Origin of the sequence: Streptomyces adustus, assembly GCF_009377175.1 — a bacterium.
In the GTDB taxonomy this organism is placed as follows: domain Bacteria; phylum Actinomycetota; class Actinomycetes; order Streptomycetales; family Streptomycetaceae; genus Streptomyces; species Streptomyces adustus.
Window position 1 is genome coordinate 1 of the sequence record NZ_VJZD01000007.1, and the last position, 93,785, is coordinate 93,785.

Annotated in this window: 76 protein-coding genes and 2 pseudogenes; 45 read left to right on the plus strand and 33 right to left on the minus strand. The window is 70.4% G+C overall.

What is annotated here, in order from left to right:
* Positions 1-135 precede the first annotated feature (135 nt).
* The 4 genes from FNH09_RS03110 to FNH09_RS03125 all read left to right on the plus strand — a co-directional run bounded on the left by FNH09_RS03110 (position 136) and on the right by FNH09_RS03125 (position 3,780).
* Complete coding sequence (locus FNH09_RS03110) at positions 136-651, plus strand: YceI family protein (RefSeq protein ID WP_152884878.1); 516 nt, start codon at positions 136-138, stop codon at positions 649-651.
* A 36-nt stretch (positions 652-687) separates the two neighbouring features.
* Positions 688-1,629, plus strand: coding sequence for an ABC transporter ATP-binding protein (locus FNH09_RS03115; protein WP_152885018.1), 942 nt, complete (start codon positions 688-690; stop codon positions 1,627-1,629).
* Positions 1,626-2,432, plus strand: coding sequence for an ABC transporter permease (locus tag FNH09_RS03120; protein WP_162468044.1), 807 nt, complete (start codon positions 1,626-1,628; stop codon positions 2,430-2,432). Before FNH09_RS03115 ends, FNH09_RS03120 begins: the two co-directional genes overlap by 4 nt.
* A gap of 958 nt (positions 2,433-3,390) precedes the next feature.
* Complete coding sequence (locus FNH09_RS03125) at positions 3,391-3,780, plus strand: hypothetical protein (protein WP_238426429.1); 390 nt, start codon at positions 3,391-3,393, stop codon at positions 3,778-3,780.
* Positions 3,781-4,014: 234 nt separating this feature from the next.
* On the opposite strand, the gene FNH09_RS03130 is transcribed toward FNH09_RS03125, so the two are convergent.
* From FNH09_RS03130 to FNH09_RS03140, 4 genes and pseudogenes are all read right to left on the minus strand, one after another.
* The gene (locus tag FNH09_RS03130) at positions 4,015-4,851 is read right to left on the minus strand and encodes a hypothetical protein (protein ID WP_152884880.1); all 837 of its coding nucleotides are present in this window, start codon (positions 4,849-4,851) and stop codon (positions 4,015-4,017) included.
* Between the two features lie 261 nt (positions 4,852-5,112).
* Positions 5,113-5,262: pseudogene (locus FNH09_RS48160) on the minus strand (IS5/IS1182 family transposase); the annotation flags it as partial.
* Complete coding sequence (locus FNH09_RS03135) at positions 5,259-5,789, minus strand: DUF6584 family protein (RefSeq protein WP_152884882.1); 531 nt, start codon at positions 5,787-5,789, stop codon at positions 5,259-5,261. The gene FNH09_RS03135 and the pseudogene FNH09_RS48160, both read right to left, overlap by 4 nt.
* A 122-nt stretch (positions 5,790-5,911) precedes the next feature.
* Positions 5,912-6,673, minus strand: a complete 762-nt coding sequence (locus FNH09_RS03140; protein ID WP_162468045.1) for a maleylpyruvate isomerase family mycothiol-dependent enzyme — start codon at positions 6,671-6,673, stop codon at positions 5,912-5,914.
* A gap of 315 nt (positions 6,674-6,988) precedes the next feature.
* On the opposite strand from FNH09_RS03140, the gene FNH09_RS03145 reads away from it, so the two are divergent.
* Positions 6,989-7,774, plus strand: coding sequence for a hypothetical protein (locus FNH09_RS03145; protein ID WP_338017450.1), 786 nt, complete (start codon positions 6,989-6,991; stop codon positions 7,772-7,774).
* Between the two features lie 19 nt (positions 7,775-7,793).
* Here the strand turns inward: FNH09_RS03145 and FNH09_RS03150 are convergent, their stop codons facing one another.
* The gene (locus FNH09_RS03150; RefSeq protein WP_152884886.1) at positions 7,794-9,965 is read right to left on the minus strand and encodes a WD40 repeat domain-containing protein; all 2,172 of its coding nucleotides are present in this window, start codon (positions 9,963-9,965) and stop codon (positions 7,794-7,796) included.
* Positions 9,966-10,188: 223 nt separating this feature from the next.
* On the opposite strand from FNH09_RS03150, the gene FNH09_RS03155 reads away from it, so the two are divergent.
* The gene (locus FNH09_RS03155) at positions 10,189-12,171 is read left to right on the plus strand and encodes a WD40 repeat domain-containing protein (protein WP_162468046.1); all 1,983 of its coding nucleotides are present in this window, start codon (positions 10,189-10,191) and stop codon (positions 12,169-12,171) included.
* Between the two features lie 144 nt (positions 12,172-12,315).
* Positions 12,316-13,413: an outer membrane protein assembly factor BamB family protein gene (locus tag FNH09_RS03160; protein ID WP_162468047.1), complete on the plus strand. Its 1,098-nt coding sequence runs from the start codon at positions 12,316-12,318 to the stop codon at positions 13,411-13,413.
* A gap of 21 nt (positions 13,414-13,434) precedes the next feature.
* Here the strand turns inward: FNH09_RS03160 and FNH09_RS03165 are convergent, their stop codons facing one another.
* Complete coding sequence (locus FNH09_RS03165; RefSeq protein ID WP_152884890.1) at positions 13,435-13,953, minus strand: helix-turn-helix domain-containing protein; 519 nt, start codon at positions 13,951-13,953, stop codon at positions 13,435-13,437.
* A 97-nt stretch (positions 13,954-14,050) separates the two neighbouring features.
* Here FNH09_RS03165 and FNH09_RS03170 point away from each other — a divergent pair, with 97 nt between their 5' ends.
* Positions 14,051-15,211 carry a pyridoxal phosphate-dependent aminotransferase gene (locus FNH09_RS03170; protein ID WP_152884892.1) on the plus strand — a complete coding sequence of 387 codons (1,161 nt, stop codon included), beginning with the start codon at positions 14,051-14,053 and terminating at the stop codon, positions 15,209-15,211.
* Between the two features lie 23 nt (positions 15,212-15,234).
* On the opposite strand, the gene FNH09_RS03175 is transcribed toward FNH09_RS03170, so the two are convergent.
* Together FNH09_RS03175 and FNH09_RS03180 are read right to left on the minus strand one after the other, a co-directional pair.
* Positions 15,235-15,771 carry a hypothetical protein gene (locus tag FNH09_RS03175; RefSeq protein WP_338017451.1) on the minus strand — a complete coding sequence of 179 codons (537 nt, stop codon included), beginning with the start codon at positions 15,769-15,771 and terminating at the stop codon, positions 15,235-15,237.
* 306 nt (positions 15,772-16,077) lie between these two features.
* Positions 16,078-16,536 carry a MarR family winged helix-turn-helix transcriptional regulator gene (locus FNH09_RS03180; protein ID WP_152884896.1) on the minus strand — a complete coding sequence of 153 codons (459 nt, stop codon included), beginning with the start codon at positions 16,534-16,536 and terminating at the stop codon, positions 16,078-16,080.
* Between the two features lie 397 nt (positions 16,537-16,933).
* Here FNH09_RS03180 and urtA point away from each other — a divergent pair, with 397 nt between their 5' ends.
* The 8 genes from urtA (at position 16,934) to FNH09_RS03225 (ending at position 25,467) form a co-directional block, all read left to right on the plus strand.
* Positions 16,934-18,187 (plus strand): urea ABC transporter substrate-binding protein, encoded by a 1,254-nt coding sequence (urtA, locus tag FNH09_RS03185; protein ID WP_152884898.1) that lies wholly within the window; start codon positions 16,934-16,936, stop codon positions 18,185-18,187.
* Between the two features lie 105 nt (positions 18,188-18,292).
* On the plus strand, positions 18,293-19,180 hold the full coding sequence (gene urtB / locus FNH09_RS03190) for an urea ABC transporter permease subunit UrtB (RefSeq protein WP_152884901.1): 888 nt from the start codon (positions 18,293-18,295) through the stop codon (positions 19,178-19,180).
* Entirely contained in the window at positions 19,177-20,301 is a 1,125-nt protein-coding gene (urtC, locus tag FNH09_RS03195) for an urea ABC transporter permease subunit UrtC (RefSeq protein ID WP_152884903.1), read from the plus strand. Before urtB ends, urtC begins: the two co-directional genes overlap by 4 nt.
* Positions 20,298-21,080, plus strand: a complete 783-nt coding sequence (gene urtD / locus FNH09_RS03200; RefSeq protein WP_152884905.1) for an urea ABC transporter ATP-binding protein UrtD — start codon at positions 20,298-20,300, stop codon at positions 21,078-21,080. The genes urtC and urtD overlap by 4 nt, the downstream gene beginning before the upstream one ends.
* A 5-nt stretch (positions 21,081-21,085) precedes the next feature.
* On the plus strand, positions 21,086-21,778 hold the full coding sequence (urtE, locus tag FNH09_RS03205) for an urea ABC transporter ATP-binding subunit UrtE (RefSeq protein ID WP_152885030.1): 693 nt from the start codon (positions 21,086-21,088) through the stop codon (positions 21,776-21,778).
* Between the two features lie 382 nt (positions 21,779-22,160).
* Positions 22,161-22,649 (plus strand): MarR family transcriptional regulator, encoded by a 489-nt coding sequence (locus FNH09_RS03210; RefSeq protein WP_162468048.1) that lies wholly within the window; start codon positions 22,161-22,163, stop codon positions 22,647-22,649.
* Entirely contained in the window at positions 22,646-23,935 is a 1,290-nt protein-coding gene (locus FNH09_RS03215; protein ID WP_152884909.1) for an MFS transporter, read from the plus strand. The genes FNH09_RS03210 and FNH09_RS03215 overlap by 4 nt, the downstream gene beginning before the upstream one ends.
* A gap of 431 nt (positions 23,936-24,366) precedes the next feature.
* Positions 24,367-25,467, plus strand: a complete 1,101-nt coding sequence (locus FNH09_RS03225; protein ID WP_162468049.1) for an oxidoreductase — start codon at positions 24,367-24,369, stop codon at positions 25,465-25,467.
* A 402-nt stretch (positions 25,468-25,869) separates the two neighbouring features.
* Here the strand turns inward: FNH09_RS03225 and FNH09_RS03230 are convergent, their stop codons facing one another.
* On the minus strand, positions 25,870-26,397 hold the full coding sequence (locus FNH09_RS03230; protein WP_152884911.1) for a YbhB/YbcL family Raf kinase inhibitor-like protein: 528 nt from the start codon (positions 26,395-26,397) through the stop codon (positions 25,870-25,872).
* A 384-nt stretch (positions 26,398-26,781) separates the two neighbouring features.
* On the opposite strand from FNH09_RS03230, the gene FNH09_RS03235 reads away from it, so the two are divergent.
* Both FNH09_RS03235 and FNH09_RS03240 read left to right on the plus strand, forming a co-directional pair.
* Entirely contained in the window at positions 26,782-27,834 is a 1,053-nt protein-coding gene (locus tag FNH09_RS03235) for an NAD(P)-dependent alcohol dehydrogenase (RefSeq protein ID WP_152885034.1), read from the plus strand.
* 168 nt (positions 27,835-28,002) lie between these two features.
* Positions 28,003-29,775 carry an MOSC and FAD-binding oxidoreductase domain-containing protein gene (locus FNH09_RS03240; protein WP_152884913.1) on the plus strand — a complete coding sequence of 591 codons (1,773 nt, stop codon included), beginning with the start codon at positions 28,003-28,005 and terminating at the stop codon, positions 29,773-29,775.
* A gap of 68 nt (positions 29,776-29,843) precedes the next feature.
* Here FNH09_RS03240 and FNH09_RS03245 read toward each other — a convergent pair whose 3' ends face one another.
* The gene (locus tag FNH09_RS03245) at positions 29,844-30,866 is read right to left on the minus strand and encodes a GlxA family transcriptional regulator (protein ID WP_152884916.1); all 1,023 of its coding nucleotides are present in this window, start codon (positions 30,864-30,866) and stop codon (positions 29,844-29,846) included.
* Positions 30,867-31,299: 433 nt separating this feature from the next.
* Between FNH09_RS03245 and FNH09_RS03250 the strand changes: the two genes are divergently transcribed.
* Entirely contained in the window at positions 31,300-32,448 is a 1,149-nt protein-coding gene (locus FNH09_RS03250) for a TDT family transporter (protein ID WP_420802733.1), read from the plus strand.
* Positions 32,449-32,603: 155 nt separating this feature from the next.
* On the opposite strand, the gene FNH09_RS49435 is transcribed toward FNH09_RS03250, so the two are convergent.
* Together FNH09_RS49435 and FNH09_RS03260 are read right to left on the minus strand one after the other, a co-directional pair.
* Positions 32,604-32,945 carry an SLAC1 family transporter gene (locus FNH09_RS49435; protein WP_338017455.1) on the minus strand — a complete coding sequence of 114 codons (342 nt, stop codon included), beginning with the start codon at positions 32,943-32,945 and terminating at the stop codon, positions 32,604-32,606.
* A complete protein-coding gene (locus tag FNH09_RS03260) occupies positions 32,836-33,588 on the minus strand; it encodes an SLAC1 family transporter (protein WP_152884921.1) in 753 nt (250 codons plus the stop codon). Before FNH09_RS03260 ends, FNH09_RS49435 begins: the two co-directional genes overlap by 110 nt.
* Before the next feature lie 92 nt (positions 33,589-33,680).
* On the opposite strand from FNH09_RS03260, the gene FNH09_RS03265 reads away from it, so the two are divergent.
* On the plus strand, positions 33,681-34,904 hold the full coding sequence (locus tag FNH09_RS03265) for an RNA-guided endonuclease InsQ/TnpB family protein (protein ID WP_152884923.1): 1,224 nt from the start codon (positions 33,681-33,683) through the stop codon (positions 34,902-34,904).
* A 144-nt stretch (positions 34,905-35,048) separates the two neighbouring features.
* On the plus strand, positions 35,049-35,417 hold the full coding sequence (locus FNH09_RS03270) for a MarR family winged helix-turn-helix transcriptional regulator (protein WP_162468051.1): 369 nt from the start codon (positions 35,049-35,051) through the stop codon (positions 35,415-35,417).
* Here the strand turns inward: FNH09_RS03270 and FNH09_RS46585 are convergent.
* Together FNH09_RS46585 and FNH09_RS03275 are read right to left on the minus strand one after the other, a co-directional pair.
* Positions 35,407-35,544, minus strand: coding sequence for a hypothetical protein (locus FNH09_RS46585; RefSeq protein ID WP_156110796.1), 138 nt, complete (start codon positions 35,542-35,544; stop codon positions 35,407-35,409). The two genes, FNH09_RS03270 and FNH09_RS46585, sit on opposite strands and share 11 nt — an antisense overlap.
* A gap of 214 nt (positions 35,545-35,758) precedes the next feature.
* Entirely contained in the window at positions 35,759-36,487 is a 729-nt protein-coding gene (locus tag FNH09_RS03275) for a TetR/AcrR family transcriptional regulator (protein ID WP_152884928.1), read from the minus strand.
* An 88-nt stretch (positions 36,488-36,575) separates the two neighbouring features.
* Here FNH09_RS03275 and FNH09_RS03280 point away from each other — a divergent pair, with 88 nt between their 5' ends.
* Positions 36,576-37,436 (plus strand): SDR family oxidoreductase, encoded by an 861-nt coding sequence (locus FNH09_RS03280; RefSeq protein WP_152884930.1) that lies wholly within the window; start codon positions 36,576-36,578, stop codon positions 37,434-37,436.
* 228 nt (positions 37,437-37,664) lie between these two features.
* Here the strand turns inward: FNH09_RS03280 and FNH09_RS03285 are convergent, their stop codons facing one another.
* Positions 37,665-41,378, minus strand: coding sequence for a S8 family serine peptidase (locus FNH09_RS03285; protein WP_152884932.1), 3,714 nt, complete (start codon positions 41,376-41,378; stop codon positions 37,665-37,667).
* 659 nt (positions 41,379-42,037) lie between these two features.
* Between FNH09_RS03285 and FNH09_RS03290 the strand changes: the two genes are divergently transcribed.
* On the plus strand, positions 42,038-45,415 hold the full coding sequence (locus FNH09_RS03290) for a S8 family peptidase (RefSeq protein ID WP_162468052.1): 3,378 nt from the start codon (positions 42,038-42,040) through the stop codon (positions 45,413-45,415).
* A 143-nt stretch (positions 45,416-45,558) separates the two neighbouring features.
* On the opposite strand, the gene FNH09_RS03295 is transcribed toward FNH09_RS03290, so the two are convergent.
* Positions 45,559-46,557 (minus strand): helix-turn-helix domain-containing protein, encoded by a 999-nt coding sequence (locus FNH09_RS03295; protein WP_152884936.1) that lies wholly within the window; start codon positions 46,555-46,557, stop codon positions 45,559-45,561.
* A gap of 803 nt (positions 46,558-47,360) precedes the next feature.
* Between FNH09_RS03295 and FNH09_RS03300 the strand changes: the two genes are divergently transcribed.
* Positions 47,361-48,398, plus strand: coding sequence for an isopenicillin N synthase family dioxygenase (locus tag FNH09_RS03300; RefSeq protein WP_152884938.1), 1,038 nt, complete (start codon positions 47,361-47,363; stop codon positions 48,396-48,398).
* A 173-nt stretch (positions 48,399-48,571) separates the two neighbouring features.
* Here FNH09_RS03300 and FNH09_RS03305 read toward each other — a convergent pair whose 3' ends face one another.
* The 4 genes from FNH09_RS03305 to thpR all read right to left on the minus strand — a co-directional run bounded on the left by FNH09_RS03305 (position 48,572) and on the right by thpR (position 52,434).
* Positions 48,572-49,000 carry a thioredoxin family protein gene (locus FNH09_RS03305; RefSeq protein WP_338017452.1) on the minus strand — a complete coding sequence of 143 codons (429 nt, stop codon included), beginning with the start codon at positions 48,998-49,000 and terminating at the stop codon, positions 48,572-48,574.
* A gap of 7 nt (positions 49,001-49,007) precedes the next feature.
* Positions 49,008-49,457 carry a DUF4395 domain-containing protein gene (locus FNH09_RS03310; protein WP_152884942.1) on the minus strand — a complete coding sequence of 150 codons (450 nt, stop codon included), beginning with the start codon at positions 49,455-49,457 and terminating at the stop codon, positions 49,008-49,010.
* A 392-nt stretch (positions 49,458-49,849) separates the two neighbouring features.
* On the minus strand, positions 49,850-51,649 hold the full coding sequence (locus FNH09_RS03315; RefSeq protein WP_162468053.1) for a carbohydrate binding domain-containing protein: 1,800 nt from the start codon (positions 51,647-51,649) through the stop codon (positions 49,850-49,852).
* A gap of 164 nt (positions 51,650-51,813) precedes the next feature.
* The gene (gene thpR / locus FNH09_RS03320; protein ID WP_162468054.1) at positions 51,814-52,434 is read right to left on the minus strand and encodes an RNA 2',3'-cyclic phosphodiesterase; all 621 of its coding nucleotides are present in this window, start codon (positions 52,432-52,434) and stop codon (positions 51,814-51,816) included.
* Between the two features lie 338 nt (positions 52,435-52,772).
* Here thpR and FNH09_RS03325 point away from each other — a divergent pair, with 338 nt between their 5' ends.
* Positions 52,773-54,824 (plus strand): HelD family protein, encoded by a 2,052-nt coding sequence (locus FNH09_RS03325; RefSeq protein ID WP_202919583.1) that lies wholly within the window; start codon positions 52,773-52,775, stop codon positions 54,822-54,824.
* Between the two features lie 39 nt (positions 54,825-54,863).
* Here FNH09_RS03325 and FNH09_RS03330 read toward each other — a convergent pair whose 3' ends face one another.
* Positions 54,864-55,277, minus strand: a complete 414-nt coding sequence (locus tag FNH09_RS03330; protein ID WP_162468055.1) for an aggregation-promoting factor C-terminal-like domain-containing protein — start codon at positions 55,275-55,277, stop codon at positions 54,864-54,866.
* Positions 55,278-55,772: 495 nt separating this feature from the next.
* Entirely contained in the window at positions 55,773-56,483 is a 711-nt protein-coding gene (locus tag FNH09_RS03335) for a TetR/AcrR family transcriptional regulator (RefSeq protein WP_152884951.1), read from the minus strand.
* Between the two features lie 92 nt (positions 56,484-56,575).
* Here FNH09_RS03335 and FNH09_RS03340 point away from each other — a divergent pair, with 92 nt between their 5' ends.
* Entirely contained in the window at positions 56,576-57,571 is a 996-nt protein-coding gene (locus FNH09_RS03340; RefSeq protein ID WP_162468056.1) for an aldo/keto reductase, read from the plus strand.
* Positions 57,572-57,814: 243 nt separating this feature from the next.
* Here FNH09_RS03340 and FNH09_RS03345 read toward each other — a convergent pair whose 3' ends face one another.
* The 6 genes from FNH09_RS03345 to FNH09_RS03370 all read right to left on the minus strand — a co-directional run bounded on the left by FNH09_RS03345 (position 57,815) and on the right by FNH09_RS03370 (position 63,720).
* Complete coding sequence (locus FNH09_RS03345; protein ID WP_152884953.1) at positions 57,815-58,753, minus strand: sigma-70 family RNA polymerase sigma factor; 939 nt, start codon at positions 58,751-58,753, stop codon at positions 57,815-57,817.
* Positions 58,754-58,763: 10 nt separating this feature from the next.
* Positions 58,764-59,954, minus strand: a complete 1,191-nt coding sequence (locus FNH09_RS03350; protein ID WP_152884955.1) for an NAD(P)/FAD-dependent oxidoreductase — start codon at positions 59,952-59,954, stop codon at positions 58,764-58,766.
* Between the two features lie 143 nt (positions 59,955-60,097).
* A complete protein-coding gene (locus tag FNH09_RS03355) occupies positions 60,098-60,931 on the minus strand; it encodes a PIG-L family deacetylase (RefSeq protein ID WP_238426431.1) in 834 nt (277 codons plus the stop codon).
* A 459-nt stretch (positions 60,932-61,390) separates the two neighbouring features.
* Positions 61,391-62,257, minus strand: a complete 867-nt coding sequence (locus FNH09_RS03360) for a fumarylacetoacetate hydrolase family protein (protein WP_152884960.1) — start codon at positions 62,255-62,257, stop codon at positions 61,391-61,393.
* 9 nt (positions 62,258-62,266) lie between these two features.
* Positions 62,267-63,148: a fumarylacetoacetate hydrolase family protein gene (locus tag FNH09_RS03365; RefSeq protein ID WP_152884962.1), complete on the minus strand. Its 882-nt coding sequence runs from the start codon at positions 63,146-63,148 to the stop codon at positions 62,267-62,269.
* Complete coding sequence (locus FNH09_RS03370) at positions 63,145-63,720, minus strand: carboxymuconolactone decarboxylase family protein (RefSeq protein ID WP_152884964.1); 576 nt, start codon at positions 63,718-63,720, stop codon at positions 63,145-63,147. Before FNH09_RS03370 ends, FNH09_RS03365 begins: the two co-directional genes overlap by 4 nt.
* A 129-nt stretch (positions 63,721-63,849) precedes the next feature.
* On the opposite strand from FNH09_RS03370, the gene FNH09_RS03375 reads away from it, so the two are divergent.
* The 7 genes from FNH09_RS03375 to FNH09_RS03405 are packed head-to-tail and all read left to right on the plus strand — an operon-like array spanning position 63,850 to position 72,562.
* A complete protein-coding gene (locus tag FNH09_RS03375) occupies positions 63,850-64,608 on the plus strand; it encodes an SDR family NAD(P)-dependent oxidoreductase (protein WP_152884966.1) in 759 nt (252 codons plus the stop codon).
* Positions 64,609-64,623: 15 nt separating this feature from the next.
* Positions 64,624-65,403, plus strand: coding sequence for an SDR family NAD(P)-dependent oxidoreductase (locus FNH09_RS03380; protein WP_152884969.1), 780 nt, complete (start codon positions 64,624-64,626; stop codon positions 65,401-65,403).
* 1 nt (position 65,404) lies between these two features.
* Positions 65,405-66,688: an amidohydrolase family protein gene (locus FNH09_RS03385; protein ID WP_152884971.1), complete on the plus strand. Its 1,284-nt coding sequence runs from the start codon at positions 65,405-65,407 to the stop codon at positions 66,686-66,688.
* Positions 66,685-67,461, plus strand: coding sequence for an alpha/beta hydrolase fold domain-containing protein (locus tag FNH09_RS03390; RefSeq protein WP_152884973.1), 777 nt, complete (start codon positions 66,685-66,687; stop codon positions 67,459-67,461). Before FNH09_RS03385 ends, FNH09_RS03390 begins: the two co-directional genes overlap by 4 nt.
* Complete coding sequence (locus FNH09_RS03395; RefSeq protein WP_152884976.1) at positions 67,458-68,927, plus strand: glycoside hydrolase family 43 protein; 1,470 nt, start codon at positions 67,458-67,460, stop codon at positions 68,925-68,927. The genes FNH09_RS03390 and FNH09_RS03395 overlap by 4 nt, the downstream gene beginning before the upstream one ends.
* A 60-nt stretch (positions 68,928-68,987) precedes the next feature.
* Entirely contained in the window at positions 68,988-69,950 is a 963-nt protein-coding gene (locus tag FNH09_RS03400; protein ID WP_152884978.1) for an alpha/beta hydrolase, read from the plus strand.
* Entirely contained in the window at positions 69,947-72,562 is a 2,616-nt protein-coding gene (locus tag FNH09_RS03405) for a family 78 glycoside hydrolase catalytic domain (RefSeq protein ID WP_152884981.1), read from the plus strand. The genes FNH09_RS03400 and FNH09_RS03405 overlap by 4 nt, the downstream gene beginning before the upstream one ends.
* Before the next feature lie 9 nt (positions 72,563-72,571).
* On the opposite strand, the gene FNH09_RS03410 is transcribed toward FNH09_RS03405, so the two are convergent.
* Positions 72,572-73,372, minus strand: a complete 801-nt coding sequence (locus FNH09_RS03410; protein WP_338017453.1) for an IclR family transcriptional regulator — start codon at positions 73,370-73,372, stop codon at positions 72,572-72,574.
* 122 nt (positions 73,373-73,494) lie between these two features.
* On the opposite strand from FNH09_RS03410, the gene FNH09_RS03415 reads away from it, so the two are divergent.
* The 8 genes from FNH09_RS03415 to FNH09_RS03450 all read left to right on the plus strand — a co-directional run bounded on the left by FNH09_RS03415 (position 73,495) and on the right by FNH09_RS03450 (position 83,611).
* Complete coding sequence (locus FNH09_RS03415) at positions 73,495-75,036, plus strand: ABC transporter substrate-binding protein (protein WP_152884985.1); 1,542 nt, start codon at positions 73,495-73,497, stop codon at positions 75,034-75,036.
* A gap of 101 nt (positions 75,037-75,137) precedes the next feature.
* Positions 75,138-76,079 carry an ABC transporter permease gene (locus FNH09_RS03420; protein ID WP_152884987.1) on the plus strand — a complete coding sequence of 314 codons (942 nt, stop codon included), beginning with the start codon at positions 75,138-75,140 and terminating at the stop codon, positions 76,077-76,079.
* The gene (locus FNH09_RS03425; RefSeq protein WP_152884989.1) at positions 76,076-78,025 is read left to right on the plus strand and encodes a dipeptide/oligopeptide/nickel ABC transporter permease/ATP-binding protein; all 1,950 of its coding nucleotides are present in this window, start codon (positions 76,076-76,078) and stop codon (positions 78,023-78,025) included. The genes FNH09_RS03420 and FNH09_RS03425 overlap by 4 nt, the downstream gene beginning before the upstream one ends.
* Complete coding sequence (locus tag FNH09_RS03430; RefSeq protein ID WP_152884991.1) at positions 78,022-79,005, plus strand: oligopeptide/dipeptide ABC transporter ATP-binding protein; 984 nt, start codon at positions 78,022-78,024, stop codon at positions 79,003-79,005. The genes FNH09_RS03425 and FNH09_RS03430 overlap by 4 nt, the downstream gene beginning before the upstream one ends.
* Positions 79,006-79,041: 36 nt before the next feature.
* Entirely contained in the window at positions 79,042-80,277 is a 1,236-nt protein-coding gene (locus tag FNH09_RS03435; RefSeq protein WP_152884993.1) for a family 1 glycosylhydrolase, read from the plus strand.
* Positions 80,270-82,831: a glycoside hydrolase family 78 protein gene (locus FNH09_RS03440; RefSeq protein ID WP_152884995.1), complete on the plus strand. Its 2,562-nt coding sequence runs from the start codon at positions 80,270-80,272 to the stop codon at positions 82,829-82,831. The genes FNH09_RS03435 and FNH09_RS03440 overlap by 8 nt, the downstream gene beginning before the upstream one ends.
* Positions 82,832-82,934: 103 nt before the next feature.
* Positions 82,935-83,228 carry a metalloregulator ArsR/SmtB family transcription factor gene (locus tag FNH09_RS03445; RefSeq protein WP_162468057.1) on the plus strand — a complete coding sequence of 98 codons (294 nt, stop codon included), beginning with the start codon at positions 82,935-82,937 and terminating at the stop codon, positions 83,226-83,228.
* A complete protein-coding gene (locus FNH09_RS03450; RefSeq protein ID WP_152885002.1) occupies positions 83,225-83,611 on the plus strand; it encodes a VOC family protein in 387 nt (128 codons plus the stop codon). The genes FNH09_RS03445 and FNH09_RS03450 overlap by 4 nt, the downstream gene beginning before the upstream one ends.
* Positions 83,612-84,556: 945 nt before the next feature.
* Here FNH09_RS03450 and FNH09_RS03455 read toward each other — a convergent pair.
* A complete protein-coding gene (locus FNH09_RS03455; protein WP_152885004.1) occupies positions 84,557-85,777 on the minus strand; it encodes an acyl-CoA dehydrogenase family protein in 1,221 nt (406 codons plus the stop codon).
* A gap of 90 nt (positions 85,778-85,867) precedes the next feature.
* On the opposite strand from FNH09_RS03455, the gene FNH09_RS03460 reads away from it, so the two are divergent.
* Together FNH09_RS03460 and FNH09_RS03465 are read left to right on the plus strand one after the other, a co-directional pair.
* The gene (locus tag FNH09_RS03460; protein WP_152885006.1) at positions 85,868-87,061 is read left to right on the plus strand and encodes a CaiB/BaiF CoA transferase family protein; all 1,194 of its coding nucleotides are present in this window, start codon (positions 85,868-85,870) and stop codon (positions 87,059-87,061) included.
* Positions 87,062-87,189: 128 nt separating this feature from the next.
* A complete protein-coding gene (locus FNH09_RS03465; RefSeq protein ID WP_152885008.1) occupies positions 87,190-87,855 on the plus strand; it encodes a GntR family transcriptional regulator in 666 nt (221 codons plus the stop codon).
* 110 nt (positions 87,856-87,965) lie between these two features.
* Here FNH09_RS03465 and FNH09_RS03470 read toward each other — a convergent pair whose 3' ends face one another.
* Positions 87,966-89,459: a PucR family transcriptional regulator gene (locus tag FNH09_RS03470; protein WP_162468058.1), complete on the minus strand. Its 1,494-nt coding sequence runs from the start codon at positions 89,457-89,459 to the stop codon at positions 87,966-87,968.
* A 184-nt stretch (positions 89,460-89,643) separates the two neighbouring features.
* Between FNH09_RS03470 and FNH09_RS03475 the strand changes: the two genes are divergently transcribed.
* Positions 89,644-91,134 (plus strand): APC family permease, encoded by a 1,491-nt coding sequence (locus FNH09_RS03475; RefSeq protein ID WP_152885012.1) that lies wholly within the window; start codon positions 89,644-89,646, stop codon positions 91,132-91,134.
* 282 nt (positions 91,135-91,416) lie between these two features.
* On the opposite strand, the gene FNH09_RS03480 is transcribed toward FNH09_RS03475, so the two are convergent.
* Positions 91,417-92,286: an LLM class F420-dependent oxidoreductase gene (locus FNH09_RS03480; RefSeq protein WP_152885014.1), complete on the minus strand. Its 870-nt coding sequence runs from the start codon at positions 92,284-92,286 to the stop codon at positions 91,417-91,419.
* 332 nt (positions 92,287-92,618) lie between these two features.
* On the opposite strand from FNH09_RS03480, the gene FNH09_RS03485 reads away from it, so the two are divergent.
* The gene (locus FNH09_RS03485; RefSeq protein WP_152885016.1) at positions 92,619-93,320 is read left to right on the plus strand and encodes a hypothetical protein; all 702 of its coding nucleotides are present in this window, start codon (positions 92,619-92,621) and stop codon (positions 93,318-93,320) included.
* Between the two features lie 177 nt (positions 93,321-93,497).
* Here FNH09_RS03485 and FNH09_RS48165 read toward each other — a convergent pair.
* Positions 93,498-93,785, minus strand: a pseudogene (locus FNH09_RS48165) (hypothetical protein); the annotation flags it as partial.

A 93,785-nucleotide genomic window follows, 5' to 3' on the forward strand; every position in this document is an offset into this window, starting at 1 on the left:
GGAGCCACCCCGTACCTCCGCCTCGGGGGAACCCTACGAAAGTCGCATGTCACCGCCGACGACGAGCCGTTCGTCGCTCGTGGAAGCGACCGCTCGCCCTGCCGTGAGAAGGTCCCGTCGCTGTGAAATGGGGGCATGGATGCGACAGGCAACCCCACCACGGCGACTCCGCGGCTCGGTCGCTACGCGATCGACACGGACAGCTCGTCCATCACGTTCAGGAGCAGACACTTCTTCGGTCTGGCGCCCGTGCGCGGCACGTTCGCGATCCGGGGCGGCACGGTCGACGTGGCCGAGCCGCTGTCGCAGTCGCGGCTGTGCGTGGAGATCGACGCGGCGAGCTTCAGCACAGGCAACGACCAACGTGACGGCCACGTACGGTCGGTGAAGTTGCTGGACACAGAGGTACACCCGCTGATTACCTTTGTCTCCGAGCGGGTGGACGCATCGTCCGTCTCCGGCACGCTCACCGTGTGCGCAGTCGCCCGGCCTGTGAGTCTGGCGATCGTGCGCTCGCAGATCCACGCCGACTCGTTCACCGTCCGCGCCACCACCCGGGTCGACCGCACGGAGTTCGGTGTGACCGCGGCCCGCCTGATGGCCGGGCGTCATCTCGAACTGACGCTGGAGGTCACATGCGTTCTGGTCTGACGTCGTCGCCCGCGCAGGGGACGGCGGGTGACCGCCATGTCTAGCGCGGTCGTGGTCGAGGACCTGCGCAAGACCTACGGCACGGTGCGGGCCGTGGGCGGAGTGAGCTTCACCGTCGAGCACGGGGAGATCTTCGCGTTGCTGGGCCCCAACGGTGCCGGCAAGACCACCACCATGGAGATCCTTGAAGGGTTCCGCACCCGCGACGGCGGGCACGTCGACGTCCTCGGCCTCGACCCGGGCGACCGGTCCACGGCGCGCATCCTGCGCGAGCGGATCGGGCTGGTGCTTCAGGACATCGCGGTCGAGCCCTACCTCACCGTCCGCGAGACCATCGCCCGCAACGCGGGCTACTATCCGGCGCCGCGCGACGTCGATGAAGTGATCGGCCTGGTCGACCTCGCCGGGCAGGAGAAGAAGAAGGTCCGCACGCTCTCCGGCGGCCAGAAGCGGCGCCTGGACCTGGCGCTCGGGATGATCGGGAATCCGAGTCTGCTCTTCCTCGACGAGCCGACGACCGGATTCGATCCGAACGCGCGGCGCGGCGCCTGGCAGCTCGTGCGCAACCTGCGGGACGCGGGCACGACCATCCTGCTCACCACGCACTACATGGAGGAGGCGCAGGAGCTGGCCGACCGGGTGGCCGTGATCTCCGACGGGCAGATCGTCGCCGAGGGCACCCCCACGACCCTCGGGGGGCGCGACACCGCGCGGGCCCGGATCCGTTTCGCGCTGCCGCCCGGCAGTACGGTCGCCGACCTGCCGGTGGTCGCCGAGCAAGACGAGGACGGCCTGGTCACCGTGGACTCCGTGGAGCCGACCGGCACCCTGCACCAGCTCACCGACTGGGCATTGCGGCACGGCACCGTGCTCGCGGGGCTGACGGTCGACCGCCCGAGCCTGGAGGACGTCTACCTGACGCTGACCGCGCAGAACCGAAGCGCGCCCGAACGCACGCAGGAGAGGAGCGCACTGTGAGCAACGCCGTTCTCCGCGCCGAGGGTCGGCCGACCCGACTTCGCGGCCCCGCCCTGCTGTGGCATCAGATCCGCTACGAACAGCTGACGTTCTGGCGCAATCCGCAGAGCGCGTTCTTCACCTTCGTCTTCCCGGTCGTCGTCATCGCCGTCTTCGGCGGACTGTTCGGCGGCATCGGCGAGAGCGAGTTCTACTACGGTCGCTCCGCCCTCCAGTACTACGTGTCGACGATCGCCGCGGTGTCCGTCCTGGGCTCCTGCTACAGCCAGTTGGCGATCGTGCTCGCGGCACGGCGCCAGAACGGGATGCTGAAGCGGGTGCGGGCGACACCGCTGCCCGCGTCCGCGTACTTCGTGGGACTCCTGGCGCACTGCGTCGTCGTGAGCGTCGTCGACGTCCTGCTGATCACCATCGTCGGCCGGCTCTACGGCGTCTCGCTGCCCGCCGCCTCGCAGCTGCCCACGCTGGCCATCACGCTGGTGCTCGGCGCCGCCGCCTTCTGCGCCCTCGGGGTCGCGGTGGCGTCGCTGATCCGCAACGCGGAGGCCGCGCCGTCGGTCGTGCAGTTCGTCCTGTTCCCGCTGGTGTTCATCTCGGGCACCTACATGCCGATCCACTCAGGTCTGCTGAACGGCATCGCCGACGCGCTGCCGGTGAAACCGTTCAACGACGCCCTGCTCCGCGCGTTCACCACCGACCACACCGGCCTTCCCTGGCGGGACCTCGGGGTCCTGCTGCTGTGGGGAGCGGCCGGTGCGGTGGTGGCGGTGCGGCGGTTCCGCTGGGACCCGCGCGCGGAGTGACCGGTCTCCTTCGAGACACCCGCCGGTAGCTCCGGCCTCAGGACCAGCCGTCCCCTCCCGCAGAGCGCGGCGTTGCGCTTCCTCGCGGGCGACCTGCTGGGCGAGGACGTTGCGGTCGATGTGTGATGTGGCCGAGACGGCGTCCGGAGTCGAGGCGACGGGAACGGTGCACAGAGGGCGGCGCGAAAGCAGGCCATCGACGGCTAGCCCAGTCTCCAGCCGCCAGGGCCGGGTGTTGGCGTCAGACGCCACAAAGAGGCTGGCGCCCAGTCCGTGCGAGCGGGTGGCAAGGGGAGCGGCCGCCAGAACCCCCAAAAAAAGGGAGATCCATCCTCACGCTACGGCCTCTCCGCCCATGCCTCCGCCTATCCGAAGCCACGTCATGTCACCACCCGCCCGCAGAAGGGCCGTCAGCGCCGTCTTGGGCGTCCCCAAGGGCCCTCGCAGGGCTTCACGGGCCATGGCACAGCGAGGCCCTACAGGCGCAGCAGAGCGCGACGCGGCTTCCCTCTGTCGGGGTGGGCGCGGATGGGCGCGGCACCGGCCGCCGCACTCCGGGGCTCCGGCCTGGGGGAGACCGCCACTCCGTGGTCGGTCTCAGCCTCCGCGCTCCACAGTGTGTGGGGCGACGGCGGACGGGACGGGAGCTGGGTGAGTGGTGGGTCCTGTGGACACGACTGCGCCAGGCCGACGTCGAAAGCTGTGCCATATGTCCGACGCGCGCATCGAGAGCCCGGTGAGGCCCCGTTGGCGACAGTTGCCGGAACGTAGCAGAGTTCAGCTGACTTTTTTGCCGGAAGTTGCTACTCCCGGCAGGTGACCAAGTGCGCATATTGTTCAGGCGGTCTTCGCCGGGTGAATTTGATCCCGCCGATCGTGATCACGGTCCAGGACCACAGGACCGTGATGCCCGGCCGTAAAAATGACGCCATGTTTCGCTTTAGGGGGATCCTCCGCAATGCCTTCCCACCTGACCACAGACGACTGGGGGCTCATCGCGGCCGGTGTCACGGTCGTCTACATGGCCGCGATGTACCGGTGCATGCCGACGCAAAAGGCGAAGTGGCGCATGGTCATCGCCCCGCTGGCCGGTTGGGTCTTTCTGTTGCCCAACGCCGCGATAAAAGGCTATTCCGTCTCACATACCCTGTACGTCTACAGTGGCGTCCTAATGATGTTCGTCATCATGTTCGTACCGGTCGCGAAAAGGGTCGCATCCGATATCGGGGAACAGGAAGAGAAGCCCTGGAGCAAGGTCCCTGTCAACACTTTTGCCCTGTACTGGATGATTGGGGCGGCTACGGTTTGCATCGGGGGAGGGGCCTACCTCTGGCCGTTCGTTGCGTAGACGGGAACGTCTGACACCAGCGGCTGGCACAACAGCGACGAACCGCGTACTCAACGGGGACTTCATGGGGCTGGTGGATGCTGTGCACGCATGCGCCGACGCAGCCGTGGTGACCATCGTGTCGCGGGCCGGTGCGGGCAAGGACCTTGCCCCGGGGCTCAGTGCGGCCGCTGCGGGAAAACTGCGCCGGGACAGCAGCCTCTGCCGCTCGCCGCCGTCCGGGCCCTGGCGGTCTTACCTGGTCAGCGGTGAGGGCGGAGCGGTCGTCGAGGTGGACTGGACGGCGTAGCCGTCGACGAGGGAGAGGGCGGCCACGTAGCGGTGCGCGGTGTAGGCGGAGCGGCTCACCGTGTCGGTCGACAGGGGGTGCCAGGTGAGGTAGACGGTTCCCTCGACCGGGGATTTCTCCGGTCTGCCGTCTGTCTGGAGGTCGCCGGTCTCCGCACTGGGCGTGCACGGAAGCTCCGCCACCGCCACTTGCAGCCGGAGGCCGAGCCCTCCGTGCGGAACGGCGCGCTTCTGCGTGGCCGGGCCGTACGTCGTGGACAAGCAGATCGGCCGCGAACCCGGGGGTTCCGTGCTTCCCTGCTGCGACGCGGCCGGGGACGGGTCACCGCCGGCCTGGCTCAGCCAGGTCGCCATCCCAGTCAGCGTGTTCAGGGACGAACCCGAACCCACCCACTCCTGCTCGGCCAGCACCGCGTCGAGTTGGCGGAGGTGCGTGCGAATGTCCCCGTCGAACGCGAGGTAGAAGACGGTGCTGCGAACGCAGTTGATCGGTGCCCAGCTCGCCGGCCCGAGGAACGGGTTCCGGTCCTCCGTCCGACAGGAGTCCGCCACCGACGTGCCGAGCGGAACGGCCCAGGGCAGCGCCGACGTCAGATTCGTCATACGTGCGGAACTCGTCCGTGCCGCGGCCGCGCCGGCGGTCCGGGTGGCGGCGGAGTGCGCGAAGGCGCCGACATCGGGCGGCGTGCGGTCCAAGGCGCGGTGAAACCGCCACAGCAGGCAGACCACCAGCGCACACCCCACGCCGCCCGCGACCAGCACCGCGAGCAGCACCGTGGCCATGCATCCGCGTGCCGGTGCCCCCGCCCGACCGCGTCCCCCCGTCGGATAATCCATGTCTGCATGGTCGCGGGTCGACACCGGGTTCGGGACAACGGACCGGTCTCCTTACGGTCTCGCCAACCGGAACGGCCCGTACCTCCCGCCGAAGGCATCCAATGACGTGGCGGACCGACGGGTCCTCGTGAACGCAGGCCCGCGTTTGTCAGAGGCAGTCGGACTGAGGCAGTCGGACTGAGGCGGTCTGACTGTCCTCTCCCTGACGACCCGCAGCCTCCCATCCTCAAGTGACCGGCTCCACGGCCGACCTCTGCGGACCGAGTCGGCTCCCCCGTGCCGCAACTGCGCCACCACTGTGCCGAAATGGCGGGGGTTCAGCACAGTGAACGGGGCCGTCCACGAGACCTGGGTCAGTCGAAGAGGGCAACGACTCCATTCACCCAGATCGCGAGGAACGCAAGGGCCCCCACCAGGCAGCCCGCGCCCGCCAGCACACCGCTGACCGTCCACGGTCCGGGGGACGCCTCCTCGTACTTCTCCTCCAGGCCATCCCGGTAGGAGGCGGGGTCGTCCCAGTCGACGGGGTGCCCCAGCTCCTCGGCGCAGGCGGTCCGCACAGCGACCAGCTGCTTCTCCGCGAAGGAGGTGGCAGCCATCGCCTCGGTGCCGCGCCAGGCAAGGGCCTTCATCCGCCACCCGGCAGACTCGTACCGCGCCTCGAAGGCGGCGGCCTCGTCGGCGTTGCGGTCCTCCTCGAGGTACATCCAGCGTCCGGCCTCGGCGGCATCGCCGTAGAGCCGGTACACCTCGGCCAGACGCCGACGGAGCGTCAGGTCGTTCGGGAAGGATGAGACGAGACCGCGCAAACGCTGGCGCGCGACGGGGACCCGGCCGGCGGCCAGGTCTGCATCGACTCGGGCGAGCGTCTCTCTCAGGGGCATGAACACATGATCGGGTACCGCGTTGATCCATGTCGACTCGGTTTGTTGCCCAGCACTTCCCGCTGCAACGACATCGACCGAACCCCACTCCGAGACTGGGCACCCTCACCTGCGTGGACTGGCTACTCCTCGGGCTCCCAGGCGATCAGCTGCTCGAACACCTGCTGGTCGCCATCGGTCTTCAGGTCGCTCAGCGTGAGGCGGCCCCAGACGAAGAGGAGCAGTTGCTCGGCCGTGCCCGTGGCCGAAGCGGAGGCGGGCGCGGCGTCGTCCGTGAGGGGTGCGGGCCAGGCGCCGGTGCCGTCCAGCGTGAGGAGCCAGGAGCGGCCCTCGGTGGCGTGGTAGTGGATGGTGGCGGCTTCGTGCGGCCAGGGGACCGGGGTGGAGTTGCAGGTGTCGAGAAACTCGGCCACGCCGTCGATCGCGACGTCCGCCGGCATCGGCTGCACGGCGCCTGCGGCGAGCTGGGCGTCGTAGGTGTGCACCAGCACCTCGTGCACCCGGCGCCGGGCAACGCCCCAGGTATTCGCCGGCGACACGCCGGCGCTCCACCACGTCCAGCACTCGCGCTCCGGGCCGGCCTCGCGCAGTGCGCTCAGCAGCAGCTCGTTCGACTCGGCGTACCAGGCCAGCAGCGCCTCGAGCTCGCGCGGCACCTCCGCGGCATTTTTGGCCGGCGGAGCCTCGGCCGGGCCCGCGGCGACGATCGCGGCCCACCAGCGCTGGCCCGTACCCAGGTGCTGTACCAGATCGAACAACGTCCACTCGGGGCAGGACGGCACCGGCGCGTCAAGGCTGGGCGCGGCGGCAACCGCACTCCGGAACGCGGCCGACCGCTCGTCGATCAGTTGCAGCAGGGCGGAATACTCAAGACTCTCTGTCACACCGCTTCCTATCACCCCAGATCAGCCGACCGCACCCTGTTTTCCAGGCCGTCAGTTGCGGGACTGGCACGGGGCTGGGGTGTGGGACCGGCTGCACCAGATGCTGCTGACCGAGCTGCACCGTGCCGGGAAGCTGGACCGGTCCCGGGCGGTGATCGACGGCTCCCACCAGCAGGCCCGTCGGGGCGGCCAAAACAGGGTTCGGCGCACGGTCTCGGAGTAATGCCTTGCCGGGGAGGGGTCCGTCGTGCTGACACTGGTCCCATGGCCAGGGCTGTGAGGGAACCTCTACCGGGAGGCGGTGTCGTCCTGGCTGTGCCGGATGAGCTGTCGGGGCCGCCGCTGCTGCGCTTCGAGCGGGTCACGGACCGCGAGTGGATCCTGCGGCAGGGCGAACGGCCGCTGATCCAGGCCCGGTCGGAGGGCGACGGCTGCTGCCGCGACCTTCACCTGCGCCGCCTTCCCGGCCACCGCTCACCGCTGCCGCCTGTGACCGCCGCGGCGATGCGGACCGGGGCCGACTGGCCGCACAGATACGCGCTGTGGCTGGAGGAGACGGGGCTCGGCCCGCTGCACCTCGGGCGCTGGCTGCTGGCTCCGCGCTCCACGTTCGCTCCGGGTATCTGGGAATGCGACCTCGTCCAGGACTGGCCGGACGCAACCCTCGAACTGCTCTGCGGGGGCGGCTGGCACGGTGTCCTGCCGCTGCGTCCGCTGCCTGCACCGGACGCCTCGCGCGTGAAGGCGTACCGCAAGCACGCCCGGGAGGGCACCCTCGCCCCGGTCCTGCTGTGGTGGGTGTCCTTTCTGGACGGCTGGCTGCTCCTCGACGGTCATGACCGGGCTGCTGCCGCTCTGGCCGAGGGCATGCAACCGGCCTGCGTGGAGCTGGTCCGCGTACCGGACGACACCGACTGGCGGGCGACCGCCGAGACGATCACCGAGGCACACGAGGAACGAGTGGCGCGATTGGCCGAGCGCCCCACGAACCCACACACCGCACGTGAACGGCAGACGCTCGACCGGGGCTACGCCGACGTGATTTCCAACCTGGCGTACGACGCGAAAGCCACTCCCGTGTTCGAACGCCCCCGCGACTGACCACCTCGTGCCGTGCCTCTCAGCGGCGATGGGCCAGGACCGCTATGTCCGCGCCGAAACCGACCACCAGCCGCCCGTCGGGCGCCATCGTCAGTCCCCTGATACGGGAAGGAAAGGCGTACACACCGATTCGCTGACCTGTGCTTGCGTCCCACATCCATACGGTTCGGTCGCCGCCGGCGACGACGACAGGGCGACCGTCCAGCGTGCCGGTCGCCCCCGCACGCACTTCACTGGTGTGTCCCGTCAGCGGCGGTGCCAGCAGTTCGCCCGTGGCCAGGTCCCAAAGATGGACTCCTTCTGCTTTGAGGCTGGTGAGAATGACGCTGCGGCCTTCGAGTGTCTCCAGGGCGAGGGCGCCTCGTTGCCGCGGCTGCACTCCGATCCATCGGCTCGCGGTCAGGTCCCAGACGCGGCCTTCCCCGGTCACACCGACGAAGCGGCCGTCGACCGCCGCGAAGAACTCGATGGAGGGACTGGTGTACTCGCTGGTCGACCGTCCGTGCAGCTCTTCCCGGGTGGTCAGGTCCCATATCCGCACTGTCTTGTGCCAGTCGCCGCGGGTCAGGAGGGTGGGTCGTCCGTCCACCGTCCCCGCTGTCAGCAGGTCCACGGAATTGGTGTGGCCGGGCAGGGGCTCACCGCGCTGTCCCCTGCCGTCGAGGTCCCATATCCGTATTCTCGAGTCCGAGCCGCCGGTGACGACGACGCAACTGCCGTCCACGACGGCCGTGGTGACCCCTGTCACGTAGTCGGCATGACCGGTCAGCCGGCTGCTCGTCTCCCTTTCACCGTCGAGGTCCCAGACCCGGACTGATCTGTCGTCCCCACCGGTGACCGCGAGGTGACGCCCGTTCACCACTGCCATCGCGACTCCCCGCACAGCCGCCTCGTGGCCCGTCAGCGACGGCCGCAGCTGCCTGAGGGTGGGCAGCTCCCACACCTCGACCGGCCCGTGGGCGGATGCGGCGAGGACGGCGGGGCGGTCGTGGAGCACCGTCACGGCTGCCGTTTCCACGGACATGGCCGCAGCGGGCCGACCGACCTGCTCGCGCGTGGCCAGGTTCCAGACGTGCACCTCGTAGGCGTTGGCGCTGACGGCCATCGGGCACTCGGACGCCGGATCCGTCGCCAGAAAGTGTGCCGTGGCGTTGAGGTCCGGAGTGACGCAGTGCCGTGCGTCGCCGTCGCCGTCGCCGTCGCCTTCCAGCGTCCGGTCGTACGCCGGGTCCGCGAATACGGGGGGCTCGTCGGGACGGTCGTCCAGGGCGCCGAGCTCCCGTCCCGTGATCAGGTCCCACACTCGGAGGGTTTCCTCCCCCGTGATCAGGTCCGTCGCCGCAAGTTCTCTGGAGTGGCTGGTGACAGCGACGGGACGGCCGTCCAGCACCGTCGTCGCCAGAGTGGACGCAAAGCCGGTGTGCAGGGTCAACGGCTCACTGTGCTGGGAGAGGGTGGCCAGATCCCACACTCTCACCACGTCGTCGACGCAGGCGCCGACCACCACCGGCCGCCCCTCGACCACTCCCGCGGCCAGCAGTTTCACCCAGGAGTCATCGTCGGCGGAACACGTACCGAGCAGTTCTCCCCGCGCCAGGTCCCATACCCGAACGGTTTGGTCGGAGCCGCCGGTGACAGCGACGGGACGGCCGTCCAGCACGGCCGTCGCCAGCGTGCTTACGGCGCCGGTGCGAGCGGACACGGACTTGCCGTATCGGCTGCCCGTGGCCAGATCCCACGCGTGCAGCGTGCCGTCCTCGCAACCGGCGACAGCGAGTCCGCGGTCCTCCACGATCATGGTGGCCAACGCGCTCACCTTGGCCGGGACGGGCAGTGCGTACCGCAGCCGGGAGTCCAGGTCGCTGCCTGTCGCCCACTGCACGACCCAGGGGTCATCCATCTCCTGGCGCACCGCGACCCGGGCGATGTTTGTCGCCAGTTTCCGGTTCCCGTGCCGGGCGGCGTCCAGCGCCAGTACCTGCCGCCGCGTCCCCGCACCGGCGTCACGGTGCACATGCCCGGACGTCCGGTACACAGCGGCCGCCAGCATCTCCTCCTGCCCGCTGGCGCCGTCCAGGCCCGCGAGGATCAGCTCCGGGTCGCCGTGCACCAGCCATCCAGGATCGGTCAACCGGCCATCTGTCGCCGTAACTTCACGGTTCGGGCCGCTGCTCGGGAGTTCGCCGGACATGACCGGCATGGTAACCACGCCACCCTCGCCGACCGTCCGGGCACACACGCCGAAGGAATGTCCCGCAGCAACGTACGCACTTCCACTCGTCGATCGGATGACGAACCGAGGGAAGGCGTGCCGGACACCAAGCCGCCTGCTGATTGTCAGTGCCGCCTGCGAGACTCGTTCCATGATTGCGAAGCTGCCCTTGGACAGCCCTCGTTGGCGTGATTTTCGCGGCGTGAAGGTCGAGGAGATGCAGGTGCTCCTGGAGCAGCTGGCCTCCGCGGCTGCTACCGGGGGCGGCGAGGCGTGGCGGCGGACCTGGACGGACCTGTCCGGCCGGCTGATGGATGACGGAGTCGTCGCCGACGGGGCGTATGCGGCCCTGCCGTATCTCGTCGAGGCGGCAGCGGTCCTGCCTCCGGGACAGACCGTTGGCTTCTGGGTGGATCTCGGATTCATGGTGACCGCCGATTACCGGCCCTCCGTCCCGGCCGATCTCGAGGCGGGCTTCGGCGCCGCACTGCGGCTGGCCGAACGGGCGTGCGTCCGCAGCCTCCTCGCCGCGCCTGCTCCGGGGCCGGTCTGTGCCCAACTCGCGCTTTCCGGGCTGGCCTTGGCACGTCACCCCCTGGGCGAGGTGCTGTCGCAGTTCCCGGAACATCAGGAAGGCGGGCTGCTGTTGTCGTGCCCCGCATGCGAAAGCGACACCGAGTTCCCCGACTTCTTCGCGGACCCGATACGACCACCTCTCGATGCTCCTCTGCTGCCTGCTCCCTCCCCTGCGCGAGAGGAAGGACATCCCTGGGGCGAGGCCGCGGCGGTATTGCGGGAGGATGCGCTGGGGGACGGGCCGGAGCCCTACCTACGGGTGGCGCGCGATGTCGCGGTGAAGGGGGTGTCCCCCGAGACACCAGGTCAGGCCGTCCTGTGTCTGGTCGCCGGGTTGGTCGCGGTCAGGGGCACCCCGCAACGGGCCGCGGGGGAGCTGGCACGTCGGCTGATGTCGCTCACCGGGCACTTCCGCTGCTGGGACTGCGAGCGGACGTGGACGATCGCGGACGGCCTGGCGGAGAACCCGGACGGTGCGCTCTCTCCACCCACTCCGACTCGGGCGTGGACGGAATCCGACGCGTCGACCGCGGCAGCGGAATGCGCGGCGGGCGGAGGAACCAGCCGCACGGCGGTCCGGTTCCGGCAGGAGCAGAACGTGGTGGTCGCGGCCGACGGCACACCCTGGGGCCGTATAACGGCGTTCTCCGATTCCGTACCCGGTGCGGCCGGGGGCGTCGACGCTCTGGCGGTCGTGTTCCGCCCCGGTCGGCCGACCCTTGTGGCCGGCGCCGGGGACAAGGGCGTGGTGTGCGTGTGGGACGTGACCGACGGCCGACTCGTCCACGATCCGCTGCCAGGGCATCCGGACGCCGTACGCTCGATGACCACCCTGCTCCTGCCCGACGGCCGCGCCCTCGTGGCGAGCGGAGGCGACAGCGGCACGATCGCCGTGTGGAACCCCCTCACGGGCCGGCCGGTTCGTGAACCTGCCGGTGACTGGCCCGGTGGGGTGACCGCCATGTGCGCCGCTGTCGTCCCCGACGGCCGCACCCTGCTCGTCACCGCCACTCCCCGAGGATCCGTCCGGGTGTGGGAACCGGGAAGCGGTGAGTGCGTCGGCCACCTCAACCCCTACGGCAGTCCGATCCGGTCGCTCACCGCCGTCCCGATCTCCGCCGACCACACGCTGATCGTCGCCGCGGACACCGCGGGTCGCGTGCACGTGTGGGATTCAGCCGTCGACGACCCCTGGGACCGCGGCGCGGCCGTGCCGCTGAACGTACGTGCGCTCGCCGATGCCGACCACCGGGTGGCGGCCGTGGAGGCTGTCCCGACACCCGACCGAACGCTCCTGGCAACGGCGGACGGCCTCGGCGCGGTCATGCTGTGGGATCCGGCCACGGGTGCCCCGGTCGGCGATGGTCTGCCCAGTTCCACCGGCACCGTCGGCCCGCCGCTCCTCGCCGCGGCCACGGCACACGGCGGCCGCACCGTCCTGGTCACCGGCACCCGTCACGATCACCGGCTGCGGGTGTGGGAACCGCAGGCGGGCGACGTACGGCACATCATCTTGGACGTGTCGCTCACCTGTCTGGCCACGGCGGGTACGGAGCTGATCGTCGGACATGACCGCGGAGTCCTCCGCCTTCCGCTCATGAGGCAGTGAACGTGTTCGGCCGCGGCCGCGGCCTCGTGCGAGCCCGGTGCCATGGTCGGCTGCCGCGCCTGGTCGCTGGGCACGGCGTCAGCGAACGCCGCCGGAGGGCGCAAGGGTCCTCGGAACAGACGGTCCCGACAGGGAGGGGAATCGATGACTGATGCCGAGGTGACCGACAGAACGCTGTGGTGCGTGCCGGGCGGGGGCGTGCTCTACCGCACGCCCGCGATGGCCGACGGCGCCGTCCACGTCCTCGACGGGTTCTTCGATCTGGCGGCAATCGACGCGGACACCGGACAGCGGCGCTGGACGCTGCGCGCCGACGCCGGGATCGGGACATCGCCGGTGGCCGTCGACGGCGGCGTCTACTTCGCCGACACCGTCGGCTGTCTGACGGCGGTGGACGCCGCGACCGGCGAGGTGCGGTGGAAGTGGAGAGCGCGCCGGTCGAAGATGTCGAAACCGACGGTGGCCGACCACATCGTCTACTCCCTCGCGCACGACGGCAGCATGTGGGCGGTGGACGGACTCACCGGCCAACCGGTGTGGAACGTCAGGGTGGCGGACCATCCGACATCCAACGATCCATCGCCGGCCGTGTCCCAGGGGTCGCTGTACGCGGCCGTGGGAGGGCGCCTGCTGGCTCTGGACACCACCACCGGAAGCAGGCGTTGGGACGTACGCCCCTTCGGCGGCGTTCGGCAGACGCCGACGGTGGCCCGCGGCGTGGTGTACGTGGGCGGCGACGAAGGCCTGGTCGCGATGGACGCGGCGACGGGCCAGGAACGCTGGCGGCTGTCCCCGGGAGGGGCGGTGTGGGCGAGCCCCGCGGTGGACGAGGGCATCGCAGTCTTCGGTGTCGAGGGCTGGTGTCTGACCGCGGTGGACACGGGGACCGGCCAGGAGAGGTGGCGGGTGAAGACCCGCGGTGAGATCCACTCGTCACCGGTGGTCGTCGACGCCACCCTGTACATCCGCAACGGGAAGCATCTGTGGGCCGTGGACGCGGTCACCGGGGAGGAACGCTGGAAGCAGGAGACCGGAGCCGCTCAGGAGTCGTCGGCGGCGGTCGCGGACGGGACCGTGTACATCGGCAGCGAGGACGAGTCGCTCTGGGCGGTGGACGCGGTCACCGGTGAGGAACGCTGGCGCCTGCATACCGGCGGGGAGGTGCGTGCGACGCCCGTGGTGGCGGACGGAACCGTGTATGTCGGCAGCGAGGACGATTTCCTGTACGCGATTCACACCTGACGCCCCGCGTCCACGCCTGCCTCAGGCCGGGTAGCGCACGGTGAGGATCGCTTCGACGTCACCGGACACGGCGGCGTACACGTGCGGGATGTCGGCGGGCCAGTGAGCGTGTTCGCCCGGGCCTGCCTCGACGGGGGCCGAGGCCGCGCCGACGCGGGCCGTGCCGGACAGGACGATGAGGTGCTCCTGGGTGCCCGGGGGATGGGCATCGGATTCTTGGACGGCGCCGGTGCGGATGCGGATGCGGTAGATCTCGGTGACGGCGGCTGGGTCCTCGTACCGTTCGACGAGAACCGCGTCCACGGCGCGGCCTGACAGCGTTGCTCGCGCCGGGTCGGGCCCGAGTACGGCGGTGAGGGGGCTGTCCAACGCGGTCGTGAGCGCGTAGAGGGTCTCCAGTGTGGCGTTGCGGCGCCCGGCTTCCAGTTCGGAGAGTGTGCCCTTGCCGACACCGGACAGGCGCGCCAGCGCGGACAGCGAGAGGTTGCGTTCCAGTCGTAGTTCACGCAGCCGACTGCCCACCTGCTGTGCCAGCTCCATATCTCCCGCTCTCCACGAAGCCATTGACCGTCCCGGGCCGCATGCCTAGTGTTCCATAAACAGAACGTTCTGTTTACGGAACGAAATGGGAGGCCTCATGACCGTGTCGCGTCTGCAGCACATCCCGGGAATCGGAGTCGACATCGTGGGCGATGCCGCCGATGCAGCCCACGACCCCGACATGCTGCGGCTCGAGAATCTCGACACCGACCTGCGGCCGCCTCTCATCGCCCTCGACGTGACGCGGCGGGCGATCGATGACGACGCCGCGAACAGCTATCTCCCCTTCCACGGCCGACGCGGTCTGCGTGAGGCTGCCACTGCCCATGTCGGCCGGATCGCCGGCCGCGACTACGACCCGGCGGCAGGCTGCGCGATCGTCGCCGGGGGCCTCAACGGCGTCCTCAACGCACTGCTGGCCACCGTCGAGCCGGGGCAGGAGGTGGTGATCGGCGACCCGGTCTATGCCGGGCTCGTCAACAGAATCCGCCTCGCCGGCGGCGTCCCGAGACACGTGCCGTGCCGCCCGACGCCCACCGGCTGGCGCACCGACCCGGCCGAACTGGCCGCCGCGGTAGGGCCGAAGACGGCGGCAGTGCTGGTGATGTCCCCCGCGATGCCCACCGGCGATCTGCTCGGACACGCACACTGGGACGCCTTGGCCCCGGCGGTGGCCGAGCGCGACTGCTGGGTGATCTACGACGCGGCCATGGAGCGCATCCGGTTCGACGGACAGGCCCCGGAGCACCCCGCTGCCCATCCCCAACTGGCCGAGCACACCATCACGGTGGGCTCCGCGTCCAAGGAGCTGCGGCTCATCGGCTGGCGGGTCGGCTGGGTCGTCGGTCCGCCGCGCATCATGGCCGACGTCGCCCTGGTCGGCATGGCCAACGTGGTGACTCCCGTCGGCATCGCCCAGCAGGCGGTGGCTGCTGCCCTCGACGCTCCGGATGCGGACGCCGACGTGGCCGCGGCCACCGGCATCTGGCGGCAACGCTGCGACCTGATCCTGTCGGAACTGGCCGACTATCCGTGCGTACGGCCGCACGGCGGCTGGTCGCTACTCATCGACACCACCGCGCTGGGCCTGACTCCGGCGGAGGCGTCCGAACGGCTCTTCCGGCACGGGAAGGTGGCGGCGACCCCCATGGCCGGCTGGGGTCCACACGGCGACCACCACCTGCGGCTGGTCTTCGCCAACGAACCCGTCGAACGCCTCGACGGGCTACGGGACCGCTTCGTAGCCGCCTTCGGCTAGAAGGTCTTCGAAGGGCAGGGCGTCTACAGATGGTCGTACATCCTGAACGTGTAGGTCGCGTCGTAGGTCATCAGATTTCCGCTCGAAGCCGGCAGCCCGAGCCGTGCGTTGAGGGGCGCTGTGAGCGGCCCGCAGTGTTCGGCGGCGGGAGCGGCGAAGGTGTCGTCGTACGCCGAGAACTTGATCAGCGGCGGATCCTGTGAGACCCACTGCGACGGCCCCGACCGCTTCATCCGGAAGTCGACCGGCTGGTTCGTCCCGATGGTGCATCCCTGCGGCAGCAGCGGGCTCAGCAGCCGGAAGCGCAGGCTGAACTGCCCGGTGTAGAAGTCGGATCGGCCACCGTACTCCGGCTTGATCGCCAGTCGAAGCCGCCGCGGGTCCTTGCCGGCCGAGGTGCCGGTCAGTCCGCCCGGAACGGAGGTCGGTGCACTGTGCATCGCACCCCACACCTGCCCGTCGGTGCCGTCCGGCAGCGGCCCCTCGGCGTGCGTCATGGTGATCGGAGCGAGGGTCACGACGGCCTTGCCCATCGTCAACTGCGGTGACGCAGTGTGCACTTCACACCTCCAGCGAGCCGGATCGGCACCGGCGGGAAGGGGCGGGCAGTCACTGAAATCGGTAGCGGACCGGGCAGTGGCGGTACGAGGTTCGGCGTGCGCGGTACCCGGTGTGTACAGCCCCGCAAGGCCTGTCAGGGCAGCAGCGCCGACGAGAGCGACCGCCGCGCGGCGGGCGAGGGACGGGCGGGAGAGATCGGCAGTGGTGTTCGGCATGACCGACATCCTCCCGATCGTGCCGGACCGGCCGCCATCGGTGACCACCCTGTCTCAACCCTGAGTCGGCCCTGACGACTTGTCGGGGGGTCAGACCGGCGCGGCGTCGGCCGACGACGGTGTGGTGTACGGCCGCCCTTCCAGGGCCTCGGCGAGCTGTGCGAGCAGGTGATCCAACTCGTCGCCCGCGAACAGATGCCCCAAGTCCCGCCAGTCGGAACGCACTTCGCGTGCCATCGACTGCCAGCGCTGCATGCCCCGCGGGGTGAGGCGGGCCAGGACGCGGCGTCGGTCGGCCGGGTCGACGCGACGGTAGACCAGGTTCTGGTCGACGAGCTGGTCCATCAGTTTGGTGAGGCTCGGCGCCGGCAGGAAGGCGTGGTCGGCGAGGGCGGTCATGTTGTGGCCCTGCCCGTCGGAGAGCAGATCGAGCACCCGCCATGCCTCCACGGAGCAGTCGAACTCGTCCAGAAGCGACTGCACTCGACGCACGGCGAGACGTTCGGCCCGCGTGAGCAGGTAGAGCAGTTTCTCGGGCCGTCTCGCCATCGTGCTCCTCCACTCGTGCTCGCCGACCGGTGCCTGAGCCCACCGCCGATCACCAGTCCCTTGAAAAGGGGGAATCAGAATAACTGATCCTTTCCATGGGAAGCATTGATCGCCGTTGCTGTGATGCCCTCGACGAGTGTATTCGGCAGCGGGTTGTCCGTCTTTTGTCGACCGCGTTACTTTCACTGGAAACTGTTCATCAATTGCTCCGAAACGCGATGGAAACAGTTTCCCCGCAGGCTGTGGTCGCACTTCAGCGACCAGCCCGGACAACACCCCGGAACGGCTGGGGAAACCGTGCGCCGACACCGCCACTTCTGAAGCGCCTACCCCTTCATTCCCTCCCCAGAGTCTTTCCGCTCTCTTCGCATCGCCCTTCGGGGCAAGGAGGTTGTGCATGTCCGGGTTCAGCATCAGCAGGCGCGGTCTCCTGGCCGGTATCTCGGCCGCCGGCGCATCAGCAGCCCTCAGCGCGTGCGGCGCCAAAACAGGCGACACCACGTCCACCGGCTCCGGCGCCCAGGCCGACACGTCCGGCGACACCGTCAAGGTCGGCCTGCTGAACTCGCTCTCGGGCACCATGGCGATCAGTGAAGTCACCGTCCACAACGCGTTGTTGCTCGCGGTGAAGGAGATCAACGCCGCCGGTGGCGTGCTGGGCAAGAAGCTCGAGGCCGTCAGCCAGGACGGCGCCTCCGACTGGCCCACCTTCGCCGAGAAGGCGGAGACCCTCATCAAGGACGACAAGGTCGTGGCCACCTTCGGCTGCTGGACCTCGGCCAGCCGAAAGGCCGTCAAGCCGGTCTTCGAGCGGTACAAGTCGCTGCTGTTCTACCCGGTGCAGTACGAAGGCCTGGAGCAGTCGCCGTACATCTTCTACATCGGTGCCACCACCAACCAGCAGATCGTGCCCGCGCTGGACTACCTCAAGAAGCGGGGCCTGACCAAGCTCTACCTGGTCGGCAGCGACTACGTATTCCCGCGCACCGCCAACAAAATCATCAAGGCGTACGCGAAGGCCAACGGCATGGAGGTCGTCGGCGAGGACTACGCGCCCCTCGGTTCCACGGAGTTCGGCACCATCGTCAACAAGGTCAAGGGTGCAGGCGCGGACGCCGTGTTCAACACCCTCAACGGTGACTCCAACGTGGCCTTCTTCAAGGAGTACAAGTCCGCGGGCCTGACCGCGAAGGGCCTGCCGGTGCTGTCGGTCTCCATCGCCGAGGAGGAGGTCAAGAGCATCGGCACCCAGTACCTGGACGGCCAGCTCACGGCCTGGAACTACTACGAGACCACGCCGGGCGCGGCCAACACGAAGTTCGTGGCCGCGTATCAGGCGGCGTACGGCAAGGACAAGCCGACCTCCGACCCGATGGAGGCCGCCTACATCTCCGTCCACCTGTGGAAGGCGATGGTCGAGAAGGCCGGGTCCTTCGACGTGGCGAAGGTGAAGGCGGCCTCCGACGGCATCGAACTCGACGCTCCCGAGGGCAAAGTGACCGTGGACGGCGCCACCCAGCACGTCTACAAGACCGCCCGGATCGGCAAGGTCGGCTCCGACGGCCTGATCACCGAGGTGTGGAACTCCGGCAAGCCGGTCAAGCCGGACCCGTACCTCAGGGGCTACTCCTGGGCCTCCGGACTCTCCTGAGCCACGCCCCGCCCGGCACCAGGTCCGGCCCTCTCCGGAGGGCCGGACCATGCCCAAGGCACACGCGTACAGCCGCACTTCTGTCCCCGACCCGGAGCCGCCCCCATGACGGTCATCCTCAACCAGTCCCTCACCGGCATCAGCATCGGTGCCGTCCTGCTGCTCATCGCCCTCGGTCTGACCCTGACCTTCGGCCAGATGGGTGTGATCAACATGGCGCACGGCGAGTTCATCATGGCCGGCGCCTACACCACGTACGTGCTGCAGAAGTCCATCAGCAGCGCGGGCGTCTCGCTGCTCGTCGCCCTGCCGGTCGCCTTCCTGGTCGCCGGAGCCATGGGCGCCCTGCTGGAATGGCTGCTCATCCGCCGCCTCTACACACGCCCCCTGGACACGCTGCTCGTGACCTGGGGCGTCTCGCTGATGCTCCAGCAGCTCGCCCGTGACATCTTCGGCGCCCCCAACGTGCAGACCGCCGCGCCCGACATCCTCACTGGCAACATCGCGCTGGGCGGCGGCATCACCTTCGCCAACAACCGCCTGTTCATCCTCGGCCTGGCCCTGCTGAGCGTCCTCGCCCTCACCCTCATCCTGAAACTCACACCGCTGGGCCGCCGTATCCGGGCCGTCGTCCAGAACCGCGACCTGGCCGAGGTCTCCGGGATCGCCACCGGACAGGTCGACCGCATCACCTTCTTCATCGGCTCGGGCCTCGCGGGCGTCGCCGGCGTCGCCCTCACCCTGGTCGGCCCGATCGGCCCGACGACGGGCACCAACTACATCGTCGACGCCTTCCTGGTCGTCGTCGTGGGCGGCATCGGACAGCTCAAGGGCAGCGTCATCACCGCCTTCGCGCTGGGCATCCTGCAATCGGTCCTCGAATACTCGACCACGGTCAGCGTCGCCAAGGTCATCGTGCTCGTGGCGATCGTCGCCTTCCTGCAGTGGCGACCCCAGGGCCTGTACACACTGCGCACCCGGAGCCTGGCATGACGACAACGACCACCCCCGCCTCCGCCGCGGTGACGCCGCCGTCCCCGTCCGTGCCGGAGCGGCTCCGCGTCCCCGCCGGGTTCGTTCTCGGCGCCGTCCTCCTCCTCGGCGTCGCACCGGTCCTTCTCTCCGACTTCCGCCTCAACCTCCTCGCCAAGTACCTGTGTTACGCGATCGTCGCGGTCGGCGTCAGCCTCGCCTGGGGCCGCGGCGGGCTCATGGTGCTCGGCCAGGGCGTCTTCTTCGGGCTCGGCGGCTACGCCATGGCCATGCACCTCAAGCTCACCGACGCGGCCGCCACCGGTGAGACCCTGCCCGACTTCATGCAGCTGTACGGCACCGGCGACACCTTGCCCTGGTGGTGGAAGCCGTTCGCCGATCCGGCCTTCGCGCTCGCCATGACGGTGCTGCTGCCGATGGCGGTCGCCGCGCTGCTCGGCTTCTTCGTCTTCCGCCGCCGGGTGAAGGGCGCCTACTTCGCCATCCTCAGCCAGGCGCTGGCCGCCGCCCTGTCCATCTGGCTGATCGGCCAGCAGGCCACCACCGGCGGCACCAACGGCCTCACCGACATCCAGGGCTTCTTCGGCTACTCCCTCGACGACCCCGTCAACCAGCGGATGGTGTACTTCGTTATCGCCGCCGTCCTGCTGCTCCTGATGATCGGCGCCCGACAGCTGTTCGTCAGCCGGTTCGGTGAACTCCTCGTCGCTGCTCGGGACTCCGAGGAGCGGGTGCGCTTCCTCGGCTACGACCCGGCCAACGTCAAGCTCGTCGCGTACGTCCTCGCGGCCGGCGCGGCGGGCCTGGCGGGCGCCCTTTTCGTCCCCGCGGTCGGCATCATCTCCCCGGCGCTGATCGGGATCGTGCCCTCCATCGGCTTCGTCATCGGCGCGGCGGTCGGCGGCCGGGCCTCGCTGGTGGGCGCGGTGCTCGGCGCGATCGCGGTGGCCTGGACGCAGAGCACGCTGTCCGACGCCTTCCCCGCCGCGTGGACGTATCTCCAGGGCCTGCTGTTCGTGCTCGCGGTCGGCTTCCTGCCCGGCGGTCTGGCCTCCCTGGGCGTCGTCCTGCGCAGGCGCCGTACCGCTGGCGCAACTCGTACGACGGGAGAGACGGCATGAGCGGCGAAGGACTGACCGTGCGCGACCTGCGGGTGACCTTCGACGGCTTCACCGCCGTCGACGGCGTCGACCTCGACATCCACCCCGGCGACCTGCGCTTCCTCATCGGCCCCAACGGCGCGGGCAAGACCACCCTCGTCGACGCCGTCACCGGCCTGGTGAAGGCTGCGGGCTCGGTGCGCTTCGGCGACCAGGACCTGCTGGGCAGGCCGGTCCACAAGATCGCCCGCATGGGGATCGGGCGTACCTTCCAGACGGCCACGGTCTTCGAGGAACTGACCGTCCTGCAGAACCTCGACATCGCGGCGGGCGCCGGGCGGGGCCCGTGGACGATGCTCCGGCGGCGAAAAGACATCCCCGAGCCGGTCGCGAAGGCACTGGAGACCACCGGGCTGACCCACCTGCGCGACCGTCCCGCCGGCGTCCTCGCCCACGGGCAGAAGCAGTGGCTGGAGATCGGCATGCTGCTCGTCCAGGACGTGCGGCTGCTGCTGCTCGACGAACCGGTCGCCGGCATGAGCCACGACGAGCGCGAGGCCACCGGCGCGCTGCTCCAGCGGATCAGCACGGACCGCACGGTCGTCGTCATCGAGCACGACATGGACTTCATGCGCTCCTTCGCCCGCAGCGTCAGTGTCCTGCACGCCGGCAAGGTCCTCAGCGAGGGCACCGTCGCCGAGGTCCAGGCCGACGCCAAGGTCCAGGAGGTCTACCTCGGCCGCACCACGCAACCCGAGCCCGCTCCCGCCACTGCCGTGGCCGTCGCCGAGGAGGCGTGAGTCAGATGCTGGAGATCAGCTCCGTCCAGGCCGGCTACGACCGCACCACGGTCCTGCACGGCGTCACGGTCACCGTCCCGAAGGACGGTGTCGCCACCGTCCTCGGCCACAACGGCGCCGGCAAGAGCACGCTGCTGCGCGCCGCCATGGGCCTCATCAAGCCCAGGAGCGGCACCGTCCGGCTCGACGGCGAGGACATCACCCACCTCGCCCCGCACCAACGGGTCGCCCGCAAGATGGCGTACGTCCCCCAGGGCCAGCAGTCCTTCCCCCACCTCACCACCGCCGAGAACCTTCGACTCGTCGCAGACGGCCGCCCCGACGGCGGAGCGGCGACCGCCGAGACACTCGACCTCTTCCCGGCCTTGCGCGAGCTCTCCGGCCGCCGCGCCGGGCTGCTCTCCGGCGGCCAGCGCCAGCAACTCGCCATCGCCCGCGCGCTGATCACCCGCCCCAGGCTCCTGCTGCTCGACGAGCCGACGGAGGGAATCCAGCCGTCGGTCGTCGCCGAGATCGAGGAGACGATCCTCGCCCTGACCCGGCGCGGCGGCCTCTCCGTCCTCCTCGTCGAACAGCACGTCGGATTCGCCATGCGCGCCGCCCAGCAGTACTACGTGATGGAGGCCGGGCGGGTGACGTCCTCGGGCGAGGGCGGAACAGCAGCGGAACAGGCCGTACGAGCGGTGCTCAGCGTGTGAGATCCGGCTGTCGACGCATGCCCTCGACCGAGTGACGCGGAGGCCGGAAGAGGGTGCGTTCGGCTGCGCGGTGCGTAAGGCCGGCTTTTCGGCCGGTACGGCGTACGGAGCGCCGTACCGGCGCCGGGGGGTGCCCCTATGTCTTTGGCGCCGGCGGAGGGGTGCGCTGGGTGACCGTGGGTCTGCGGTGCATCAAGGATGGGTTCTGCGAGGTCCATGGCGACTGGTAGCTCGACTACGGACCGATGGATCACCTCCTGACCATGGTCTGGGTCTGCGGAGAGACGGTCCGGACTGGCTGCGTTGAGAAAAGGTTCCGTCGACGGTCGGCGACGCATTTGATCACGAGCCCTCATTGTCGCAGCGCTGTTATATTAGTGCTGTGACATCTTCAGATCCCACGGAGCTGCCCGACCCCTGGCACTCCCTGCACGAGCTGCTGGCAGCCATGGACGCCGAAATCGAGCAGGTCTACGTCGAGCGGGGCATCGAGGGGGTGCGGCCTCGATTCGCCTATCCGCTGATCCGGCTCGCCCACACCGGGCCACTGACCATTCGTGAGCTTGCGAAGTCCCTGGACCGCTCGCATTCCGCGATCAGCCAGACCGTGGCCGCCATGCGCAAGGAGGATCTCGTCACCTCCGAGCCGGGGCCTGACGCCCGCACCCGGCGAATCGACCTGACCGAGCGTGGCCGATCGCTGGTGCCGTTCCTGGAGGCGGAGTGGCGCGCTACCCACGCGACGGTCGCCGAGCTGGACAGCGAACTCCCGTACGCGATGACCGCCCTTGTGGAGGAGGTGCGGCGCGCACTGCAACACCGGTCGATGCGGCAGCGGATCCTCCACCACCTTGTCGAGCCACCGCGATGAGGGGGCGTGTCCGTGTCCGGTTCCTCGACGTCCGCCCGCTGCGTAGCAGTCGGTCGTTTCGTCACCTGTGGCTCGGTACCTCCGCCTCTCAACTCGGCGGACAGATAGCCAATGTGGCGGTGCTGGCCCAGGTCTGGGACCTGACCGGCAGCCCGGTGGGCACAGGTGCCATCGGGCTCGCCACCGGCCTGCCGATGGTGCTGTTCGGGCTGCTCGGCGGCACGTTGGCCGACACCTTCGATCGCCGCGCGGTGGTGCGGGCCACCACCGCGGGCCAACTGCTGGCCGCCGCAGGGCTGGGTGCCCAGGCCCTGGCGGGCAACCGAAACGTGCTGCTGCTCGCCCTGGTCGCCATGGGCACGAGCTGCGGCGCTCTCGGCGCTCCTGCCCGGCGTACCTTCCCCGTCCGGCTGTTGCCGGGCGAGCAGGTCGCGGCCGGTCTCGCGCTGACCAACGTCTCCTTCCAGGCGGCGATGCTGGCCGGTCCCGCGATGGCCGGGCTGATCATCGCTCGCTGGGACGTCCCTGCCGCATACGCGACCCAGGCCGTGGCCGTGGCAGTCTCGATGCTCACAGTGATCCGCCTGCCATCCATGCGGCCCGAAGGCGCCGACGCGGTCGGCGGCAGGCACCGGCCAGAGCGCGGCGGTTGGCGGATCGTCCTGCGACGCCCGACGCTGTGGGGCTCTATGGCCACCGACCTGTCCGCAACGCTGCTCGCCATGCCCGTCGCGCTCTTCCCGCTGGTCAACGAGATCCGCTTCGGAGGAAACCCGCAGACCCTTGGCCTGTTCCTCTCGGCCGTCGCGGTCGGGGGGATCACGGCCGGCATGCTCTCCGGCACGGTGACGCGCTGGCGCCGTGGCGGCCTGGTTCAGCTGTCCGCAGCCGGGATCTGGGGCCTGGCGCTGGCCTGTTTCGGTCTGGCGGGGCCGTTGTGGCTGGCGCTCGGCTGCCTGGCCGTGGCGGGCGCTGCCGACACCGTGTCTGTCGTCACCCGCAGCGCTCTGGTCCAATTGGAGACCCCGGACGCGTATCGGGGGCGGGTTTCCTCGGTGGAACACGTCATCGGTGTCGCGGGTCTCGAGCTCGGCAACTTTCGTGGCGGCCTCTTGGCGTCGGCCACCTCCGCCTCCTTCTCCCTGGTCTTCGGCGGACTGTCCGCCATCCTGGTGATCGCTGCCGTGTCCGTGACCAACGCGCCCCTTCGCGCCTACCGCACGCCGCCTGGTGCCGCGAAGCCGACTGCCCCCGAAGTCGCCGACGCGGCGGTGACCGCGGGTTGATGGCTGTCCCCGAAGAGCTGTTCGCCGCAATCCCCAAGAACGGGGTGGCTGTGACCGGACTCAAGGAGGCGTTGCTCGCCGACCACGCTCCCGCACAGGCGGAAGTCATGGGCCGACTCATGGACGCGTTCATGGAAAAGGGCTGGGGGCGGGTTCTACGCGGACCGCAACGGCCGCAAGACGGGTCTGACGCCCATGGTGGGACTGACGGCGGAGTGTGTCGACGCCGGTCGGCACCTGCCCCGCGCGGCGCCGTGCGTAGTGGTGGTCGACTCCCTCGCCCGAGGACATGGCCGCTCTTCCGCACGGCGGGAATGCGAGCGCCGGTATGCAGCGTTTGCAAGCAGAGCAACCGCAGAGAACCCCGCAGCTTCCCTGCAGCAGGCACGCACTCCGTAAAACACCTGTTCACGCGTTGAGGAGACACCTACGTGAGCACGCTCTTCGAGCCACTGACCCTTCGGTCGCTGACGATCCCGAACCGGATCTGGATGGCCGCCATGTGCCAGTACAGCGCCGCTCCGGACGGTGATCGGACAGGTGTACCGAACGACTGGCATTTCACGCACCTCGCGGCGCGTGCCACCGGGGGTGCCGGGCTGATCATCACCGAGGCCACCGCGGTCAGCCCCGAGGGGCGCATCAGTCCCTACGACCTCGGCATATGGAACGACGCCCAGGCCGAGGGCTTCCGACGGATCACCGCGTTCCTGAAGTCCCAGGGCACCGTGCCCGGCATCCAGCTCGCACATGCAGGCCGCAAGGCCTCCACCGAGCGGACCTGGGTGGACCGCGGCGCCCCGATCGCCCCGAGCGAGGAACACGGCTGGACCCCGGTCGGCCCGAGCGCCGCCCCGTTCGGGCCGGCGTCCACCACGCCCGAGGAGCTTTCGGACGAGGCGATCAGCCGCATCGTGGAGGACTTCGCCGACGCCGCACGACGAGCCCTGGACGCCGGATTCCAGGTGGCCGAGATCCACGGCGCGCACGGCTACCTGATCCACCAGTTCCTCTCCCCGCACAGCAACCAGCGCACCGACGCCTACGGCGGCGACTTCGCAGGCCGCATCCGCTTCGCCCTGGAGGTCGTCGAAGCCGTCCGCGCCGTCTGGCCTGCTGACCTGCCTGTCTTCTTCCGCGTCTCGGCCACCGACTGGCTCCAGGAGACCGGCGACGCCGACCGCGAAGGATGGACCGCGGACGAGACCGTACGGCTGGCGAAGGAACTTCGCGCCCGCGGTGTCGACCTCCTCGACGTCTCCACCGGCGGTAACGTGCCCGACGCGAAGATCCCGGTCGGCCCCGACTACCAGGTGCCCTATGCCAGCCGCGTCCGCGCGGAGGCGGACATGCCCGTCGCTGCCGTAGGCCTGATCACCGAGCCCGACCAGGCCCAGGCGATCCTCGCCTCCGAGAAGGCCGACGCAGTCCTCCTCGGCCGGGTGCTGCTGCGCGACCCGTACTGGCCCCGGCACGCAGCCACGGCCCTGGGAGGGACGATGCCCACCCCCGTCCAGTACCACCGCGCCTGAAGCACGCAGGGAAGGCACGAGCACGGTGAAGCATTCCGAGGGGCCTGCGGCCTGACTCGCTACAGGGACCCCTACCCGAACAGGCCCCCGTCGACAGTGGCGGGGGCCTGTCCCATACGCACGAGCCCGGCACAGTGACGACCGACCGAGAGCCCGACCACATCCCGCCCGTGGCCGGGCGTCCCGGCCAGCCGTGCCGCTGCCCCGATTCGCTGCTCGGCGACGACGTCATCGCAAGACGGCTCTGATGGCAGGGCTCATCTTCGCCTTGTGGTTCACCTGGTTCTCTGTCACATGGCTCGGGAACCACCTTGGCAGCCGCAACTCACTGAGCAGCGCCACCGATCAACCACTGCACGCCAGCAAGATCGTGTCACGAGCTCAAGGGTGGGCTTGCCGTGCTCAGCGCTCGTAGGTGCCATACATGGTGGCCCGTGCGATGGCGTGGGTGAACAGGAGAAAGTCCATGAGGGCCGGGGACGTCGTCTCCGACACGTCCAGCTTGCGCACGCCCACGGCATGAACGACGAGGAAGTAGCGGTCCGGACCGTTGCCCGGCGGCGGCGCCGGGCCGAGATATCGGCGGTGTCCGGCGTCGTTGGGGAGTGTCACCGCGCCGCCCGGCAGGTCGCTGCCGTCTCCTGCCCCGGCGGGAAGTTCGGTCACGGAGGCTGGAAGGTTCGCCACAGCCCAGTGCCAGAAGCCTGAGGCGGTGGGCACGTCCGGATCGAACACGGCCACGGTGAAGCTCTGTGTCTCCTCGGGGAACCCGGACCAGCTCAGCTGCGGTGAGATGTCCGCTCCGCCCGCCCCCAGGATGCCGCTCACCTGCTCCAGGGCCAGCCGCCCGCCGTCGGCCACGGACTCCGAGGTCACCGCAAAGCTCCTGATCGGCGGCATGAAATCGTAGGGACCGTAGGATTTGATCATGAAGGTTCTTCCTGTCCGCGCACACCGTGCGTCGCGACCTGACCAGGACGAGCCGCTCGCGTCCTGACCGACCCATGAGCGCCGCACTCCCACCGGTCAACCGTAGGCCTCCACAGGAGGCCGTACCACTGCGCGCGACGGTACGGATTCCCCCGTCCAGCCGGACGTCGGTCTCGCACATGTTGGCGCGGCACCGAGAGCGGGAGGCCGCCAAGCGTGGTGTTCGCGCGCCAGGACCTGGATGCACGGCGACGGTGAATGTAGGAAGCTGGTGCTATCCGAAGCGGTGGCCGCCGTAGCCAGCGCTGAAGTCGTGACGCCGGCCCACGTGCACCGCTTCTCGCGAGCGAAGGCGAGGGTCCCATGCAGATGCGAGCAGCTCGGATGCACGGATACAACGAACCCCTCCGAGTCGAAGAGGTGGCGGTACCGGAACCTGGACCGGACGAAATCCTGTTGAAGGTCGCGGCCACCGGGATGTGCCGAAGCGACTACCAACTCCAGGACGGCTATTTCAAGGGGCCGTTCCCCGTGGACTTCCCCTACATCCCCGGTCACGAGGTCACGGGCCGGGTCTCCGGGCTGGGCAGTGGCGTGCCGTCGACGGTGGGCTACACGGAGGGCGACATGGTCGTCGTCAATCCCAGTTGGGGCGACGGCACCTGCCGCCAGTGTCGAGAGGGCAACGAGCAGCTCTGCAGCGGGAACGGCAGGTGGGTGGGGTTCGGTCCTCCGGGGGGCTTTGCCGAGTACATGGCCGTGGAGTGCCGGCACGCAATACCGGTGTCGGAGGAAGCCGCGAAGACACCTGAGCTGCTGGCCCCGATGACGGACGCGGGGATGACCCCGTACCGGGGAATGCGAAAGCTTCGGGAAGCAGGGAAGCTCGGCCCTGGACGGACCGTCGCGGTCACGGGGATCGGAGGCCTCGGCAGCTACGCCATCCAGTACGCGAAACTGCTCGGAAGCGGTGCCACAGTGGTGGCCCTGGCGCGCTCGGACAACAAGCTGAACGTGGCGAAGGAGAACGGCGCGGACTACGGCATCAATGTACGCGACAAGTCCGTCGAAGCGATCCAGGACGAGCTGGAGGCGTTCACGGGCCGTAGGAAGATCGACGCCATCCTGGACTGTGTGGGCAGCGAGGCGTCCATTTCCATGGGGTTCGACCTCCTGGGTCCGGAGGGCGCCCTTGCTGCCGTGGGCCTGATGAGCCATCGCGTCGAGCACAACCAGTTCCCGTTCGTCGGGACGGAGTTGTCCTACCTCGGTTCCTTCTGGGGCAACCACTTGGACCTCGTCGAGGTGCTCTCCCTGGCCGAAGCCGGTCTCGTCAAGCACAACGTCACCAAGGTCAGGCTCGAAGACGTCAACGAGAACCTGGAGGCGCTCGGGCGCGGAGACGTCGTGGGACGACGGGTCATCGTCTTCGACTGAACACCGCGCCCCAGACGTTGTCGGGGGTCAGCCCTCATCCGATGTCGCCCGGGGCTCCGGCGTGGCCCCGTGCCCCGCCACCAGCCGAGGATGCGCGGCGTCGAGTTGCCGTGGAGACTCGGGGTTACCGGTGCGAGAGGAAGACCACCCGACGGGAGATGGTCGCCCATGGCGACACTGATCGCGGTGAATGTGGGGTTGCCGCAGGACGTGCCCTGGAAGGGCCGCACCACGCACACGGGCATCTGGAAGCGGTCGGTCACGGGGCCGCGGATGGTCCGGCGGCTCAACATCGACGGTGACGGGCAGGGTGACCTGGGCGGTCACGGCGGCCCCTATCGGGCAGTCCTGGTCTACCAGTTGGACTCCTACCGTCACTGGCAGAAGCATCTGGGACGGAACGACTTCGTCCACGGTCAGTTCGGTGAGAACTTCACGGTGGAGGGCCTGCCGGACGACGAGGTCTGCATCGGGGACCAGTACCGCATCGGGGACGCGCTGTTCGAGGTCACTCAGCCCCGTGTGACGTGCTACCGCGTCGGCCTGCGCATGAACGAACCCCGGATGCCCGCCCTGCTCGTGGCCCACGGTCGTCCCGGCTTCTATCTGAAGGTGCTGACCGAAGGACTCGTACAGGCAGGCGACGACATCATCAAGACCGCCGAGGGTCCGGAGGGCATGACCGTGGCGGACATCGACGCCCTTCTCTACAAGTCCGACCACCCTCGCCCGCAACTGGAACGCGCCCTGCGCATCGCCGCATTGAGCCCCGGCTGGCGGACCTCCATGCAGGCACTCCTCGATGACACGCACGGCGCGGGGGAGTCCACCGGAAATGCCGGACTGACCGCCGCGGGGGCGGCTGCGCCACCGGCCTGGCAAGGATTCCGCCCCTTGACGGTCACCGGTATCGCCCCGGAGAGCGCCGGCGTCTTCTCCCTCGTCCTCGGCTCCCCGGACGGTGCACCACTCCCTGCCGCCCTGCCCGGCCAGTTCGTCACGGTCCGCATGCAGCCGGACCCGCAAGGACCTTCCGTCATCCGCAGCTACTCCCTGTCGGGACGGCCCGGCGACGCCTCGTACCGGATCAGTGTCAAACAAGAGCCCCACGGTGTCGGCAGCGGCTATCTGCGCCAGCACATCGCCGTCCACGACACCCTTGACGTGGCAGCACCCCGAGGCACCTTCGTTCTCGGCAAGACCCCGGCGCCGGTGGTGCTGATCTCCGCGGGCGTGGGAGCCACCCCCGTCCTGGCGATACTGCACAGCCTGGCCGCGGGCAAGGACCCCCGCCCGGTGTGGTGGATCCACGGAGCACACGACGGCGCCGAACATCCCTTCGCTCAAGAGGTCCGCGTCCTGCTGACCCGTCTGCCCTCGGCCCACCGGCACATCGCCTACAGCAGGCCTCGCGAGGACGACCGCCAGGGCGAGGACTACACCGGCGTCGGCAGGCTGTCCGGCGCCGTCCTGTCCGGCCTGCACCTGCCGCCGGAGGCGGAGGCGTACATCTGCGGGCCGACCGCGTTCATGGACGACATGACCAAGGCCCTGGTGGACTGCGGGCTGGACCCGTCGCGCATCCACACCGAGGTCTTCGGATCGGTCTCAGCGATCACACCCGGTGTGCTGCCGACCGGCGCCCGCGCACCCCACCTGCCCGCCTCCCCGCTCGGGTCCGGCACCGGTCCGACCGTCACGTTCGCCCGCAGCAGCCTCGCCGTGCCCTGGGATTCCGGCTACGGCACCCTCCTCGAACTGGCCGAAGCCTGCGACGTCCCCGTCCGGTGGTCCTGCCGCACCGGGGTCTGCCACACGTGCGAGACCGCACTCGTCGGCGGCCAGGTCGACTACTTCCCCGACCCCGTCGACGCCCCGGCCAACGGCAACGTTCTGATCTGCTGCTCCCAGCCCCGCCGCGATGTGATCCTCGATCTTTGACCACCGGAAACGGCCGGGCCGGCCCGGCCGTCGAGCGGGGGGCCATCACCGTCAGGTGCTGCGGGATGTCAGGCGCGCTCGCCGTCGCGCGCGGCGCCCGCGACCTGTGTGCTGTCCGTCGTGCGGAAGCGGGTCCGATAGGCCCCGGGCGTGATGCCGAGGTTGCGCGTGAAGGCCCGGCGCAGCGACTCCGGTGAGCCGAAGCCGGTGCGCCGGGCGACCGTGGCCATGGGGTCGTCGCTGCCTTCGAGCATCACCTGGGCGGCTTCCATGCGGACCTGCTCGACGTAGCGGGCAGGGGTCATGGCCATCTCGTCGTGGAACAGGCGCGTCATGTGCCGGGTACTCACGCCCGCCCGGCGCGCCATGGTGGCGAGGGTGTGCTCGGCGGACGGGTCCTCGGCGACCGCGTCCAGGACCCGGCGCAGCATCTCCTGTCGCGGGCGCGGGCTGTGCGTGCGGACACTGAACTGTGACTGGCCTCCCGGCCGCTGCATGAAGACGACCATGTCCTTGGCGACGGCGCGGGCGACGTCGGCACCGAGGTGCTCCTCGACCAGGGCGAGCGAGAGGTCGATGCCCGAACTGACGCCCGCGGAGGTCATGATGTGGCCGTCGCGGACGAACAGGGCGTCGGCCTCGACGGTCACCTGCGGGTAGCGCAGGGCGAGCCGGTCGGCGAAGCGCCAGTGCGTGGTCGCTCTGCGTCCGTCGAGCAGTCCGGCGGCGGCGAGCAGGAAGGCGCCGGTGCAGATGGACGCGGTCAGGCGGCTGTGGGAGTCGAGTGCTCTGACGGCGTCCAGTACGGCGTCGTCCTTGACGAGCGAGGGCCACTCGGGGCCGCCGGGGATGATGACGACGTCGCTCACGTCGTCCATCTGCGCGGCGACCTGGTCGACGTGGAGCCCGGTGCCGGCCGAGGTGACCACGTCGGCACCGTCCGGGGAGACCATGCGTACGCGGTAGCGGCCGCCGAAATCGTTGGCCGACGCGAAGACCTCGATCGGGCCGGCGACGTCGAGCAGGCGTACGCCCGGGAAGACAAGAACGGTCACCAGCAGCGGCTTCCTGCCGGACGGCCTGTCCTTCATCGCACGCCTCCTGACCGGACGGACTCACCGAGGGTAAACTCCATGGTTTTGATCATCAAACCCACATGGGCAGTCGGTCGACCTGGCGACTCGCCGCGGGCAGGACGCACGGGAAATCACCCACCTCCGACGACCGGGCGATCGGCTGTGGTCGCCTCACGCTCTGCTCTCCTCGTCCCGGCGAATCGGTGGCGTCGTGCCGACGCGGCTCGTCGTGAATCCGAACGGCCGGCGCGGGTGCCCGATGTCCTGGTGTGAGGGCGTTGTGTCGCGTGCGGTGCTGTGGCGGGATCCGCGGTCCGCCATAGGTTCGAAGCCGCCAACATGCCGTCGGTCCCGGCCGCGCGCCGCTCGGTGCAGGCCGGGCCGCCGGCCGGTCACCGTCGCAGAACGTCGGCGGTGAAGAGACCGACCCCAGAAGAGGCACCACGTCGTGGCACCCCACTCCAGTACCGGCCGAGCGGTCCCGTCCCAGGGCGGCCCGGCTTCGAGACCGTCCGTACACGCCCGTGACCGGCCGGTCGAGGCGCACGACAGAGGCAGGGGCCGGCTCGCTCCCAGCTGGTTCGCGGCCGTCATGGGCAGCGGGATCGTCGCCGTGGCGGCCGCTACGCTGCCGCGCGGCTTTCCGGGGCTCGGCGTGGCTGCCACAGTGGTCTGGGCCGGCACCGCCCTGCTGCTGATCGTGCTGGTGGCCGCGTACCTCGGGCAGCGGCTGCTGCGCGTGCATGCCGGTGATCCGGTGCTGGCCCAGTTCTTCGGGGCGCCGCCGATCGCGCTGCTCACCGTCGGGGCGGCGACGCTGCTGCTGGGCGGGCGGGTGATCGGGCAGCGTGCGGCACTCTGCGCGGACCTGGTGTTGTGGTCCGCCGGGACGGTGCTCGGTCTCGTCACCGCCTGCACCGTTCCGTATCTGATGGTCACGCGGCACCGTTTTGCGCCGGACGCCGCGTTCGGCGGCTGGCTGCTGCCCGTGGTGCCCCCGATGGTCTCCGCAGCGACGGGTGCGCTGCTCATCCCGTGGGTGCCGGCCGGGCAGGTGCGGCTGGCCATGTTGCTGGGCTGCTACGCCATGCTCGGACTCGGGCTGATCGCGGTCGTGCTGGTCCTGGCCATGGTCTACAGCCGCCTCGTGCATCACGACGCTCCCAGCGGTGCGTCGGTGCCCACGGTGTGGATCGGCGTGGGGGCGCTGGACCAGGCGGTGACGGCGCTGGGTGCGCTGGCCACGGCGGCGCCGAGCGCGCTGCCCGCCCCGTACGCGCGCGGGTGTGCGGTCCTGGCGTTGCTGGGAGGGCTCGGCATCTGGGGCTTCGCCCTGCTGTGGCTGGTGCTCGCCACGGCGCTGACCGTGCGGGAGATCCGCACGGGCTTGCCCTTCGCACCCACCTGGTGGTCCTTCATCTTCCCCCTCGGGGCCTGTGTCACCGGCACCAGCGCTCTTGCTTCCCGTACCGGATCGCAGCTGTTCGTCTGGGGCGCCGTCGTCCTGTATGCCCTGCTCGTCGCCGCGTGGGCGGTGGTCGCCTGGCACTCTCTGCGCCACGTCGGCGGCGTCCGGCGCGAGCGCGCCCGACGATGACCGATCCGCGCCCGACGATGACCGATCCCGGAAGCGGCCTGCCGTGACACGGGGCGCGGCGTCCGGCCGAACCCACCGTGGTCCCTCGCAGGGCCGGTGGGTTCGCGCCGACGGTGTGCCTGGAGCAGCGTCCGGGCGGACGAGGGGCCCTGCTCTCAGCGCGGGGCGCCTGCCCCGGATCGGCGGCGGGTCCCCGCGCGGCCGCTGAGCGGGGCCGCGGCCAGGCGGCCCACCATGGCGGCGAACACGACGGCCCAGACCGCTGCGGCGATCCAGATCTCCCAGCGGCCCGTGGCCGTCATCCACCCGGTTCCGGTCGCGCGTCCCAGCTCGTGCGTGGCGACCGCGTACATGCCGACCGGGAAGACGATGTTCCACCAGCCGAGCTCATAGCGCAGCGGAACGCGGCGCACCAGGTGCCGCCATGCGTCCAGGGCCAGCAGGAGCGGGATCAGCCGGCTGGAGAACGACCACAGGACGACGGACGACCCGGCGATGAGCTGATGAGACAGCAGCGCGCCGCCCGGTGGGAGCGCGATCAGCCGCACCCCCGGCGAGGACGGCGATCGCTGCCGCACCCATGAAGATCCAGACCGATGTCATGAGGCCTTCGGGCTGTATCGGCCGTGCCAGCAGCCTGGCCAGCACGATCGTGGCGACCAGCAGGTACTGCACGAGTCCGATGGCCCAACAGACCACCGCCAGCACCGGCAGGACCTGACTCGAGGTCACCCGGGCCAGTGAAGCCGCCGCGAGCGCCACGGACTCGGATCCCACCGCCCACAGGAACCAGGTGCCGTTCACCTGGTCGAACGACGGGCCCCGCTTCAGCGAGGTGATGAGCGCGAGGGGAATGCCGTAGTCCAGCACCAGCCACCCCAACGCCCCGAACGCCAGGAACGCCCCGGCCACGGCGGTGTGGCCCTGCGGCACGAAGCGCGCGGCCAGCACGTTGGAGGAGATGGCGAGGGTGAGGAAGGCGAAGGCGCGCGGCTCGAGGAGATCTGCGACGAACCGTCGGCGATGGCACAGCAGCCGCCGGACGTAGGCGGGCACCAGCACCGCGAATCCGGCCAGGGCCACCCCGAGCAGCGCGGCGGATGCGGTGCCCGCGCCGTTGACCGGCTGGGCCCGGCGCAAGCCGCGTCCTTCAGGGCGGGGTAGGCCGGAACGGTTTGCAGGGCGAGGCTGTCCTGGCCGGTGTTGTCAGTGCCGGGCCGTAGGTTGATCTCATGCAGCTTCGGTACAACTTCCGTGTGTATCCCGAGCCCGCGCAGCGTGATGCGTTGGCCAGGGCGTTCGGGTGTGCCCGCGTGGTCTTCAACGACGGTCTTCGGGCCCGTCGGGATGCACATGCGGCGGGGCTGGCGTATATCAAGGACACCGACCTTCAAAAGCAGGTCATTACTGCGGCCAAGCGCACCGGGGAGCGTGTGTGGCTGTCCGAGGTGTCGTCGGTGGTGCTGGTGCAGTCCTTGCGGGACCTGCATACCGCCTACCGTAACTTCTTCTCCTGTGTCACCGGCAGGCGCAAGGGCTCGAGGGTTGCGCCGCCCCGGTTCAAGTCCAGGCGGGACTACCGGCAGTCGATCCGGCTCACCGCCAACGGGTTCTGTCTGCGCGGCAACAGCCGCCTGTACGTGGCGAAGGTCGGGGACCTGCGGGTGCGCTGGTCGCGCCCGCTTCCGGCCGTGCCTACCTCGGTCACGGTCACGATGGACGCGGCCGGCCGGTACTGGGCATCGTTCGTCGTGGACACCGACCCGGAGTTCCTGCCCCAGACCCACGCCGAGACCGGTGTCGATCTCGGCCTGTCCGCGTTCGCGGTCCTCTCCGACGGACAGAAGATCGCTTCCCCCCGCTTCCTGCGCCGCGCCGAGAAGAAGCTCAAGCGGTTGCAGAAGGACTTGAGCCGTAAGGCGAAGGGGTCGAAGAACCGGGCCAAGGCCCGTATCAAGGTCGCGCGTCAGCACGCCCGTGCGGCGGACCGGCGCCGGGACTGGCACCACAAGACATCCACGAAGATCATCCGCGAGACCCAAGCGGTGTATGTGGAGGACCTTGCGGTGTCCGGTCTCGCGCGCACCCGGCTCGCCAAGTCCGTGCACGACGCTGGATGGTCCGCGTTCGTGAACATGCTGGAGTACAAGGCCGCCAGGCACGGCCGATACTTCGGCAGGATCGGACGCTTCGAGCCCACCTCTCAGGTGTGCTCGGCCTGCGGGATCAAGGACGGCCCCAAGCCCCTGCACGTGCGCGAGTGGACCTGTCAGGCGTGCGGGACCGTCCACGACCGCGACGTCAACGCCGCACGCAACATCCTGGCCGCCGGACGGGCGGACAGGCTAAACGCCTGTGGAGCGCGGGTAAGACGGGCACACGTGCCCGCACAGCGCGGTGAAGCAGGAAGCCACCAGAAGGGCCAGACGGCCCAGGCTGGAATCCCCGTCTTTTAGGGCGGGGAGCACGTCAATTCTTGTCCTGATCCGAGGGTTAAGGGTTCCCTGTCCGCTCGGCCTGCCATCGGCGCCGCATGGAACGTGGTTCGGACCATGTGCCCGCCGGCCCGCGGCCGGAGAACCCACCATCGGGGACGGAACATGATCGACGGCGGTCCGTTGGACATCACACAGCGGCCTCTGCCCATCCTGCGGGGCCTGGGAATCCTGCACGGCGAGTTGCGGAGTCTGTACGATCTGTCACTTCACGACTACCTGATCCTCGGTGTTCTCGCCGAGGCCGAGGGTCGGCCCGTACGCGTGGCCGGACTGGCCGATTCCCTCGGGGAGTCCGGGACCCGGATGTCCTTCCTCCTCAAAGGCCTGCAAGCGGCCGGCCTGATCGAACGCCATCGCCGTGACGGGGATCGCAGGACGGTCGAGGTCGCCCTGACCGACGCGGGACGTGCCAGGTTCGCCGACGCCGAGAGCACCGCGCGCGCATGGCTGAGTCGGCATCTCACTCCGTGACGTCTCCCGCCCCGGGGTCGGCGGCCGGTCGCCGCCGGTGCACCCCGACGGTGGCCCGGTCGACGTCGGTCCAGGAGCGTCGCGGGGACGGCCCCGGCAGCTCGGCCACCGCGGGTTCAGCCGCCATGCAGTAGTAACTGACCTGCGAGTTGCAGGGTCCGCAGAAACCTCGTTGTCTTCGCCGGCCTTGCCGCAGACGGCATCCTGGCACCCGCGCCGTCGGCTGCGGACAGCGGAGATCGACGGTCATGGCTATGGCGTCCCGGCCAGGGCGGACGGCGAGCAGGCGGAGGGGACTGACCTCGCTCGGTCTGACCTGCGCGAGGGTTCTTGGCGCGCGATCAGGCGTACGGAGCGCCGCTGTCCGCTGCCAGGCGGGTGAGCCACTCGCGCAGCAGGTGCTGCTCGGCGTCGCTCAGGACATCGCCATCGTCAGGGAGGGCGGCGCGCAGGGCGCGGGCCGCCGCGGCGGGGCCGGTCTCCGCGGCGGGGACCGTCGGCTCGGCGCGGGTGACGGCGGCGACCATGGACTCGCGGAGGATGGTCAGCAGTGCCGGATTGCGGCGTTCGGCGGGGGTGGAGTGCCAGGTGGTGACCGCGCCCTGGCCGGTTGCCTGGATGATCTGGGCGGCCAGATCCTCGTCGACCCGCAGCCACCCCCCGGCCGCCAGCCGGCGTACCCGCCCATGGAGGATCTCCAGGCCGGCGCGGTGTGCTGCGTCCGATGACCGGCCGGTGGCCCGGTTCATCACCGCGAACAGCTCCGGGCGCGAGACCCCGAACTCCACCACCATGTCCCAGCCGTGGCGCAGTTCCTCCACCGGGTCCTGCGGGTCGGGGTCGAGCTGCGCGCGCTTGCTCCGAAGGAACTGGGCGTAGCCGTGCTCGGCGACCGCCTCCAGCAGTCCTTCCTTGTCGCCGAAGAGGCGGTAGATCGCCGGGGGCTGCATCCCGGCCGCGGCGGCGACCGCGCGGGTGCTCACCGCGTCGGGGCCGCCGCTCTCCAGTAGCTCGACCGCTGCCTCGACGATGCGGCGACGAGGGCTGTCGGATGTCTCACGCGTAGCCATGTATCGATGATATCGAAGGTTGCTTCCATCGTTATTTCCAGTGTTACGGTTGAAATGATTCCACTGGAAACAGCGTCGGGGGAACCCAATGATCATCGTGACCGGAGCCACCGGAAAGCTCGGCCGCCGTACCGTCGAGCGCCTCTTGGAGCGCGTCCCCGCCGACCGCGTCGGCGTCAGCGTCCGCGACCCGCGCAAGGCCCAGGACCTCGCCGACCGCGGCGTCCGTGTCCGGCAGGGCAGCTTCGACGACCCCGCCTCGCTCGTGCACGCTTTCGAGGGTGCCGAGCAGCTGCTCCTCGTCTCCCTCGACCGCACGGGCCAGGAGTGCGTCACCGGCCACCGCGCCGCCATCGACGCCGCCGTGCGGGCCGGCGTCGGCCGCATCCTCTACACCAGCCAGATGGGCGCCGCCCACGACTCCCGCTTCCAGGCCTGCCGCGACCACGCCCGGACCGAGGACCTGCTGCGCGCCACCGGCCTGCCCTGGACCGCGCTGCGCAACGGCTTCTATGCCTCCAGCGCCCTGCAGTTCCTGGAGTCCGCCCGCCACACCGGCGACATCGCCCTCCCCGCCGACGGCCCCGTCGCCTGGACCGGTCACGACGACCTCGCCGATGCCACCGCCGCGATCCTCACCGAGAAGGCCCGCTTCGAGGGGCCCACCCCGCCGCTCACCGGCCCGGCGGCGCTCGACTTCGACACCGTCGCCGAGATCGCCTCCCGGGCCACCGGACGGCCCTTCACCCGCACCGTCGTCCCCGACGACGCCTTCCGCGAGCAGGCCCTGGCGCACGGCGCCCCCGCCCCGATCGCCGACCTGCTGCTGAGCATCTTCGCCGCGGCCCGCGACGGCGAGTTCGCCGCTGTCGACTCGACGCTGGCCGAGCTGATCGAGCGGAAGCCCGCCACCTTCCTCTCCCAGTTGGAGCGCGCCTGGGCCGAATAGATCCGATCCATGGGGGCGCCCGGACGGCGTGGACCCACAAGAACGCACCCGGCGAACTCGCCGTCATCACTGAGCCAGGGCTGGAGCCCGACCCGCGACTGCTCTCCCGGACGATGGTTCGTGGGAGACCGCCGGCCGTTCGGCCGGCAGCCACGCCGCGTGGGCAGGGCCGCCGGCTGCGGTCCCACCCATGCGGTGCTGTCCCGGGTGACCTCCCCGGGAGTGACGTCAGCGCAGGCCGAAGGCCCGGGTGATCGTCTGCGAGACGGTGTTGCCCGCGCTGTCCCGGGCGCCGACCCGGAGGGTGACGAAGTCGGCGGACCGTGGCGCGCGCAGGTTCGTCCGCCATCCGTCGTCGCACCGGCTCAGGTCGGTCCGCTGCCAGGTCGCACCGTCGTCGTACGACACCTCGACGGTCGGCCTCCCGATGGTGGCAGTGGTGCCCGGCAGGTGCGAGGCGGTCACCGTCAGGCCGGCGTGCCGGTCGGCACGGCCGGACTTGTCGGTGTCCACGCCGTAGTCGAGCTGGATGAGCGGCAGGGACACCACCGCATCGCTGCCGGTGACCGCGGAGGTGAAGTCCCACTCGGTCAGCGTGTGCGTCGAGTACGGGCCGGCCCAGGTGCCGCGGTCGTTGTCGAGGACCAGCCGGTAGGGCAGGCGCTCGGCGCCGAGGCCGGGAACCTGCAGGTACTCGGCGTTGCCCCAGTCGAGCTGCTGGTCGCCCTGGTAGAGCGACATCCAGTCCTTGACGTCGAAGTTCGCGTTGGCCTCGCCGACATGGCCGGACCCCGAGTCACCCCAGCCGGGCGCAGTGATGTACATCGTGTCGAGGTAGCGGACCGGCTGGTAGTTGATCGGGCCCATACGCGGCCGCTGGATCGGGCCGAACCAGCTGACCTTGCCGGTCTTGCGCGCCGGGTAGTTCAGCGGGGCGATCGAGTGCTGCCCGGTCTCGCCCTGGATGAAGGCGTCGTCAAGCCACGTGGTGCCGGCGGAGACCCAGTCGGTGCGCTCGCCCTGGGCGGGAGCGGTGAGCTGGTTGCCGACAGCCCAGCCGCGCCAGACGTCCGGACGGAACTCCATGGCCTTGCCCTGCCGGTAGTTCCGGAAGGAGACGTTCACCCGGCCGAGGTCCTTGGACTCCTCACGCCAGGTCGGGTCCGCCGGAACGGCGCCCGTCCAGTGGTGCACGACGTCGTAGACATAGTCGGTCGTGGGGTGCGAGGTGACCTTCAGCGAGACCGCGCCGTTGCGGAGTCGGCCGAGCAGGTCGGCGCCCTGGTCGGCGTTGAGCGTCGCCACCGTCACCGGGGCCGGGCTCGCCGGGCTCCAGGGGTTCTCGTCCCAGGGTTGCAGGCGGCCGACGCCGTCGTTGACGACCAGCAGCAGCCGGGCGCCGGCGGCCGCGGCGGCCTCCGCCTGGGCCTTGACCCCTCCCGTTCCGGCGCCGCGCACCACGACCGCCTTGCCGCGCACGTTCTGCCGCGCGAGCTCCTCGGTCGTGCCGTAACCGGCGAAGACCGCCGTCATGTTGCGGGTACCGGCGGGCAGCGGCGTGGCCGCGCGCTTGACCAGCGGGTCGTTGAAGGTCGTCGACTTCGTGCTCACGGTCAGCGCGGGCTGCTCGAGGCGGAAGCGGGCGCCGGCCTCGAACTCGCCGTCGGTGACCTTCTTGCCGGTCGGGAGCGCCCAGACGCTGTCGTACGACGGGTCCGGCAGCATCGACGTCTCCACCAGACTGTCGGTGAAGGACCGGTGGGCGTCCAGGCGCGGTGCGACGGCGGTGGCCTGCTGCGGCACGCGCGCCAGGATCCGGCGCGCCTTGCGGCCGTCCAGGGTGACGGTACGGTCCTGGTCCAGCTTCACGTCGTTGAAGGCGAGCAGCACCATGCCGCGCGAGTGCGGGCCTTCGGCGCCCTGCACGTCACCGGTGAGCCAGCCGCTGTAGCTGCCGACGGGCAGTCGTACCGTGCCGGTGCCGGACGCGTCGAGGTCCATCACCGTGAAGAGGTGCTCGGCGCTCAGGACGACCCGGCCCTCCATCGGCCTGCCCGAACGGTCCTTGGCGACCACGGTCAGGTTCTGCCGCTGGCCTTCGCGGGCCGCACCGATCAGAGTCCGGGCGCGGACCGCTCCGCTGCCGTCGGTACCAGTGATCATGGCGCTGACCGACTGGTCGCCGCCCAGCTTGTCCAGATCCGCCGTCAGGGTGACCGTGGCGGTGCCGTGGGCGGGCACGGTGACATCGTCGGCGGAGAGGCTGAACAACCCCGCCGGGACGGTGCCGTCGACCGCCAGCTTGAGGTCGGCCGATGCGTCGCCGACGTTGGTGTACGTCACCGTCCGGACGTCGGTCTGGCCCGGCTTCGGCGGCCACGTGTGGAAGCCGGAGTAGGCGCTCGTCGTGGCGAAGACCGTGGCGTGCACCGCCGCCGGCGCGTCGAGCCGGCCGGCGCCCGCCTGGTACGGGGTGTACGCCGGGGTCGCCCTGGCACTGCTGACCAGTGCCTCCTTGAGCTGGGTGCCCGTCCAGTCGGGGTGCGCAGAAGCGAGGAGCGCGGCGGCACCGGCGACGTGCGGCGTCGCCATCGACGTACCGCTCATCGTGGTGTAGTAGCCGGAGCCGCGCTTGTAGTGCGAACGCGCCGCGACGATGTCGACGCCGGGAGCGGTGATCTCCGGCTTCAGCCCGGCGTCGCCGTCACGCGGGCCCTGGCTGGAGAAGTCGGCGAGCGTGTCGGTGGAGTCGACGGCGCCGACGGTCAGCGCGGAGTCCGCGGCACCGGGGCTGCTGATGGAGTGCGGGCCGCCGTTGCCCGCCGCGATCACGAACAACGCGCCCGTGTCCCGGCTGAGTTCGTCGACAGCCTGGCTCATCGGGTCGGTCTTGTCACCGCTGCCGCCCAGACTCATGCTGATGATCCTGGCCTTCTGGTCGCGGGCGGCCCACTCCATGCCCGCGATGATCCAGGATTCCTGGCCGCTGCCCTCGGAGTTGAGCACCTTGCCGACGGCCAGCCGGGCGCCGGAGGCGACACCCCGCTCCTTGCCGTCGGAGGCACTGCCCGTGCCGACGATGGTCGAGGCGACGTGTGTGCCGTGGCCGTTGTAGTCGGCGATGTCGTCCTCGCCGGGTACGAAGCTGGCGCTGTCGGACACCTGCCCGACCAGGTCCGGGTGTTCGGTGTCCGCGCCGCTGTCGAGCATCGCGACCTTCACGCCCTGGCCGGTGTCACCCTCCGCCCACACCTTGTCCGCGCCGATCTGCGCGGTGGAGTCGGCCAGGTCGGCCTTGACCTTGCCGTCGAGCCACACCTTGGCGACGCCGCCCGCGAAGGACGGCTTCGCGGACCAGGCCGCCGCGCCGGAACCTCCGGTGAGCGAGGACCAGAACTCCGATGCCTGCTCGTGGTTCTGCGCGAGGGCCGCGCCCTGGATGCTGTCCAGGCGGCGGACGTCGGTCGAGCCGGCCATCTTCGTCCGGGTGCGGGCCTCGGCGGCAGCTCCGGTGTAGCGCACGATCAGCGGCAGCCGGGAGCTGTGGGCGTCGTCGTAGCCCTCGGCGATCAGCCGCGTCACGTTGAAGAGCTGCTTGTCGAGCTTGCCGGCGCTCACGTACGGCAGGGCGGCGTCGGGGTAGACGTAGGTGGCGCCGTCCACGACAGCGCGATGGAAGCCGGTGGTGGCTCCGCTCGCGGCCTGGAAGGAGCGCACGACGGTGCCGTCGGCGGCGGTCCCGATGGTGACCTTGTCACCCGTGATCAGGGTGACGGTGTGCGTGCCGGCATCGCCGGGGGTTCGGTGTCCGGCGTCGTTGTGCGACACCTCACCGGTGGAGTGCACGGACACAGCGGCGGTCGCTGGTATGACGCCGAGTGTGAGCACGGCCGCCACGGCGAGGGCGATCGGCCCGGGCCGGGGGATGGGAACCTTGGGCAAGGAAGACTCCTGATTCGCGGCGAAGAGCGAAAGATCACTGGATCCTCCGGGCCTCCACCGCCGTCGTTCAAGGGGTCGCACATGTCGCTGTAGTGCCATGGCACAGTTACGCCAAGCGCAGACGGAGTCGTCGGTCACCGCGCGTCTGGGGGCGGCGGACCGCCCCATTCGGCGTGTCGAGGGACGGAGCAACGGGCCCGTGGGGCACCCCGGTCGGCGACTCCGCGCATGTCCCCGCCGGGGCGGACGTCAGGTGCGGCGGGCCCGCGCTCTCACGTCATCGATGCGCCTGGGACCGGATGCGCCCTCGCCTCGCTCATCGCGGCCCCCTGGCCGGAGCATGCGGACGAGGAACTGCCCATCCCGCACCTCACGTTGATGCGGCTGAAGCTTGAGCGTCTGCCGGGCGACCGGGACCCGGAACCCGTCCGGCCCTGGACCTCGCAAGACCGGCGCGAGCGCCGAACCCATCCGCCCAGGCCCCGAACGACACCATCCGGGGAGTGGCTCGTTCGGTTCGTCCATGGGCCGCCGACTTGGTCACCTTGCCCCCATTGTGCGTTATGGGGCTTGGCGTAAAGGTGACTTGACGCCTGGTGGACAGGGCAAATTGCTGACCTCGGCACTTGACGGCACCACGCTGTCCTCCCATGAGAGACATGAACAACAGGTGGAGCCGCGGGATCCGCGCTCCCCGGCCCCGGCATACGGCGGCAGCCGCCGCCCTCGTGGCGCTCGTGGCCGGTCTGACCGCCGTCCCCGGCGCCGCTCAGGAGCTCGGCCCGCACACAGGGCGAACGGAAGCCACCGCGCAGACCGCGGCGGCCCGGTCGCCGATCACCTCCCGGCATCAGCTCACCCTGATCACCGGCGACCGCGTCACGCTGGAGACGGACGCCTCGGGCAGGCAGAGCGTGTCGGTCGAGCCCGCCGCGGGCCGCGAACGCATCGCGTTCATCAAGCGCCAGACCGGTCGCGACTGGACGGTCATACCCGCCGACACGCTCCCACTGCTCGCAACGGGCCGCCTCGACAAGGCGCTGTTCAACGTCTCCGCCCTGGTCCGGGGCAAGTACGCGCAGCGGTCGAGCCTGCCGCTGATCGTCGAGTACGCCGGGGACGCGGGCACCGCCCGGCGACAGCTGACCGCCGCCGGAGCCGACACCGTCCGCCCCATTGGCGGGACCCCCTTCGCGACCCTCGGCGAACACCGTGCGGACGCCGCCGGGTTCTGGAAGGGCATCGCCCCCGGCCGGGCGGACGCCAGGTCCTTCGGGGCGGGTGTGCGCCGGATCTGGCTGGACGGCCACTCCAGGATCCAGCTCGACAGCACGGTGCCGCGCATCGGCGCCCCGCACGCCTGGGAGAAGGGCTACACCGGCACCGGCGTCAAGGTCGCCGTGCTCGACACCGGTTACGACCCCGGCCACCCGGACCTCAAGGGCCTCGTCACCGAGTCCGCGAACTTCACCACCGAGCCGAACACCGACGACCTGAACGGTCACGGCACCCATGTGACCTCCACGGTGGCCGGCTCGGGCGCGGCCTCCGACGGCACGTACAAGGGTGTGGCACCCGGTGTGCAGATCCTGTCCGGCAAGGTGTGCACCGCGGACGGCAACTGCGACAACTCGAACATCGTCGAGGGACTGGCCTGGGCCGCCCAGCACGGCGCCAAGGTGATCAACCTCAGTCTGGGCGACACGGACACACCGGAGACCGACGCCCTGGAGGCCATGGTCGACACCGTGACCCGTGACTACGGCACGCTGGTCGTGGCCGCGGCCGGCAACAGCGGTCCCGGCAAGGTCTCCTCGCCCGCCTCCGACGACCGGGCGCTGGCCGTCGGCGCGGCCGAGGAGGACGACGACGTCGCCGTCTTCAGCTCGGTCGGCCCGCGGGTGGGCGACTCCGGCCTCAAGCCGGACATCATCGCCCCCGGCGTCAATGTCGTCGCCGCGCGGGCGGGCGGCACCACCGCCGACGACGGCTATGTCGCCATGAGCGGCACGTCCATGGCCACACCCCATGTGACCGGAGCCGCCGCCATCCTGTTCCAGCAGCACCCCGACTGGACCGCGGAGCAGGTCAAGCGCCAGCTGATGCAGTCGGCGACCGGCGCCAAGGAGCACGGCGCCTACCTCCAGGGCGCCGGACGCGTCGACGTCGCCCGGGCGGTCGACCAGGACGTCACCGCCGACACCACCGCACTGGACTTCGGGCTGATCCGCTGGACGGACGGCACGCGTCCCCCGGTGACCAAGACCATCACCTACCGCAACCCGGGCGCCGAGCCGGTCACCCTGCAGCTGAAGGACAACCCGAGCAGCGGGAAGAAGGACGTGCCCGCTCCCGCCGGCCTGTTCCGGCTCAGCGCCGATGCGGTCACCGTGCCCGCGCACGGAACGGCGGCCGTCACCCTCACTGCGACCCCGGAGGCGACCACCACGTACGCCGCCTACAGCGGTGTGGTCAGCGCGAGCACCGTGGACGGGCGGGTGTCGGTGCGCGTCCCGTTCGGCATGGACGTCGAGCAGCCGTCGTACGACCTGCGCATCGACATGAAGAGCCGCACGGGCGCGGCCCCCGACAACGCCTACCTGCTGGTCGAGTCGGCCGACGGCAAGGCGTACGAGGTCGAGGCGCTCGGCAGGAACAGCACGGTGGTGCGACTGCCGAAGGACACCTACTCGGTGAGCGGCTTCTTCTTCGACGCCTCCTTCACCGAAGGCGTCATCGTCGGCGTGCCGAAGGTCGTGATGAGCGCCGACCGGCAGGTGACTGTCGACGCCCGCAAGGCGAAGCCGGTCACGGTGTCGGCGCCGAGCCGCTCCGCGCGCATCATGTCGGCCGAGATCGGCACGATCAGCATGGCCGACGAGCTGCTCTCGGTCACCATGTACAACGCGATCGGCACCGACCACATCGACGGCGTGTACGCGGTGCCGACGGCCTCGTACAAGGACTCGAAGTTCACGTACCTCGTCACCAGTGTCTGGGGCGACCCGGCCGGCCCGGACGGGAACCCCGCCTCGGTCTACTACCTCACGCGACCGGTGCACGGCGCCATCCCGGCGGACCCCGCCTACAACCCCCGCAGGTCGGAACTGGCCAGGGTGAACACCACGTTCGCCGCCACCACGCCGGGCACCACGGCCATGCGCCTCGTGTGGACGTACGTCGGCAACGTGCGCTTCAGCGGAAGGGCGATGGAGGGTATTCCGGTCCCGGCCCGGCGCGTCGACTACTTCTCGGCGGCCGACGGCCTGCGCTGGCAGACGGCCTTCGACCAGAACAACATCTTCGACCCGAACTCGCACGGACAGAGCTACCTGGGCGACCTGCACGGCTACCGGGCCGGCTCCCAGGTCGAGGAGCGCTGGAACGGCGGGATCCAGGCCGTGGGCCTCTCGTCCCAGATGGCCGCCTTCCGCGAGGGCGACACGATGTACCGGCCCTTCCAGTCGGCGGCGAACGGCAACCTCGACCTGGTGGCCGACACCACGTCCGGCCTGCCCGAGGTGAAGCTGTGGCGCAACGGCGAACTGGTCTCCCAGGACTGGAGCATGAGCGACGTCCCGGCCGACGCCACCCCCGCCGACTACCGACTGACGGCCCGGACCGACCGTGACACCGCGCCCAGCTCCGTCTCCACGAGCGTGCGAGCCGAATGGCGGTTCCGGTCGCAGACCACGGCGACCCGGCAGTTCCTGCCGCTGTACGCGGTCCGTATGTCGCCGAAGCTGGACGAGTGGAACCGGGCCGAGGCCGGCCGCACGCTCGACATCCCGGTCCTGATCCAGCGGACGCCGGGCGCTCCGGCGTCGCCCATCCGCGTCTTCACCACCGAGGTCTCCTTCGACGAGGGGAAGACCTGGCAGTCGGTGCGGGTCAAGGGCTCCGGCATGGAGCGCACCGTGACCGTGGAGCATCCGCGCCGCACCGCGGGCGGCTCGGTCAGCCTGCGCGTCCACGTCGAGGACGCGGCGGGCAACTCCTTCAAGGAGACCGTCATCAAGGGCTACCTGCTCAGTTAGCCGCCTTCGCGGAGTAGCCACGTCCTTGAGCCACCGCCTCCGCAAGGAGCACGGCTCGGCCGCAGTGGCCGGACGAACAGGGACAGGGCCCGCCGGACACGTCCGGTGGGCCCTGTTCGTGTGCGTCGCGGGGTCCGCCGTGCTCAGAGCCAGTCGCGGCGGGCCGCGTGCCAGCCCAGCTGCATACGGGTCGCGACGCCCGCCAGGCTCATCAGTCCCTGGATGCGACGCTGGACGGTGCGCTTGCTGATCCGTAGCTGTCCGGCTATCGCGTCGTCCGTCATGCCGGCGACCATCAGGGAGAGCAGGTGCCGGTCCTCCCCGACCGGCGAGGCTGCATCCGCGGGGCCGGCGCCGCCGATCTGGCCCTCCTCGGTCACCCGGAGCGGGGCACCGACCTCCCAGTGGTGTTCGAACAGGGCGATGAGCGCGTCCAGCAGGCTGCTCTCCCGCACCACCGCGGCCCGCAGTTCCCGGGGGTTGCTGGACGTGGCCGAGGTGGCCAGCGGCAGGATGGCCACCGAGCGGTCGGCGATCGCCATCCGCAGCGGCAGCAGAGGCACCGCCCGGGACACCTCGCCGGCGCACACACCCTTGACGACGTAGTCCACGGAGTCGGGGTCGTCGAAGTACGCCTGCTCGTACAGGGCCCTGTAGAGCACGCCCCGGTCCAGGGCGTCGAATTCTTCCTGATTGCTCTCCGGGGACATGGCCACGTACTGGGCCTTCACGAACCACATCATCTCGCGGTCGGCACCGTGCTGGAGCTGGCGCAGATGCTGGCGCAGTGCCGCCGCGCCGGTGATGATCTCGACGGTCTCGCCCGTGCTCCGGGCCCATGCGCTGCGGCGGTGTGTCTCCGCAAGTTCGTAGACCGCGGCCCGGGTCTGTTCCAGGGCGTCGAAGTGGCGTTGGAGCCGGGGCATGAGGGCCACCTGCGGAGGCACGGCCGTGAACCATTCGGGATTGTCCTCGACCGCCGACGCCAGCCCCTTGTGCTCCAGCGCGCGCAGCAGAAGCAGCGCGGTCACGACGTCGAGGTCCGAGCGGCCGGAGATCTCCTCGGCGGACGCCGTCCCGGCGGCGACCAGCAGGCGGTACACCTCGCTCTCGTCGGCCGTCAGGCCCACCGTCTCCAGCATGCAGCTACCTTTCTCACCGTCGGGACCGTCTTCGCCGGGGTTCCCGTGCGGATGGCGGTTCCCGGAGGGACAACGCCGTCCGCCCGGCGCATGATTCCACCAGCCTCGGCGACCGGACACCACGACGGTTGTCGTCGGTGATCCGGTCATCCGGCGCAGGTACCACTGGCCGCGGGTCTCGCCCTTGATCGACCGGCGCTCGAAGACCTGCACGCCCTCGGGGAAGGGCCCGCACATGATCACCGAGTGGGACCAGATGGTTGCTGACCTTCCGGTCGGGGATCGCGGGTCACCTTGTGGCGGCGGATGCGGCTGATCGTCGTCCGGGAAAGACCGACCCGGACCCCGCCGGCGAGGAGCTCACCGCGTCGATCGAGAAGAGCCGGATGCGACGTGACGGGATGGCCTGGGAGAAGAAGGACGAGGTACGCGTCGCCGTACCGGTCGCCGATCCCCTGCGGGAGGGGCGGCTGTAGGACCCGGAGCGCAGGTCGTCTGCGTTTCCGGGACCGTTTCCGCAAAGTTTCCCGTGCGTGATGCGCGTCACGTACGGATCTTCGGCCAGGCAGTACGCTGAGCACATGCTTGCGCTCGTTCGACGCCGCCACGTGGACTACGTCCGCGTCACCAGCATGGGCTGTCGACGCTTCCTCTGAGCCGTCCGGCCTCTCTGCGCGGTCTCGCGCTTCTGCGTTTTCTGCGGTTCACAGCCGCCTGCGCTTTCTCCTCTCCGTCCACCCGGCACCCCTGCGCCAGCTCACCCATGGCGGGCGCGCGGGACCCCGTACACCCGCGGATGCACCATGACGAACGTGACCCGGACGACTGCGACGCCGTCGTACCGGCAATTGCCGATCATCGATCTCTCCGCCGCCGACCGAGGGCCGCAGGCCCGGGCGCTGTTGCACAGCCACTTGCGCAGTGCCGCCCACGACGTGGGCTTCTTCCAGCTCGTGGGGCATGGGGTGAGCGAGGAGGAGACCGAGGGCCTGCTCTCCGCCATGCGGCGGTTCTTCGCCCTGACGGAGGCCGAGCGGCTCGCGATCGACAATGTGAACTCGCCGCACTTCCGGGGGTACACAAGGACTGGTGACGAGCGGACCGGCGGGCGGCAGGACTGGCGCGATCAGCTCGACATCGGGGCCGAGCGGCCCGCGCGGGTGCCGAGGCCCGGCGAACCGGCGTACTGGTGGCTGGAGGGGCCCAATCAGTGGCCGGCCGGGCTTCCCGAGCTGCGGGTGGCCGCCCTGCGGTGGATGGAGCGGCTCAGTGATGTCGCCGAGAAGCTGCTGCACGAACTGCTCGCCTCGATCGGGGCGCCCGCCGACTTCTACGACTCGGTCTTCGGGGAGCGGGCACATCCGCATCTGAAGCTGGTGCGGTATCCGGGGAATGCGGGGAACGGGGCCGAACAGGGGGTGGGAGCCCACAAGGACTACGGATTCCTGACCTTGCTGCTTCAGGACCAGGTGGGTGGGCTTCAGGTGCAGCGGGAGGACGGGCTGTTCCACGATGTGCCGCCGCTGCCCGGTGCCTTCGTCGTGAATCTCGGGGAGTTGCTGGAGGTGGCCACCAACGGATATCTCGTCGCCACCAATCACCGGGTGGTGTCGCCGCCCAGCGCCGTCGAGCGGTTCTCCGTGCCGTTCTTCTACAACCCTCGGCTGGACGCGCGCGTGGAGCCGCTGCCCTTCCCGCACGCCTCCGCCGCCCCCGGCGTGACCGACGATCCGGCCAACCCTCTGTTCGCCGAGTACGGGTTCAACGAGCTGAAGGGCAAGCTGCGGGCGCATCCGCTTGTCGCGGAGCGGCATCACGCGGAGCTGCTCAGCCCCGCGTGATGCCGCTCGTCCTCACCTGGTGGGCGACGTCCTGAGCGAAACCCCGGTGCGCGATGTCCCCTTGACCTGCTGCTTGGGCTGAAGCCCGTGGACTCTGGCCTTCTGCGCCGGATGCCGTGCCGCTACGCGGTACGGCATCCGGCGCAGAATCCGTGGCTTCCTTCAACGCCCTCTCAGACTGCCGCTGCCAGCTCCACTGCCGACACCACGTCGGCCCGGGTCGGCGCGCCGGAGGCGCGGCGAACCACACGACCGGTGCGGTCGAGGACGAGTACCGTCGGTGTCCGCATGACTTCGAAGCGGCGGACCAGTTCGAGCCGTGTCTCGGCGTCGATCTCCACGTGGCGTACACCGGGAGTTCCGTCAGCCACACCGGCCAGCAGACGGCGGGTACCGGGGCAGGTGGCACAGAGGGCCGTCGAGAACTGCACCAGCGTCGCCCGCTCGCCGAGCGTCACGCCCAACTCGCCGGAGGACAAGCGCAGTACGTCGCCTTGGGCCGTGTCGCGCAGCCTGCCGTCGCGTCGGACCCGTACCAGCCCGAAGACGGTTGCGGCCACCAGGACGACGGCGGCCACGAGAAGCCCCGTCGGATCGCTCACGGCCGCCTCACCCATGTCCCAGTCGGGTGCGGCTACGGACCGTGAGCAGGTAGAGCTCGCAGCCCAGGCAGTAGCCGAAGGCGGCATTCAGGAAGGCCGCGGTGAGCGCCGCCGCACTCGCCGCGATGCCGAGCCAGGTCGCGCCGGAGAGGTAACCGACCATCCCGATGGCGGCGAAGGCCAGGCCGACGGCCTGTGCGAACCGTGGCGGCCGTGCGTCCTCGAACTCCTGCGGCGGCCCGAGACGAGGACGCACCAGGCGGCTGTAGAGCCAGCCGTACGGGGACCAGCGCAGCCCCAGGATGGCACCGAGGGCGAAGACGACGGCCTGCGCCGCGAGCAGGGTGCCGCTGCCGGTGGCCAGTACCAGGAGGAGGACGAGGCTGGTGAGTACGGCGGCGAAGCGTTGGCCACGCGGGTCGACTCTGACAGGTGTTCCAGGCGTGCGGTCGGGCATGACGAGCTCCGGGATCTTTCGAATGGGGACGATGTGAATCGGCGCGTGGTCAGCGACACGCGGCGGACCACACCCGGCCGAAGTCGATGTGGGCCCTGATCACCAGGCACGTCCCGGAGTGCATGCCGGTATTGCAACAGCCACCACTGCCGTGGTCAATCAGTGCTCACCTGTCGGACACGAGCAGCCGCTGACGGCCCATCGCGCAACAGGTCGGCCAAGGGGGTCGTGCTCGGCCTCACCCTCGGCGAGCATTCCGACGAACTGCGGCAGGCCCCGCTGAACCGGTGGACGTGTCCACGATCCCTTCGTGCCGGGTTACGCAGTCGGTGCAGTGGCGGGTCAGACCCGGCCATGACCGGTGGGTGACCGGTCACAGCCAGGCACCGACATCATCCGAAGTAGTTGTCGAACGTCCGCTGGAACTCTCCGCCCGCGAAGCGGTCCCAGTTGATCGACCACGTCATCAGGCCGCGCAGGGCGGGCCAGGTGCCGTGCGGCGTGTACGAGCCGCAGTTGGTCCTCTTCGTCAGGCAGTCCAGGGCCTTGGTGACCTCGGCCGGGGCGACGTAGCCGTTGCCCGCGTTGGTGGACGCCGGCATGCCGATCGCGATCTGGTCCGGGCGCAGCGCCGGGAAGACGTTGTTGGCGTTGCCGGCCACCGGGAAGCCCGAGAGCAGCATGTCGGTCATGGCGATGTGGAAGTCCGCGCCGCCCATGGAGTGGTACTGGTTGTCGAGGCCCATGATGGGTCCCGAGTTGTAGTCCTGGACGTGCAGCAGCGTCAGGTCGTCGCGCAGGGCGTAGATCACCGGAAGGTAGGCCCCGCACCGCGGGTCCTGACCGCCCCACTGGCCCGTGCCGTAGAACTGGTAGCCCATCTGCACGAAGAAGGTCTCGGGCGCCATGCTCAGGACGAACTTGGAGCCGTACTTGGCCTTCAGGGTCTTCAGCGCCGAGATGAGGTTCACGATCGTCGGCGTCTTCGGGTTCTTGAAGTCCGTGTCGTCGGTGTTCAGCGACAGGGAGTGGCCCTCGAAGTCGACGTCCAGGCCGTCGAGGCCGTACTCGTCGATGATCTTCGAGACGGACGAGACGAAGGTGTCGCGGGCTGCCGTCGTGGTCAGCTGGACCTGTCCGTTCTGTCCGCCGATGGAGATGAGCACCTTCTTGCCGGCCGCCTGCTTGGCCTTGACGGCTGCCTTGAAGTCGGCGTCGCTCTCGACGTTCGGGCATTCGGTGACCGGGCAGCGGGTGAAGCGGATGTCGCCGGAGGTGGTGGAGGTGGGCTCACCGAAGGCCAGGTCGATGACGTCCCAGCTGTCGGGGACGTCGGTCATGCGCGTGTAGCCGGCGCCGTTGGCGAAGCTCGCGTGGAGGTAGCCGACCAGAGCATGGGTGGGCAGGTCGGTGGATCCTCCGCCGCCCGATCCCGCGGTCGTCGTCGCCGTCACCGCCGTCGACTTCGCCGACTCGCCGGCGTTGTTCACGCCGGCGACCTGGAACGTGTACGCGGTGGCGGCGGCCAGGCCGGTCACGGTGGCCGAAGTGCCGTTCACCGTCTGCACCTTGACGCCGTCGCGGTAGACCGCGTAACTCGTCGCGCCACTTGCCGCCGACCAGGACAGCGCGACGCTGGAGGACGTGGTGGCGCCGGCCGTGAGACCGGTCGGCACGGCGGGCGGCTGGCCGGCCGGGGCGCCCGGGCCGAAGACGGAGACGTCGTCGGCGTAGTACGCGCCGGTGTTGTACCAGCCGTGGGTGTAGATCGTCACCTGGGTGGTGGACGCGCCGGTGCGGAACGTCGTCGTGAGCTGCTGCCAGTCGGAGGCGGCCTGGGTCCACGTGGAGACGTCGGTGGTGCCGGTGCCGCTCGCGCCGAGGTAGACGTAGGACCCGCGGACGTAACCGGACAGTGTGTACTGGGAGTTCGGCTGTACGGTCACCGTCTGCGAGCACTGCGCGTAGTCATTGCCGGCCGGGGTCGCCTGGAGTGCCGAGGCACCGGTGCGGACGGGGCTGGTGACCGTCTTGCCGGCTGTGCAGCTCCAGCCGTCGAGGCCTGCCTCGAAGCCGCCGTTGCGGATGAGTTCGGCGTCGGCGGCCTGTGCGGTCGGCGTGAGTGCGGCGATACCGGACGCGGCCAGTGCCGCAGTTGTCAGCAGGGCGAGGACAGGTCTGGGGCGGTCCACAAGTGCCTCCGGGTGGGGGGTGGTTGAACTGCGGAGCGCGCTTAATTTGGTCCAGACCAATTCGTTTGTCAAGGCCCGCGGCGGGCAGTCTCTGCCCCCGTCCAGCCCTCACTTCTCCCAGGGCGACTCTCCGAAGGATCACGTGCTGTGGGGCGCCCCGCTGGTCACCTCGGGAGCTGTCGGTCCGCTCCGGAACCAGTGGGGGCGCCGCTGCCGAGAGCCCACGACTCGATGTCGCGATAATGGATCGGCCCGCGGCTGCGGCCGGCATTGCTGCCGACCAGGTGCAGGCGTTCGGCAGGCCAGGGCAGACCGGTGAATTCGGCCAGCCCCTCAGCGATCTCTCCCGCCGACGACCGATCTCCTCGGCGGGCGCGCGCCAGCGTCAGATGGGGGCGCAAGGGCCGCTCCTCGAAGACGATCCCGCAGTTCTTGACCGCGGTACGCACATCGTCGGCGAGCACGTGCAGCGCATCGAGGTCTCCGTCGACTCCGCTCCACAGCACCCGGTCGTCGAAGTTTCCGCTGCCGCGCAGGGACAGGGGGATCGGCTGTCGCCCGGCAGCGAGGTCGGCGAGCGGCGCTTGCAGCTTCAGCGCCGTCGTGGGCGGCAGCTCTCCGAGGAACGCCAGAGTGATGTGCCAGTCCTCCACCCGGTTCCATCGCATGTGCGGATGCGTGCCGTAGGCGGAGTGCAGTTCCCGGGCCAGTTCCTCCTTGGCGTGGTCGGGCGGCGCGAGGGCGATGAACACGCGAACGGCGGCGGGTCGGGTCTGATCGGTCACAACGCAATTCCTGTCGCGGACGGCGGGTCGCTTTCCACGGACGATACGAGTGCGGAGGACCCGGAGCCTCGGCGCGGGTCGGTCGCGGCGGCCGTGCCGGCCACCGCCTGCGGCCGGCCCCTCGCGCAGACGGACAACCTCGGGCACACCGTCGCGTACGTATGTCGGCGTCAGCAGGGTCGGGCCTACCGGCTGAGTCGGACAAGTAAGTCAAGCCTTACCTTTGGGGAGATCCGGCTGCATAGTGGAGGGCCGAGTCGAGAGGATGGCCGCCGTTGTCGCAGTTCAATGAGAGTGCCGCAAGTCAGATCGAAGTGGAGCAGGCACATGTGGCCGCCATGTACGCGCTGCTCGACGAGCGCGAGGCGGATGTACGGGCCGAGCTGACGAACGTGGTGGGATCGTCGGCCGACAGCGCGGGCGAGGTGTACGCGCGCGATGTGGCCGCACAGCGACTGGCGCGGGAGCTTCGCCGGCTCGAGGATGCCGAGGAAGGACTGGTGTTCGGCCGGATCGACGGCGCGGACGGAACAAGTCTGCACGTCGGGCGCCTCGGCCTGCACCTGGCCGACCGGGACCTGCCCCTGCTCGTCGACTGGCGGGCAGACGCGGCGCGGTCCTTCTACACGGCGACGACCATCCACCCGATGGGTCTGCGGCGGCGCCGTCACCTGAGGACCGAGAAGCGTGCGGTACGGGCGGTGAGCGACGAGCTGCTGGACGGATCCGCACCTGCGGCCGACGACATCGTCGGTGACGGGCCGTTGACGGAGGCGCTGGAGGCGCGGCGCACGGGGCGGATGCGTGCTGCGGTGGCGACGCTTCAGGCGGAGCAGGACGCGATCGTCCGATCGCCGCATCAGGGGGTGACGGTGGTGCAGGGCGGACCCGGCACGGGCAAGACCGTCGTCGCACTGCACCGTGCGGCCTTCGTTCTCTACGCGTTTCCGCGGATCGCCGGTCGCGGGGTCCTGGTGCTCGGACCGAACGCACGGTTCCTCGACTACGTCTCCCAGGTGCTTCCCTCGCTCGGCGAGAACGACGTCGTCCTGGCGACGTGCGAGGAGCTGGCCGAGACGGTTCTGGAGACGATGGAGCCGTGCGATGTCGCCCGGCTCAAGGGGACTTCTCCGCTGGCCGAGGCGCTGGCGGGCCTGGTGCACGCACGGCAGGCACCCTCGCGCGGCGCGTTCGCGGTCCGAGTGGGGCAGGAGTGGGTCCGTCTGACGAGCACCGAAGTCGCGACGGCGAGGGCAGCGGCGGTGGCGAGCGGCTCGGTGCACAACCGGGCGCGGGAAGTGTTCAAGGAACATCTGGTCGACGCGGTGGCGGCCACGCTGAAGCGCGGCACGATAGAGGCCCTCGAGAACATCGACGCCGAGATCGCCGGAAGTACGGGCCTGGATCTCGACGCCGCAGCCGCGGCCGACCTATTGGCGCTCGGCTTCGACGGCGACCCCCCGTCCGCGGCTGCGGCCGAGGCCGAGGCGTTCGACGCAGAGGCCCTGCGGGACAATCTCATGGGAGACGCGCACGTCGACCACGCGGTGGAATCGCTGTGGCCACGGCTGACCTCCGAAGCAGTCGTGCGGGCCCTGCTGACCGAGGCCGACACGCTGGCCACGCACCTGCCCTCACTCACCGACGACGAGCGTTTGCGCCTGCTGCGCCCTGCCGACGCGCCGTGGACCGACGCCGATGGCCCACTGCTGGACGAGGCGACCGACCTGGTGGACGGGCCGCCGGAGCGGACGTTCGGACACGTCGTCGTGGACGAGGCCCAGGAACTGACCGCCATGCAATGGCGGATGGTGATGCGCCGGTGTCCGGCCAGGTCCATGACGCTGGTGGGAGACTTCGCCCAGGCCGGCCCCGCAACGGCAGTCGGCGACTGGTCGCAGGCGCTGGGCCCGCACATCGGCGGTCGATTCGCCCTGCACACGCTGACCGTCAGCTACCGCACCACCGAGGAGATCCTGGCGACCACGCACGACTTGCTCGCCCGGATCGCCCCGGGACAGACTCCCAGCCGGTCGATCCGCCACGGCGACCGTCCTCGCGCCCTCACCGCATCCCCGCACAGTCTCGCCACCACGGTGACCGGCGAACTGCGCGCGCAGGCCGCAGCACACCCGGATGACCTGCTGGCGCTGATCTGCGCCGATGCCCGGGTCGCGGACATGGCATCCGCCGGTGTCGCCCGATGGGCACGCCTCGTGCCGGCGTCCGAGGCCCGAGGCCTGGAGTTCGACGCAACCGTCGTCGTCGATCCGGAGGAGATCGCCACGGCCCGCCCCAGCGGCGAGCGCGACTTGTACGTCGCTCTCACCCGTGCGACCAAGAGACTGTGCACGATCACCGTCGACGTTCCGCCACAGTACGCCTCATGACCCTTCGGGGCAGGCGCAGTTGATGCGGTGCCGGTTGTCTTAGTACCAGTGGTGGGTCTGCCAGAAGTCCCAGGCCTGGGCGGGGCTGCCGTAGCGGGAGTTCATGTAGTCCAGGCCCCACTTGATCTGGGTGGCGGGGTTGGTCTTCCAGTCGGAGCCGGCGGTGGCCATCTTCGAGCCGGGCAGGGCCTGGACGAGGCCGTAGGCGCCGGAGGAGGAGTTGGTGGCGGTGTGGTTCCAGCCGCTCTCGTGGGTGACGATCTGGTTGAAGGCGTTGTACTGGGCCGTGTCCGGGATCATCCGGTGGGCGATCGCCTGGGCGGAGGAGGCGGACGTCGTGGCGGCCTGGGCCGGGGCCGCGGCGAGGGCCATTCCGGCGGTGGCGGCGGCCACGGCGACGACGGAGAGGGCCTTCTTCGGGCTGGCGATGCGGCGGATGGCGGAGACGGACACAGAGAACCTCGTTCTTCGGGGACAGGGGGTCGCTCGCTCGCCGGATCCGGGTGGTGCGGGTGGTGCGTGGGTCCTGGCATGCGGAGGCACCGTGACCCCTGGGGGGCCGTGGTGCCTGGCGACGTCCTCAAGACAACCAGCCCCGACCGGTGTCCGCAGTGACCCCTTTTACTAGTTGTGGCCGCATTGGGGTGTTTGCTGGTCTGTGTGAGCTGGCTCTCAATCCGCAGGTCAAGGCATGTGTGTGTGCCTAAACATGCCCGCTTTCGTCCACTATCGCGGGTAGTGAGTGACGTGCGTCATGTGGGGTGCTTCACCGGTTCCGCGACGCTGTGTGCGCGGGGATGCACGGTGCGAGTCTCGGAGGCGAGTTCGCAGAGGATGCAGTCCGATGCGGGTCGGCGTAGGCGAGCGCCGCCTGTAGGGCATGGCGAGATCGCGCCTCGCACCGTACGCGGCCGATCGGCCGCGCCGGAGGAGTGCGGGAGGGTCGGTTCACTCCGAGGTGGCGAGCCGCTCCAGCCATTCGCGCAGCAGGACCGTCTCGGTGGAGCCGAGGGCGGTGGGCCGGTCGCCGAGCGCGGCGTTCAGGGCGAGGGCGTGGACGGGCACGGCGTCGCCGGAGGCCGGCGCGGCCGGCCGGGCTTCGGTGGTCACGGAGGCCAGGACGGTGTCGCGCACCCGGACGGACAGGCCGCGGTCGCGGGCGTCGGCGGGGGAGGAGATCAGTGCGAGGGTGACGCCGGCGGAGGTGGCCTGGATGGTCTGGGCTGCCGCGTCGACGGGGATGCGCAGGCGTCCCGCGCGGGCGGTGCGCTCGAGCATGGCGCGCAGCAGCGCGTAGGCGTCCTCGGCGGCGGCCGGGCGGTGGCCGGGCCGGACGGTGCCGTACATCAGGACGTAGAAGGCCGGGTGGGTCAGGCCGAAGTCGACGTGCATGTCCCAGCCGCGCCGCAGGTCCTCCACCGGGTCCTCGGTCGGTGCAAGCGAGTGCTTCTCGGCCAGGTAGCGCTCGAAGCCGTAGCCGGCCACGGCGTCCAGCAGTCCGTCCTTGTCGCCGAAGACCCGGTACAGGGTGGGGGCCTGTACTCCGGCGGCGGCGCAGACGGCCCTGGTGGACAGCGCCTCGCTGCCGCCCTCGGCCAGCAGGCGGGCGGCCGCCCGGAGGATGCGCTCGCGGGTCTCCGGAGATTTTTCTGCGCTCATGGAATCAACGCTACCGGACAGGCGTTAGCATCGATGTAGCAACGCTAACGACATCGCGTTAGCGTCGATTCGATGAGAAGGAACGGCTCTCCGTGAACCACCGAACCCTTGGCACCACCGGTCCCCGCGTCTCGTCCCTCGGCCTCGGTCTGATGGGCATGTCCGACCTGTACGGACCCGCCGACGAGTCGGAGTCCATCGCGACGATCCACGCCGCCCTGGACGCCGGCCTCACCCTGCTGGACACCGGCGACTTCTACGGCATGGGCCACAACGAGCTGCTGCTGCGCGACGCCCTGCGCGGACGCAACCGCGACAGCGCCGTCATCAGCGTCAAATTCGGCGCCCTGCGCGACGCCGACGGCGGCTGGAGCGGTTACGACGGCCGCCCCGAGGCGGTGAAGAACTTCCTCGCCTACTCCCTGCGCCGCCTGGGCACGGACCACATCGACATCTACCGTCCCTCCCGCCTGGACCCGAACGTGCCGATCGAGGAGACCGTCGGTGCCATCGCCGAGATGGTCCAGGCCGGCCACGTCCGCCACATCGGACTGTCCGAGGTGGGCGTCGAGACCTTGCGTCGCGCCCAGGCCGTCCACCCCATCGCCGACCTGCAGATCGAGTACTCCCTGCTCTCCCGCGGCATCGAGGAGACCATCCTGCCCACCGCCCGCGAGCTGGGCATCGGCATCACGGCCTACGGCGTGCTCTCCCGTGGCCTGCTCTCCGGCCACTGGACCCGGGACCGTGAACTCGGCGCCCAGGACTTCCGTGGCATCAGCCCCCGTTTCCAGGGCGAGAACCTCGACCGCAACCTGACCCTGGTCGAGGCCCTCCGAAAGATCGCCGCGGACAAGGGGGCCGGCGTCGCCCAGATCGCCATCGCCTGGGTGGCCGCCCAGGGCAGCGACATCGTGCCGCTGGTCGGCGCCCGCCGCCGCGAACGCCTCGTCGAAGCCCTCGGCGCCCAGGCCGTCACGCTCACCACGGACGACCTCGCCGCCATCGAGCAGGCCGTCCCGGCCGACGCCGCGGCCGGAACCCGCTACGCGGCGCCGCTGATGGACCACCTCGACAGCGAGCGCTGAGGCGCCACGCCCATCTGCGGAAGGGTTGGGGCCCGACCGGCCCCGGCCCGCACACAATGAGTCCACGAGAGGAGACCGCCCGCCCGGCGGCGCGCAGCAGGACGGCCACGCTCACGCCACCCTCTGCCACACGCCGCACCACGGCACACCACGCCGCCACCGGCAAGGGACCGCGGCGCCGGTCGGACGCCCGACCGGGTCAGCCCGTCGCCACGGGGGAGCGCCGGCCGCCGAGTCGACCCGTCACCAGGCGTTGACGACCGGCGCGCCGGGCTCGTACAGCCGCCAGGCCTTCTCGAGGCGCGCGAGCCGGCCGGCGGCGGCGATGCCGTACAGGGAGGTGACCTTGCCGTCGCCGACCTCGAATGCCACCGCGCCCACGACCCGGTCCTCGATCACGGCGACGACGGCCGGGGAGCCGTTGACCAGCGCGATGTGGAGGGCGGGGGAACCGCCGGCCAGCCGCCGCTTCGCCGGGGTGGGTTTGAAGCCGGCCCGCACGTAGGAGGCGACGCGCTCACGCGTGATGAACCGCAGCAGCCGCCTGCTCAGTCCGGCGCCGTCCGAGACCGCCGTCACGTCGTCGGTGAGCAGCGCCACCAGCCGCTCGGTGCGCCCCGACATGGCGGCGGCGAGGAACTCCTCGACGACCCGGCGCGCGGACGCGGGGTCGGTCTGTGTGCCGCGGCGACGCTCCGCGGCGACCCGGACGCGGGCGCGGTGGAGATGCTGCTGGCTCGCGGGCTCGGTGATGTCGAGGATCCCGGCGATCTCGGAGTGGCTGTAGGAGAAGGCCTCGCGCAGGACGTAGACGGCCCGCTCGACCGGTGAGAGGCGCTCCATGAGGGTCAGTACCGCCAAGGACACCGATTCGCGCTGCTCGAAGGTGTCGGCCGGGCCGAGCATGGGGTCGCCCTCGAGGAGCGGCTCGGGCAGCCACGCGCCGGCCGTGCGCTCGTGGCGTGCGTGCGCCGACCGGAGCCGGTCGAGGCAGAGATTGGTGAGGGCCTTGGTCAGCCACGCCTGCGGCACCTCGACCCTGTCTCGGTCGGCGGCCTGCCAGCGCAGGAACGTGTCCTGCACGGCGTCCTCGGCATCGGCCGCCGAGCCGAGCAGACGGTACGCGAGCGAGGCCAGCCGGCCCCGGCCGGCCTCGAACACGTCGGTGGCTGCACTGTCCATGCGGGACAACCTACGCGGACGCCCTCGCACCGGCCCGATCGGGCGTGGTGGCCAGGCGGTGCCTGCGCTTCGGCATGCCGAAGGTGGGGTGCGCGATGCTCCACCCGGCCCCGTGGAGGATGCCCGACTTGAGCCGCGCGGCGCTCGGGCCGCCCAGGTACCAGGACTTGGACCGGGCGTCCCCGTCCACCATCTGGAAGATCGCGTCCCGCCGTCCGAGGCTGATGTGGTTGCCGTAGTACTTCAGCCCGGTCGTCGGGACCTTGGTGCCCGACAGGCGCGCGATGATCGCCGCTGTCGCCTGCATGGCGGTGAAGCCCGCCGAGGCGCAGGACATCGGCAGCGGCCGGCCGTTGTCCCCGATCGCGTAGGCGCAGTCACCGGCGGCGTAGACGTCCGGGTGCGAGAGCGAGCGCATGGTGCGGTCGACGACGATCTGACCGGTCCCGGCGACCTCCAGGCCGCTCGCGGCCGCGAGGGGATGTACGGCGAACCCGGCCGCCCACACGGTCACGTCGGCCGGGACGGACGCGTCGGCGGCGATCGCCCGGGCCGGCTCGACCGCGTCGATCGCCGTGTGTTCGTGGACGGTGATGCCGAGCCGGTCGAAGGCCTGGCGCAGGTGGCGGCGGGCCTTGGGGGAGAGCCAGGCGCCCAGCGCGCCGCGGGCGGCGAGCGCGACCGAGAGGTCGGGCCGCGACTCGGCGAACTCGGTGGCGGTCTCGATACCGGTCAGCCCCTCACCGACGACCAGCACCGTGCCGCCCTCGCCCAGCCCCGCCAAGCGCTCACGCAGACGCAGCGCCGAGGACCGGCTGGTCACATCGAAGGCGTGCTCCGCCACACCGGGAACGCCCTGGTGGGCGACGGAGCTGCCCAGCGTGTAGAGCAGCGTGTCGTACGCGAGTTCGCCGCTCTCGCCGTCCTCGCCGGTCACGGCGACGGTCCGGCCCGCGGGGTCGACACCGGTGACGCGTGCCAGGCGCAGCCGCACGCCGGTACCGGCGAATACGTCGGCGAGCCCGCGGAAGGCGATGTCCCGGCCGCTCGCGAGCTGGTGCAGCCGCATCCGCTCGACGAAGTCGGGCTCGGCGTTGACGACGGTGATCTCGAAGTCGGCGGGGGAGAGCCGCCGGGCCAGGTTCCCGGCAGCGTAGGCTCCGGCGTACCCGGCGCCGAGTACGACGATGCGGTGCTTCATGGCGATGCTCCTGTCTCGTTCGCGTGCCCCTTGAACGAGACGGCGCCCCGATTGCTGACAGAAGCCGAGTGTGACGCCGGTCACCGGAGGCTCAGCAGCGGCTGAGCCTCCGGCAGACGCTCGGGCCCCGGCGGGCGGACGGGTCAGCGCAGCCCGGCGAAGAGGTCGTTCTCGGGCACGGCCGCGCCGGTGGTGTCCTGGACGCGTACGAAGGTCTCGACACCCATCAGCTCGGTGAACCTCTGCCGGCCCATCTTGAGGAAGAAGATGTTCTCGCCCTGGCTGGCGTGCGCGGCCAGCGCGTCGAACTTCTGAGCGCCGAAAGCTGAGGTGTCCACCCAGGTGGTGATCTCCTCGTCGGGGAGCCCGATCTCGGCCATCGCGGCGGCCTCGGCGGGATCCGGCTCCTGCCAGTCCGCACCGAACTCGCGCATGGTCTCCCCGAACCGCTGCATCATCGAGCGGGGCGCAGTCGTCCAGTACACCTTCGGCGTCGGCGAGGTCATCGCGAGCGCCGCCATCGTGATGCGGTTGGCCTGGATGTGGTCGGGGTGGCCGTAGAAGCCGTTCTCGTCGTAGGTGACGACCACATCGGGCCGATAGCGCCGCAAGAGTTCCGCGAGCCGGGCGGCGCCCTCCTCGACGGGCGTCCGCCAGAAGGATCCGGGGGCGTCATTGTTCGGCCAGCCCATCATCCCGGAGTCGGCGTAGTCGAGTGTCTCCAGATGACTGACCTTCAGGACTTCGCAGCTCGCCTCGAGTTCACGACGTCGCATCAAGGCGACGGCCGCCGGATCGTGCCCGGGCTCGCCCGGCTTGACACCCCCCGGTCCGTCGCCGCAACCGCCGTCGGTACACGTCACCAGGACCGTGCGGATGCCCTCCGCCGCGTAGCGCGCGAGGACACCTCCCGTCCCCGTGGCCTCGTCGTCGGGGTGAGCGTGTACCGCCATGAGCGTCAAAGGCCGGTCAGTCATGAACAAGTCCTCCGGTGTGAAAAGGCTTCTGTCCGAACTCGGGGCGGACGGACGGGTGGCCGCCCCGGCATCGGGTGGCCGGACGCGCCCGGCCCGAGGACCCGGGACAGCCTCCGGCGCACGCCCTTCCGGTGTCTCTGTGCCTTGCCCGCGCGGCCCCGCTCCCTCGACCGGTGCAACAGCGTCGGCCGGACCGGCTGTTCCCGCCGTGCCCGAGAAGATCTCTGGACGGTCGAGTCCGACGATGCCGGAGACCCGGCTGACACGCTCGGGGACGGCGGCCGGGGCGACGCCGGCGTGGGCCTGGCGGGCGATGTTGCGCCAGGCGATCAGGACGGTGATACCGCCGGAGTCGCAGCAGGTGATGCCGTCGAGGTCGATGACGACGGCACGGCGGGCCCGCCGTCGGCCGGGCGGGCGCACGCCGGTGGTTGTCACCCTCGTGCGCCCGGCGTGACTTCATGCCGAAGCAGGCCGCAAAGCCTCCGGATCCGAGCGGAAGGTCTGGCGCAGCTCGCCCAGACCCTCGATTCGGCTGACCAGGATGTCGTCGGGGCCGAGGAAGCGCTGCGGCACCCGACGGTTGCCGACGCCCGAAGGCGTTCCCGTGAAGATGAGGTCGCCCGGGTGGAGCGGGCAGACCGCGCTGATGAACTCGATCAGCCGGGGAACCGAGAAGATCATCTCGCTGGTCCGGGCGCCCTGGACGCTCTCGCCGTTGAGCAGGCACTCGATGGCCAGATCGTCACGGTCGGCGAGCTCGTCCGGGGTGACCAGGGCAGGTCCGGTCGGGCCGAAGCCGGGATAGGACTTGCCCAAGGAGAACTGGGCCGGCTTGCCGGTCAGCTGCAGCCGCCGTTCGGACAGGTCCTGGCCCACGGTCAGGCCGGCGACGACCTCCCATGCCTCGGCGGCCGGGACACGGTGGCAGGCTCGGCCGATCACGGCCACCATCTCCAGCTCCCAGTCGACGTTGCCGTCGGGCAGTTCGACCTCGGCGTGGGGGCCCGTTATGCACGAGGGGAACTTGGTGAAGAGCAGCGGGATCTCGGGAGCGACGTAGCCCGCCTCGGCCGCGTGCGGCCGGTAGTTCAACGCGACGGCGAACACCTGCCGGGGACGGGGGACGGGCGCGTTCAGGTCGGTTTCGCGGTAGGGCGTCGCGGCGGGCAGTTCTGCCTGCCCGGCCCAGGCTACGAACTCGTCCCATTCGGCGAGGAGTTGCATCGGGTCGGAGCCGAAGCGGCCGTGGGAGGCGGTGGCGATGTCGACCGCCCCGTCCCCGACGAGCAGGACGGCGCGGTCGGCCAGCGTGGCGAGTCGCATCTGTTCTCCTCAGTTCGTCGGGCCGTAGAGGTCGATCGAGTACGGTTCGCTGTCGTGCGCGTCCTTCCAGGCGATCACCGGATTGCGCAGGGTGCCGATCCCTTCGATCTCGGCTTCGATCCGGTCGCCTGGTCGGAGGTAGAAGTCGAAGGGGTTGGGCTGCACCGCCGCGACCCCCGAGATCGTTCCGGTGGTGACGATGTCGCCGGCGCTGTAGCCCTGCGCCGAGTGGTAGGCCACCAGGTGCGGGATGGAGATCACCATCTGCCGTGTGTTGCCGGCCTGCCGCCGCTCGCCGTTGACGCGCAGCTCCATGGCGAGTGCCTGCGGGTTCGGCACCTCGTCCTTGGTGACGATCCACGGGCCGATGGGGCAGAAGGTGTCGATCGCCTTGGAGAAGGAGAAGACGCCGGACTGCATCTCGCGGCGTTGGATGTCGCGGGCGGTGATGTCGTTGAAAACGGTGTAGCCGGCGATGTAGTCCTCGGCTTCCTCCGGGCCGAAGAACTTGCCGCTCCTGCCGATCACGATTGCCAGCTCGAGCTCGTAGTCGAGCTCCTCGGTGAGTCCTTCGGGGTAGACGACCGCCTCGTCGGGGCCGATGATCGCGTCGACGTTCTGGAAGAAGACGATGCCCTTGTGTACCGGGTGCGACCAGTCGACGGCGGTCAATTCGTCGTGGTGGTCGGTGAAGTTGCCGGCCGTGTGGAAGAACTTCTTCGGCACGATCGGGGCCCGCAGGCGTACGTCCGCGAGGGCGAAGCGCCGGCCGGTCTCGCTGACCTCGCCGCCGCGCTCGAAGTAGTCGCGCATCGACGGAACGTCGAGTTCCACCACGTCATCGCGGTCGAGGCGGCCGACCTGGCCGTTGTCGAAGGTCACGAGTTTCATGCGGGGTCTCCTGGTTGTCCGACGCGGAAGACGCGCAGCTGAAGCGCGAGCGTCGCGTAGTAGCCCACCAGGGTGGTGAGCTCCACCACCGCCTCCATGCCGTTCAATGAAACGGCACGGCCGAAGAGTGCGTCGTCGACGTCGCCGCTCGCCACCAGCGCCGTCACGAGGTCGGCCGCGGCCGCTTCCGCCGGGTCGCTCAGCTCCGGTGCCGTGCCGGAGCGGATGGCGACGAGCTGGGCATCGCACAGGCCGACCGCTCGGCCGATCGGCTCGTGCGCGTACCGCTCGAAGGCGCAGTCCCAGTGCGCCGCGACGATCAGGACGGCCGTCTCGCGAACGCGGTCGCTCAGTGTGGAGCGATACCTGAGGGCCGATCCGAGTTCCTGCAAAGCGGATCCGACGGCCGGGGCGTGCAGCATCGCGTTGAACGGTCCGTTCAGGCGGCCTTCGCCGTCCGTGAGGGAGAAGAACTGCGGACCGTTCGCTCGGGGGCCGCCCGCAATGGTGTCGTAGAGGACACGTTGTGCGGGGTCCAGTTCATGGGGTGTGAGGCGGGGGAGGCGGGTCATGACCCCACCGTGCGGCGGACGCCGGGCCGTGGCGACGGGCATGCCGGGCAATGGCATGCCGGTCCCGAGGTGTGCCGGTGAATGAAACACCCGTAGTGCGCGTCACCCGGGCCGCCTTGGATGCTCGGCATGACGGATTGGCTCGGACTTCGTGATCGCGCTGCTCTCGTCGCCGGTGCCGGTGGCATCGGCGCGGCGGCCGCGCTGGCCCTCGCCCGACAGGGCGCGCGCGTGATGGTGGCGGATGTCGACGAGGAACGGCTGGCCAAACTGACGGAGCAGGCCGCCGAACTCGGCGTGAACCTCGACACGAGGGTCGCCGACCTCACCGACGCCGAGGACGCCCGCAAGGCCGTCGCCGGTGCCGCCGCAGCGCTGGGAGGCCTCGACGTCTTCCTCCACGCCGTCGGGATGAACGACCGGCGGCCCGCTCTGGAGACGCCCGACGAGGTCTGGCAGCGGATCATCGACGTGAACCTCAAGAGCGCGGTCTGGACGGCACAAGCGGCGGGCGCGCTGATGGTCGACGCCGGATACGGCCGGATCGTGTTCGTCTCGTCCGTCTCCGGTCTGCTCGCCCACGCCCATCACGCGCCGTACGCCGCGACCAAGGGCGGCGTCAACCAGCTCTGCCGGGTCATGGCCCGTGAATGGGCACCCCACGGGGTCACGGTCAACGCGATCGCGCCCGGCTACACCGAGACCGACCTGACACGCGCCTACCTGGACCGGCCCGGCATGCGGGAATCCATGGTCGGCCTGGTGCCGGCCGGCCGACTCGGCACGGCCGACGACCTGGTCGGACCGCTCCTCTTCCTCAGCTCCGCCCGGTCCGCGTTCGTGACGGGTCACGTCATGTACGTCGACGGCGGCCGCACCCTTGTCTGAAAGGCAGCACTTCTCATGACTTCCCCCCAGCGATTCGCCGACAGGGTCGTTCTGGTCACGGGCGCCGGCACGGGTCTCGGTGCCGAGATCGCTGTCCGTGCCGCACAAGAGGGCGCCGACGTCGCGATCCACTACCGCAGCTCCGAGGCCGGGGCCCGCCGCACCGCGGAACGGGTCGAGGCGGAAGGGCGCAAGGCCTTTCTGGTCAGGGCCGACATCGTCGAGTGGGCCCAGATCAAGCGCATGGCCGACGAGGTGTGGAACCACTTCGGCCGCCTCGATGTCGCCGTCAACAACGTGGGCGACATGGCCAGCGAGCAGATGTCCTGGCGGGAGATCACCGAAGAGGCCGTCGACCACACTCTGGCCGTCGACCTCAAGGGCACCCTGATGTGCACCCACGAATTCGGCTCACGCATGCTTGAGCAGCCCGAAGGGGGCGCGATCGTCAACGTGGGCTCGACCGTCGTGGTGCGCGGCAGCGCCCGCGCACCCCAGTACGCGGCCGCCAAGTACGGCGTCCTGGGCATCACCAAGTCCTACGCACAGGCGTTTGCGCCCAAGGTCCGGGTGAACACCTTCGCGCCGGGCTTCATGGAGACGGAGCGGATGCTCAGCAGGGAGGACTACAAGAAAGGCCGGGGAGACACGCTGCGGGAAATGACACCGATGCGCCACATCCCCAAGCCCGAGGAGATCGCCGGCGCGGCGCTCTTCCTCGCGACACCCGACGCCACCCACATCACCGGCAGCTACTTCGTGGCCGACGGCGGCTACAACATGATCGGAGCCTGACATGTCTGCCCAGCGCGTCCTCTTCGTCAACGGTGCTGTCTTCGACGGATCGGGAGAACCGGCGTTCACCGCCGACGTGGTGGTCGACGGCGACACGATCCAAGCCGTGGTCGCCGGAGGCGGCGTGGCGGCGCAGCCGGGAGACCGGGTCGTCGACTGCGCGGGCAGGACGGTCATGCCCGGCCTGGTCGAGTCCCACTGCCACCTGACCTTCCCTTCGGCGGTCGGGCACATCGATCCGACCTTCAACCCGCCGCTTGATGTCAGCTTCTTCCATCACATGCCGACGCCGGACGAGCACCTCGAGATCGCCGAGCGCAACGCTCGCATCCTGCTCGACCAGGGCTTCACCAGCGCCTATTCGGCGGGCTCGCTCACTCCGGTACCGACCGAGGTCATCCTGCGGGATCGGATCAAGGCCGGTGCGGCAGTCGGACCGCGGATGCGCGCGGCGTCCTTCGAGCGGGACAACAACCCGGTGCGGATGGGTCCCGACGGTCCGCAGGAGCAGAGGACCGGTCCGGACGCCGTACGCGAGTTCATCCGCGAACAGGCGGCTCTCGGCTTCGACAGCGTGAAGCTTCTGATGAGCAACGACGACGTCTTCTTCGCCGGAGGCTCGATGGTCACGCAGTACAGCGCCGAGGAGGCGCGTGCCGCCGGTGAGCAGGCCCGCGAGTCCGGAGTGTGGCTCAACTGCCACGCTCAGAACCCCGAGTCCATCAAGTTGGCCGTCACCAGCGGCTTCCGCTCGATCTACCACTGTTCCTACGCGGACGCGGAGGCCGTCGATCTGCTCGAAGAGGCAAAGGATTCGATCTTCCTGTCGCCGGCGGTCGGCATCATGTGGGCCAATGTCCACGAGGGCGAGGAGTTCGGCATCGACCCGGCGACGGCCGAGAGGATGGGCTCGGTGAAGTCGCTCGAGGCGATGGCGCGGCTCTACCCCGAGCTGCGCAAGCGCGGTCTGCGCGTGCTGCCCGGTGGCGACTACGGCTTCCCGAACAATCCGATCGGCCGCAATGCCCGCGACCTCGAGCTGTTCGTGAAGCTCTTCGGCTACACCCCGCTCGAGGCGCTCAAGGCCGCCACCTTCTACGGCGGTCAGGTGCTCGACATGCCGGTCGGTCACCTGGTCCCGGGCCACCTGGCGGACGTTCTCGTCGTGGACGGCGACCCGACCCAGGACGTCACGGTGCTCCAGGACGCCGACAACCTTCTCGCCATCATGCAGGGCGGCCGCTTCCACAAGCGGGCCGACCAGCTCGCGCTGTCCGTCGCATGAGGAGCTTCTCCGGCGTCGAATACGGCGCGGTCCCAGGCTTTCGTCCCCTGGAGCTCGATCTGCACGTGCCCGACCTCTCCGCCGACGAGACGAAGTCCCGGGTGGCGGTCATCGTCCACGTGCACGGTGGCGGGTGGCGACGCGGCTCCCGCCGCCACCCACTGCCCCGCCTCGGGGAGGAGTTCTACCCGGCGATGGTGCGCGCGGGCTTCGCCGTCGCCGCGATCGACTACCGCCTCAGTGGCGAGGCCACCTATCCGGCGGCTGTCGAGGACGTCCGGGCCGCGGTGGCGGCGGTCGCCGGGCTGCTCGCCGAACACGGGGTGGGCGCAGGCCCGGTCTTCCTGTGGGGCGACTCGGCGGGCGGCCACCTCGCGTTGCTGGCGGCGCTCACCGGCGCGGAGGTGGCCGGTGTGGTGGCCTGGTTCCCGGTGACCGACCTGGCCGCCATGCCCGGATCGTCCGACCCGCAGACGCGCGAGGCCCTGTTCCTCGGCGCGCCCACCGGCGCGGTGCCCGAGCTGGCACGCGAGGCGAGCCCGATCACCCACGTCCGCGCCGACGCGCCGCCGATGCTGGTCGTGCACGGGGACAGCGACACCATGGTGCCGTACGGCCAGAGCACGACCTTCGTGTCCGCGCTCGTCGCGTCGGGCGGCACCGCCGAACTCGTCCTCGTGCCCGGCGCCGGCCATTTCTGGGACGGTGCCGAGGACCCGTCGGCCATCCACCGACAGGCGATCCGGTTCCTGCGCGACCTGGCGGAGGCATGAGTCATCCGTTGTTGCCGGGCTTCAACCCGGATCCCAGCGTGGTACGGGTGGGAGACGACTACTTCCTCGTCACCTCGTCGTTCGAATACCTTCCGGGGCTTCCGGTCCATCACAGCACCGACCTGCGCAACTGGCGGCAGATCGGGCACGTGGCGACCCGACCCGAACAGGTCCGGCTCGACCGGGTGCCGACTCCGGGCGGGGTCTGGGCTCCGACACTGCGGTACCGAGACGGCGTCTTCCACCTGATCGTCACCGTCTTCCTCGGCGGGCGCGGCTGCGTCGTGTTCACCGCCACGGACCCGGCGGGCCCGTGGAGCGACGGCGTGACGATTCCGGCGGTCGACGGCATCGACCCCGACCTCGCCTGGGACGAGGACGGCACGGCGATCGTCACCTTCGCACGCCATCCCGACCCGATCCAGCAGGTCCGGGTCGACCTCTCCACGGGGGAGGCACTGGAGACGCCGCGAGCGATCTGGCCGGGCAGCGGGCTGTACTCCCCGGAGGGGCCGCACCTCTACCACCGGGGCGAGTGGTGGTACCTCGTGGTGGCCGAAGGCGGCACCGACCGCGGCCACGCCGTGACGGTCGCCCGCGCACGGCGTCCCGAGGGCCCGTTCGAGGGTTGCCCGGCCAACCCCGTCCTGACAGCTGCCGGCACCGGTTCGGCGGTGCAGAACCTCGGTCATGCGGACTTGGTCGAGACCGATCAAGGCACGGCGCTGGTTTGCCTGGGCGTTCGGCCCGTGGGACTGGCCCAGTCGTTCTCCCCGCTCGGCAGGGAGACCTTCCTGGGGACCGTCGACTGGGTGGACGGCTGGCCGCAGGTCCGATTGGCCGACCTGCCGCCGTCGTCACCGGAAGAGGTCGACTACGACTTCACGACGCCGTCGGCGCTCCGCGACCCCGAGTGGATCGCGGTGCGCCGGCCGGCGGCCGAGTTCGCCCGGACCGTCCCCGGCGGGCTGCTGATCTCCGGTGCCGGAAGCACCGGGCTGGACGGACCGCGCCCGGCGTTCCTCGGCCGCAGGCAGCGGCACCTGGCGGCCACCGTCAGCGCGGCGTTCGACGTAGGTGCGGGGACCGGCGGCCTGGCCCTGCGCAATGCGGAGGACAACGCCGTCGCGCTGGAGGCACGTGCGAGCGCCGCGGGAGTCGAGGTCACCGCGCGCGCCGTCGTGGCCGGCTTCGACCGGAGCTGGCACGCGACCCTGCCGGCCGGCGAGGTCGAGCTCACCTTCGCGATGACGCCGCCGCCCGCCGACTTCTCCGCGGGCGCGGTCGGAGGCGACCGGATCCGCCTGACCGCCCGGTCGGCCGACACCGAGGTCGCCCTGGCGGAGCTCGACGGCCGGCACTGGTGCTTCGAGACGGCCAAGGCGTTCACCGGCCGTGTGATCGGGCCCTTCGCGAGCGAGGGCGACGTGATCGTCCGACGACTGCTTTACACCGGACGTGCCTGACGTTTCATTGAACGGCACGGTGGAGTGACCGGGCGCGCGGCTTCCGGAACCCTGCGATCCATGCCGATTCATCCCGAAGTCCTCAAGCGATTGAAACTGATCGAAGGCGTGCCCGACATGCGGGCCTTCTTCGAGGATCCGCAGTACGCCGAGCGGCGTGCGGCCTACCGGTCCTGGCCGGACTACGAGGTGCCCGACATCCCCGTACGCGACACCACGGCGCCGGGGCCGCACGGGCCGGTGCCGGTACGGGTCTACGGGGAACGTCCCGGTGCGGGCCCGCGGCCGTGCCTGGTCTGGATGCACGGTGGGGCCTTCATGATGGGCGACCTCGACATGCCCGAGGCCGACTGGACCGCGCGCGAAGTGGCCGTTCGAGGCGACGTGGTCGTCGTCTCGGTGGACTACCGGCTCTGCCGGAACGGGGTCCACCACCCGGTGCCGCACGACGACGTGGTCGCGGCGGTGCGCTGGGTCCGGGAGAGCGCCGACGAACTCGGTATCGACCCCGACCGGGTCTCGGCCGGAGGAGCGAGCGCCGGAGCCAATCTGGCGGCCGGCGCGGCGCTGAGGCTCCGCGACGAGGACCAGCGTCCCCTCGCCTGCCTGGTCTTCGCCTACGGAGTGGCCCACGCGGTCCTGCCGGCTCTGCCGCCGGAGTATCTCGCGCTGATGGACGAACTGCCGCCAGAGATGCGGATGCCGCCCGCGATGCATCGGTTCTTCAACCACAACTACCTCGGCGGCCCGCTCAGTGGGGCCGACGGCTATGCGTTCCCGATCCTCGGTGACCTCCGTGGCCTGTGTCCGACGCTGGTGCTCAACGGCGAGTACGACGACTTGCGGGTCTCCGGCGAGGGGTTCGCGGCGGCACTCGCCCGGGCGGGTGCCGACGTCCGCCAGGTGGTGGTGCGCACCATGCCGCACGGCTTCTTGAACTGGGCGGCCACCCTGGAGCCCACGGCGTCGGCTCTGGATCTCATCTCCTCCACCGTGCGCCAGGCGGAACGGATCACGGCATGAGCGTCCCGGACTTCCTTGCCGTCGAGCATCTCGGAGCCTGCCCGCTCGGCCTCGGCGAACGCTCGCCGCGGCTGTCCTGGCGCCTTCCGGAGGGAACGGCGGCGCAGGAGGCGTACCGCATCCTCGCCGAGATCGACGGGACCGAGCACGACACAGGCTGGATCGAGGGCGGCGACGGCGTACTGGTCGCCTGGCCGTTCGCGCCGCTGGGCTCGGCGGCCGAGGTCGCCTGGCAGGTGCGGCTGCGGACCGACCTCGGCGAGTCCGGCTGGTCGCAACGGGCCGTCTTCGAGACCGGGCTGCTGGACGAGGGGGACTGGTCCGCCGACTGGATCCGCCCCCGGGAGCCCGAGGTCGCCCCGGCCGGCCTGCGCCCGGCCTACGCGTTGCGCCGCCGGTTCGTCGTCGATCGGCCGGTGCGCCGGGCCCGCCTCTACGCGACCGCGCACGGCGTCTACGAGACGTTCCTCGACGGCACGCGCATCGGCGACGTCGAGCTCGCACCCGGATACACCCACTACACCCGTCGCCTGCCTGTCCAGGCCTACGACGTCACAGCCCTCCTCGCGCCCGGAGAGGTCACGTTCGGCGCACTGCTCAGCGACGGCTGGTTCCGTGGCCAGCTCGGTATCTTCCGGGCCGCGGACCAGTGGGGCGAACGCACGGCGTTCCTGGCGCAGCTGGAGGTCGAGTACGTCGACGGCAGTGTGACCGTGTTCGGCACGGACGCCGGGTGGGAGTGGCGGGTCTCGACCCTGATCCGCGCCGACCTCATCGCCGGTGTGACCGAGGACCGGCGTGGAGGGGGTGGGGCGAACGGTCCGGATGCCGGATGGGACCCGGTGGAGGTCGCCCCGCTCGGCTACGAGACGCTCATCTGGTCCCCGGCTCCACCGGTCCGCCGGATCGAGGAGCTGCGCCCGAGGTCGGTCGCCCGAGTCGGGGACCGCCAGGTCGTCGACCTGGGGCAGAACATCAACGGCTGGGTTCGACTCGAACGGCTCGGCCCCGAAGGCACCGAACTGACCCTGACACACGGCGAAGCGCTCGGCCCGGACGGCGATGTCACCACCGAGCATCTCAAGCCGGCCGTGCCCTTCCTGCCCGAGCCGCTTCCGGCGGGACAGATCGACACAGTGGTCTCCGCAGGCCGGTCCGGTGACGCCTTCGAGCCGCGGCACACCACCCACGGCTTCCAGTACGTCCGGATCGAGGGACATCCCGAGGAACTGAGCCCTGCGGATCTGACCGGTGTGGTGGTGCACACCGACCTGCGCCGCACCGGCTGGTTCTCGTGCAGCGACGAGCGGATCAACCGGCTGCACGAGGCGGCTGTTTGGAGCTTCCGCGGGAACGCCTGTGAGATCCCGACCGACTGCCCGCACCGGGAGCGCGCGGGCTGGACCGGCGACTGGCAGCTGTACGTGCCCACCGCCGCCTTCCTCTACGACGTCGCGGGCTTCTCGGCGAAGTGGCTCGCCGACGTCGCCGTCGAGCAGTGGGAGGACGGCACCGTCGCCAACATCTCCCCCCACGGTCCGATGGAGGGCCGGCAAGGTCCGACGGCGCGGTTGCAGGGCTCGGCCGGCTGGGGTGACGCCGTCGTGATCGTGCCGTGGGAGCTCTACAGCGCCTACGGCGACGAGCGGATCCTGGCCGACATGTGGCCCAGCATGGTGCGCTGGCTCGAACGCGCCGAGCGGATGGCGGCATCGGGCAGGCATCCGGCCCGCACGGGGCCGCGGGCCCCGCACGAGCGGTACTTGTGGGACACCGGATTCCACTGGGGCGAATGGCTCGAGCCGGGCAACGACGTCGACGACTTCGGTGTCTTCCTGGCTGCTGACAAGAGCGATGTCGCGACGGCGTACCTCGCGCATTCGGCGGGGCTGATGGCGCGGATCGCGCAGGTGCTGGGCCGACCCGCCGACGTGGTTCGCTACCGCGAACTCGCGGAGCGGGTCACCGCCGCTTGGCGGGCCGAGTTCGCCATGCCGGACGGGATGGTGCGCCCGGCCACCCAGGCCAACCTCGCGCGCGCGCTCGCCTTCGGCCTGGTGCCCGAGGAGCATCGGGCCACGGTCGTCGCCCAGCTCGTGGAACGGATCCGGGCAGCCGGGACGCATCTCGCCACCGGCTTCCTCGCGACGCCCCTCCTGCTGCCCACCCTGGTCGAACACGGCCGGGCCGACCTGGCCTACGAGTTGCTGCTCCAGGACAGCCCGCCCTCCTGGCTGCACATGATCGACCGCGGCGCGTCCACGATCTGGGAGCGGTGGAACGGCATCGACCACGACGGCACTCCGCACGAGTCGCTGAACCATTACTCGAAGGGCGCGGTGATCAGCTTCCTGCACCGCTGCACGGTGGGCCTGCGGCCGCTGGAACCCGCGTACCGGCGCTTTCGTGTGGCGCCGGTACCGGGCGGTGGCCTGACGTCCGCCTCGGCGACGCTGGAAACACCGTACGGGCGCATCGAGGCGGCATGGCGGATCGCGGCGGAGGGATTCCGGCTCGAGGTCACCGTGCCGCCCGGAACCTCGGCCGAGGTCGCCGTGCCGGCCGGGGCGGTCCGGCTCCTCGGCCCCGGCAGGCACGTCGTCACCCCCTGAGGGGGACGTTCAGACCATGGCCGCGCTCGGGGCGCCCAGGGCACGTGAGATGCCCTGGGCGGCCGTGCGCACCGCGTAGCTGAGCCGGCGCGGCTGCGCTTCGCGTTCGGGAAGCAGCACGCCGATCGCGGCCACCGCCTCGTCGCTCTCGTCGAAGATCGGAGCGGCCACCGCCACCAGTGTCTCCAGTTCGGTGCGGCGGAAGATGGCGACGCGTTCCCTGCGCAGTTCCGCCAGGGTCCGGCGCATCGCCGCGGCCGGGATCAGCCGCTTGTCGGGCTCACTGTGCAGCGGACGGGAGAGGATCTCCTCCTGTACGTCGACCGGCGCGAACGCGAGGAGCGCCAGGCCCATGCCGGTCGCGTGCAACGGCATCTTGCCGCCGACCCGGTAGTGCACCTGGACCGCGCTGTGGGCCGACAGACGCTCGACCAGAGTCGCCTGCAGTCCCTCGCGCACCGCGAGCTGCACATGCTGACGTGTCACCGCGCCGAGGTCGCTCATGAAGGGCAGCGCGGTCTGGCGCAGGCCGTGCCCCCGTGGTGCCAGCGAGGCGATCTCGAGCAGGCGCAGCCCGATCGTGTAGTAGCCGGCCTCGTCCCGTTCGAGGGCACCCCACTCCAGCAGGCGGCCGGCCAGGCGCAGCGTGGTGCTGGTCGGTATGCCGCTGATCCGGCTCAGCTCGCGAAGACTGAGCCGGCGCCGGGTCGCGTCGAAGGCCGCCAGCAGGGCCAGGGCCCGGTCGACGACGGGCTCGCCATGGGGCGGGCGCTTGCCCCTGGGCCGGGCGGGGGCGGCTGCGTCACTCACACGACACCTTTCGGAAACACGTTTCATTCAATGGCAATCATTGCTGACGGGTGTGAGGTGCGCCACCCATTCTTCTCGGCAAGTTGGGCGAAGGCCCCGACCTGGACACCCAAGAGGCTCCGATGACCGGCTTCAACTTCAAGCGCCTGGGGGTCAGCGCGCTGGCTCTGGCTTCGATCACCGTCTCCGCGACGGCCTGCGGCGGCTCGACCGACGCCGCAGGTGGTTCCCCCGGCACCACACTCACCCTGGGGTACGACTCGGATCCCGCTCCCCAGGGCTACGACCCGCTGCTCTACGGTGCCGGCCAGCGCCTCTTCTACGAATCGGTGTACCAGTCGCTCTTCGCCGAGGGCGCCGACGGACAGGCCGTCCCGGAACTGGTCGCGAGCTTCAGCTACAACAAGGCCAACACCCAGATGACGCTGAAGCTCAAGTCGGGTGTCACCTTCACCGACGGCTCCAAGCTCACCGCGCAGCTCGTCAAGGACAACCTCGACCGCCGCAGCAACTCCAAGCTCCAGTCGTACGCGGGCTTCGCGAAGGGCGGCGCCACGGAGATCAAGGACGTGAAGGCCGCGAGCACCGACACGGTCGTCCTCACCTTCGCGGCACCGCAAGCCACGTTCCAGACCAACCTGGCAGGCGTCCCCGGCATGATCGTCGGGCAGCGGGCGATCAGCAACCCGAGCACGCTGAACCAGGGGCCCGACGGCTCCGGGCCGTACAGGATGACGGCCTCGGTCAAGGGCAGCAGCTACACCATGACCCGGCAGCCGGGGGCCGGCGCGACCACCCATCCGTTCAAGACGGTCGTGTACAAGGCCTACCTGGACAAGAACGCACGCCTGAACGCCCAGATCTCGGGCCAGACGGACGCGTCGATCATCGACACGTCGACCGAGCGGACAGCGGCTTCCAACCATGTCGCGCTCGCCAGGAACGGCGGCACGATGCTGGACATCCTGGTCTTCGACAAGAGCGGTGCGACATCCAAGCCGTTCGCCGACCCGGACGTCCGTCTGGCACTGAGCTACGCCATCGACCGCCAGGCTTTCGTCAACACCGTGGCCAAAGGGGCGGAGCCGACGGCCAACGCCTTCCCGAAGACGTCGCCGGGCTACGTTCCCGGCCTCAACACGCAGTACGCCCACAGCACCACCAAGGCGAAGCAACTCCTCGCGAAGGCCGGATACCCGAAGGGCTTCTCGTTCACCGTCACGGCCAGCCCCACCGACAAGGCCGACCTGGAATTCCTGCAGAACCAGTTCAAGGCCGTCGGGGTCACGATGAAGATCGACGTCACCAGCTCGACCGACCAGATCTTCGCCGCGGTCAACACTCAGCCGCTGGGATTCATACCTCTGACGATGAGCAATGAGATCGGCATCACGGCCGGTGTCCTGGTGGGCGGCTTCGCCAACCCGCACAAGACGCAGTCCCCGGCCATCGGCGCCGCCCTGGGCGCCGCGACGAACGCCGCCGCGTCGGACCGCCCCGCCGCCCTGCAGAAGCTGAACGAGGCGCTGATCGACGAAGGCTGGCTGATCCCGATCGCCGAGCAGTACGCGTACGTCGGCTACGACTCCAAGGCGCTCAAGGCGCCGGCCTTCCCCGGCACCGACGGCTACCCGCTGCTCAGCGCCTTCCGGCCGGTCGCCTGACAGCCCCTGCCACAGCCGCTCGTTCGGCGGCCCCGGTGCGGACCGGCGTCCTTCGCCCGTCCGCCCGGGCCGACCCGAGACAGATTCGAAGAGGACCTCTCATGCTCACCTACCTCGCCCGACGCTTCGGGCTCGGCGTCGTCACCGTGCTGGTGGCGTCGGTCTTGAGTTTTCTTCTGGTCCACGCCTCCGGAGGAAGTCCTGGCGTCATCACCGCGGGGGAAGGAGCGACCAAGGCCCAGATCGCCGCCGAGAACGATCGCCTCGGCTGGAACCGGTCGCTGACGGCGCAGTACGCGACCTGGCTGACCCACGCGGTCCGTGGTGACCTCGGCGCCTCGCTGATCGACGGCCACACCATCTGGCCGGACCTGACGCAGCGGCTGCCCGTCACCGCCTCGACGGCCGTCTTCGCGACGCTCGTCAGCGGCGTCCTCGGGATCCTGCCGGGAGTGCTCGCGGCGGTCCGCGGCGGCCGTCTCGACCGCGTGATCACCACGTTGAGCGGGATCACGCTCTCGCTGCCGCAGTTCTGGGTGGGGATCGTGCTCGTATACGTGATCGCGGTGAAGGGCCGCCTCCTGCCGGCCACCGGCTACGTCGCGTTCACCACCTCGCCGTCGCAGTACGCCCAGAGTCTGACGCTCCCGGTGCTGGCGCTCGGCCTGACGGGCGCGGCGATCATCGCGCGCACCACACGCGCCGGGATGGTCAACGCCCTCCAGCAGGAGCACATCCGTACCCTGCGTGCCCTCGGCACCCCGGCCTGGCGGATCCGCTACCTCCACGCCCTGCGGTTCGCGGGCGCCCCGGTGGTGGCCGTGCTCGGCGTCCAGTTCATCGCTCTCTTCGGCGGCTCGGTGATCATCGAGCAGCTCTTCGCGCTGCCGGGCCTGGGACAGGCCGCGCAGAACGCGATCAACACCCATGACTTCCCGGCGGTCCAGGGCGTCGTCGTCATCGCGACCGTGGTGGTGGTCGCCACCAACCTGGTCCTCGACCTCGTCCTCGCCACCCTCGACCCGAAGGTGCGTGCCGCATGAGCGTCTCGACCGAGCCGATCCAACTGCCGTCCCCCGCCGAGCCGTCGACGCGCCGACGCCTTCCGCGCGGGCTGCGCCGACCGGGCACGATCGTCGCCGGCGCATGGCTGGTCCTGGTCGTTCTCGCCTCGGCCACCGCCCGCTGGTGGACTCCCTTCCCTGCCGAACACCAGGACCTCGGCCAGGTGCTCGGCGGACCGACCGCCAGGCATCTGCTGGGCACCGACGAACTGGGCCGCGACATCTTCTCGCGCCTGGTCGCCGGCGGCTGGATCTCGATCGGTCCGGCGTTGCTCGCCGTGGCCGTCGCCTTCGGCGTCGGGGTGCCGATGGCTCTCCTGGCGGCAGAACACGGCCGACGGGCCGAGTGGAGTTGCAGCCGGGTGGCCGAATTGCTCCTGGCGCTGCCCACCACGGTCATCCTGCTCGCGTTCGTCGGCTCCGTCGGCGTCCATGTCTGGGCGATCATGGCAGTGCTCGGTCTGCTGCTCTCCGCGCCCGTCTACCGGATACTCCTCGCACTGGCCCAGTCGCTGCGCACCCGGTTGTACGTCGACGCGGCGAAGGTCAACGGGGTCGGATCGCTCCAGGTGAACCTGCGTCATGTCCTGCCGGGTCTGGCCACCACCATCGCCGTCCAGGCAGCCCAGCTCTTCGCCCTGGGCATCCTGATCGAGGCAGGACTCGCCTTCATGGGCTACGGGCCCGCGGTACCGACGCCCAGTTGGGGCGGGCTGATAGGCGACGCGCAGCAGCACATCTACGACGACCCGTGGATGATGGTGCCGACCGGAGTCGTCCTCGCGCTCACCGTCATTGCGGCCAACCAGATCGCCGACTCGCTGGCCGGGGAGCGCGAGCGGACCGCGCCGGTGCGCAAGCCCGCCCGCCGGTCGGGCCGGTTCGTCCCGACCGCCGTACGGCCGAGCGCGGTCGTAACGAGCGATGCGCTGCTCGAGGTGCGCGACCTGCATGTCGGTGTCGACGACGGACCCGAGCTGGTGAGCGGCGTCTCGGTGCGCATCAGGCCCGGCACCGTACTGGGCCTGGTGGGTGAGTCGGGCTGCGGCAAGACGATGACGGCCCGCTCCCTGCTGGGGCTGCTGCCGGACGGCGTCGCCGTGACCGAGGGCTCCATCCACTTCGGCGGCCGGGACCTGGTCGGCCTGACCGAGCGCGAACTGCAAGCCGTTCGCGGCCGCGAGATCGCCATGATCTCGCAGGAGCCGATGGTCGCCCTGGATCCGATGTTCTCCGTCGGATACCAACTGACCCGGCCGATCCGCCGCTTCCGCGGCGTCGGTCGCCGGGAGGCGCGCCGCACAGCCCTCGACCTGCTCGCCCAGGTGGGCATCGTCGACCCCCAGCGGGTCCTGCGCAGTCATCCCCACGAACTCTCCGGCGGCATGGCACAGCGCGTCTGCATCGCGCTGGCCCTCACCGGCTCACCGAAACTGCTGATCGCCGACGAGCCCACCACCGCGCTCGACGTCACCGTGCAGGCCGAGATCCTCAGCCTGCTGCGTTCACTGGTGCGGACCTCGGGCCTGTCCGTGGTGCTGGTCAGCCACGACCTCGGTGTGGTGGCCGACCTGTGCGACGACATCGCGGTGATGTACGCGGGCCAGGTCGTCGAGTCGGGCACCGTCACCGCAGTCCTCGACGACGCCGCACACCCCTACACCGGCGCGTTGCTGAGCGCGAACCCCCACATTCCGCAGGGCGAAGAGGTGCCCGACCGACTGCCGTCCATCCGGGGCACGGTGCCGGCACCCGAGCACTGGCCCGACGGCTGTCGGTTCGCACAGCGCTGTGCCCTGGCCACCGCACGGTGTCACGAACCGATCGAGGCGGCACCGGCACACCGCGACGGCACCGTGCGGTGCATCCACCCGCTGTCCACGGCGACGACCGTCGCCCCGAGCGAACCCGGAGCCGCCCGATGAACCAGCCCGCCCTCTCCGTCCGCGACCTCGTCGTCCACTACGGACGGCGCCGCAGGACACCTCCGGCGATCGACCACGTCAGCTTCGACATCGCCCCGGGCGAGACACTGGGCCTGGTCGGAGAGTCCGGCTCGGGCAAGTCCACCATCGGCAAAGCCGTCCTGGGCCTCCAGCCGCCGACCTCCGGCTCCGTCCTCCTCGACGGCGTGGACATCACCAGGGCGTCGTCGCGGCAGCGCCGGGTCAGCGCGATCGACCTGCGGGTCGTCTTCCAGGACCCGTACTCGTCGCTCAACCCCGCCCGGACCATAGGCCAGACGCTGGTCGAACCCCTGCGGGTGCTGCGGGTGCCGAAGCCGGAACAGTGGCAGCGGGCCCGTGCGGCGCTGGAGGCCGTCGGGCTGCCGGGCGACGCGATCGACCGCTACCCGTCGCAGTTCTCCGGCGGTCAGCGTCAGCGGGTGGCGATCGCCCGGGCGCTGGTCTGCGACCCGAAGGTGATCGTGCTCGACGAGCCGGTCAGCGCCCTCGATCTGTCGACCCAGGCCCAGGTGCTGAACCTGCTCGCCGATCTGCGAGACCAACGGCAGCTCGCGCTGCTGTTCATCGCGCACGACCTCGGCGTGGTGCGGTTCCTCTCCCAGCGCGTCGTGGTGCTCTACCGCGGCCGGGCGATGGAGGTGGGCGACGTGGAGGCGGTCACCCAGCGGCCGCGGCACCCGTACTCGGTGGCTCTCACCGCGGCGGCGCCGGTGCCGCACCCGGCCGAGCAGGAAGCGCGCCGCGCCGCTCGGGAGGCGCTCGGCATCGGCGTGGCGGGCACGGCCGTCGCGGCCGCGGCCGGATGCCCGTTCGCGAGTCGTTGTCCGCTCGCCGTGGACGTGTGCCGACGGTCGCGTCCGCCACTGGTCCCGGCGGGCGACTCGCAAGCCGCCTGCCATCGCGTCGGCGAGGTGCCCGCCCTGCTCGCCACCCGCTGACGACCGCTCATCACCACGACAACGACGGAGAGACCCATGCACAGATTCCCCGCGGACTTCCTCTGGGGCGTGGCAGGCGCCGGGCACCAGAACGAAGGTGACAACGTCACCAGCGACTGCTGGTTCGCCGAGAACGTGACGCCGACCGTATTCCAGGAGAGGTCCGGCAAAGCCTGCAACGGGTGGGAGCGGTGGCGCGAGGACGTCGACCTCGCGGCCGCGATGCATCTCACCGCCTACCGGTTCTCGGTCGAGTGGGCACGGATCGAGCCGGTCGAGGGGGAGTTCTCCACCGAGGCGCTCGCCCACTACGAGGCGATCGTCGACCACTGCCTCGTGCACGGTCTGGCACCGGTGGTCACGTTCCAGCACTTCGTGGCTCCCCACTGGTTCGCGATGCAGGGCGGATGGCTCGGCGAACGGGCTCCGGAGCTCTTCGCCCGGTTCTGCGACCGGGTGATGTCGGCGTTCGGCGACCGGATCGCCGCGGCCGTGACGATGAACGAGCCCAATCTGCCGCCCATGCTGGCCTGGGCGGGTCTGCCCGACGTCGTGCGTGACCTCGAGCGCGCCACGCTCGAAGCGTGCGCCCGGGCCGCGGGCGTCGAACGCTACCGACTGACCAACATCACCGTCGCCGAGGAGGCCGACGCTCTCTTCGCCGGACAGGCAGCGGGCCATCGGGCCGCCCGGGCCGCGATCAAGGCCCGCCGGCCGGATCTGCCGACCGGCCTGTCGATCGCGATGGTCGACGACCTGGTCCACGGCACCGACGCCACGCTGCGGGATCGCAAACGAGCCGAGGTCTACCAGCCGTGGCTGGAGATCGCTCGCGAGGACGATTTCGTCGGGATCCAGAACTACGAGCGGCACTACTACGACGCCGAGGGCGCCGTGAACGCCGACGGCACTCCGGCGCAGGGCGGCGTGATGAACCGCACCGACCCGGCTTCGCTGGGCAGTTGTGCCCGCTACGCCCACGCAGTGAGCGGCGTTCCCGTCATGGTGACCGAGCACGGCATCCAGGCCGACGACGACACCGAGCGGGCGGCCTTCATCGAGCCGTCGCTGGAAGGTCTCCAGGAAGCCATGACCGACGGCGTCCCCGTGCTCGGCTACTTCCACTGGACCCTGATGGACAACTTCGAGTGGATCTTCGGCTTCGGCCCCCGATTCGGCCTGCACAGTGTCGACCCGGTGACCTTCGACCGCACGCCGAAACCCAGCGCGGGCGTCTACGGCGCGCTCGTCGCGGGCCTGCGCCATGGATGAGATCTCGGTGGTGCGCTTCGAGCACCGGGACGACCCCCTCGGCATCGGCGAAGAGCACCCCCGCCTCTCCTGGCAGGTCGCCGGCCGGCCCGGTTGGCGGCAGGCCGCCTACGAGCTCACGATCGGCGAGGAGTTCTTCCATGTCGAGTCGGCGGACTCGGTGCTGGTGCCCTGGCCGGCCACGCCGCTGGAGCCCCGGGAGGCGCGCGAGGTCCGGGCGCGCGTGATCGGCGCGGACGGGGAGGTCTCCGACTGGAGCGACCCCGTGACTGTCGAACGCGGGCTGACCCTGAACGAATGGCAGGCCGACCTGATCGAGCCCGCTCACGACGAACGCGGCCCCGCGGCCTTGCTGCGCCGCTCGTTCACAGCACGAGGGGACGTCGTCCGCGCGAGGCTCCACATCACCGCGCACGGCATCTACCAGGCCGAACTCAACGGTGAGCGAGTCGGAGACCACACGCTGACACCGGGCTGGACCAGCTACCGGCACCGGCTGCGCCACCAGACGTACGACGTCACACCGATGCTCCGGGCCGGCGAGAACGCCATCGGCGTACAGGTCGCCGACGGCTGGTGGCGCGGCCGCGTGGGGTTCGTACCCGAGTGGCGTGACACGTACGGCAGTTCGCTCGGTCTGCTGGCGCAGTTGGAGATCGAGTACACCGACGGCCGCCGCCAGGTGGTCGCGACCGACGACAGCTGGCGATCGGCCACCGGGCCGATCCGCAAGGCCGATCTCTACGAGGGCGAGACGTACGACGCGACGCGGGAGAGGCCCGGATGGTCGTCCCCCGGGTACGACGAGCGCGAGTGGGCCGGGGTCCGACGTGGGGAGAGGGACCTCGCCACCCTCGTGGCGCCGACCGGGCCACCCGTTCGCGCGGTCGAGGAGCGCACCGCGGTGGAGACGATCACCACTCCCTCGGGCCGCACCGTGTTGGACTTCGGGCAGAACATGGTCGGGCGCCTGCGCATCTCGGTACGGGGCCGCCGCGGCTCGACGATCACGATGCGTCACGCCGAGGTGCTGGAGAACGGCGAACTCGGAGTGCGGCCGCTGCGCACCGCCGAGGCGACCGATCGCTACATTCTGCGAGGTGACCTCGACGGCGAATGCTGGGAACCGTCCTTCACCCTCCACGGCTTTCGCTACGCCGAGGTCGGCGGCGACTACGACGACCTCGATGCCGTCGCCGTCGTCTACCACTCCGACATGCGCCGCACCGGATGGTTCGACTGCTCCGATCCCATGCTGAACCAGCTCCACGAGAACGTCCTCTGGGGCATGCGCGGGAACTTCGTCGACATCCCGACGGACTGCCCGCAACGTGACGAACGGCTGGGCTGGACCGGCGACGTCCAGGTCTTCGCTCCGACATCCTCCTACCTCTACGACAGTGCCGGACTTCTTGCGTCGTGGCTGGCGGATCTCTCGGCGGACCAGACCGAAGCCGGCGTCGTACCGCTGTTCGTGCCACGGGTCGACTTCCCCGGCCCCTTCGCGGATCCCGCGCCGACAGCCGGCTGGAGCGACGCCGCGGTGATCGTGCCCTGGGTCCTCTTCCAGCGCTTCGGTGACACGGGGCTGCTGCGCCGCCAGTACGCGAGCATGCGGGCCTGGGTCGACGGGCTCACCGACCTGCTCGGGCCCGCCAGCCTCTTCGACAAGCCGGCCCTGCAGCTCGGGGACTGGCTGGACCCGGCCGCGCCGCCGGACGCGCCGTGGCGTGCCGAGACGGACGCGCATCTGGTGGCCACCGCCTACCGGGTCCACGTGGCCGACACGATGGCCCGCATCGCCGAGGAGATCGGGCAGGAGGCGGACGCGGCGAAGTACGCCGAACTCGCCGACGGCGTGCGGCAGGCGTTCCACGACGAGTTCGTCACCCAGAACGGCAGGATCGCCGGTTCGGGGCAGACCGGCTACGCACTCGCCCTGGAGTTCGGCCTCCTGCCCGACCCTGATCAACGTGCCCGTGCCGCCGAACAACTGGTCCGGCTGGTACGCGAGAAGGAGCACAAAGTGGCCACCGGTTTCCTCGGAACGCCGGTGATCTGTGACGCGCTCACCTCCGCGGGAGCGGTCGACGACGCCTATCGGATGCTGCTCCAGACCGAATACCCGTCCTGGTTGTACCCGGTGACGATGGGCGCCACCACGATCTGGGAACGATGGGACTCGATGCTCCCGGACGGCTCGATCAACCCCGGTGAGATGACGTCGTTCAACCACTACGCACTGGGCGCGGTGGCCGATTGGATGCACCGCGTGGTGGCGGGGCTCGCACCGGGATCGCCGGGCTACCGGACCCTGCTCGTCGAGCCACGTCCTGGCGGGGGGCTCACCTGGGCCCGCACCGCGCATCGCACGCCGTACGGGCTCGCCGAGGTCGCCTGGGAACGCGCGGCCGGTGAGCTGCGGGTGCGGGTGACCGTGCCGACCGGCTCGACCGCTGTCGTCGCGTTGCCGGGGGCCGAGCGGCAGGAGGTCGGCTGCGGGCAGCATCGCTTCGTCGTGCCCTACCGGGACCCGGCGGACGACCCCCGGTAGCGCCCTGCGGTGGCCGCGAGGCCCGTCTCGCCGATCCGGCTCGGCGGGCCCACGCGGCACGTCCGGCTTGATAGGCAAGTTGTCACTTGCCTATAGTGGAGTGGTGCCGGACGATGTGTTCAAGGCCCTGGCCGACCCCACCCGAAGAACGATCCTCGACGAGCTGACCGAGCGGAACGGTCAGACCCTGTTCGAGATATGCGCGCGCCTGACGACCAAGCACGGGCTGGGATCGTCCCGCCAGGCGATCAGCCAGCACCTTGCCGTGCTGGAATCCGCGGGCCTGGTCCGCACCCGGCGCCAGGGCCGCTACAAGTTCCACGACCTCACCACCGAACCGCTTGAGCAGATCGTTGCCCGGTGGCTCAAGCCCGATGCACCGGAGACCGGAAAATGAAGATCCACCTGTCGAGCGTCTGCGTCGACGACCAGGACAAGGCCCTGCGCTTCTACACGGAGGTGCTGGGGTTCGTGAAGAAGCACGAGGTGCCGCTCGGCGAGCACCGGTGGCTGACCGTGGTCTCGCCCGAGGACCCGGAGGGCACCCAACTGGTGCTGGAGCCCGACAGTCACCCCGCGGTCAAGCCGTACAAGGAGGCGCTGGCCAAGGACGGTATCCCCTTCACCTCCTTCGCCGTCGACGACGTGCACGCGGAGTACGCTCGCCTGCGCGCACTGGGGGTGCAGTTCACGCAGGAGCCGACCGAGATGGGGCCGGTGACCACCGCGGTGCTGGACGACACCTGTGGCAATCTCATCCAGATCGCCCACACCAACTAAGGCCTTCGAGCCTCAGCCCGGGCGGGGTACATCCCCTGGACGGATGCGTCTGTCGCTCGGACGAGTCCACGTCACTCACCGGTGCCGCGGCGACCGGGCGGCTGAGCAGCCGGTGCTGAGAGCGGGCGCAGGTGCTGTCCGAGCGGCAGCGACGGCGAACGCAAGGCCGGGCGACTCGGAGATCCAGGGCAACCGGCTCTGTGGCGCCCTCCCGGCGGCACGGAGCCGAATTCGGCGGCTGTCCGGGAGGATGCGGCCATGTCTGACCAGGGGAGGTCCGTCGAGGTGTTTCGCCTCTTCGACGACGAGGACCCGGACACGGGGCGGGGTCACAGACCGCCACCGGCCATGGAGCGGCCACCGACGCCATGCGCCGAAGACCTGCCGGCGGGATGGGTTGCCTGCCGGTACTGTCACGCCGCGTACGAACCGGGCAACCTTGACGAGGCGACGCTGCACACCGAGCCGGTGAACTGCGGGCAGTCGTGCCGGTGCGTCGGGCGGCCACGCTGCTACACGTGCCGCGGCTTCTTCTGCTGCTGCGCCGCGCACTGAGGAGCGGCCGCCTTCACGGCCGGCCGCTGTCGTACTTGCGGCCAGGGCCTGACGGCCGGTTCTCCGTCGATGTTCAGCCGCCGCACCATCCGGGGGCCGTCCACGGAGGCCTTCCCTGCTCCGGCGCGGACGGTCGTCCCCGCCAGGAGACATCCTTGGCTATGCCTACGCCGACGGACAGCAGCGGCGCCCTGACGAACCTCCTGCGGGCCGGGCCACCTGAGGTGAAGACGGCCGGTGCGGGGCCGACGGCGATCCCCGTGGGCAGGCAAGGCTGACCCGCTCTGCGTCCGTGTGGCCCACCATGGCGAGGGTGCGGAATACGGTCGCGGAGCGGTTCCCGCAGCGTCAGCCGCGTCGCCGAAGTGCCATGGCGGCGGGCCCGGAGGCTCAGCGGAAGGCGGCGATACCCGTCACCGCGCCGCCGATGACCAGCGAGTGGACCTCGCTGGTGCCTTCATAGGTGAGGACCGACTCCAGGTTGTTGGCGTGACGGAGTACCGGGTATTCGAGGGTGATGCCGTTCGCGCCGAGCACGGTGCGGCACTCGCGGGCGATCGCGATCGCCTCCCGGACGTTGTTCAGCTTGCCGAGGCTGATCCGCTCCGGGGTGATCCGGCCCGCGTCCTTCAGGCGGCCCAGGTGTACGGCGAGCAGCATGCCCTTGCCGAGTTCGAGGGACATGTCGGCCAGCTTCTGCTGGGTGAGCTGGAAGCCGGCCAGCGGGCGGTCGAAGACGGTGCGGTCGGCGGCGTACGAGATCGCCGTCTCCAGGCAGTCCCGGGCGGCGCCCAGCGCGCCGAAGACGATGCCGAACCTGGCCTCGTTGAGGCAGCCGAGCGGGCCGGACAGGCCCCGGGCCTGGGGCAGCATCGCGTCCGCGGGGAGGCGGACGTCCTCCAGGACCAGCTCGCTGGTGACGGAGGCCCGCAGGGACAGCTTCTGCTTGATGTCGTTGCGGGTGAAGCCGGGAGTGCCCGCGGGGACGAGGAAGCCGCGCACGCCGTCGTCGGTGCGGGCCCAGACCACCGCCACGTCCGACACCGAGCCGTTGGTGATCCACATCTTGGTGCCGTTGAGGACCCAGTCGGATCCGTCGCGCGTGGCGCGGGTGCGCATGGAGCCGGGGTCGGAGCCCGCGTCCGGTTCGGTCAGCCCGAAGCATCCGATGAAGCGGCCGGCGGCCATGCCGGGCAGCCACTGCTGCTTCTGCTCCTCGGAGCCGTACTTCCAGATCGCGTACATCGCCAGCGAGCCCTGGACGGAGACCAGGCTGCGCAGGCCGGAGTCGACGGCTTCCAGCTCCATGCAGGCGAGGCCGTAGGCGACCGCGCTGGTGCCGGCGCAGCCGTAGCCCTGAAGATGCATGCCGAGGACGCCCAACTCGCCGAGCGAGAGGGCGAGTTCGCGGGCCGGAATGGCGCCCGTCTCGAACCATTCGGCGACGTGCGGCCGTAGCTCGCGGTCGCCCATGGAGCGGACGGTGTCGCGGATGTCGCGCTCCTCGTCGCTGAGCAGGGTGTCGATCCCGAACAGATCGAGGGGGTGCACGGGCTGGGCGGACACGGGCTCTCCTGACGTGCTGACAACGGTGAGGGGCGGCGCTAACATGCCGGTCACGGATACCGGATCTCGGATGTTGGATCCAATTCGGATCGTAGCCGCACGCCCAGTGCTTGCCAAGACATGAAGGGAGCCCGCATGTCACCCGACCGAACGGCCCCGCCCGGGGCCCTGTCCGGGATCGTCGTCGCGGACTTCGGCCGCGTGCTGGCGGCACCGTACCTGACGATGCTCCTGGCGGACCTCGGCGCCGAGGTCGTCAAGATCGAACGCCCGGTCAGCGGCGACGAGACCCGGGCCTGGGGCCCGCCCTACGCCGACGGCGAGGCGACCTACTTCCTGGGCGTCAACCGCAACAAGCGTTCCGTCGTCCTGGACCTGACCGACGACCGCGACCGGGCCGCCGCACGGGACATCGCCGTCCGCGCCGACGTGCTCGTGGAGAACTTCCGGCCGGGCACCATGGAGCGCCTCGGCCTCGGCTACGAGGAGCTCAGTGCCCTCAACCCCGGCCTGGTCTACTGCTCGGTCACCGGCTTCGGCACGGACGGCGGCGCCGCGCTGCCCGGCTACGACCTCTTGGTCCAGGCGATGGGCGGCCTGATGAGTGTCACCGGCGAGCCGGACGGATCCGGCACCAAGGCCGGTGTCGCCCTCGTCGACATCATCACCGGGCTGCACGCGGGCATGGGCGTGCTCGCCGCGCTGCGCCACCGCGAGCGCACGGGGGAGGGGCAGCGGGTGGAGGTCTCCCTGCTCGCCTCGCTTCTGTCCGCGCTCAGCAACCAGTCCTCGGCGTACGTCGCGGGCGGGATCGTCCCGCGGGCCATGGGCAACCGGCACCCGTCCATCGCGCCGTACGAAGTGGTGGAGGCGGCCAACCGGCCCCTCGCCCTCGCCGTCGGCAACGACCGGCAGTTCGCGGCGCTCTGCCGCGAGCTGGGTGTCCCCGAACTGTCCGGCGATCCGCGCTTCGCGACCAATCCCGACCGGGTCGCCCACCGCGAGGACCTGCTCGCCGCACTCGACGCACCGCTGCGCACACGTCCGGCGCAGACATGGTTCGAGGTCCTCACCGCCGCCGGCGTGCCGTGCGGACCGATCAACGATCTGGCGGCGGCCTTCGAGCTCGCCGACGGGCTCGGTCTGCAAGCCCGGGTCACGATCCGCGATCCGGGGCGTGACCAACCGGTGGAGCAGGTCGCCAACCCCATCCGGCTGGGTGCCACGCCCGCCGCCTACCGCAGCGCGCCGCCGAGGCTCGGCGAGCACACCGACGAGGTCCTCGCCCAATTCGGGCGGCGTCCCGGCCCGCTGGACGCGACTCCGTAGACCGTCCGCCCGAACGCCCTGCTCCAGAGGGCGCCGCCATCGGGCGACCGGACCACCGACCCGCCCCACCGGCCTGTCCCACCGGCCCGAATTCCCGGCCACGACGGCATCATTTGGAGAGCCCCGCCATGACCAGCCCGACCCCGAGGCGGCGACCGCCCACCACCCAGCAGTTCGTGCTGGGGGAGCTCAGACGGGCCATCACCAGCGGAGAGCTGGAGCCGGGCGCACCGGTCCGGCAGGACGCGCTGGCCGAGCGGCTCGGCGTCAGCAGGCTCCCTCTGCGGGAGGCCCTGAAGACGCTGGAGGCGGAGGGCCTGGTGCGCCACGAGGCGCACCGCGGCTACTTCGTCGCCGTCCTGTCCCTGGTCGACCTCCGCGAGGTCTACCGACTGCGGGAGATCCTGGAGGCCGAGGCCGTACGGCAGGCGGGCGCGCGGTGGGACGCGGCGACGATGCAGGCGCTGGAGGCGGCCCAGGAAAAGGTGGAGTCCGCGGCGCAGGCAGCCGACGTCACCGCGATGACGCTGGCGAACCGTGACTTCCACTTCATCCTCTACGAGGCGGCGGGCATGCCGCGCCTGGTCCGGCTGATCGCCACCCTGTGGGACACCACCGACGCCTACCGCGCCCTGTACTACGCCGAAGAGGGCCACCGCGACCATGTGCTGCGTGAGCACCGCATGGTGCTGGACGCGCTGCGGGCCGGGCAGGTGGAGGAAGCGGTACGCCTGCTCGACGAGCACCGGGGGCACGCGGTGGCCGCGCTGGAAGGGATCCTGCGGGACAGCTGACGCAGGCCGTCGCCCTGTCGGCCCCGGTGTCGCGGGCCGCAGGCATACGGCAGGGACGGGAGACTCCCCGGACTCGCCCGCGGGGCCGGCCTGGCGCGAGGAGTACCGCTCTACAACCGGCGTGAGAGGACCGCCAGCAGCAGGGCAGCCCGGTCCTGGGCCGATTCCAGGTCGAGGCCGGTGAGTTCCGACACGCGTGCCATGCGGTGGCGCAAGGTGTGCCGGTGCACCCCCAGTGCCCGGGAAGCCGGCTCCCACCCGCCGTTGTGCTGCAAGAAGGCCTCCAACGACTCGTAGAGCACCGGATGTTCCGCCAGCGGCGTCAGCAGGTCGTCGGCCAGGTGGCCGACGACCGTACGAACGGCGGCGTCCGCGAGCAGCGCGGGAAGCCGCAACTGCCCGTAACGCGCCACTCGTCGGTGATCCGCCTTCGCCTGGGCGGCCGCGTACCGTGCGGCGCGCAGCGCGCCGGACAGGTCGTCCGGTGCCGCGGCGCCGCTGACCCCGATGGTCACGTCGGCCGCTTCGAGGGTGTCCAGCACCGTGTCCAGATCCGCGATGCGGGTCACGACCACCACGCCGTCCTCTTCCTCCCGCAGGAGATAGGGACATGAGGCAAGGCCGTCGAGGCTGCGTGCGGTCTGCTGCACGAGGGCCGGCCGCTGGTATCTGGCCTGGAGCAGCAGCAGGACCACCAGCCGGTCGGCCGGCGCGAAGCCGAGGTGGCGCAGAGACCGGTGCGCGGCCTGCGCGGTGAGGCCGCCGTCGAGCAGTGTGCCCAGGACGGCCGCCCGCAGCGCCCGGTGCGCTTCCACGACCTCCTGCGGCCGTTCGAGTTCCAGCGACAGCAGTGAGGCCGCGTGGGTGAGCAGCAACTGGTCGAGGGGCGTGAACTCCGTGTCGGCCGCCACCGCCAGCAGCCCGCGCCGGGTCCCGGCGACCCCGAGCGACTGGACCATGAGGTGCCTGCTCCCGTCGCGGACGCTCAGCCCCAGCGGTCCCGCCGCCCGGTTACCGTCCGAACCGACTTCGGCCCGCACCCGGTCGACAAGAGCGGCGCCGTCCCCGGGCGCCGCTCCGAGAACTTGTTGATGGGCGTCGGTCACCGCGACCTCGGCGTCGAGCGCCTTGGCCAGGTGCCGCAGGATGCCGGGGATGCCCTTGCCGAGTGCGGCCCTGGTCATCTGGTGCTGGTGGGCCAGCACCCGTCTGAAGGCCGCGTTCTGCTCCTGCGCCAGTGCTGCGGCGACAGCCTGGATGACGGCCAGGAACGGTGTGGCCAACGGGACTTCCACCAATATCAGGCCGCGGGCCGCGCATTGCTTGACGAGCGCCGTCGGCGCGCGGTCGTAGCTCAGGCCGGTGCCGAAGCCGATCCCGGTGACCTTCCCGTCGGCCAGCCGGTCGACGTACTCGCGCTGCGCCTGTGCGGAGCGGCCGAGCCGCAGACCGGTGGTCAGCACGAGCTCGCCGCCCTGCAGCCAGGGTGCCGGATCGGGCAACTCCACGGTGTGCGCCCACCGTACGACCCGCTGCGGCTCCCCGGTGAGCAGGCGAAGGCCCAGCCCGGGAAGGCTGAGGAGATCGGCGATGGTCACCGGCATGTCAACGCTCCGGACAGCACTGGTCCAAGACATCACGTCCCTGGACAGGTTGGAGCGGCGGCGAGGCTGAATCTCAACGATTCGGCGCGGCTGCCGCCGAGTGGCGGAAACCTAGCATGAGCCCACTCGAACGGAGCTGCGAAGCGTTCCCGTCGAGCCTTTGAGAACAGACTTGGGAGCCCCGATGGCCGAAACCAATGCATTGAGAACGGGCGACGAATCCTCTCCACCGGCGGACGACGCCGCCGCGCTGGCCGCCCTCGGCTATACCTCCGAGTACAAGCGGGAGATGAGCCTGTGGGGCAACTTCGCCCTCGGTTTCACGTACCTCTCGCCCGTCGTCGGCGTCTACACCCTGTTCGGCTTCGCCCTGGCCACCGGCGGCCCGCCGATGATCTGGAGCCTGGTCATCGCGGGCGTCGGCCAGTTGCTCGTCTCCCTGGTGTACGGCGAGATCGTCTCCCAGTTCCCGGTCTCCGGGGGCATCTACCCGTGGGCACGCAGGCTGTGGGGACGCCGCTGGGCCTGGATGGCGGGCTGGGTGTACGCGCTGGCACTGCTGGCGACCATCGCCTCGGTCAGCTACGGCGCCGGCCCGTTCGTCGCGCTGATCCTGGGCTTCGCACCCGGGACCACCAGCACCGTCCTGTGCGCCCTCGCCGTCATCCTCATCGCCACCCTGCTCAACCTCGGCGGCACCCGGGTCATGACCTCGGCCGCCATCTTCGGTTTCGCCGCCGAGCTGGCGGGTGCCGTCGTGGTGGGGATCTGGCTGCTGACCACCCACCGCGAGCACGGTCTGGGCGTCGTGCTGCACACCTTCGGCGCCGGATCGTCGGGCTCCTACACCTCCGCCTTCCTCGCCTCCGGGCTGGTCGGCCTCTACCTCTACTACGGCTTCGAAGCCTGCGGTGACGTCGCGGAGGAGGTCAGCGACCCCACCCGGCGCATCCCCAAGTCGATGCGCATGACGATCTACGTCGGCGGTGCCGCCGCGACCTTCGTGGCCGTCGCCCTGCTGCTCGCGGTGCCCGACTTCGGGGCGGTGATCAGCGGCAAGGACGCCGACCCCGTGTACACGGTCCTGCGCGGCGCCTTCGGCGACATCGGCACACGGATCGTGCTCTGCGTCGTACTGATCTCGTTCCTGTCGTGTGCCCTGAGCCTTCAGGCCGCCGGCAGCCGGCTGCTCCAGTCCTACGCCCGCGACCGCATGATCTTCGGCAGCACGTACCTGGCCCGGTTCTCCCCGGCCCGGCACGTACCCCCGTACGCGCTGGCCGTGACCGCCATCCTGCCCGCGCTGGTGATCCTCGGCTCGACGATCTCCGCCAACGCGCTGACCCGCATCGTCTCCTTCGCCGCGCTGGGGATCTACATCGGCTTCCAGATGGTCGTCCTGGCCGCGCTGCGGGCACGGCTGAGGGGCTGGCGCCCCAGCGGTGCGTTCCGCCTCGGCGCCTGGGGCCTGCCGGTGAACATCGCCGCCCTGGTCTACGGAGTGGCGGCCGCGGTCAACATGGCGTGGCCGCGCACCCCGGACGCGGCCTGGTACGACAACTACCTGGTCATCATCTCGGCTGCCCTGGTCATCGGCCTGGGCCTGGTGTACCTGTTCGTCGCCAAGCCCGACCGGCGCAGCGAGGCCCCCGCGGGCGACGCCATCCCGAGCTGACGGACCACATGAGGGCGCCGCCCGCGCGCGGCGCCCTCATGTCCAGTGCCGACGACCCGAAAGGATTCCGCCAGCGCCCAGCTGGACCCGACGCTGCCCAGGAGACAGTTGCGGCCATGGAACCAGCGGTGGGCTCACGGCTGTGGGGGAGCCATTAGCGGGTCGCCGCCGGTGAGGAGGACACGCGCGGACAGCCTCACCGACATCGGACCCCCGCGCGTCCGCCGGTCGGGACACAGGAGCACGATCGGCAGGATCACGACTCCCTCCAGCCGGCCGCGGTCACGCCGTGCGGCGAATCCACGTCCGGGCGAGCTCCGCGATCCAGGCGGCGGCCGCGTCGGGAGCGGGCGGGGGCGCGCCGACGACCACGACTTCCGTGACGCCCGCTGCGGCGAGGACGGGCAGGTCCTCCGGTGTGCCGTCCCTCAACGAGAGGGCAACCGTGAACTCGTCGAGACCGCGACCGTGGCGCGCGCATTCGTCGGCGATCACGGCGACGCGCGAGCGGACCTCGGCCACCGCAAGGTTGAAGCCGTACCAGCCGTCGGCGAGCGTGACGGCGCGGCGCAGGGCCACTTCGCTGTTGCCGCCGAGCACGACCGGGAGCCGACCGCCGCGCAGGGGCTTCGGGTTGACCCGGATCGCGTCGAAACGGATGAACTCCCCTGCGAAGGAGGCCGGGTCATCGGTCCAGAGCGTACGCATCGCGGCGAGGTACTCCTCGCTCCGCCGCCCGCGCCCGATGAAGGGGACTCCGAGCGCCGCGAACTCCTCGGCGGACCAGCCGATGCCGACCCCGAGAGTGAACCTGCCGGCTGAGAGCACGTCGAGTGTGGCGGCCTGCTTGGCGACCACGAGCGGGTTGTGTTCGGGCAGCAGGAGGACACCGGTGGCCAGTTCGATCCGCCCGGTGACCGCCGCCGCGAAGCTCAGAGCGAGCAGCGGGTCCAGCCAGTCGGCGTCGGAGGGCACGGCGATCCGACCGTCGGCGGAGTAGGGGTAGGGGGAGACGGGCGTATCCACGAGCACCACGTGCTCGCCGCACCAGAGCCTGGCGAAGCCGTGCGCCTCCGCGGCTGCGGCCACCGCCCGGATGACCTCCGGGCGGGCACCGTCACCGATGCCGAGCGCGTGCAGACCCACCCGCATCCGCCACCTCCCGACGCCACCTTAGAAGCCGAGCGCGGACGTGCTCAGGCGACTTGGCATGCCACGCCGGGAGCCGGTGCTGCGTGTCACCCGGACGGGCGAGGCCACTGAAGAGACCGGCGCACCCGGAATCTGCGCACGGAGAGATTCCCGCTCGTCCGTCGGTCCAGCTGACGGCCGCCGCGTGACGCTCGATCAGCGGCAGGTCCCGCTGCTGTCGACCGAACCGCAGGGTCGTACCGCCGACCGTCGGCGCTGATCCGCACGGGGAACTCGTGGTCCCGGCTGCCGCGTCCCCCGCGTGACCCGTGACCCGATTCCAAGCCGGGGTCATGCCCGATCTCACCCTGACCCGTATCTTCCTCGGCCATCAGCTGGACGGGCTGCTGGTGTCCCGCGACGACCGGCTGCTCTGTGGGGTGTCGGGGAACTGTGACCCCTACCAGGCCCTGTTCCCCCAAGGAGAAAGGTTGCTCTCTGCTGTCACATGGCGACTTGTTGTAACGGGATCGTCACGACAGGCGCGCGTCCCTGGTCGATGTGCCAGCGTGACGACTGATCATTTTTCTGGACCCAGGGGGGATCCTTTGCACCGTACGTTCCCGGCCGCCCTCGCGCTGGCCGCCATGGCGCTCATCACCGGCTGCTCCGGCGATGACACCGGAGCCACCGGCGCCGACGGGCGGCAAGCACATCGCATCACGGCTGGCCGGCAAATTCCCGACTCCTCCGATGCGACCGATCCCGATGCGACCGATCCCGATGCGACCGAGCCGGACGCGACCGACCCCGATGTGACCGATCCGGATGGCACTGAGTCCGATGGGTCGGACGGGCAAGCGGGTCAGGACCAGGGGTACGCCGATCCTGCGAGTCGGTGTCTCAACGCAATGCTCGCGAACATGGACGGCAGCGTGCCTGCCGAATGCGAGGGCTTGACGGACGACCAGGCGGCCCAGGTGGAACAGGGCTTGGAGATCTTCGAGGAAGGCCAAAAGAGGGCCAACGAGTTGTTGGTCGACTCGGTCGGCTGAACCGGCCCGGCCGGGCGCGCCACAGTCGCTCGGCCGGTCGGCGCTTGCGAGGCCTCTCCTCCTCGGGCGGGTACGTTGAGCGGCAGTCCCCCGGAGGGCGGCCGGGTTCGTCGGGGAATTCCCTGGTGCAGGGGGGGACAACCCTGCCGCCGCCCCGTGAGTCACGGCTCCGGATCCTCACTTCGTTCCGGGCTGGGCGAGTTTGAAGGCCACTCTGGCGGCGGCGCGTTGGGCCGACTGCCGCAGCCGGACAGGGGCGGGGCGCCTCGGCGGGGCGACGGACGCCGCCGAGGCGAAGCGGGGGAAGAGAGCTTCGGCACTGGTGCGGTTGACGGCTTCCGACTGCGCCGGAGTGAGGAACGTGTCGAGGCCGTTGGCGAAGTACTGGCCGGCCGGGGTGGGGCGAAGGGCCAGTCGCTGCCGAAGAGGACGTGTCCGGGGCGGGGGAAGGCGAGGAGTGTGGGG

What these genes read in the sequence shown, in the direction of transcription:
- FNH09_RS03480 (WP_152885014.1), bottom strand. Translation starts at nt 92,286, where the DNA reads ATGCGGGTGGGTCTGCACGCGCTCGGCATCGGTGACGGTGCCCGCCCG.
- FNH09_RS03400 (WP_152884978.1), top strand. Translation starts at nt 68,988, where the DNA reads ATGCCGATTCATCCCGAAGTCCTCAAGCGATTGAAACTGATCGAAGGC.
- FNH09_RS03460 (WP_152885006.1), top strand. Translation starts at nt 85,868, where the DNA reads ATGTCACCCGACCGAACGGCCCCGCCCGGGGCCCTGTCCGGGATCGTC.
- FNH09_RS03270 (WP_162468051.1), top strand. Translation starts at nt 35,049, where the DNA reads ATGATCGACGGCGGTCCGTTGGACATCACACAGCGGCCTCTGCCCATC.
- FNH09_RS03475 (WP_152885012.1), top strand. Translation starts at nt 89,644, where the DNA reads ATGGCCGAAACCAATGCATTGAGAACGGGCGACGAATCCTCTCCACCG.
- FNH09_RS03350 (WP_152884955.1), bottom strand. Translation starts at nt 59,954, where the DNA reads ATGAAGCACCGCATCGTCGTACTCGGCGCCGGGTACGCCGGAGCCTAC.
- FNH09_RS03230 (WP_152884911.1), bottom strand. Translation starts at nt 26,397, where the DNA reads ATGATCAAATCCTACGGTCCCTACGATTTCATGCCGCCGATCAGGAGC.
- FNH09_RS03345 (WP_152884953.1), bottom strand. Translation starts at nt 58,753, where the DNA reads ATGGACAGTGCAGCCACCGACGTGTTCGAGGCCGGCCGGGGCCGGCTG.
- urtA (WP_152884898.1), top strand. Translation starts at nt 16,934, where the DNA reads ATGTCCGGGTTCAGCATCAGCAGGCGCGGTCTCCTGGCCGGTATCTCG.
- FNH09_RS03170 (WP_152884892.1), top strand. Translation starts at nt 14,051, where the DNA reads ATGACCGTGTCGCGTCTGCAGCACATCCCGGGAATCGGAGTCGACATC.
- FNH09_RS03275 (WP_152884928.1), bottom strand. Translation starts at nt 36,487, where the DNA reads ATGGCTACGCGTGAGACATCCGACAGCCCTCGTCGCCGCATCGTCGAG.
- FNH09_RS03390 (WP_152884973.1), top strand. Translation starts at nt 66,685, where the DNA reads ATGAGGAGCTTCTCCGGCGTCGAATACGGCGCGGTCCCAGGCTTTCGT.
- urtE (WP_152885030.1), top strand. Translation starts at nt 21,086, where the DNA reads ATGCTGGAGATCAGCTCCGTCCAGGCCGGCTACGACCGCACCACGGTC.
- FNH09_RS03310 (WP_152884942.1), bottom strand. Translation starts at nt 49,457, where the DNA reads ATGCCCGACCGCACGCCTGGAACACCTGTCAGAGTCGACCCGCGTGGC.
- FNH09_RS03245 (WP_152884916.1), bottom strand. Translation starts at nt 30,866, where the DNA reads ATGAAGGACAGGCCGTCCGGCAGGAAGCCGCTGCTGGTGACCGTTCTT.
- FNH09_RS03385 (WP_152884971.1), top strand. Translation starts at nt 65,405, where the DNA reads ATGTCTGCCCAGCGCGTCCTCTTCGTCAACGGTGCTGTCTTCGACGGA.
- FNH09_RS03420 (WP_152884987.1), top strand. Translation starts at nt 75,138, where the DNA reads ATGCTCACCTACCTCGCCCGACGCTTCGGGCTCGGCGTCGTCACCGTG.
- FNH09_RS03335 (WP_152884951.1), bottom strand. Translation starts at nt 56,483, where the DNA reads ATGAGCGCAGAAAAATCTCCGGAGACCCGCGAGCGCATCCTCCGGGCG.
- FNH09_RS03450 (WP_152885002.1), top strand. Translation starts at nt 83,225, where the DNA reads ATGAAGATCCACCTGTCGAGCGTCTGCGTCGACGACCAGGACAAGGCC.
- FNH09_RS03395 (WP_152884976.1), top strand. Translation starts at nt 67,458, where the DNA reads ATGAGTCATCCGTTGTTGCCGGGCTTCAACCCGGATCCCAGCGTGGTA.
- FNH09_RS03470 (WP_162468058.1), bottom strand. Translation starts at nt 89,459, where the DNA reads ATGCCGGTGACCATCGCCGATCTCCTCAGCCTTCCCGGGCTGGGCCTT.
- FNH09_RS03465 (WP_152885008.1), top strand. Translation starts at nt 87,190, where the DNA reads ATGACCAGCCCGACCCCGAGGCGGCGACCGCCCACCACCCAGCAGTTC.
- FNH09_RS03125 (WP_238426429.1), top strand. Translation starts at nt 3,391, where the DNA reads ATGCCTTCCCACCTGACCACAGACGACTGGGGGCTCATCGCGGCCGGT.
- FNH09_RS03115 (WP_152885018.1), top strand. Translation starts at nt 688, where the DNA reads ATGTCTAGCGCGGTCGTGGTCGAGGACCTGCGCAAGACCTACGGCACG.
- FNH09_RS03440 (WP_152884995.1), top strand. Translation starts at nt 80,270, where the DNA reads ATGGATGAGATCTCGGTGGTGCGCTTCGAGCACCGGGACGACCCCCTC.
- FNH09_RS03355 (WP_238426431.1), bottom strand. Translation starts at nt 60,931, where the DNA reads ATGACTGACCGGCCTTTGACGCTCATGGCGGTACACGCTCACCCCGAC.
- FNH09_RS03425 (WP_152884989.1), top strand. Translation starts at nt 76,076, where the DNA reads ATGAGCGTCTCGACCGAGCCGATCCAACTGCCGTCCCCCGCCGAGCCG.
- FNH09_RS03280 (WP_152884930.1), top strand. Translation starts at nt 36,576, where the DNA reads ATGATCATCGTGACCGGAGCCACCGGAAAGCTCGGCCGCCGTACCGTC.
- FNH09_RS03435 (WP_152884993.1), top strand. Translation starts at nt 79,042, where the DNA reads ATGCACAGATTCCCCGCGGACTTCCTCTGGGGCGTGGCAGGCGCCGGG.
- FNH09_RS03360 (WP_152884960.1), bottom strand. Translation starts at nt 62,257, where the DNA reads ATGCGACTCGCCACGCTGGCCGACCGCGCCGTCCTGCTCGTCGGGGAC.
- FNH09_RS03290 (WP_162468052.1), top strand. Translation starts at nt 42,038, where the DNA reads ATGAACAACAGGTGGAGCCGCGGGATCCGCGCTCCCCGGCCCCGGCAT.
- FNH09_RS03150 (WP_152884886.1), bottom strand. Translation starts at nt 9,965, where the DNA reads ATGTCCGGCGAACTCCCGAGCAGCGGCCCGAACCGTGAAGTTACGGCG.
- FNH09_RS03405 (WP_152884981.1), top strand. Translation starts at nt 69,947, where the DNA reads ATGAGCGTCCCGGACTTCCTTGCCGTCGAGCATCTCGGAGCCTGCCCG.
- urtD (WP_152884905.1), top strand. Translation starts at nt 20,298, where the DNA reads ATGAGCGGCGAAGGACTGACCGTGCGCGACCTGCGGGTGACCTTCGAC.
- FNH09_RS03215 (WP_152884909.1), top strand. Translation starts at nt 22,646, where the DNA reads ATGAGGGGGCGTGTCCGTGTCCGGTTCCTCGACGTCCGCCCGCTGCGT.
- FNH09_RS03365 (WP_152884962.1), bottom strand. Translation starts at nt 63,148, where the DNA reads ATGAAACTCGTGACCTTCGACAACGGCCAGGTCGGCCGCCTCGACCGC.
- FNH09_RS03375 (WP_152884966.1), top strand. Translation starts at nt 63,850, where the DNA reads ATGACGGATTGGCTCGGACTTCGTGATCGCGCTGCTCTCGTCGCCGGT.
- FNH09_RS46585 (WP_156110796.1), bottom strand. Translation starts at nt 35,544, where the DNA reads ATGGCGGCTGAACCCGCGGTGGCCGAGCTGCCGGGGCCGTCCCCGCGA.
- FNH09_RS03415 (WP_152884985.1), top strand. Translation starts at nt 73,495, where the DNA reads ATGACCGGCTTCAACTTCAAGCGCCTGGGGGTCAGCGCGCTGGCTCTG.
- FNH09_RS03180 (WP_152884896.1), bottom strand. Translation starts at nt 16,536, where the DNA reads ATGGCGAGACGGCCCGAGAAACTGCTCTACCTGCTCACGCGGGCCGAA.
- FNH09_RS03130 (WP_152884880.1), bottom strand. Translation starts at nt 4,851, where the DNA reads ATGGCCACGGTGCTGCTCGCGGTGCTGGTCGCGGGCGGCGTGGGGTGT.
- FNH09_RS03485 (WP_152885016.1), top strand. Translation starts at nt 92,619, where the DNA reads ATGCCCGATCTCACCCTGACCCGTATCTTCCTCGGCCATCAGCTGGAC.
- FNH09_RS03295 (WP_152884936.1), bottom strand. Translation starts at nt 46,557, where the DNA reads ATGCTGGAGACGGTGGGCCTGACGGCCGACGAGAGCGAGGTGTACCGC.
- FNH09_RS03300 (WP_152884938.1), top strand. Translation starts at nt 47,361, where the DNA reads ATGACGAACGTGACCCGGACGACTGCGACGCCGTCGTACCGGCAATTG.
- FNH09_RS03110 (WP_152884878.1), top strand. Translation starts at nt 136, where the DNA reads ATGGATGCGACAGGCAACCCCACCACGGCGACTCCGCGGCTCGGTCGC.
- FNH09_RS03370 (WP_152884964.1), bottom strand. Translation starts at nt 63,720, where the DNA reads ATGACCCGCCTCCCCCGCCTCACACCCCATGAACTGGACCCCGCACAA.
- FNH09_RS03160 (WP_162468047.1), top strand. Translation starts at nt 12,316, where the DNA reads ATGACTGATGCCGAGGTGACCGACAGAACGCTGTGGTGCGTGCCGGGC.
- FNH09_RS03325 (WP_202919583.1), top strand. Translation starts at nt 52,773, where the DNA reads ATGTACGCGCTGCTCGACGAGCGCGAGGCGGATGTACGGGCCGAGCTG.
- FNH09_RS03455 (WP_152885004.1), bottom strand. Translation starts at nt 85,777, where the DNA reads ATGTTAGCGCCGCCCCTCACCGTTGTCAGCACGTCAGGAGAGCCCGTG.
- FNH09_RS03265 (WP_152884923.1), top strand. Translation starts at nt 33,681, where the DNA reads ATGCAGCTTCGGTACAACTTCCGTGTGTATCCCGAGCCCGCGCAGCGT.
- FNH09_RS03380 (WP_152884969.1), top strand. Translation starts at nt 64,624, where the DNA reads ATGACTTCCCCCCAGCGATTCGCCGACAGGGTCGTTCTGGTCACGGGC.
- urtB (WP_152884901.1), top strand. Translation starts at nt 18,293, where the DNA reads ATGACGGTCATCCTCAACCAGTCCCTCACCGGCATCAGCATCGGTGCC.
- FNH09_RS03135 (WP_152884882.1), bottom strand. Translation starts at nt 5,789, where the DNA reads ATGCCCCTGAGAGAGACGCTCGCCCGAGTCGATGCAGACCTGGCCGCC.
- FNH09_RS03240 (WP_152884913.1), top strand. Translation starts at nt 28,003, where the DNA reads ATGGCGACACTGATCGCGGTGAATGTGGGGTTGCCGCAGGACGTGCCC.
- FNH09_RS03430 (WP_152884991.1), top strand. Translation starts at nt 78,022, where the DNA reads ATGAACCAGCCCGCCCTCTCCGTCCGCGACCTCGTCGTCCACTACGGA.
- FNH09_RS03165 (WP_152884890.1), bottom strand. Translation starts at nt 13,953, where the DNA reads ATGGAGCTGGCACAGCAGGTGGGCAGTCGGCTGCGTGAACTACGACTG.
- urtC (WP_152884903.1), top strand. Translation starts at nt 19,177, where the DNA reads ATGACGACAACGACCACCCCCGCCTCCGCCGCGGTGACGCCGCCGTCC.
- FNH09_RS03235 (WP_152885034.1), top strand. Translation starts at nt 26,782, where the DNA reads ATGCACGGATACAACGAACCCCTCCGAGTCGAAGAGGTGGCGGTACCG.